General features: G+C 72.7%; 105 protein-coding genes and 2 pseudogenes (1 of these 107 only partly in view). 59 read left to right on the forward strand and 48 right to left on the reverse strand.

The features are described 5' to 3' along the window. Positions 1–53: 53 nt before the first annotated feature. Both ABZ783_RS14265 and ABZ783_RS14270 read left to right on the forward strand, forming a co-directional pair. Positions 54–3530 carry a hypothetical protein gene (locus ABZ783_RS14265; protein ID WP_357437536.1) on the forward strand — a complete coding sequence of 1159 codons (3477 nt, stop codon included), beginning with the start codon at positions 54–56 and terminating at the stop codon, positions 3528–3530. Continuing rightward, a complete protein-coding gene (locus ABZ783_RS14270) occupies positions 3527–4114 on the forward strand; it encodes a hypothetical protein (protein WP_357437538.1) in 588 nt (195 codons plus the stop codon). Before ABZ783_RS14265 ends, ABZ783_RS14270 begins: the two co-directional genes overlap by 4 nt. 37 nt (positions 4115–4151) lie before the next feature. On the opposite strand, the gene ABZ783_RS14275 is transcribed toward ABZ783_RS14270, so the two are convergent. Next, entirely contained in the window at positions 4152–4784 is a 633-nt protein-coding gene (locus ABZ783_RS14275; protein WP_357437541.1) for a TetR/AcrR family transcriptional regulator, read from the reverse strand. 96 nt (positions 4785–4880) lie between these two features. Here ABZ783_RS14275 and ABZ783_RS14280 point away from each other — a divergent pair, with 96 nt between their 5' ends. From ABZ783_RS14280 to ABZ783_RS14320, 9 genes are all read left to right on the forward strand, one after another. Next, positions 4881–5888 (forward strand): hypothetical protein, encoded by a 1008-nt coding sequence (locus tag ABZ783_RS14280; protein WP_357437543.1) that lies wholly within the window; start codon positions 4881–4883, stop codon positions 5886–5888. 57 nt (positions 5889–5945) lie between these two features. Further along, on the forward strand, positions 5946–6287 hold the full coding sequence (locus tag ABZ783_RS14285) for a hypothetical protein (RefSeq protein ID WP_073839938.1): 342 nt from the start codon (positions 5946–5948) through the stop codon (positions 6285–6287). 277 nt (positions 6288–6564) lie between these two features. Continuing rightward, positions 6565–7635 (forward strand): BMP family ABC transporter substrate-binding protein, encoded by a 1071-nt coding sequence (locus ABZ783_RS14290; RefSeq protein WP_357437893.1) that lies wholly within the window; start codon positions 6565–6567, stop codon positions 7633–7635. A gap of 256 nt (positions 7636–7891) precedes the next feature. Beyond that, positions 7892–9418, forward strand: coding sequence for an ABC transporter ATP-binding protein (locus ABZ783_RS14295; protein WP_357437895.1), 1527 nt, complete (start codon positions 7892–7894; stop codon positions 9416–9418). Positions 9419–9494: 76 nt separating this feature from the next. Then, the gene (locus tag ABZ783_RS14300; protein WP_073839935.1) at positions 9495–10850 is read left to right on the forward strand and encodes an ABC transporter permease; all 1356 of its coding nucleotides are present in this window, start codon (positions 9495–9497) and stop codon (positions 10848–10850) included. A gap of 3 nt (positions 10851–10853) precedes the next feature. Beyond that, positions 10854–12134, forward strand: coding sequence for an ABC transporter permease (locus tag ABZ783_RS14305; protein WP_357437546.1), 1281 nt, complete (start codon positions 10854–10856; stop codon positions 12132–12134). A gap of 12 nt (positions 12135–12146) precedes the next feature. Continuing rightward, positions 12147–12854, forward strand: coding sequence for a cytidine deaminase (locus tag ABZ783_RS14310; RefSeq protein WP_357437549.1), 708 nt, complete (start codon positions 12147–12149; stop codon positions 12852–12854). A 173-nt stretch (positions 12855–13027) separates the two neighbouring features. Beyond that, a complete protein-coding gene (locus ABZ783_RS14315) occupies positions 13028–14308 on the forward strand; it encodes a thymidine phosphorylase (RefSeq protein ID WP_357437552.1) in 1281 nt (426 codons plus the stop codon). Positions 14309–14421: 113 nt separating this feature from the next. After that, the gene (locus ABZ783_RS14320) at positions 14422–15102 is read left to right on the forward strand and encodes a DUF4272 domain-containing protein (RefSeq protein ID WP_357437555.1); all 681 of its coding nucleotides are present in this window, start codon (positions 14422–14424) and stop codon (positions 15100–15102) included. 7 nt (positions 15103–15109) lie between these two features. Here ABZ783_RS14320 and ABZ783_RS14325 read toward each other — a convergent pair whose 3' ends face one another. Both ABZ783_RS14325 and ABZ783_RS14330 read right to left on the reverse strand, forming a co-directional pair. Beyond that, complete coding sequence (locus ABZ783_RS14325) at positions 15110–16030, reverse strand: putative RNA methyltransferase (protein ID WP_357437557.1); 921 nt, start codon at positions 16028–16030, stop codon at positions 15110–15112. 1 nt (position 16031) lies between these two features. Then, positions 16032–16508 carry a MarR family transcriptional regulator gene (locus tag ABZ783_RS14330; protein ID WP_357437560.1) on the reverse strand — a complete coding sequence of 159 codons (477 nt, stop codon included), beginning with the start codon at positions 16506–16508 and terminating at the stop codon, positions 16032–16034. A 57-nt stretch (positions 16509–16565) separates the two neighbouring features. On the opposite strand from ABZ783_RS14330, the gene ABZ783_RS14335 reads away from it, so the two are divergent. Then, positions 16566–16979, forward strand: coding sequence for a PPOX class F420-dependent oxidoreductase (locus ABZ783_RS14335; RefSeq protein WP_357437562.1), 414 nt, complete (start codon positions 16566–16568; stop codon positions 16977–16979). A 45-nt stretch (positions 16980–17024) separates the two neighbouring features. Continuing rightward, the gene (locus ABZ783_RS14340) at positions 17025–18101 is read left to right on the forward strand and encodes an adenosine deaminase (RefSeq protein WP_357437564.1); all 1077 of its coding nucleotides are present in this window, start codon (positions 17025–17027) and stop codon (positions 18099–18101) included. Here ABZ783_RS14340 and ABZ783_RS14345 read toward each other — a convergent pair whose 3' ends face one another. Beyond that, positions 18102–18518, reverse strand: a complete 417-nt coding sequence (locus ABZ783_RS14345) for a hypothetical protein (protein ID WP_357437568.1) — start codon at positions 18516–18518, stop codon at positions 18102–18104. Between the two features lie 385 nt (positions 18519–18903). Between ABZ783_RS14345 and ABZ783_RS14350 the strand changes: the two are divergent. The 4 genes and pseudogenes from ABZ783_RS14350 to ABZ783_RS14365 all read left to right on the forward strand — a co-directional run bounded on the left by ABZ783_RS14350 (position 18904) and on the right by ABZ783_RS14365 (position 23862). Then, positions 18904–22388, forward strand: a pseudogene (locus tag ABZ783_RS14350) (nitrate- and nitrite sensing domain-containing protein). After that, positions 22385–22789, forward strand: coding sequence for a roadblock/LC7 domain-containing protein (locus tag ABZ783_RS14355; RefSeq protein WP_013731521.1), 405 nt, complete (start codon positions 22385–22387; stop codon positions 22787–22789). Before ABZ783_RS14350 ends, ABZ783_RS14355 begins: the two are co-directional and overlap by 4 nt. Positions 22790–22889: 100 nt before the next feature. Beyond that, on the forward strand, positions 22890–23267 hold the full coding sequence (locus ABZ783_RS14360) for a DUF742 domain-containing protein (RefSeq protein WP_357437898.1): 378 nt from the start codon (positions 22890–22892) through the stop codon (positions 23265–23267). A 1-nt stretch (position 23268) separates the two neighbouring features. After that, positions 23269–23862, forward strand: a complete 594-nt coding sequence (locus ABZ783_RS14365) for an ATP/GTP-binding protein (protein WP_357437570.1) — start codon at positions 23269–23271, stop codon at positions 23860–23862. Positions 23863–24082: 220 nt separating this feature from the next. Here the strand turns inward: ABZ783_RS14365 and ABZ783_RS14370 are convergent, their stop codons facing one another. Both ABZ783_RS14370 and ABZ783_RS14375 read right to left on the reverse strand, forming a co-directional pair. After that, complete coding sequence (locus ABZ783_RS14370; RefSeq protein WP_357437573.1) at positions 24083–26428, reverse strand: transposase; 2346 nt, start codon at positions 26426–26428, stop codon at positions 24083–24085. A gap of 40 nt (positions 26429–26468) precedes the next feature. After that, a complete protein-coding gene (locus ABZ783_RS14375; RefSeq protein ID WP_357437576.1) occupies positions 26469–27404 on the reverse strand; it encodes a DNA primase in 936 nt (311 codons plus the stop codon). A gap of 149 nt (positions 27405–27553) precedes the next feature. On the opposite strand from ABZ783_RS14375, the gene ABZ783_RS14380 reads away from it, so the two are divergent. Continuing rightward, positions 27554–27895, forward strand: coding sequence for a helix-turn-helix transcriptional regulator (locus ABZ783_RS14380; RefSeq protein ID WP_073839921.1), 342 nt, complete (start codon positions 27554–27556; stop codon positions 27893–27895). 26 nt (positions 27896–27921) lie between these two features. On the opposite strand, the gene ABZ783_RS14385 is transcribed toward ABZ783_RS14380, so the two are convergent. From ABZ783_RS14385 to deoC, 10 genes are all read right to left on the reverse strand, one after another. Beyond that, on the reverse strand, positions 27922–28593 hold the full coding sequence (locus tag ABZ783_RS14385) for a permease prefix domain 1-containing protein (protein WP_357437579.1): 672 nt from the start codon (positions 28591–28593) through the stop codon (positions 27922–27924). A gap of 59 nt (positions 28594–28652) precedes the next feature. Beyond that, positions 28653–30692 (reverse strand): thiol reductant ABC exporter subunit CydC, encoded by a 2040-nt coding sequence (cydC, locus tag ABZ783_RS14390; RefSeq protein ID WP_357437582.1) that lies wholly within the window; start codon positions 30690–30692, stop codon positions 28653–28655. After that, complete coding sequence (cydD, locus tag ABZ783_RS14395; protein ID WP_357437585.1) at positions 30689–32368, reverse strand: thiol reductant ABC exporter subunit CydD; 1680 nt, start codon at positions 32366–32368, stop codon at positions 30689–30691. Before cydD ends, cydC begins: the two co-directional genes overlap by 4 nt. Continuing rightward, positions 32365–33372 (reverse strand): cytochrome d ubiquinol oxidase subunit II, encoded by a 1008-nt coding sequence (locus ABZ783_RS14400; RefSeq protein ID WP_357437588.1) that lies wholly within the window; start codon positions 33370–33372, stop codon positions 32365–32367. The genes cydD and ABZ783_RS14400 overlap by 4 nt, the downstream gene beginning before the upstream one ends. Positions 33373–33383: 11 nt before the next feature. Then, positions 33384–34631, reverse strand: coding sequence for a cytochrome ubiquinol oxidase subunit I (locus tag ABZ783_RS14405; RefSeq protein ID WP_357437592.1), 1248 nt, complete (start codon positions 34629–34631; stop codon positions 33384–33386). 99 nt (positions 34632–34730) lie between these two features. Beyond that, positions 34731–35636, reverse strand: coding sequence for a M48 family metalloprotease (locus ABZ783_RS14410; RefSeq protein WP_357437594.1), 906 nt, complete (start codon positions 35634–35636; stop codon positions 34731–34733). 10 nt (positions 35637–35646) lie between these two features. Next, a complete protein-coding gene (locus ABZ783_RS14415; RefSeq protein ID WP_357437597.1) occupies positions 35647–36078 on the reverse strand; it encodes a BlaI/MecI/CopY family transcriptional regulator in 432 nt (143 codons plus the stop codon). Between the two features lie 152 nt (positions 36079–36230). Further along, positions 36231–37055, reverse strand: a complete 825-nt coding sequence (locus ABZ783_RS14420) for an aldehyde dehydrogenase family protein (RefSeq protein WP_357437600.1) — start codon at positions 37053–37055, stop codon at positions 36231–36233. After that, complete coding sequence (locus tag ABZ783_RS14425) at positions 37048–38478, reverse strand: aldehyde dehydrogenase family protein (RefSeq protein WP_357437603.1); 1431 nt, start codon at positions 38476–38478, stop codon at positions 37048–37050. Before ABZ783_RS14425 ends, ABZ783_RS14420 begins: the two co-directional genes overlap by 8 nt. A 5-nt stretch (positions 38479–38483) precedes the next feature. Next, entirely contained in the window at positions 38484–39443 is a 960-nt protein-coding gene (gene deoC / locus ABZ783_RS14430; RefSeq protein WP_357437606.1) for a deoxyribose-phosphate aldolase, read from the reverse strand. Positions 39444–39578: 135 nt separating this feature from the next. Between deoC and upp the strand changes: the two genes are divergently transcribed. Both upp and ABZ783_RS14440 read left to right on the forward strand, forming a co-directional pair. After that, positions 39579–40211 (forward strand): uracil phosphoribosyltransferase, encoded by a 633-nt coding sequence (gene upp, locus ABZ783_RS14435; RefSeq protein ID WP_073839912.1) that lies wholly within the window; start codon positions 39579–39581, stop codon positions 40209–40211. A 156-nt stretch (positions 40212–40367) separates the two neighbouring features. Then, positions 40368–41045 (forward strand): GPP34 family phosphoprotein, encoded by a 678-nt coding sequence (locus ABZ783_RS14440; RefSeq protein WP_357437609.1) that lies wholly within the window; start codon positions 40368–40370, stop codon positions 41043–41045. An 85-nt stretch (positions 41046–41130) separates the two neighbouring features. Here the strand turns inward: ABZ783_RS14440 and ABZ783_RS14445 are convergent, their stop codons facing one another. Both ABZ783_RS14445 and ABZ783_RS14450 read right to left on the reverse strand, forming a co-directional pair. After that, positions 41131–42798 carry a phospho-sugar mutase gene (locus tag ABZ783_RS14445; protein ID WP_357437612.1) on the reverse strand — a complete coding sequence of 556 codons (1668 nt, stop codon included), beginning with the start codon at positions 42796–42798 and terminating at the stop codon, positions 41131–41133. A 49-nt stretch (positions 42799–42847) separates the two neighbouring features. Beyond that, entirely contained in the window at positions 42848–44959 is a 2112-nt protein-coding gene (locus ABZ783_RS14450) for a protein kinase (RefSeq protein WP_357437614.1), read from the reverse strand. 203 nt (positions 44960–45162) lie between these two features. Here ABZ783_RS14450 and ABZ783_RS14455 point away from each other — a divergent pair, with 203 nt between their 5' ends. Further along, a complete protein-coding gene (locus ABZ783_RS14455; RefSeq protein ID WP_357437617.1) occupies positions 45163–46746 on the forward strand; it encodes a methylmalonyl-CoA mutase family protein in 1584 nt (527 codons plus the stop codon). 745 nt (positions 46747–47491) lie between these two features. Next, positions 47492–48751 carry an amidohydrolase gene (locus ABZ783_RS14460; protein ID WP_357437620.1) on the forward strand — a complete coding sequence of 420 codons (1260 nt, stop codon included), beginning with the start codon at positions 47492–47494 and terminating at the stop codon, positions 48749–48751. Here ABZ783_RS14460 and ABZ783_RS14465 read toward each other — a convergent pair. After that, positions 48708–49709, reverse strand: a complete 1002-nt coding sequence (locus ABZ783_RS14465) for a DUF4349 domain-containing protein (RefSeq protein ID WP_357437623.1) — start codon at positions 49707–49709, stop codon at positions 48708–48710. The genes ABZ783_RS14460 and ABZ783_RS14465 overlap by 44 nt on opposite strands. 242 nt (positions 49710–49951) lie before the next feature. Between ABZ783_RS14465 and ABZ783_RS14470 the strand changes: the two genes are divergently transcribed. Genes ABZ783_RS14470 through ABZ783_RS14485 form a run of 4 tightly spaced genes read left to right on the forward strand, consistent with a single transcriptional unit; the run spans position 49952 to position 53314 of the window. Next, positions 49952–50581 carry an MBL fold metallo-hydrolase gene (locus ABZ783_RS14470; RefSeq protein WP_357437626.1) on the forward strand — a complete coding sequence of 210 codons (630 nt, stop codon included), beginning with the start codon at positions 49952–49954 and terminating at the stop codon, positions 50579–50581. Between the two features lie 5 nt (positions 50582–50586). After that, entirely contained in the window at positions 50587–51525 is a 939-nt protein-coding gene (locus ABZ783_RS14475) for a hypothetical protein (protein WP_357437629.1), read from the forward strand. Positions 51526–51568: 43 nt separating this feature from the next. Next, entirely contained in the window at positions 51569–52309 is a 741-nt protein-coding gene (locus tag ABZ783_RS14480) for a hypothetical protein (RefSeq protein WP_357437631.1), read from the forward strand. A gap of 42 nt (positions 52310–52351) precedes the next feature. Then, a complete protein-coding gene (locus tag ABZ783_RS14485) occupies positions 52352–53314 on the forward strand; it encodes a GNAT family N-acetyltransferase (RefSeq protein WP_357437634.1) in 963 nt (320 codons plus the stop codon). 74 nt (positions 53315–53388) lie between these two features. On the opposite strand, the gene ABZ783_RS14490 is transcribed toward ABZ783_RS14485, so the two are convergent. After that, on the reverse strand, positions 53389–53844 hold the full coding sequence (locus ABZ783_RS14490) for a gamma-glutamylcyclotransferase (protein WP_357437637.1): 456 nt from the start codon (positions 53842–53844) through the stop codon (positions 53389–53391). A gap of 106 nt (positions 53845–53950) precedes the next feature. Between ABZ783_RS14490 and ABZ783_RS14495 the strand changes: the two genes are divergently transcribed. Beyond that, positions 53951–55354, forward strand: a complete 1404-nt coding sequence (locus ABZ783_RS14495) for an NAD(P)H-quinone dehydrogenase (protein WP_357437639.1) — start codon at positions 53951–53953, stop codon at positions 55352–55354. Positions 55355–55400: 46 nt separating this feature from the next. On the opposite strand, the gene ABZ783_RS14500 is transcribed toward ABZ783_RS14495, so the two are convergent. From ABZ783_RS14500 to ABZ783_RS14510, 3 genes are all read right to left on the reverse strand, one after another. After that, positions 55401–56237 carry an NAD(P)H-binding protein gene (locus ABZ783_RS14500; RefSeq protein WP_357437642.1) on the reverse strand — a complete coding sequence of 279 codons (837 nt, stop codon included), beginning with the start codon at positions 56235–56237 and terminating at the stop codon, positions 55401–55403. Positions 56238–56273: 36 nt separating this feature from the next. Then, on the reverse strand, positions 56274–57029 hold the full coding sequence (locus tag ABZ783_RS14505) for a DUF998 domain-containing protein (protein ID WP_357437645.1): 756 nt from the start codon (positions 57027–57029) through the stop codon (positions 56274–56276). 175 nt (positions 57030–57204) lie between these two features. Further along, positions 57205–57831 carry a VTT domain-containing protein gene (locus ABZ783_RS14510; protein ID WP_357437648.1) on the reverse strand — a complete coding sequence of 209 codons (627 nt, stop codon included), beginning with the start codon at positions 57829–57831 and terminating at the stop codon, positions 57205–57207. 567 nt (positions 57832–58398) lie between these two features. Here ABZ783_RS14510 and thrS point away from each other — a divergent pair. Next, positions 58399–59616, forward strand: coding sequence for a threonine--tRNA ligase (gene thrS / locus ABZ783_RS14515; protein WP_357437651.1), 1218 nt, complete (start codon positions 58399–58401; stop codon positions 59614–59616). Positions 59617–59681: 65 nt separating this feature from the next. Here the strand turns inward: thrS and ABZ783_RS14520 are convergent, their stop codons facing one another. The 3 genes from ABZ783_RS14520 to ABZ783_RS14530 all read right to left on the reverse strand — a co-directional run bounded on the left by ABZ783_RS14520 (position 59682) and on the right by ABZ783_RS14530 (position 64163). Next, complete coding sequence (locus tag ABZ783_RS14520) at positions 59682–61607, reverse strand: ABC transporter ATP-binding protein (protein ID WP_357437900.1); 1926 nt, start codon at positions 61605–61607, stop codon at positions 59682–59684. Between the two features lie 301 nt (positions 61608–61908). Then, positions 61909–63642: an ABC transporter ATP-binding protein gene (locus ABZ783_RS14525; RefSeq protein ID WP_357437654.1), complete on the reverse strand. Its 1734-nt coding sequence runs from the start codon at positions 63640–63642 to the stop codon at positions 61909–61911. Then, positions 63636–64163 (reverse strand): MarR family transcriptional regulator, encoded by a 528-nt coding sequence (locus ABZ783_RS14530; protein WP_357437657.1) that lies wholly within the window; start codon positions 64161–64163, stop codon positions 63636–63638. The genes ABZ783_RS14525 and ABZ783_RS14530 overlap by 7 nt, the downstream gene beginning before the upstream one ends. Before the next feature lie 101 nt (positions 64164–64264). On the opposite strand from ABZ783_RS14530, the pseudogene ABZ783_RS14535 reads away from it, so the two are divergent. Beyond that, positions 64265–64405 (forward strand): annotated as a pseudogene (locus tag ABZ783_RS14535) (WHG domain-containing protein); the annotation flags it as partial. 104 nt (positions 64406–64509) lie between these two features. On the opposite strand, the gene ABZ783_RS14540 reads toward ABZ783_RS14535, so the two are convergent. Beyond that, positions 64510–65949 carry a GuaB1 family IMP dehydrogenase-related protein gene (locus ABZ783_RS14540; RefSeq protein ID WP_357437660.1) on the reverse strand — a complete coding sequence of 480 codons (1440 nt, stop codon included), beginning with the start codon at positions 65947–65949 and terminating at the stop codon, positions 64510–64512. A gap of 78 nt (positions 65950–66027) precedes the next feature. Continuing rightward, entirely contained in the window at positions 66028–66624 is a 597-nt protein-coding gene (locus ABZ783_RS14545; RefSeq protein WP_357437903.1) for a LysE/ArgO family amino acid transporter, read from the reverse strand. A 78-nt stretch (positions 66625–66702) separates the two neighbouring features. On the opposite strand from ABZ783_RS14545, the gene ABZ783_RS14550 reads away from it, so the two are divergent. After that, positions 66703–67599, forward strand: a complete 897-nt coding sequence (locus ABZ783_RS14550; RefSeq protein WP_357437662.1) for a LysR family transcriptional regulator ArgP — start codon at positions 66703–66705, stop codon at positions 67597–67599. Between the two features lie 57 nt (positions 67600–67656). On the opposite strand, the gene ABZ783_RS14555 is transcribed toward ABZ783_RS14550, so the two are convergent. Continuing rightward, positions 67657–69408, reverse strand: a complete 1752-nt coding sequence (locus ABZ783_RS14555) for a biotin carboxylase N-terminal domain-containing protein (RefSeq protein WP_357437665.1) — start codon at positions 69406–69408, stop codon at positions 67657–67659. 146 nt (positions 69409–69554) lie between these two features. Here ABZ783_RS14555 and ABZ783_RS14560 point away from each other — a divergent pair, with 146 nt between their 5' ends. The 4 genes from ABZ783_RS14560 (at position 69555) to ABZ783_RS14575 (ending at position 73397) form a co-directional block, all read left to right on the forward strand. Further along, positions 69555–70166, forward strand: coding sequence for a PadR family transcriptional regulator (locus tag ABZ783_RS14560; RefSeq protein ID WP_357437906.1), 612 nt, complete (start codon positions 69555–69557; stop codon positions 70164–70166). Between the two features lie 120 nt (positions 70167–70286). Then, positions 70287–71246 (forward strand): ATP-binding cassette domain-containing protein, encoded by a 960-nt coding sequence (locus tag ABZ783_RS14565; RefSeq protein WP_357437667.1) that lies wholly within the window; start codon positions 70287–70289, stop codon positions 71244–71246. Positions 71247–71264: 18 nt separating this feature from the next. After that, positions 71265–72020, forward strand: a complete 756-nt coding sequence (locus ABZ783_RS14570; RefSeq protein WP_073839888.1) for an ABC transporter permease — start codon at positions 71265–71267, stop codon at positions 72018–72020. 108 nt (positions 72021–72128) lie between these two features. Beyond that, positions 72129–73397, forward strand: a complete 1269-nt coding sequence (locus ABZ783_RS14575; protein WP_357437671.1) for an MFS transporter — start codon at positions 72129–72131, stop codon at positions 73395–73397. 242 nt (positions 73398–73639) lie between these two features. On the opposite strand, the gene ABZ783_RS14580 is transcribed toward ABZ783_RS14575, so the two are convergent. The 3 genes from ABZ783_RS14580 to ABZ783_RS14590 are packed head-to-tail and all read right to left on the reverse strand — an operon-like array spanning position 73640 to position 75452. After that, positions 73640–74293, reverse strand: a complete 654-nt coding sequence (locus ABZ783_RS14580; RefSeq protein ID WP_357437673.1) for an O-methyltransferase — start codon at positions 74291–74293, stop codon at positions 73640–73642. A gap of 9 nt (positions 74294–74302) precedes the next feature. Next, positions 74303–74959: a Maf family protein gene (locus ABZ783_RS14585; protein WP_357437676.1), complete on the reverse strand. Its 657-nt coding sequence runs from the start codon at positions 74957–74959 to the stop codon at positions 74303–74305. Positions 74960–74969: 10 nt separating this feature from the next. After that, a complete protein-coding gene (locus tag ABZ783_RS14590; RefSeq protein ID WP_357437679.1) occupies positions 74970–75452 on the reverse strand; it encodes a S8 family serine peptidase in 483 nt (160 codons plus the stop codon). Positions 75453–76329: 877 nt separating this feature from the next. Between ABZ783_RS14590 and ABZ783_RS14595 the strand changes: the two genes are divergently transcribed. Then, positions 76330–76797 (forward strand): hypothetical protein, encoded by a 468-nt coding sequence (locus ABZ783_RS14595; RefSeq protein ID WP_357437681.1) that lies wholly within the window; start codon positions 76330–76332, stop codon positions 76795–76797. A 74-nt stretch (positions 76798–76871) separates the two neighbouring features. On the opposite strand, the gene ABZ783_RS14600 is transcribed toward ABZ783_RS14595, so the two are convergent. Together ABZ783_RS14600 and ABZ783_RS14605 are read right to left on the reverse strand one after the other, a co-directional pair. Beyond that, a complete protein-coding gene (locus ABZ783_RS14600; protein ID WP_357437684.1) occupies positions 76872–77324 on the reverse strand; it encodes a hypothetical protein in 453 nt (150 codons plus the stop codon). 100 nt (positions 77325–77424) lie between these two features. Continuing rightward, positions 77425–77637: an acyl-CoA carboxylase subunit epsilon gene (locus tag ABZ783_RS14605; RefSeq protein ID WP_357437686.1), complete on the reverse strand. Its 213-nt coding sequence runs from the start codon at positions 77635–77637 to the stop codon at positions 77425–77427. A gap of 91 nt (positions 77638–77728) precedes the next feature. On the opposite strand from ABZ783_RS14605, the gene ABZ783_RS14610 reads away from it, so the two are divergent. Next, positions 77729–79726 carry a protein kinase gene (locus tag ABZ783_RS14610; RefSeq protein ID WP_357437688.1) on the forward strand — a complete coding sequence of 666 codons (1998 nt, stop codon included), beginning with the start codon at positions 77729–77731 and terminating at the stop codon, positions 79724–79726. 86 nt (positions 79727–79812) lie between these two features. Continuing rightward, a complete protein-coding gene (locus tag ABZ783_RS14615) occupies positions 79813–80043 on the forward strand; it encodes a hypothetical protein (protein ID WP_357437690.1) in 231 nt (76 codons plus the stop codon). Positions 80044–80131: 88 nt separating this feature from the next. Here the strand turns inward: ABZ783_RS14615 and ABZ783_RS14620 are convergent, their stop codons facing one another. Together ABZ783_RS14620 and ABZ783_RS14625 are read right to left on the reverse strand one after the other, a co-directional pair. Continuing rightward, complete coding sequence (locus tag ABZ783_RS14620; protein ID WP_357437692.1) at positions 80132–80884, reverse strand: GH25 family lysozyme; 753 nt, start codon at positions 80882–80884, stop codon at positions 80132–80134. A 124-nt stretch (positions 80885–81008) separates the two neighbouring features. Further along, positions 81009–81569, reverse strand: a complete 561-nt coding sequence (locus ABZ783_RS14625; protein WP_357437694.1) for a Uma2 family endonuclease — start codon at positions 81567–81569, stop codon at positions 81009–81011. A gap of 99 nt (positions 81570–81668) precedes the next feature. Between ABZ783_RS14625 and ABZ783_RS14630 the strand changes: the two genes are divergently transcribed. From ABZ783_RS14630 to ABZ783_RS14645, 4 genes are all read left to right on the forward strand, one after another. Then, positions 81669–82412 carry a M50 family metallopeptidase gene (locus tag ABZ783_RS14630; RefSeq protein ID WP_357437695.1) on the forward strand — a complete coding sequence of 248 codons (744 nt, stop codon included), beginning with the start codon at positions 81669–81671 and terminating at the stop codon, positions 82410–82412. 112 nt (positions 82413–82524) lie between these two features. Then, complete coding sequence (locus tag ABZ783_RS14635; protein WP_357437697.1) at positions 82525–83508, forward strand: 2-dehydropantoate 2-reductase N-terminal domain-containing protein; 984 nt, start codon at positions 82525–82527, stop codon at positions 83506–83508. Between the two features lie 63 nt (positions 83509–83571). Further along, entirely contained in the window at positions 83572–84072 is a 501-nt protein-coding gene (locus tag ABZ783_RS14640) for a SigE family RNA polymerase sigma factor (RefSeq protein ID WP_357437699.1), read from the forward strand. Further along, positions 84065–85003: a hypothetical protein gene (locus ABZ783_RS14645; protein WP_357437702.1), complete on the forward strand. Its 939-nt coding sequence runs from the start codon at positions 84065–84067 to the stop codon at positions 85001–85003. Before ABZ783_RS14640 ends, ABZ783_RS14645 begins: the two co-directional genes overlap by 8 nt. 90 nt (positions 85004–85093) lie before the next feature. Here the strand turns inward: ABZ783_RS14645 and ABZ783_RS14650 are convergent, their stop codons facing one another. After that, on the reverse strand, positions 85094–86677 hold the full coding sequence (locus ABZ783_RS14650) for an acyl-CoA carboxylase subunit beta (RefSeq protein WP_357437705.1): 1584 nt from the start codon (positions 86675–86677) through the stop codon (positions 85094–85096). Positions 86678–86774: 97 nt separating this feature from the next. Here ABZ783_RS14650 and ABZ783_RS14655 point away from each other — a divergent pair, with 97 nt between their 5' ends. Together ABZ783_RS14655 and ABZ783_RS14660 are read left to right on the forward strand one after the other, a co-directional pair. Then, a complete protein-coding gene (locus tag ABZ783_RS14655; RefSeq protein WP_357437709.1) occupies positions 86775–87650 on the forward strand; it encodes a biotin--[acetyl-CoA-carboxylase] ligase in 876 nt (291 codons plus the stop codon). Positions 87651–87778: 128 nt separating this feature from the next. Then, positions 87779–88351 (forward strand): PH domain-containing protein, encoded by a 573-nt coding sequence (locus ABZ783_RS14660; RefSeq protein ID WP_357437712.1) that lies wholly within the window; start codon positions 87779–87781, stop codon positions 88349–88351. Positions 88352–88445: 94 nt separating this feature from the next. Here the strand turns inward: ABZ783_RS14660 and ABZ783_RS14665 are convergent, their stop codons facing one another. Further along, complete coding sequence (locus ABZ783_RS14665; protein ID WP_357437715.1) at positions 88446–89165, reverse strand: GtrA family protein; 720 nt, start codon at positions 89163–89165, stop codon at positions 88446–88448. A 63-nt stretch (positions 89166–89228) separates the two neighbouring features. Then, on the reverse strand, positions 89229–90122 hold the full coding sequence (locus ABZ783_RS14670) for a GtrA family protein (RefSeq protein ID WP_357437718.1): 894 nt from the start codon (positions 90120–90122) through the stop codon (positions 89229–89231). 136 nt (positions 90123–90258) lie between these two features. Between ABZ783_RS14670 and ABZ783_RS14675 the strand changes: the two genes are divergently transcribed. The 4 genes from ABZ783_RS14675 to ABZ783_RS14690 all read left to right on the forward strand — a co-directional run bounded on the left by ABZ783_RS14675 (position 90259) and on the right by ABZ783_RS14690 (position 95029). Then, the gene (locus tag ABZ783_RS14675) at positions 90259–92103 is read left to right on the forward strand and encodes a phosphoenolpyruvate carboxykinase (GTP) (protein ID WP_357437721.1); all 1845 of its coding nucleotides are present in this window, start codon (positions 90259–90261) and stop codon (positions 92101–92103) included. A gap of 37 nt (positions 92104–92140) precedes the next feature. Then, on the forward strand, positions 92141–92986 hold the full coding sequence (locus ABZ783_RS14680) for a hypothetical protein (RefSeq protein ID WP_357437724.1): 846 nt from the start codon (positions 92141–92143) through the stop codon (positions 92984–92986). Between the two features lie 40 nt (positions 92987–93026). Continuing rightward, positions 93027–94175, forward strand: coding sequence for a geranylgeranyl reductase family protein (locus ABZ783_RS14685; protein ID WP_357437726.1), 1149 nt, complete (start codon positions 93027–93029; stop codon positions 94173–94175). Between the two features lie 83 nt (positions 94176–94258). Further along, positions 94259–95029 (forward strand): isoprenyl transferase, encoded by a 771-nt coding sequence (locus ABZ783_RS14690; protein ID WP_357437730.1) that lies wholly within the window; start codon positions 94259–94261, stop codon positions 95027–95029. Positions 95030–95067: 38 nt separating this feature from the next. Here the strand turns inward: ABZ783_RS14690 and otsB are convergent, their stop codons facing one another. From otsB to ABZ783_RS14705, 3 genes are all read right to left on the reverse strand, one after another. After that, positions 95068–95892 carry a trehalose-phosphatase gene (gene otsB / locus ABZ783_RS14695; protein ID WP_357437733.1) on the reverse strand — a complete coding sequence of 275 codons (825 nt, stop codon included), beginning with the start codon at positions 95890–95892 and terminating at the stop codon, positions 95068–95070. Between the two features lie 67 nt (positions 95893–95959). Beyond that, positions 95960–96313, reverse strand: a complete 354-nt coding sequence (locus ABZ783_RS14700; RefSeq protein WP_357437736.1) for a hypothetical protein — start codon at positions 96311–96313, stop codon at positions 95960–95962. Positions 96314–96475: 162 nt separating this feature from the next. Continuing rightward, positions 96476–96916, reverse strand: a complete 441-nt coding sequence (locus tag ABZ783_RS14705) for an XRE family transcriptional regulator (protein ID WP_357437738.1) — start codon at positions 96914–96916, stop codon at positions 96476–96478. Positions 96917–97180: 264 nt separating this feature from the next. On the opposite strand from ABZ783_RS14705, the gene ABZ783_RS14710 reads away from it, so the two are divergent. The 6 genes from ABZ783_RS14710 to ABZ783_RS14735 all read left to right on the forward strand — a co-directional run bounded on the left by ABZ783_RS14710 (position 97181) and on the right by ABZ783_RS14735 (position 102615). Next, the gene (locus ABZ783_RS14710) at positions 97181–97522 is read left to right on the forward strand and encodes a hypothetical protein (protein ID WP_357437741.1); all 342 of its coding nucleotides are present in this window, start codon (positions 97181–97183) and stop codon (positions 97520–97522) included. A 91-nt stretch (positions 97523–97613) separates the two neighbouring features. Further along, positions 97614–98048, forward strand: a complete 435-nt coding sequence (locus ABZ783_RS14715; RefSeq protein ID WP_357437744.1) for a hypothetical protein — start codon at positions 97614–97616, stop codon at positions 98046–98048. Between the two features lie 344 nt (positions 98049–98392). Then, positions 98393–99808 (forward strand): PhoH family protein, encoded by a 1416-nt coding sequence (locus tag ABZ783_RS14720; RefSeq protein ID WP_357437747.1) that lies wholly within the window; start codon positions 98393–98395, stop codon positions 99806–99808. Positions 99809–100091: 283 nt separating this feature from the next. Further along, positions 100092–100766, forward strand: a complete 675-nt coding sequence (locus ABZ783_RS14725; protein WP_357437750.1) for a lytic transglycosylase domain-containing protein — start codon at positions 100092–100094, stop codon at positions 100764–100766. A 116-nt stretch (positions 100767–100882) separates the two neighbouring features. Further along, complete coding sequence (locus ABZ783_RS14730; protein WP_357437753.1) at positions 100883–101542, forward strand: rhomboid family intramembrane serine protease; 660 nt, start codon at positions 100883–100885, stop codon at positions 101540–101542. Positions 101543–101646: 104 nt separating this feature from the next. Next, a complete protein-coding gene (locus tag ABZ783_RS14735; protein ID WP_357437756.1) occupies positions 101647–102615 on the forward strand; it encodes an NAD(P)/FAD-dependent oxidoreductase in 969 nt (322 codons plus the stop codon). A gap of 37 nt (positions 102616–102652) precedes the next feature. Here the strand turns inward: ABZ783_RS14735 and ABZ783_RS14740 are convergent, their stop codons facing one another. Next, entirely contained in the window at positions 102653–103345 is a 693-nt protein-coding gene (locus tag ABZ783_RS14740) for a WHG domain-containing protein (RefSeq protein WP_357437759.1), read from the reverse strand. Positions 103346–103488: 143 nt separating this feature from the next. Here ABZ783_RS14740 and ABZ783_RS14745 point away from each other — a divergent pair, with 143 nt between their 5' ends. Further along, positions 103489–104406, forward strand: coding sequence for an NAD-dependent epimerase/dehydratase family protein (locus ABZ783_RS14745; RefSeq protein ID WP_357437909.1), 918 nt, complete (start codon positions 103489–103491; stop codon positions 104404–104406). On the opposite strand, the gene ABZ783_RS14750 is transcribed toward ABZ783_RS14745, so the two are convergent. Both ABZ783_RS14750 and glpX read right to left on the reverse strand, forming a co-directional pair. Continuing rightward, positions 104375–105379, reverse strand: a complete 1005-nt coding sequence (locus tag ABZ783_RS14750) for a DMT family transporter (protein WP_357437762.1) — start codon at positions 105377–105379, stop codon at positions 104375–104377. The genes ABZ783_RS14745 and ABZ783_RS14750 overlap by 32 nt on opposite strands. Then, positions 105376–106407, reverse strand: coding sequence for a class II fructose-bisphosphatase (gene glpX, locus ABZ783_RS14755; RefSeq protein WP_357437765.1), 1032 nt, complete (start codon positions 106405–106407; stop codon positions 105376–105378). The genes ABZ783_RS14750 and glpX overlap by 4 nt, the downstream gene beginning before the upstream one ends. A gap of 160 nt (positions 106408–106567) precedes the next feature. Between glpX and ABZ783_RS14760 the strand changes: the two genes are divergently transcribed. From ABZ783_RS14760 to ABZ783_RS14770, 3 genes are all read left to right on the forward strand, one after another. Continuing rightward, positions 106568–107266 (forward strand): DUF4245 domain-containing protein, encoded by a 699-nt coding sequence (locus ABZ783_RS14760; protein ID WP_357437768.1) that lies wholly within the window; start codon positions 106568–106570, stop codon positions 107264–107266. A 111-nt stretch (positions 107267–107377) separates the two neighbouring features. Continuing rightward, positions 107378–108199: a hypothetical protein gene (locus ABZ783_RS14765; protein WP_357437771.1), complete on the forward strand. Its 822-nt coding sequence runs from the start codon at positions 107378–107380 to the stop codon at positions 108197–108199. Positions 108200–108424: 225 nt separating this feature from the next. After that, a complete protein-coding gene (locus tag ABZ783_RS14770) occupies positions 108425–109261 on the forward strand; it encodes a hypothetical protein (protein ID WP_357437773.1) in 837 nt (278 codons plus the stop codon). 54 nt (positions 109262–109315) lie between these two features. On the opposite strand, the gene ABZ783_RS14775 is transcribed toward ABZ783_RS14770, so the two are convergent. Together ABZ783_RS14775 and xseA are read right to left on the reverse strand one after the other, a co-directional pair. After that, entirely contained in the window at positions 109316–109528 is a 213-nt protein-coding gene (locus ABZ783_RS14775) for an exodeoxyribonuclease VII small subunit (RefSeq protein ID WP_357437775.1), read from the reverse strand. A 23-nt stretch (positions 109529–109551) separates the two neighbouring features. After that, positions 109552–110805: an exodeoxyribonuclease VII large subunit gene (gene xseA, locus ABZ783_RS14780; RefSeq protein ID WP_357437778.1), complete on the reverse strand. Its 1254-nt coding sequence runs from the start codon at positions 110803–110805 to the stop codon at positions 109552–109554. A 167-nt stretch (positions 110806–110972) separates the two neighbouring features. On the opposite strand from xseA, the gene ABZ783_RS14785 reads away from it, so the two are divergent. Both ABZ783_RS14785 and ABZ783_RS14790 read left to right on the forward strand, forming a co-directional pair. Beyond that, positions 110973–111962: a 4-hydroxy-3-methylbut-2-enyl diphosphate reductase gene (locus ABZ783_RS14785; protein WP_357437781.1), complete on the forward strand. Its 990-nt coding sequence runs from the start codon at positions 110973–110975 to the stop codon at positions 111960–111962. Positions 111963–112003: 41 nt separating this feature from the next. Beyond that, positions 112004–112399 carry a hypothetical protein gene (locus tag ABZ783_RS14790; RefSeq protein WP_357437784.1) on the forward strand — a complete coding sequence of 132 codons (396 nt, stop codon included), beginning with the start codon at positions 112004–112006 and terminating at the stop codon, positions 112397–112399. 189 nt (positions 112400–112588) lie between these two features. Here ABZ783_RS14790 and ABZ783_RS14795 read toward each other — a convergent pair whose 3' ends face one another. Further along, positions 112589–115343 carry the 3' portion of a S8 family serine peptidase gene (locus ABZ783_RS14795; RefSeq protein WP_357437787.1) on the reverse strand. The gene runs 548 nt beyond the window's last position, so the window shows 2755 of its 3303 coding nt (coding positions 549–3303); the start codon falls outside the window, past its right edge; its stop codon occupies positions 112589–112591.

Consider the following 115343-nt stretch of genomic DNA (forward strand, 5'->3'; position numbering starts at 1 on the left):
AGCTGACCAAGGGCACCCTACCCGGCCTCGGCGGCGGCGACGCGGACGCTCTGGTGCAGGGCGAGATTCCGGTGAAGCTGGAGTGGTTCGCGTTCAACTACCGGGCCGAGCCGGGCTTCAACCGTGAGGAGGTCGGCTGCCCCGCTGCCACCCGGGCCGGCCAGGGCTACGACGCCGCGCACTGCATCGGCGAGGAGACGGCCCTGTCCTCCTGGGCGTACGGAGACCCGGGCGGCGGCGACCTGGTCTTCAGCAACTACCGGGGCGAGCCGATGCAGATCCGGCTGCTGCACCCGGCCGAGTTCGAGACCCACACCTTCCACTGGCATGTCAACCGGTGGCCGTTCGACCCGAAGGACGAGGGCGGGCTCGCGGCGGTCAGCAACCCGCACCACCGTACGGAGAAGACGAACATCCTCGACGTGCAGGCCGTGTCACCCGGGTCCCACTACAGCCTGATCGCCCAGGGTGGGGCGGGCTCCGCGCACCTGGACAAGAAGGCGACCTTCGGCGACATCATCTTCCACTGCCACCTCTACGGCCACTTCGCCACGGGCATGTGGGCGCTGAACCGCACGCTGGACAAGCGGGAGGACGGCAGCCGGCACAACCCGGACGGCACGCCGATCCCGGCGCTCTACCCGCTGCCGGACTTCGACTACCAGACCGAGACCTCCGGCGTGAACCCGCCGCCGAGCCCGACGGCCAGCACCCCCGGCTTCCCGCTGTTCGTTCCCGGGAAGTTCGGCTTCAAGGCGCCCAAGCCGCCGCTCGGCGTGCCGGAGCGCTCCACGACCGGGGTCTTCCCGCCGACCGACCTGGAAAAGGCGGCGGCCGACCCGGGCGCGCAGAAGGCCGGCGGGTTCTTCCAGGATCCGTGCCCGACGGGTCGACCCACCAAGACGTTCGACGTCTCCGCCATCCAGATTAACCAGCAGTACAACCCGGAGCTGAACTGGCGAAATCCGCAGAGCCGGGTGTACGTCCTGGAGTCCCAACGGGCGGCAATCGAAGGCGGCCAGAAACCGGAGCCGTTCGCCCCACTGCTCAACGTCGGTGACTGCGTGGTCTACAAGCTGACCAACCGACTACCCGTGCAGTTCGGCGGAAACGTCTTCGACCGGGCCCAGGAGACCAACGAGGTCGGCCTGCATCAGCACATGGTGCAGTTCGACGTGCTCTCCTCCGACGGCGCGGCGAACGGCTGGAACTACGACCAGGGCGCCGACTTCGGCCAGACGATCACCTACCGGGACTTCGTCCACGAGGACACCGCCACCAACAGCTTCCACGACCACTTCTTCGCCAACGTCCACCAGGACAACGGCCTGTTCGGCGGCGCGACCATCCACCCCGCCGGGTGCACGTTCCAGGACGCGCGGACCGCGGCGCCGGTGCAGGTCGGCACGTTCGTCAACGTGGTGTGCGAATCCACCATCGACTACCGGGGCAAGCAGACCGACGGCGAGGACTACCGCAACGTGTCCCTCTTCATCGAGGACCGCGTGCCGATGTTCCAACCGCCGAACCCGAACACCAGCAACGACGATCAGTTCGTCACGCCCGACGGGGTGCCGATCTTCCCGGCAAAGTTCCCGTCCAGCATCGACGACCAGGGTGTAATGGGCGTCAATTACCGGCTCGAACCGTTCGAGGGCAGACGCGGGGCCGACCCATCCGAACTGTTCGACTCCGGGACACACGGCCTGCCGTACACCCCGTACTTCATGGCGTACGACAACGACCGGGTCAAGATCAGACTTTTCCAGCTGTCGCAGGAGGAGTCGCACGGCTTCAACCTGGACGGCTTCTCGTGGAAGTTCGAGCCGAACGACCCGGAATCCGAGGTCGTCCAGGGCCAGCACATCGGCATGCTGGAGTACATCGACCTGCGGGTCCGGCCGGATATCGCCCACGGTGGCGGGGAGTACCAGGGGATGAGCCGGTACTACCAGTACCACTACGGCGGGGCGGACGACTGGTTCCTCGGCGCCTGGGGAATCTTCGAGGTCAGGTCCTGCAACGACATGGGCGCCGAGGCCCCGGATTACCTGACCTACCTGCCGGACAATCCCTGGCCCGGCCTCGGGCGGTGCGAGTTCCCGGAGGGAAACGATCCCGCCGACCCGGGAAACCCCTGTCTGCTGACGGACGACAACGGCAACCCGCTGCCGGACCCGCCGAAGAAGCAGTTCAGCATCGTCGCCATCAACAAGGACATCCCGTACAACACCAGCGGGGACCACGACCCCAACGGCCTGATGTACGCCCTCGAGCAGGACTGGGCCAACGGCACGGTGAAGAACGAACCACTGGTGATCCGGGCCAACGCGGGCGACTGCGTCGAGGTGACCCTGAAGAACCGGCTCGACCCGGCGAAGATGAAGCCGCACTGCCACGAGGCCATCGAGCCGGGCCAACTCGGCTTCAAGCCGGGAGAGCTGAGCTACCCGGCCTGTATCGACCAGCCGCCGAAGAACGAGGCCAATGTGCCGGGCTTCCAGCCGTTCCCGGTCAGCGCGCGGGTCTCCATGCGCCCGACGCTGGTCACCCACACGGCGAAATCACTGGGGGCGAACGTGATCGGCCGCGTCTCGACGTGGGGCACCACCGCTCGGGACGGCACCGTCGCCCCGGGCGGCCAGATCCTCTACCGGTGGTACATCCCGCCGACGGTGACCGGGCTGGCGCTGCTCCAGGACCGCGCCGACGTGCAGAACCACCTGCATCACGGCCTGTACGGCGCGCTCGCCATCGAGCCGGCGGGCTCGTCGTACCTCGACCCGGCCACCGGGGCGCCGCTGACCAGCGGCACCCAGGCGGTCATCACCCACCCGACCCAGCCGGACTTTCGGGAAAACATCGTCCTGCTCAACAGCGACCTGGCGCTGTTCAAGGCAGACGGCACCCCGGTGCCGGACAACTTCGACCTGACCCGGAACCCCGGCCGGGTCGCCGACGACCCCGAGGACCAGGGAGAGTTCTCGGTCAACTACCGCAACGAGCCGTGGGCCCCGCGGTACGCCAACAACCAGAACATCACCAACATCTTCAGCTCCACCGTCCACGGCGACCCGGCCACCCCGCTGTTCCACGCGTACGCGGGGGACAAGACGGTCTTCCGCGTGGCCCAGGCGGTGGGCGATCCGCGGTCGACCAGCTTCGCGCTGCACGGCCACACGTGGCGGCGCACGCCGGGCGACCCGCAGTCCCAGATCGCGGCGACGCAGGGGCAGTTCAACCCCGGGGTGGTCTACAACGTCCACCTCGACCCGGCGGTGACCGGCGGGGCCGGCGGCCGGCGGGCGGTGCCGGGTGACTACCTCTACCGCTCCAACAACCTGGCCCGCCACCTGACCGGCGGCCAGTGGGGGATCTTCCGGGTGCACGGCACGGTCCAGTCCGGGCTGATCCAACTGCCCGACCATCCGGTCGGCGCCGTCGGGCGGGCCGGGGCCGGAAGGGCCGACCAGGTGTGGTCGTTGCCGGGCCGCGGCAGCGGCAGGTCCGGGCGGAGGCGGGACGGGTGAAAGGCCCCCGGCTCCGGCTCCCGGACGAGATGCTCGGGCGACCGGCCCGCCGACGCGGAGCGGCCCGGCCAGGTCGGCGGGATAGTCCCTCGTCCTACCGGCAGGGCCTGCTGCTGGGGTTCTGCCTGGGGACCACGTTCGCGCTGGTGCTCGGGGTGACCGCGTTCGTGGTCACCCGGCCGGACCCCTCGGCCACCGGCCGGGCGGGCGGCGGGCGGCCGGTGGGCGGCCCCGCGCCGTCCGCCGCGACCGCCCAGCCCCGGGCGAACGTCGGCGTGAGCGCCCGCAACCTCGGCGATCTCCAGGTGCACATTGAGGCGACGGTGAGCGCGCCGGGGTCGTACAACCCGATCACGAAGGGGCAGGTGATGGCGTACCTCGACATGATCGCCATGCCGAGGTCCCACCGGAAGGGGCCGATCATCATGGCGGAGGTGGGCGGCCGACCGGGCGTCTACCAGGCGGTGGGGCAGGTCCCGATGGCCGGGGAGTACGACGTCCAGGTCGAGGTGCGGCAGCCGATGCCGGCCGAGGCGCACGCTCGGGTCGCGGTGGGCACGGTGGCGACGGCCGCGCCGGGCTGACCTGGGCAGACGGGTGAGAGGGGAGCCCCTTCCGGCGCTATGCGTCGCGACGGGGCTCTCCCCTCTCCCCATGCAGGGCGCTTTCTCCGAGCAGGGCCCGGAACCCGGCCAGGAACGCCGCCCGGTCCGGGGAGCCGGTCAGGATGCGCTGCATGAAGTAGCCGGGGACCAGGCCGAACAGGGCCGCCCCGGCCGCCTCCGGGTCGGCGTCCGCCGGCAGTTCGCCGGTCTCGCGCGCCCGCCGGGCGATCGCCACGAAGTGGTTCCGGAAACCGCGGTACGTCGCCCGGACGAAGTCGGCCAGCGCCGGGTCCCGCTGCGCCTCGCTCCAGACCTGGATGGCCAGCCGCAGCACACCGTCCGGGCCGGTCTGCGAGTCGACGTAGGTGAGGGCCCGGGCCAGCGCCTCGGTCAGCGGCAGCGGCGGCTCGTGGCGGGCCAGCTCGGCGAAGACCTGGTCCGCCCCGCCGATCACGGACTGGGCGATCGCGGTGACCAGGTCGTACTTGCTGGGGAAGTAGCGGTAGACCGCCCCGACCGACAGCCCGGCCTCACGGATCACGTCCTGCATCGAGGTGTTGTGGAAGCCGTCGCGCAGGAAGCACCTTCGGGCCGCGTCGAGGATCTGCTGGCGGCGGGCCGCGAGGTGTTCGTCCGATACGCGTGGCACGACCGACAGTGTAAAGCGAACGTTCGTTCTTGACCGGAGGTCGACCGAGGCGCATCCTCAACCTAAGAGAATGAACGTTCGTTTTAGGAGGCGGAGATGTCCGCTCACCCGTCCCGGGTCCGCTCGCCCTGGCTGTTCGCCGTCCTGCTGGCTGCCCTCGCGGTGGCGGCCCAGGCGCTGCTCGTACCACTCTTCGCCGCTCCGGCGGCGCATCTCGCCCCCCGTGACCTGCCGGTCGCCGTCGCCGGGCCGGCGCCCGCGACCAGCGCACTCGCCGCCCAGCTGGCCACCGCCCGGCCCGGCGCGTTCGAGGTGACCACCCTGCCGGACGCGGCAGCGGCCGACCGGGCGCTCCGCGACCGCGAGGTGTACGCCGCCTTCGTCGCCGGTCCGGACGGGATCGCGCTGCACACCGCCCCCGCGGCGAGCCCGACGGTGGCCGCGCTGCTCACCGAGGCCGCCGCGCAGCTCTCCGGCGGCCGGCCGGTGCCGGTGGAGCAGGTCGTCCCGGCCGACCCGGACGACCCGCGCGGCGCCGGGTTCGCCGCCGGGTTCCTGCCGTTCGCGTTGACCAGCATGCTGGCCGGCGCACTGCTGATCTTCCTGGTGACCCGCCGGGGCGCCCGGCTGCTGGGGCTGGTGTCCTACGCCGTCCTCGCCGGCCTGGCCGGGGCGGCGGTGCTGCACGGCTGGCTCGGCATTCTGGCCGGGGACCTGTGGCGCGAGGCGGGCGCGATCGGGCTGTTCGCGCTGGCCGCGGCCGGCACCGTGGCCGGACTCGGGGCGACGCTGGGCGGTCCCGGCATCGGGCTCGGCGCGCTGCTGGTCTTCCTGGTCGGGAACCCGCTCTCCGCGGTCAGCGCGGCGCCGGAGCTGCTACCCCAGCCGTGGGGAGCCGTCGGGCAGTACCTGCCGGTCGGAGCCGGCGGCACGCTGCTGCGGGCGGCGGCGTTCTTCGACGGCGCGGGCGGCACCCGGCCCCTTGCCGTGCTGGCCGGGTACGCGGTGGTCGGTATCGGTCTGGTCCTGGTCAGTCGCCGACGGGCCGGAGCCGACGGGCGCAGCGCGGCGCCGGGAGTGCGGCCGACCAAGGTCACGGTATGACGGCAGCTGCCGGGGCCGACTACTACAAGCCGTCGTTGCTGGGGCAGGATGGTCGGCGTGGAAGCTCTTCGGCTGGTACTTCTCTACGTCCATCTGATCGGGTTCGCGATGCTGCTCGGCGGCTCGATCGCCCAGTACGTCAGCGGCCGGCTGCGGATCAACGCGGCCATGCTCTGGGGCTCGGTGATCCAGGTGCTGACCGGAATCGGTCTGTCCGCACCGCTGCGTGACGGGCACGAGCCGGCGCCCGCCAAACTTGTTACCAAGTTGGTGCTCGCGCTGCTGATCTTCGTCATGGTCTTCTTCTCCCGCAAACGGGAGTCGGTCAACCGTGGCCACTTCCTCGCCATCATCGGGTTGACGCTGGTCAACGCGGCAGTGGCGGTCTTCTGGCGGTAGCCCGTCAACAGTGCGAACGCCACCGGAAAACGGACGTTCGTGACGCCTCTCCGGAGGCCCGTCGGCACGGGAAGTGATCTGCCCCACCCAACGGTTACACCGGGGTAACGGACGCCCAACAGTCGTGCACGATTGTCGGCCGGTGGGTGGGCGCGGGCGTACGCTCCCGTCCGTAACGTGGGACGCCGGCGGGCACACCGCAGGCCGGCGAAAGGGCTGCCACCGCGCACAACGCGGTGTGCAATGGGAAGGAGACGTCTTGCGCTCTGTGCGTGGGATGCGGATCGTCGCCTCCGCCTTCGTGGCGGGTGGCCTCGTGCTGGGCGCCGCCGCGTGTGGTGAGGCCCCCAAGGACAACAACGGCGCCGGTAGCGGTGCCAAGAAGTACAGCGCCTGCATGGTGACGGACGTCGGTGGCATCGACGACAAGTCGTTCAACACCTCCGCCTGGGCGGGTCTCCAGGAGGCCAAGAAGGCCAACGACAACATCGACATCAAGTACGTCGCGTCGAAGGCCGAGGCGGACTACGAGGTCAACCTGACCGGGTTCGTCAACCAGAAGTGCGACTTCATCCTGGCCGTCGGTGGCCTGATGGCGGACGCCACCAAGAAGGCCGCGACCGCGAACCCGAACCAGCAGTTCGGCATCGTCGACTCGAACCCGGGTGTGGCCAACGTCTACCCGATGCAGTTCGACACCGCGCAGGCCGCCTTCCAGGCCGGCTACCTCGCGGCCGGCATGAGCAAGACCGGCAAGGTCGGCACCTACGGCGGTCTGCCGATCCCGCCGGTGACCATCTTCATGGACGGCTTCGCCGACGGCGTCGCGTACTTCAACAAGACCAAGAGCAAGACCGTCCAGGTGCTCGGTTGGGACAAGGCGACCCAGAAGGGCTCCTTCACCAACGACTTCACCAAGCAGGACGAGGGCAAGAAGGTCTCCGACGCGCTGGTCGCCCAGGGCGCGGACATCATCATGCCGGTCGCCGGCGGCGCCGGCCTCGGCACCACCGCCGCGGCCCAGGCCTCCGGTGGCAAGTACTCGGTCATCTGGGTCGACACCGACGGCTGCAAGAGCACCCCGAACTGCCCGGCGCTGGTGACCACGGTCGTCAAGAACATCCAGGACGCCGTCAAGGACGCCGTGCTCAAGGCCGCCGGTGGCGAGAAGCTCCAGGCCACGCCGGGCTTCGTCGGCACCCTGGCCAACAACGGCGTGTCGATCGCCCCGTTCCACGACTTCGACAGCAAGGTCCCGGCGGACCTGAAGGCCGAGGTCGACAAGATCAAGGCGGACATCGCCGCCGGCACCATCACGGTCACCTCGAAGGCCCAGCCGACCAAGTGACCCGTTCGCCGGCCGCCGCGGATCATCGGCCGCGGAGGCCGGCGGGCACCACGCATGACGATCCGGCCGCCTCGGCGCACGTGGGGACATCTCCCGCGCCCGCCGGGGCGGCCGGTCCGCACCATCTCCGGCCCGGTCAGGCGGCCGGCGCGGCAGCGGCTACGCTGCACCATCGCTCGCACTCCAGGAGGTTGCGCTGAGACTCGAACTGCGCGGCATCACCAAACGGTTCGGTGATCTGGTCGCCAACGACCACATCGACCTGACGGTGGAGCCTGGAGAGATCCACGCCCTGCTCGGCGAGAACGGCGCCGGCAAGTCGACCCTGATGAACGTGCTCTACGGGCTCTACCAGCCCGACGAGGGCGAGATCCTGGTCGACGGCCAGCCGCTGAAGCTGAAGGGCCCGTCGGACGCCATCGCCGCCGGCATCGGCATGGTGCACCAGCACTTCATGCTGGTGCCGGTCTTCACCGTGGCGGAGAACGTCATGCTCGGCGCCGAGCAGGTCAAGGGCGGCTTCACCGGCTTCCTGGACCGGCGGCGGGCCCGGCGCGAGGTCGCCGAGGTCTCCGAGCGGTACAACCTGCGGGTCGACCCGGACGCGGTGATCGAGGACCTGCCGGTCGGCATCCAGCAGCGGGTGGAGATCGTCAAGGCCCTCACCCGCGAGGTCGACCTGCTGATCCTCGACGAGCCGACCGCGGTGCTCACCCCGCAGGAGACCGAGGAACTGCTCGCGGTCATGCGGTCGCTCAAGGCCGCCGGCAAGTCGATCGTCTTCATCACCCACAAGCTGGGCGAGGTCAAGGCGATCGCGGACCGGATCACAGTGATCCGCCGCGGGAAGACCGTGGGCACGGCCTCGCCGAGCGCCAGCCGGGACGAGTTGGCCGCGCTGATGGTGGGCCGCAGCGTCCGGCTGACCGTCGACAAGAAGCCGGCCACCCCGGGCAAGCCGATCCTCGAGGTCGCCGGCCTGGTGGTGGACGACGACCGGCAGGTACGCGCGGTCGACGGCGTGGACCTGACCGTGCACGCCGGTGAGGTGCTCGGCATCGCGGGCGTGCAGGGCAACGGCCAGACCGAGCTGATCGAGGCCGTCATGGGCCTGCGGCCGGTGCTCGCCGGCACGGTGACCCTGGACGGCGAGGCCGTGCACGGCTGGCCGACCAAGAAGGTGCTCCGCGCCGGCGTCGGGTACGTGCCGGAGGACCGCAGCGTCGACGGACTGGTCAAGGAGTTCTCCGTCGCGGAGAACCTGGTGCTGGACATCTACGACCGGCCGCCCTTCGGCAAGGGCCTGTCGCTCAAGCCGGACGCCATCGCGCAGTCGGCCAAGGAGCGGATCGAGCAGTTCGACGTCCGTACCTCCTCGGCGGACGCGCCGGTGGGCACGCTCTCCGGCGGCAACCAGCAGAAGGTGATCGTGGCCCGGGAGCTGTCCCGGCCGCTGAAGCTCTTCATCGCCGCGCAGCCGACCCGGGGCGTGGACGTCGGCTCGATCGAGTTCATCCACAGCCGGGTGATCCGCGAGCGGGACATCGGCACCGCCGTCATGGTGGTCTCCAGCGAGCTGGACGAGGTGATCGGGCTGGCCGACCGGATCGCGGTGATGTATCGCGGCCGGATCATCGGCGTCGTCAGCCCGGACACCCCGCGCGAGGAGATCGGCCTGCTGATGGCGGGCATCACCCCGGACACCGCCGCCACGACCGACGGCACCCCCGGCGAGCCCGGCGCCCCGGCCCCCGAGGGCCCTGGTAATGAGGACGAGGCATGAGCGAGCGCCAGCGAGCGAATCATCAGTACAGCGCGGTGGTGCCTCATGCCGGCGCCGAGCGCAGCGAGGTGGCGGCATGAGCAACCCGAACCCGGTGTCGGGCTCCCCGGACAAGGAGCCGGCGACCGAGGCGCAGGAGGCGCGGAGCGAGGCGCGGGCGAACCCGACCGCGCCGGCGGGCGACTCCGAGCGTGCGGTGGCCGCCACCGCCACCAAGGAGCCCCCGGCCGAGCCCCGCCCCTCGCTGGGCCGGCTGTTCCTGGACAACCTCTGGGCGGCGAACACGGTCACCGTGACGGTGCTCGCGGTGCTGCTGGCGATGCTGGTCGGCGCGGTGCTGATCATCGTCTCCGACCCGGCGGTGCTGGCCACCTACGGCTACATCACCGCCCGGCCCTCGGACGCGATCAACTCCAGCTGGACCGTGGTCAGCGAGGCGTACGCGAACCTGTTCAAGGGCGCGATCTTCGACCCGGAGGCGTCCGGCTTCACCGCCGCGCTGAGCCCGATCTCGGAGACGCTCACCTACACCGCGCCCCTGGTCTTCACCGGCCTGTCGGTGGCGCTCGCCTTCCGGGGCGGCCTGTTCAACATCGGCGCCCAGGGGCAGGCGACCATCGGCGTCATCCTGGCCGCGGCGGCCGGCTTCGCGCTGCCGCTGCCGCCGGGGGTGCACCTGCTCGTCGCGCTGATCGCCGGTGCGGCCGGCGGTGCGATCTGGGGCTTCATCCCGGGCATCCTCAAGGCGCGGACCGGGGCCCACGAGGTGATCAACACGATCATGCTCAACTACGTCGCGGTCTACTTCCTGTCCTGGATCATCATCCAGAACGGGGTGCAGAACCCGCGGCGGGCCGACGCGATCAGCAAGCCGGTCGAGGCCTCCGCCCAGCTGCCCCGGCTGCTCGGCGACAACCTGCGGGTGCACGCGGGCATCCTGCTCGCGGTGCTGGCCACCTGGTTCGTGGCCTGGCTGCTGAACCGCTCGACGCTCGGCTTCGAGCTGCGCGCGGTCGGCGCCAACCCGGACGCCGCCCGCACCGCAGGCATCAGCGTCACCAAGACGTTCGTCCTGGTCATGGTGATCGCCGGCGTGCTGGCCGGGCTCGGCGGCTCGAACATGGTGCTCGGTTCTACCGCGGACGCGCTCACCCCGCAGGTGGTCGCCCAGATCGGCTTCGACGGCATCCTGGTCGCGCTGCTGGGCCGGGTGAAGCCGTGGGGTGTGCTGATGGCCGCGCTGCTCTTCGGCGCGCTCCAGGCCGGCGGCAACCGGATGCAGTCGTACTCCGGGATCTCGCTGGAGCTGGTCACCGTGCTCCAGGCGCTCATCGTCATCTTCATCGCCGCGCCGGCCCTGGTGAAGGCGATCTTCCAGCTCCGGGCGGCCCGCGCGGCCCGGCTGCAGACGAGCCTCGCGAAGGGCTGGTGAGGCATGTCCACCATGGCTGTCCCCGAGGTCGCCGTCACCGCGGTCGACGAGGGTTTCTGGACGCGTACCCGCAAGACCGGTGCGGTGGTGCTGGTGCTGGGTCTGCTCGCGGCGGTGCTCTTCGGCGCGCTCGCCACCGATCAGCAGGCCCGGTTCACGCTCAGCGAGACCGAGGGCGGCGCGGCGCTGGAGATCAACGGTACGGTCGGCGCGATCCTGTTCGGGCTGATCGCCGCCGCGGCCGGCGCCGCGCTGCTGGCCGGAGTGCCGAAGCGCTGGTTCACCCTGCTGCTCGGCGTCGGGCTGGTCGGTTTCGTGCTCAGCTTTCTCTGCTGGCAGGTCTCTGCGGCGCCCGCGGGGAGCAACTTCATGCCGCTGGTCAACGTCGTCCGCAACACCTTCGTCCTGGCGCTGCCGCTGATCTTCGGCGCGCTGGCCGGCGTGCTCTGCGAGCGGTCCGGCGTGGTCAACGTGGCGATCGAGGGCCAGCTGCTGATGGGGGCCTTCTCCGGCGCGCTCTTCGGCAGCATCTCCGGCAGCGTCTGGGTCGGTCTGGTGGCCGCCGCGATCGGCGGCGCGTTCATCTCCCTGCTGCTCGCCGTGTTCGCCATCCGCTACCTGGTCGACCAGGTGGTCATGGGCATCGTGCTCAACCTGCTCGCGGTCGGCATCACCGGCTTCCTCTACGAGCGGCTGATGCAGACCGACGCGACCAAGTACAACAGCGCCCCCCGGTTCGGCACCTGGGAGATCCCGCTGCTCAGGGACATCCCGCTGATCGGTCCGGCGCTGTTCCGGAGCAACATCTTCCTCTACCTCGGGCTGCTGCTGGTGTTGGTCATCCACTTCGCGCTGTTCCGTACCCGGTGGGGGCTGCGGACCCGGTCAGTGGGCGAGCACCCCACCGCCGCCGATACCCTGGGCGTGAAGGTGCTGCGGCTGCGCTACCGCAACGTGATCATGGCGGGGCTGGTGGCCGGCGTGGGTGGCGCCTCGTACACCCTGGCGCTCTTCTCGTTCACCAAGAACATGATCGGTGGTAAGGGCTTCATCGCCCTGGCCGCGCTGATCTTCGGCCGGTGGAGCCCGACCGGCGCGCTGCTCGCGGCGCTCTTCTTCGGCTTCGCCGACCAGCTCGCCACCTACCTCGGCGCGATCGGCAGCAGCATCCCCAGCCAGTTCCTAGCGATGCTGCCGTACCTGGCGACGATCCTGGCCGTGGCCGGCCTGGTCGGCAGGGTCCGGGCGCCGGCGGCGGACGGCAAGCCGTACATCAAGGGCTGACGGAGGTAGCACGTGGAGATCGACTGGGAGCGGCTGCGGGCCGCCGCCACCGAGGTGATGCGGCACGCGTACGTGCCGTACTCGAAGTTCCCGGTCGGAGCGGCGGCCCTGGTCGACGACGGCCGGGTGGTGGTCGGCTGCAACGTGGAGAACGCCGCCTACGGCGTGGTTCTCTGCGCCGAGTGCGGCGTGGTCTCCTCGCTGCACGCCACCGGCGGCGGCCGGATCGTCGCCCTCTCCTGCGTCGACGCCACCGGCGAGCCGCTGATGCCGTGCGGCCGGTGCCGGCAGCTGCTCTGGGAGAACGGCGGCCCGGAGTGCCTGATCGAGGCGAAGGGCGGCCCGCTGCGGATGACCGAGCTGCTGCCGCACGCGTTCGGCGTCGAGGACCTGGAGGCGGTGACCGGCGAGACGCCGGTGCCGGTGGTGCCGGAGCGGCTGGCCGCCTGGCGGGGGCGGGGCACGGTCTTCGTGCACCCGGACCTCTCCGCCGGGCAGCAGGTCTGGACGGCGTACTGGGAGCGGTCGGCCGGGGACACCGAGGGCGCCGAGACCGGCGTGCTGGAGGAGGGCCCGACCTGGGACGAGCCGGCGGAGGCGATCACCTGGGGGCTGGCGCGGACGCCGCGCGTGGTGGTGGTGGACGCGTCGGGCACGATCTTCTGGGCCGGTGAGGGTGAGCCTCCTCTGGAGATCCCGGTCCGCTGGGAGTCGAGCTAGGGGGGATCGGGCCGACGGTGCCCGGCTCCGGGTTGGCTGAGCTTGTGGGATTGGGCCGACCGTGCCCGGCTCCGGGCGGTCAGGCTTGATCCCTCCGCCGGTCACGGTCGGCCCAATCCCTCGGCTGGTCGCGGTGCGCCGAATGCTTCCGCAACGACTGATTGGAACTTCTGGTGAGTGCTTTTACGGCGGTTGATGTCATCCGGACCAAGCGGGACGGGGGTGTGCTGAGCGACGGGCAGATCGACTGGGTCGTCGACGCGTACACCAAGGGGCTGGTCGCCGACGAGCAGATGTCGGCGCTGGCCATGGCGATCCTGCTGCGCGGCATGACCGGGCCGGAGATCGCGCGGTGGACCGCCGCGATGATCGCCAGCGGCGAGCGGCTGGACCTCTCCACCGTGGCCCGGCCGACCGTGGACAAGCACTCCACCGGCGGCGTCGGCGACAAGATCACCCTGCCGCTGACCCCGCTCGTCGCCGCCTGCGGGGCGGCGGTGCCGCAGCTGAGCGGCCGGGGTCTCGGCCACACCGGCGGCACGCTCGACAAGCTGGAGTCGATCCCCGGCTGGCGGGCCGCGCTGAGCAACGACGAGTTCATCGCCCAGCTCCGCGACGTCGGCGCGGTGATCTGCGCGGCCGGCGACGGGCTGGCCCCGGCCGACCGCAAGCTGTACGCGCTGCGCGACGTCACCGGCACCGTGGAGGCGATCCCTTTGATCGCCAGCTCGATCATGAGCAAGAAGATCGCCGAGGGGACCGGTGCGCTGGTGCTCGACGTGAAGGTCGGCTCGGGCGCGTTCATGAAGAACGTGGACGACGCCCGCGAACTGGCCCGGACCATGGTGCAGCTGGGCAAGGCGCACGGCGTGCGAACCGTGGCCCTGCTCACCGACATGTCCACCCCGCTCGGTCTGGCCGTGGGCAACGCGGTCGAGGTGACCGAGTCGATCGAGGTGCTCGCCGGCGGCGGCCCGGCCGACGTGGTCGAGCTGACCCTGGCGCTGGCCCGGGAGATGCTCGACGCGGCCGGCCTGCCGGACGCCGACCCGGCGGCGGCGCTGCGCGACGGCCGGGCGATGGACGCCTGGCGGACGATGATCCGGGCACAGGGCGGCGACCCGGAAGCCCCGATGCCCACGGCCAACGAGGTCGAGGTGGTCCGCGCCGCCGAGGACGGCTACGTCGCCGAGGTGGACGCGTACGCGATCGGCGTGGCCGCCTGGCGGCTCGGGGCCGGCCGGGCCCGCAAGGAGGACCCGGTGAGCATCCCGGCCGGCGTGGTGCTGCACAGGCGCCCCGGCGACCGGGTACGCGTCGGCGAGCCCCTCTACGAGCTGCGCGCCGAGCACGCGGAGCGGATTCCGGCCGCGCTCGCCGAGGCGCAGCAGGCGGTCCGCGTCGCGCCGGCCGCGCCGGCCGTGGCGCCGCTGGTGATCGACCGGATCGGCTGAGGGTCCGGCCCGGCTCCGGCCGTGGTGCTGAGCCCGCCGAGCCGCTATCCTCCCTGGCCAAGGGGGGATAGCGACCGGCGATGAGCCGATGCGAGCAGACAGGGACCTGAGCCGTGCGCGTACCCGCCCCTGACCCGCGGGCCGTCCGTGAGGCGAGCCTCGATGAGCTGTCCCGGCTGGGCCTGCCGTTGCCGCCGCCGCAGTTCCCGCTGGTGTGGGAACCGGGCGACGAGATCGAGCTGCGCCCCACCGCCGAGGTCGAGGCTCGGATCGCGATCCTGCACGTGATCCTGGCCCGGTGCTTCGGGATGCCGGCGCAGGCCGCCATGAGCTGGCTGCTGGAGTCGCACCTGGTTGACCTGGTGACTCCGCCGGAGTGGCAGTTCGTGATGGGTGGCAAGGGCGACCACCGCTCGTTCGTGCTGCACCACGACGCGCTCTTCTCGCTGGCCTGGGTGCTCGGACTGGCCAAGGAGCTGGACCCCACGGTGCCGGTGGACGAGCGGTTGGTGGAGCGGATGCCCAATATCGTCGCCGGGGAGACCTTTCCGCAGTGGCGGGCCCGGATCCTGGCCGCCCCGCAGCACCCGGCCGACGCCGCCGCCCTGCTCGACCTGCACTACTGCCTGGACTGGGCGTATCTGGAGACGGAGCAGGCCGGGCGGGCGCTGCCCGGGCTGGTCGACGCGAACGCCATCGGGCAGCGCCGGTGGGCGCTGGAGTGGGCGGTGGTGCTGCGCGGGCCGTACCACGACGAGCCGCCGGGCTGGGAAGAGGTCGACCTCTCCACCTAGGAGACGGTCAGCGCGGCCGGTATCCGCCGAGGCGGACCGCGAGGGTGACCGGCACCGGCTCGGGCAGCGCGGCGATGCGCTCGGCGAGCCGGGACGGGTCGGTGTGCCAGGCGCTGGGGCCCATCCCGACCAGGGTGGCCACCTCGGGCCGGGTGAGCGCCAGTCGGGCCCGGTGCAGGGTCGCCGACTCCTCGACGAAGTGGCTGCCGAGGCTGCCCGCCACCCGGTCGGCCTTGACCGGGTCGACCCGGAGCAGGTCCAGCGCGGCCACCAGTTCGGCCAGGTGGTCCTCGGCGGGGGTGACCACCAGCAGCGCGCCGGCCGAGTCCAGCACCCGGTGGAACTCCGGGCCGTTGCGCGGCGCGAAGACGTTGAGCAGCACAGCGGCTGAGGCGTCGGCGAGCGGGAGCCGCTGCCAGGTGTCGGCGAGCGCCGCGGCGGCGCGCGGATGGGCGCGGGCCGCGCGGCGCAGCGCCGGCTTGGCGACGTCCAGGGCCAGGCCGACGGCGTCGGGCAGCGCCGCCAGCACCGCCGCGAGGTACCAGCCGGTCCCCGCGCCGGCGTCCACCACGAGCGGGCTCGGCGCCTCCGCCGCGCTGGTGCCGTCCGCGCGGCGGTCACCCCGCGTCGTCGCCGCGTCCGTGGTGCCGCGGACCCGGTCGACCACCTCGGCGGCGGCTGCGGCGAGCGCGGCGGCGACGGTGTCGTAGTGGCCGGCGGCGAGGAAGTCGGCCCGGGCGGCGACCATGTCGGCGCTGTCCCCGGAGTGCGGCGTGCGCCCGGCGAGCAGGTTGACGTACCCCTGGCGGGCGAGGTCGAAGCTGTGCCGGCGCGGGCAGCGCAGCGCCCGGGTGGTGCCGGCGGTGGTCTCCGCGAGCGGTTCGGCGCAGACCGGGCAGCGCAACCGATCGAGGATGCGATGGTCCACGTCAGGCCTCCGGGACGGCCGGACGCCCGGCGAGGCGGTCGACCACCCGCTGGGTGAGCGCGCCCAGCGCGGTGACCTCCTCCGGGGTGAGCAGGTCGATCAGGTGCCGGCGGACGGCGGCGACGTGGCCCGGCGCGGCGGCCGCGATGGCGGCCCGGCCGGCCGGGGTCAGCGCGACGATCGATCCGCGACCGTCGGAGGGGCACTCCTCGCGGGTGACCAGGCCGCGCTGCTGCATCCGGGACAGGTGGTGGGAGAGCCGGCTGCGGGACCAGAGCATGCGGTCGGCGAGCTCGCTGAGCCGTAGCCGCTGCTCGGGCGCCTCGGAGAGGTCGGAGAGGACGTCGTAGTCCGGCTCGGAGAGGCCCGCGTCCTGCATCAGCTCGCGGGCCAGCGCCAGGTCGAGCAGCCGGCGCATCCGGCGGTAGCCGCGCCAGGCGCGGTCCTCCCGCTCGTCCAGCCAGCGTGGTTCGTCCATACGGCGATCCTACCCGACTGGTTGACATGTCACCGAAGTCGTCCTACGGTCGATGACATGTCAACCAAACTCTGGGAGCTGTTCGGCGAGCGGGGGCGCGGGGTGCTGGTGACCCTGCGCCGGGACGGCCGGCCCCAGCTGTCGAACGTGGACTACCTGGCCGAGCCGGGGCTGATCCGCTGCTCCACCACCGCCGACCGGGCGAAGGTACGCAACCTGCGGCGCGATCCGAGGGCCAGCTTCCACGTCACCACCCCCGACGGTGGGGCGTACGCGGTCACGGAGGGAACCGTGACCGTCACCCCGCCGGCCGAGGCGACCGACGACGCCACGGTCGACGAGCTGGTGGAGGTCTACCGGCGGATCCGGGGCGAGCACCCGGACTGGGCGGACTACCGGGCCGCGATGGTCGCCGACGGCCGCCTCGTCCTCCGCCTCGCCGTCGAGCGGGTGTACGGCTGGCGGCCCTGAGCCGGCCCCGTCCCGCGCCGCGCGGTCGGTGACTAGGGTCTGTGCATGGTCGCAATCCGGTACGAGGACATCATCAAGGTCCCGAAGGCGCTGCTGCACGATCACCTGGACGGCGGTCTGCGGCCGGCGACGGTCGTCGAGCTGGCCGCCGAGGTCGGCCACGAGCTGCCCACCACCGACCCGGAGGCGCTGGGCCGCTGGTTCGTCGAGTCGGCCAACTCGGGCTCGCTGGAGCGATACCTGGAGACCTTCGCGCACACCGTGGGCGTCATGCAGACCGCGCCCGCACTGCGCCGGGTGGCCCGCGAGTGCGCGCTGGACCTGGCCTCCGACGGGGTGGTCTACGCGGAGGTCCGGTTCGCCCCCGAGCAGCACCTGGAGCGGAACCTGACCCTGGACGAGGTGGTCGAGGCCGTGGTGGCCGGCTTCGTCGAGGGCAGCGTCCTGGCCGCCGAGGCGGGCACCCCGATCCGGATCGGCACGCTGCTCACCGCGATGCGGCACGCCGCCCGCTCCGAGGAGATCGCCGAGCTGGCCGTCCGGCACCGGGACACCGGGGTGGTCGGCTTCGACATCGCCGGCGCGGAGGCGGGCTTCCCGCCCACCCGGCACCTGGACGCCTTCGAGTACCTCCAGCGGGAGAACTTCCACTTCACCATCCACGCCGGCGAGGCGTTCGGGCTGCCGTCGATCTGGCAGGCGATCCAGTGGTGCGGCGCCGACCGGCTCGGGCACGGCGTCCGGATCGTCGACGACATCACCCCCGGGTCGCCGCCGGTGCTGGGCCGGCTGGCCGCGTACGTCCGGGACAAGCGGATCCCGCTGGAGCTCTGCCCGTCGTCGAACGTGCAGACCGGGGCGGCGCCGTCGATCGCCGAGCACCCGATCGGGCTGCTGCGCGACCTGCGCTTCCGGGTGACCGTCAACACCGACAACCGGTTGATGAGCGGCACCTCGATGTCCCGGGAGATGGCGCTGCTGGTGGAGGCCTTCGGCTACGGCTGGAAGGAACTCCAGTGGTTCACCATCAACGCGATGAAGAGTGCCTTCATCCCGTTCGACGAGCGGCTGACGATCATCGACGAGGTGATCAAGCCGGCGTACGCCAAGCTGATCGGCTGATCACGGATGCTGGTGCGGGTGGCCGGCGAGCAGCGCGGCCACCCGGCGCAGCACCTCGCCGGCCCGGGCCGCCTCGGCGCCCAGCCCGGTCTGCCGGCGCAGCACCGCGGGCTCCGCGCGGAGCAGCGCAACCCCGCGCCGGATCAGCACCCGGGGCGCCTTGCGCTGCTCGGAGAGGTCGCGGGCGAGTCGGCGGACGAAGGTCGCCCCCCGCGGCCGGCGCAGCGCGTACGCCCCGGCGAGCAGGCCGCGACGCCGGCACTCGTCGACGATCTCGGCGGCGAAGATCCCTTCGGCCACGAAAAGTGGCGATCCGGCGAGATCAAATGGCCGGGTGGCCACCTTACGGTCTGCGCCGATCGCATAAACCGGCACTTCGGCCTTGCCGTCCCGGGCCAGTCGGGCAATCGTGTCCACCGCTGCATCCGCGTCCCAGGACAGGGGCGACTCCCAGTCGGCCTGCCCGTTCCGGCGCGGCAACGTAGGGTCATCGCCGTCCTTGTAAAAGTCGTCAAGGCAGAGCACAGGAAGTCCGGTTCGCTCGGCTATGTACGACTTTCCGGAGCCGGAGGGTCCAGCGAGGAGGACGACGCGGTGAGGGTGTTCCATTACTTTCAGTGACTCCGGCCAGACAGATTGCTGCCAAATTGCATCAACATCTCATCACACCAACGGCGACGGACAACCTGGGCTTTCCGTTTGCCGGGCGGCGTGATGGAATCTCGGAGGTCCGACCCGCCGGGTCGGTCGCTCGGCGTTGCCCAACGGCGACGTCCGGACGCGGTAATGCGAGGGCGGTGACGTGAGCAAACGGCCAACGACGGCGGGCTCCTTCCTGTCGCGGCTGCGCCGGCCGGCCAGCCGGCTCCGCGACATGCCGATCTGGTCCAAGCTCGGTCTGATCATGATCGTGCCGACCATCGCCACGGTCGTGGTCGGCACCAGTGGTCTGGTCGACCACCTGGGGACGCTCAACGATGCCAACCGGGCAGGCAACCTGGCCAATCTGATCGGCTACTCGGGTGATCTGGTCGACACGCTGCAGGACGAGCGGGTCAACGCGGTGCTGTGGCTCGGCTCGAGCCAGGTCCAGACCAGGGCCCAGTACGAGGAGGCCTACAACCGGGCCAACCAGCGGGTCGACCAGGTGAAGACGCCCTACCGGCAGGAGCGGAACGCGATCGACGGCCTGCCGGCGAACTTCGATCGCCTGCTCGGCAAGATCGACAAGAGCCTCTCCGACCTGCCGGGGACCCGGAGCCAGGTGCTCAACGGCAAGATGAGCATCAGCGACGCGCAGCAGGCGTACGAGGGACTGATCAACGACCTCATCTCGATCCGGGACTCGGCCACCCAGCTCGCCGGTGACAACGACCTGAGCGACCGGATGCGGGCCGGTGCCGCCGTCGCCCGGGAGAAGGAGTGGCTGTCCCAGCGCCGCCTGGTCGTCCACCAGGCCCTGCTGGGCAGGGCCCTCACCCCGGCGCTACGCGACAAATTCATCGCCACCGGGACCGGCGGGATCCAGGCGCAGGAGAACTTCAAGGCGATCGCCAACCAGGCCGACTCCGCGTTCTACGAGCAGACCGTCTCCGGCCCCGACCTGCGCGAGTCGCTGAACTACCAGCGTCAGATCAGCAGCGCCGCGAAACTGTCCGATGTCCAGGTCAACACGGACCAGTGGGACAAGGCCATGGTGGCCAACGCCAAGCTGCTCCGTACCGTGGAGAAGCGGCTCGACGGCAACGTGGTCCGGCAGGCCGGCAGCCTCCGCTCGGCCACCCAGACCCAGGTGTTCCTGGAGACCGGCCTGCTGCTCAGCATGCTGCTGCTGGCTATCCTCTTCGCGTACCTGGTCGCCCGCTCGATGGCCCGCTCGCTGCGCGAGCTGCGGCAGGGCGCCCTCTCGGTGGCCCAGTACGGCCTGCCGCAGGCGGTGGCCCGGCTGCGGGACCCGCAGGTCACCGGACAGCTCACCCCGGTGCAGCTGGCCAACCAGATCGCCGAGCCGCTGCCGGTCCGCAGCAAGGACGAGTTCGGCCAGGTGACCGAGGCGTTCAACGCCGTCCACCTGGAGGCCGTCCGGACCGCCGCCGAGCAGGCCGCCCTCCGGGCGTCCGTCGCGACGATGTTCGTCAACCTGGCCCGCCGGTCGCAGATCCTGGTCGACCGGCTGATCGGCCACCTCGACCGGCTGGAGCGCGGCGAGGAGGACCCGGACCGGCTGGCCGAGCTGTTCCAGCTCGACCACCTCGCCACCCGGATGCGCCGCAACGACGAGAACCTGCTGGTTCTCGCCGGTGCCGACTCCACCCGCGTGCAGCGCGAGCCCGCCGCCCTCATCGACGTGCTCCGCGCCGCCCAGTCCGAGGTCGAGCACTACACCCGGATCGAGTTCGGCGTGATCGACCGGGACATCGAGGTCGCCGCGCACGCGGTCAACGACCTGGTGCACCTGGTCGCCGAGCTCTTCGACAACGCCACCGCGTTCTCCCCGCCGGACTCCCACGTCATGGTGGAGGCCCGCCGGGTGGGCGACCGCGCGACGCTCTACGTGGAGGACCGGGGCATCGGCATCAGCGCCGAGCAGCTGCGCGAGCTGAACGAGCGGCTCGCCACTCCGCCGCAGGTGGACGTCGCGGTCTCCCGGATGATGGGCCTGGTCGTGGTTGCGCGGCTCGCTGCCCGGCACGGCGTCAAGGTCGAGCTGCGGCCCGGCGGCGACCGGGGCATGGTGGCCGACGTCGCGCTGCCGACCTCGGTCCTGGTGCCGCGCGCCCTCTCCGGCCGGGGCCACCCGACGCCCGCCCTCCCGGCCGGCGCGGCCGGCCCACCGCAGGGCGGTGGCCTGGCCGCCGCATTCGGCGCCGTGGCCGCGCTCAACAACGGCCCGCAGACCCCGCCGGCCCCGCGCCCGGGCTCGTCCGGCAACCAGGTGACATTTGGTGGGCGGGCCTTCGACGCGGCGCCGCGCAACGGCGCCGGCACCCCGGCCAGCTCGGGTGGCGCGCGCTCGATGCCGGCCTGGTCCGACCTGACCGGGGCCAGCGGCGCCGCCGGTGGTGACGGCTACACCCCCCGCACGTCGAACGGCCAGCCGGTCGACCCGCTGCCGCAGCGGCGCAGCCCGGCCGACGGCGACCCGGCCAGCACCGGCCAGCAGCCGCCCATCCCGCGGCAGCTGCCGAGCAGCCCGGAGGCGTGGCCGTACAACCCGCCGCCGGTCTCCGGCCCGCCGTTCCCGCCGGTCTCCGCGCCGCCGGTATCCGGCGTACCCGTTTCGGCCTCGCCGGTCTCGGGCCACCCCGTCTCGGCCGCGCCGGTCTCGGCGCAGCCGGTGTCGGCCTCGCCCGCCCCCGGCCAGCCGGTCTCCGTGCCGCCGGTGAGCCACCTGCCGCGTCCGGCCCCGCCGACCCCCGCGCCCAGCTTCGGCGCCCCGCCGGCCTGGCCGCCGGTTCCCGCGCCGGACCCGGCCGCCGCACCGCCGGTGCCGGAGCGCCTGGCTGCCGGCCTGGACATGACCACCGAGTTGCCCCGGGTCGCCCGGCCGGAGACGCCGCCGGCGCTCAGCCGGCCCGCGTCGGCCCCCGCGCCGCGGCCGACCACGCCGCAGCCGACGGCCAACCGCCAGCGGTACGCGGACGAGACGATGGAGCTGCCGATCTTCCGGGAGCTGGAGTCGGCCTGGTTCCGCACCCGCAAGCCGGGGCCGGAGGAGACCGCCGCAGCGCAAGGCCCGGCGGCGAACGGTGCGGCCACCCAGCAGTTCGCCAAGGTCGACGCCGCCGGTCAGGCCGTCCAGCAGACAACACCCGGGACGACAGGTAACACACCGATGGCACACACTCCGACGGCTGGCGGAGCACCGCGCGACAACGGATCGGCGAACGAAGGCGTCCGTCCCGATTACGCCGAAGCACTGCCGAGCCGGCGGCCGCAACAGCCATCTCCCGGCTGGCAGACCGTGGCCGACGACGGCTGGCGGGCCGCCTCGGCGGCCACCGAGGTCCCGGTCGCCGAGACCACCCAGAAGGGCCTCCCCAAGCGGGTGCCGATGGCGCAGCTCGTCCCGGGCGGTATCGAGAAGCCGTCCGCCTCGGTGCAGCGCCGGACGCCGGAAGGCGTCCGGGGTCTGCTGTCGGCCTACCACCGGGGCGTGCAGCGGGGGCGTAACCACCCGACCGACAGCAACTCGGCCGGCTCGGAGGCCACTCCGGGCGGTCAGCAGTCCTCGCAGTCTGGCTCAGGCCCGTGGCCGGGAGCGGACAGAAGGAGCAACAACGATGACTAGTACGCAGGATCTCGGATGGCTGCTCGCCAACTTCGCCGACCGGGTGCCCGGTGTGGCGCACGCGGTCGCGGTCTCCGCCGACGGCCTGCTTCTCGCTTCGTCCCGTGACCTTCCGCGGGACCGCGCGGACCAGCTCGCGGCGATCGCGTCCGGCCTGGTCAGCCTGACCCAGGGCGCGGCGCGCTGCTTCGAGGGTGGGGCGGTGCTGCAGACCGTCGTCGAGATGGACAACGGCTTCCTGTTCCTGATGTCCATCTCGGACGGCTCGTCGTTCGCGGTACTCGCCGCGCGCAGCTGCGACGTGGGGCAGGTCGGCTACGAGATGGCCCTGCTCGTCGACCGGGTGGGCGACGCCCTGACCCCGCAGCCGCGTACGGCTGTCGGGATGATGGGCTGACCGACGCGCTGACCGGTGGGTCAGAAGCGGGAACGACTACGACAACGACGAGTTCCACCGGGGCGAGCCGGTGCCGGGTACGAAGGAGGTGAGCGGCGACATGGCCGATCGTGACGAGCCGACCGGAGCGCTGGTCCGTCCATACGCCGTGACCCGCGGTCGTACCCGTCCCCGGCTCGAGATCGCCCTGGAGGCGCTCGTCGAGACGACGGTGCGCGGCCGGGCCGTTGCCAATGGCAATGGCGGCCAGGGTCGTGAGCACCAGTACATCGCCGCGCTGTGTGACGGACGCGTGCAGTCGCTCGCCGAGATCGCGGCGCGGATGCAGCTTCCGCTCGGCGTGGCCCGGGTGCTCATCGCCGACATGGCGACGGACGGCCTGGTCGCGGTCCACGAGCCGACCATCCTGGACGACTCCGACGACGCGGTGGGCACTGAACTGCTGGAGAGGGTGCTGAGTGGACTTCGCAGGCTCTGACATGTCGCACCGGCCGTCGGCCCCGAGTGGGCGCGTGACGTCGGCGAAGATCGTTATTGCCGGTGGGTTCGGCGTCGGCAAGACGACGCTGGTCGGTTCGGTCTCGGAGATCACGCCGCTGACCACCGAGGCGATCATGACCTCCGCCGGCGTGGGCGTCGACGACACCCGGCAGGTGCCGGGCAAGACGACGACCACGGTGGCGATGGACTTCGGTCGTATCTCGATCGATCGGGACCTGATCCTGTACCTGTTCGGTACGCCGGGTCAGACGCGGTTCTGGTTCATGTGGGACGAGCTGGTCCGGGGTGCCATCGGTGCCGTGGTGCTGGTCGACACCCGCCGGCTGGCCGACTGCTTCGCCGCGATCGACTTCTTCGAGCACCGGCGGCTGCCGTACCTGGTGGCCATCAACTGCTTCGACGGCATGCAGTACCACGACCCGCAGGACGTCCGGGACGCGCTGGCCATCTCCAGCGAGGTGCCGGTGGTGGCGTGCGACGCCCGCAACCGGGAGTCGACCAAGCATGTGCTGATCTCGCTGGTCGAGTACGTGCTGACCATGCGGCGTTCCCGGGCGGTCGCCCCCGCCTGACCGGCGTGACAGAAGCGCCCGGTGGCCATCGGCCACCGGGCGCTTCTCGCTGTCCATACCGTCGTGCCGCAGCGGTGCGAAGGCGAACGCCCCGCTGATGCCCTCGGCCACACCTGCCTCGGCAGGTACGCCCGCAGCCGTAGACGTACGTGCACCGGGCCAGCGCAGCATGACTCACCCTCGGGCAGGGACGCGCGGGTGGGAAGCCGTACGGCGCGGATCAGGACCGGTAGCCGGCGGAACGGTACTCGTACTCCCGCTCGTCGTCGCGGTCGCCGGTGTCCCGGCTGAAGTCCCAGCCACCGGCGGCCTCCCGGCCGGGGCGGCCGCCGACGGCGAAGCCGCCGATCTCCTGGCCACGCCGCCAACCTCGGAAGTAACCCGTGGTGTTTTCGGCGAGGCTGGCCGCGTTCCGGACGATCCGCAGTGGACGCTCCTCGCGCAGCGGCGAACCCGGCACCAGGTTGGCCTGCGGGACCCGCTTCGGCAGACCGGCCTTGGTCTCCGTACCCACCGACGGGCGGGCCGCCTGCTGGGCGGCCTGCCAGCCGGTGTCCGCGGTGCTCGACCAGTCCAGGTCGGCTTCGTCCCCGTGCCCGACGAACCAGGCGGACTTCGCCTGGGCGAAGATCAGCAGGTCACCGTCGCCCTCGTCGGACACCGGCGGTGGCCGGTGCTCCTTCGGCTCGGGCCGCCGCTCCGGCGGGGTGGGCAGCTCGGCGCGGGGCGCCGGGCGGCCCTGCCTGGTCGCCTCCTGCCGCTCGACGAGCCGCAGGGACGGCGCGTCCAGGCCCGGGTCGGTCGGCGCGTCCAGTTCGTCGCGTAGCGCCCGGTCGGCCAGCGGTGGCGGCTCCACCAGGCGGAGCATCGGCGGCTCCTGCGGCAGGTCGTCCGCGAGCCACGGCGGGGTGACCCGGCTGGTGCCCGGGTCGCTCGGCGCGTCCACGCCCCCGCCATAGGAGTAGGCGGGCGGCGCCTGGACGGCGCGGTCGTCCTGGTCGTCGCTGTTGTTGACGAGCGGCCAGTTGGCCCGGGAGCCCGGGGGAGCGGACTCCTGGTTGGGGCGCGGGGTCGGCACCGGGACGTTCAGGTCGGTGGCGCTGAAGCCGCCGGTCGGCGGCTCCTGGTTGGTCTTGGGCCGGGGCGGGATAACGGTCCGCTGCCGCTCGGCCCGGGCGCTGTTGATTGCCGCCGTGGTCAGCGTCGGGCGGAACGGCTCGCCGGCCTCGGCCGGCGGCACCTTGCCCCGCTGGGCAGGGGCGATCGGGGTGATCCCGGGCGGCGGCGGGGGCGGTGCGGAGATCGGCCGGTTGGCCGGGGCGTCCACCCGCTGCGGCAGCGGCGCGCCGGTCGGCTCGGTACGCGCCGGCGGCGCGGACGTCGGCCGGCCGCTGGCGGCGGCCGGGGTGACCGGGGCGGGGGCGACGGGCGGCGGCGCGACCGGTGCCGGGGCGACCGGCGGCGGGCCGAGCGGACGGGGCGACGCGGGCGCGGCCGGCCCGGAGACCGGCTCGGGGCGGGTGCGTCGGCCGACCGGCTCGGGCTCCGCCGGCCGGACCGTACGCAGGCCGGTGCCGGTGTTGCCGAGGGTGGGCCGATCGTCGACCGGCTCGCCTCGCCCGGTGACGGCCCGGCGGCCCGGTGCCGGGGCGGGCGTGGTCACCCGGGCGCTGAGCGCGTCGACCAGGGCCTCGCAGCCGGCGTCGCAGGCCCGGACGGCGGAGACCGCCTGCCGGACCGTCTCCGCGACGGCGGCGGTGAGCGCCCGGTTGACGGCGGCCCGTCGAGGCGTCTCGGCGATGGCGACCCGCAGCGCGGTGACCGCGTCGTTGATGGTGTCGGCGTCCGCGACGCCCTCGCTGGCGAGGTGCGCGGCGACCGCGTCTGCGGCGACTCCGACCTCGCGGCCCCGGGCCACCGTGCCGCTGAGCATGCCGGGCTCCGGCAGCGCGTCGAGGATGGCCAGGGAGACCGGCTCGGCCGGGTCCGGGTAGGCGCGGAGGGCGGCCGGGTAGAGCTCGCGGAGCACCTCGCGCAGCGCCACGGCGGCGGAGTGCCGCCCGCTGGCCAGCGCGGCGTGCGCGGCGAGGACCTGCTTGTAGCCAGCGAGATCCCGGGGGGCCGGCAGGGTGACCGCGGAGAGGGCGCCCGCCTGCAGCGCCCGGGCCAGCCCGACCGCCCGGCGCTCGGCCGGCGGGGACTGCATCTCCTCCAGCGAGTCGTCGTCGGCGAAGCGCTCGGCGAAGTCGTCGACCGAGTCGTCGTCCGCGATCGCCAGTGGCCGACCGGCCGCACTGAGCAGCGAGGTGACGGTGTGGTCGTCACTGTCGGCGGCGATGGCCGCACCGCTCGGCCCGCCCGACCGCTCCACGAGCAGCGCGACCAGCTGGGCGTAGCCAGCGGGGTCGTCGCCGATCTCGTAGACATGCAGCAGACGGCCTGCGTCGTCGACCACAGCGGACGTCAGCGTCGAACCGGCCGAAGCAGGCCGGTCGGCCGGATCCGCCGAGGCCAGACCGCAGTACACGCGCACGAGCGCCACGGCGTCGTCCTCCTCCCGGGACACAGGTCATGCTCTGCCAGAGACTGATGCTCCCCGGTCCGGGTCAGTCGCGCCAGTCCACAACGGCAGAGATCTTGCCGACAATGGTGCGCCAACCCAAACTTGCGGTTTGTGCCCCGATTTTCTTCAGCCGGCGCCGACCCAGGAAACCACCGAGTCCACCGTTGACGCTCGCCCGCAGCGACTCGTCCAGATCGTCGAGGCTCGAGCCTGCGGAGAGCATGTCCAGCACGGCTGGTAGCTGCAGCGCGTACGCCAGGTCACGGGCGATCTCGCCGGCCTCGATCAGGAGCGTGGGGTCCCACGCGTCGTGGCCGCCGCGGAGGTTCTCCACCACGAGGTCGAGCTCGTAGGTGTCCTCGTCCAGCGGGGCGATGTCGCCGGGTTCCACCCGTTCGGACAATTCATTCCAGCTGTCCAGTTGAGACAGGTCGTTGGGCGCGCCGGAACGGATGAAACTGACCAGCGACTCCGGGGACTTGAACAGCAGCAGCTTGCCGCGGTGGCTGAGGAAGACGGGCACCTCCTCGTCGCCCGCGTCCTCGTCCGCCTCGTCCTCGTCCTCGTCGGCGTCCTCAGCGTCCTCGTCCGCCGCCTCGGCCGTGCCGCGCCGGCGACCCTTGGGGCGCTCCTCGTCCTCTTCCTCCTCGGCGGTGAGGGCGGCGAACTCCTCGTCGAGGATCACCACCTCCTCGTCGTCCTCGGTCTCGACGACCTGGCGCCGGGCCAGGAAGGGGTCGTCCTGGTCGCGCTCGGCGACGTCGGTCGGGGTCAGCTCCCGTGCCGGCCGGTACGCCCGCAGGGTGAAGCCGGTGCCGGCGGGCAGGGCGATTTCCACCGGGTCGACCCGCAACTCGTCCCAGAGCGCGCGGTCCGCCGCCGGACGGTCGACCTCGACCTCGTCTTCGGCGGCCGACGGGGTGGTGTCGTCGAGCTCGGGCTCGTCGGCGTCGGGCCGGTGGGGCGACTGGCGGGCCACGCTGACCTCCGTGTGCTGTCGGGTTGCCCACCCGGCGACGCCTCCGGCCGCCGAGTGACTCTGCGCACATACCCTAAACGGCGACCCGGTACGGCCGGGAGCCGCACCCCGGTGGCGTCCCGACCGGCAGACAAGTAGTCTTGCTACACATGAAGGCCCAGGCGCTGCACGGACACCTCGACGCGCTGCTGCTTGCCGTGCTGGAGCAGGGCGCCCTGCACGGCTACGCGATCATCGAGGCGCTCCGGGCCCGCAGCGGCGGCACCCTGGACCTCCCCACCGGCACCATCTACCCGGCCCTGCGCCGCCTGGAGCGGGCCGGCTACGTGGCCAGCTCGTGGAGCACCGTCAACGGCCGGGAGCGGCGCACCTACCAGCTCACCGAGGCCGGGGGGCGGGCGCTCGCCGGCGAACGGGCCGGCTGGCGCGAGTTCAGCGCCACGGTCGGTCGTTTCCTCGGCCCGGGCGAGCCGCCGGGCGCACCGGCCTGACTGCCTCGACCGGCCGCCGGCCGGCGTCAGCGGGTGGCCAGCAGCCAGCAGCGCGCCGCCCGGGCGAGCGCGAACCAGCCGACGCTCACCAGCGCCGCGCCGATGATCATCGGGGGCCAGGTCAGGGCCGCGTTCCAGAGGCCGACCGACCAGCCGAACAGGGCGCTGACGGCGACCGCGCCGAGTGCCAGCCCGCCGGTCAGCCCGAAGCCCGCAGCCCGCGCCAGCCGGGGGAGCCGGGACGACCGGTATCGAGCGGCGAGGACCCCGAGCAGCAGGCCGGCCAGCGCCAGGCCGGCGATCAGCAGCCAGATCGCGGTCAGCGAGGCGGACAGGAGCAGGTAGCCCTCCGGTGGCCGGGGTCCGTCGCTCCAGCTCGACCCCCGCCAGGTCAGGTCGCCACCGGCCATCAGCAGGACCGCGACCGCCAGCGCCCGCAGCGCCAGCCGGCGCAGCGCCCCGGCCGCCAGCTCGGCCTGGTAGTCGGGCACGAGCTGGGCGGGGCTGCCGAACTCGGCCACCGCCCGCCGCTCGGCCTCCGCCGGCGGCAGGCCGTCCTCCCGGTATGCCTCGACGGCGTCCAGCAACGCGTGCCGCGCCTCGGTCAGCAGGTCGGCCTTGAGGCTGGCCGGCCCGTGCAACTGGCCGGCCAGCTCCCGCAGCCGTTCCTCCACGAGCACGTCCGCGTACCCCCGCATGGGACCCACCCTGCCACCCCGCGGCGCGGACCGCGTCCGGGAATTTCCCGGAAGGGTGCTCAGGGTGCCAGCGCCAGGTAGCCCCGCTCCGCCGCTTCCTGGAGCAGCCACTGGTCGCGGTACCAGCCGGGCTGCGCCACCAGCTCGGCGTGCCGGCCGCGCTGTACCACCCGGCCGGCGTCGAGCACGACGATCTCGTCGAGCTCCGCCAGGCCGCTCAGCCGGTGGCTGATCAGCAGCACCGAGTGGTGGGCCGGGGTGGCGGCCAGCGCCGAGGCGAGCACGGCGTCCGCGGCGGCCGGGTCGAGACCCTCGGTCGGCTCGTCCAGCACCAGCACCGCCGGGGCGGCCAGCAGGGCACGGGCCAGCGCGAGCCGCTGCCGCTGGCCGCCGGAGAGCTGCCCGCCCTGCTCGCCGACGACGGTGTCCCAGCCGTCGGGCTGGGCGCGTACCCAGTCCAGCAGGCCGGCCGCGCGGGTGGCGGCGGCCAGCTCCTCCTCGGTCGCCCGCGGCCGGCCAAGCAGCAGGTTCTCCCGGACCGAGGCGTGGAAGACGTACGCCTCGGCGAGCAGCCCGCCGATCGCCCGGGGCAGCTCCTCGGCCGGGTATGCGGACACCTCCACCCCGTCCAGGGTGACCCGGCCGGCGGCGGGGCGTACCGCGCCGGTGAGCACCGCCGCCAGCGTGCTCTTGCCGGCCCCGCTCGGCCCGACCACGGCCACCCGACGGCCGGCCGGCAGGTCCAACTCGACCCCGTCCAGGGCGGGCGCCGCCCCCGCCCGGTACCGCACCGTCACCCCGGCGAACCGGACGTCGTGCCGGTCGCCGGTGCGGGCCGCCGGACCGGCGGCGGGGGGCGGTGCCGGGGCGGTGAGCAGGGCGGCCACCCGGGCCAGTCCGGTGCGGAGCTGGGTCCGCTGCCGGGCGGCCCCGACCAGGGCGAGGGCGATCTCGACCGCGGCGAGGGTGCCGACGGCGAGGACGCCGACCAGCACCCCGCCGACGCCGGCGCGCAACGCCACGACGACCACACCGGCAGCGGTGAGCCCGCTGACCAGCACCCCGGTCGCGTCGACCGCGAAGCCGGTCGCGGCGAGCCGGCGCTCCAGCCGGGCGAGGCGCCGGGCGCGCCCCTCGGCGGCGGCCAGCGCCCGGTCGGTCGCGCCGAACGCGGCCAGGTCGGCGGCCCCGTGGGTCAGGTCGACCGCGTCCACGGCGAGCGCCCCGCGCAGCGGGGCCACCTCGTCGGCGGCCCGGCGGGTGAGCGCGGTGGCCAGCGTGGGCAGTGCCACCCCGGCCACCAGCAGCCCGACGGCGAGCACGCCGGCCGCCGGGAGCGAGATCAGCGCGGCGCCCCCGACGGCGAGCAGGCTCACCAGCGCGGCGGCGGACCCCGGTACGAGCACGCGCAGCAGCAGGTCCTGCACCGCTTCCACGTCGGAGACGAGCCGGCTCAACGCGTCCCCGGTCCGCTGGGCGGCGGCGTCCCGCCCGGCGGCGAGGGTGGCGAAGACCCGGGCCCGGACGTCGGTGATCATGCGCAGCACCGCGTCGTGCCCGGCGAGCCGTTCGGTGTAGCGGAACACGCCCCGGCTGACGGCGAGGGCCCGGACCGCGACGATGGCCACGGTCAACCGGTCCAGCGTCGGCCGCCCGGCGGCGCTCATCAGCAGCCAGGTGGCGGTGGCCATCAGGGCCAACCCGGCGAACTCCGTGGCCGCGGCGAGCAGCCCGGCCCCCACCAGCCGGCCCAGCCAGGGCCGGGCCAGCCGCAGCACGGCCCACTCGGCGCGCGTCGCGCCCCCGGCATCCGTCGGGCCGGCACCCGGTCCGGCGACGGTCGGGGCGGGCCCGTCCGGCGTCAGCTCCGGCGGGTTCGCCTCGGCGGCGGTCGGCGCGCCCGGGTCGCGGGCGGCCGGGGTCGCCCCGTCCCGCGAGACGCCCCCGGGTACGGCCCGCACCGGCTGGTCGGGCCGTCCGGGCACGACCTCGCCGCCGGAGGAGATCCCCGGCTGCTCGGGCCGTCCGGGAACCGGCCTGTCCGGCCGTGCGGGGCGCTCCCCGGACGCGCCGGCGGGCTGGTCAGGGCCTCGGCTCATCCCGTCACCTTCCCGACCGGCACCGGGCTCAGCTCGGTGACCCGGCCGTCCTCGACCCGCAGGATCCGGTCGGCGTCCACCAGCAGCGCGGGCCGGTGCGCGACCAGCAGCGCGGTACGCCCGGCGACCAACCGCCGGGTGGCGGCCAGCACGACCGTCTCGCTGGCGGTGTCCAGCCGGGCGGTCGGCTCGTCGAGGAGCACCAGCGGGGCGTCCCGGAGGAACGCCCGGGCCAGCGCGACCCGCTGCCGCTGCCCGCTGGACAGGCCGTGGCCGCGTTCCCCGAGCGGGGTGGCCAGGCCCTCGGGCAGCCCGGCGACGACCTCGTCCAGCGCCGCGTCGGTGACCGCCCGGGCGAGGGCGGCGTCGGCGGTGTCCGGGGCGCCGAGGCGGATGTTGTCGGCCAGCGAGCCGGCGAACAGGTGGGCCCGCTGCGGCACCCAGGCCACCTGGCGCCGCCACGCGTCGAGGTCGACGTCGGCGAGGTCCACCCCGCCGACGGTGACCCGGCCGGCGGTCGGGGTGACGAAGCCGAGCAGCAGGCCGAGCAGCGTGCTCTTGCCGGCCCCGCTGGGTCCAATGACGGCGATCCGTTCGCCGGGCCGGATGGTCAGCGTGACGTCGCGCAGCGCGGTGGTCCGCTCGTACGCGACGGTGACGCCCTCGAAGCGGATCTCGCCGTGGCCGCCGGGCGGCGGCGCCGGTACGCGGGCCGGCGCGGCGGGAGCCGGCGGGGCGGAGACGGTGAGCGCCTCGTCCAGCGCGGTCAGCCCCTCCATGCTGGCGTGGAACCGGCTGCCCGCGGCGCGCAGCGGCAGGTACGCCTCCGGCGTGAGCAACAGCACCAGCAGCGCGGTGGAGAGCGTGATCCCGCCACCGAGCAGCCGGATGCCCACCGGCACCGCGACCAGTGCCACCGACAGGGTGGCGACCAGTTCGAGGACCAGCGCCGAGAGGAACGCGATGCGCAGCGTCTTCATGGTGGCCTGCCGGTGCCCGTCGGCCATCCGGCGTACCACGTCGACCTGGGCCCGGGCCCGGCCGAACGCGCGCAGCGTGGGCAGTCCGGCCACCATGTCCAGGAAGTGCCCGCCGAGCAGCGACAGCCGCCGCCACTGCCGCTCGGTGGCGGCCTGCGCCTGCCAGCCGAGCAGCGCGCCGAAGATCGGGATGAGCGGGATGGTCAACGCGATGATCAGCGCCGAACTCCAGTCGGCGAGGAGGATCCGGGCCAGCACGGCCAGCGGCACGGTCACGCTCAGCACGAGCTGCGGCAGGTAGCCGGTGAAGTAGGGGTCGAGCGCGTCCAGGCCCCGGCCGGCGAGGGTGGCGAGCTGCCCGGCCCGCTGCCCGGCGACCCAGGTGGGGCCGTGCCGTCCGACCGCGCGGAGCAGGTCGGCCCGGAGGGTGGCCTTCACCGTCGCCGCCACCCGGGCGGCCACCGTGCCCTGCGCCCAGCTCACCAGCGCGCGGGCGGCGACCGCCGCGCCGAAGCCGGCCAGCGCCGCCCGGTGCAGCCGCCCGTCGATCGCGGTCGCCAGCAGCGTGGCCAGCGCGGTGGCCTGCGCGACCACCAGCAGCGCGGTCAGCCCGCCCAGCACTGCGAGCACGGCGAGGTCGCGCCGGGCCGCGGGGACCCGGCGCAGCAGCCGCGGGTCGAACGGGCGGCGATTCACCAGTACACCGGTGCCCTGCCGTCGGTCCGTCCCCGGAACACCCACCAGCACATCGCCTGAAAGCCTAGTAGGGCCGGCACGAGCGGCAGCGCGAGCCAGCCCAGCAGCGACAGGGTCGGCCCGCTCGCCGCGGCGTCCGCGACGGTCAGCGAGGCGGCCGGGTCGACCGTGGAGACCAGCACCCGGGGCCAGAGGGCCGCCCCGATCAGCGCCACCGGCAGCGCCAGCGCCGCGCTGGTCGCCGTGAAGGCCACCCCGGCCCGGCCGCGGCCGAGCGCCGTGCGGGCCACCAGCAACGCCGCGACCAGCGCCGAGAGCAGGAGTACGGCGACCAGCGGGCGGGCCACGGCGGCGCGTACCCGGTCGGAGAGCAGGCCCAGCAGGGTGGCCGCGGCGACCGCGGCGAGCGCCGCCGGCACCAGCCTCCGGGCCAGCCGGGCGACCGACGGGGTGTCGGCGGCGGGCAGCCGGAGGGTGAGGAACGTCGCACCCTGCACGGCGACCAGCGCCAGCGTCGCCAGCGCGACGGCGGCCACGAACGGGGTGAAGAGGTGACCCACGCCGGCCACGTGCCCGTCGGCCGTCAGCGGTAGGCCCTGCAGCAGCCCGCCGAGCACGGCGCCCCAGCCGAGGGCGGCGAGCACGCTGCCGGCCACGATCACCCGGTCCCAGCCGGCGCGGGCCGAGCCGGCGTGCGGCCGGCTGCGTAACTGCACGCCGGCGGTCACCAGCACCACCCCGGCCAGCGCGCCGAGCACGGCCGGGTAGAGGCCGGAGAGCAGTTCGCCCTCCAGGGTGGGGAAGGCGCCGAAGAGGATGCCGACGGCGGCCACCAGCCAGACCTCGTTGCCGAGGAAGAACGGCCCGACGGCGGTGAGCGCGGCCCGCCGCGCCGCGAGGGTGCCGCCGCGGGCGAGGAGCAGCCCGACGCCGTAGTCGTAGCCGCCGAGGACGAGGTAGGTGGCGAAGAAGAGGCCGAGCAGGGCGTACCAGGCGAGTTCCATGGCGGGCTCCCTCAGGCGAACACGGGGTGGGGACGGGTGTCGGTGTCGGGCGCGGGCGGGCGGCCGAGGGCGGGGTCGTGCGCGCCTCGGACGGCGTGCCGGGCCAGCAGCACCCAGTTGGTGACGGCGAGGGTGCCGAGGAGCAGGGTGAAGCCGACCAGCGAGGTGAGCATCAGCCCGGGGCCGACCGGCGAGACGGCCTGCCCGGTCGGCAGCAGCCCGTACGCGACCCAGGGCTGGCGCCCCACCTCGCGGGCGATCCAGCCCAGGATCACCGCGACAAAGGGCAGCGGCACGGCGAGCAGGATCAGCCAGAGCGGGAACTGCAGCCGGATGATCCAATCCCGCCAGAGCAGCGGCACCACCAGGATGCCGAAGAAGAGCGCCATCCCGATCAGGATCATGAAGCCGAGACCCACGTTGGACAGCGTCGGCGGGGTGTAGTCGCCGGGGCCGAACCGCGCGGTCCACTCGGCGACCAGCGCGTCCCGGTCGGCGCCGCCGCCGAACTTGGTGGGCTGGAGCTCCCCGACCGGGCCGAACTGGGCGAAGCCGAACCCGATCAGGAAGACCACCGCGACCGCGAAGGTGAGCAGCCCGAGCCGTAGGGACTTCCGGAAGAGCGCGAAGTCCGGGGTACGCCGGATGAGGTGCCAGGCGCTGACCGCGGCCATCAGCATCCCACCGGTGACCAGGCTCGCCGACACCACGTGTCCGAAGGCGAAGGTGAGGGTGGGGTTGGTGAGCAGCGCGCCGAAATCGGTGAGGTGCGCGACGCCGTCGCGGACCTCGTACCCGACGGGGTGCTGGAGCCACGCGTTGGCCACCATGATCCAGAACGCCGAGGCGTACGCGGTGAGCGCGACGCCCCAGAGCAGCGCGAGGTGGACGCCGCGGCGCAGCCGGTGCCACCCGAAGATCCACATGCCGAGGAACGTGGACTCCAGGAAGAACGCGACCAGCGTCTCGATGGCCAGCGGCGCGCCGAAGACGTTGCCGACGTACCGCGACAGGCCACTCCAGTTCAGCCCGAACTGGAACTCCATCACGATGCCGGTGGCGATGCCGAGCACGTAGTTGATCACGTAGAGCTGGCCCCAGAAGCGGGTCAGCCGCTCGTACACCGGTTTGCCGGTGATGAAGCCGGCGGTCTGCAGCGCGACCAGCAGGGTGACCAGGCCGAGGGTGACCACCACGAAGAGGAAGTGGATCGAGGTGGTGGTGGCGAACTGCAGGCGGGCGAGGAGCAGGGGATCCATGGTCGTTCTCCCACGGGTTGGCTCGCTTTTGATAGTGAGCCTACACGTAGGCTGCCTACCTATATCGCCGGCCTGGAGACCCGGCTGGTCGTGGATCGGTCAGTTCAGGAAGAGGGTGATCGGCAGGGCGGCCAGGGTGGTCGTGACGGCCAGCGCGGTGGCGCCCAGCAGCCGGGGTGTCCGGTCCGGGACCAGCAGCCGCTGCACCCGTACGTCGAGGTCCCGGTCGCCGAGGCCGAGCGCGCCGGCCGGCGTGATCCGGTGCCCGGCGGCGGCGAACCGGCGCAACGCCCCGGCCAGCGGCGCCTCGGCGTGCAGCTCGCGGGCCTTGTCGTCGGCGCGCATCTCGACCAGCAGCGCCACCCGCTCCTGTGCGTGCCGCACCCAGCGGAACCAGGGCAGGGCCCGGCCGAGCGCGGTGAACGGCAGCAGTACCAGATCGTGCCGCTCCTGGGCGTGCGCCCGCTCGTGGGTGAGCACCGCGGCCAGCTCGGCCCGGTCCAGCAGACTGAGCGTGCCGGCGCTGACCACCACCCGGGGCTTCACGCCCGGGAGGCAGTACGCCGCCGCGCTCGGGTGGTCGAGCACCAGCGCGCCCGGCACGGTCGGATCCCGGCGGGCGACCAGGCTGAGCAGCTCCCGGTGCCGGCGCTGGGCCCGGACCGTGCCGTAGACGCTGCGGACGGTCGTGGTGAGCAGCACCGCGCCGATGCCGAAGCCCACCCCGACCAGGCCGAGGTGCACCGCCCCGACCCCGGCCGGCAGGGTGCCGTGGGCCAGGTCGGTGGCGAGGGCGACCAGGGCGCTCCCGGTCGGTTGGTCGTACGCGGCCAGGCCGAGCGCCATTGGCAGGCCCATCGCGGAGAGGCCGAGCGCCAGCCCGACCGCCTGCCAGCAGACGATCGCCACCCGCGGGGCGCGCCAAGTCCACGTCGAGGCGGCGAGCACCTCCGCGGTCAGCCAGCAGGCCAGGATGCTGGCGGCGAAGTGCAGGGCGTACGCCACGGCCGCCGCCCTACCGGTCCGTCGCCTCGTCGGCCAGCCTCGGCTGCCCGGCCCGCGGGTCCTCGACCCGGTCCGTCAGCCCGGCCTCGGCGCTCAGCGCCGCGCGCAGCACCTCCGCCTCGGTGCCGGTCACCGAGCGGGCGAAGCGCACCAGCGCGGCGTCCCGGCTGCCGCCGAGGTCGAGGGCGTCGAGCATGAGCTGGGCGATGTGCGCCTCCCGGCTGGCCGCCGCCCGGTAGCGCCAGGCCCGACCCTCCCGCTGGCGCTGCACCATGCCCTTGCCGGCGAGCCGGTCCAGCACCGTCATCACGGTCGTGTACGCCAGCTCGCGCCCGTCCAGGGCGTCGGCGACCTCGCGGACGGTCACCCCGTCCGACGTGCCGGGGACCAGGTCCCACAGGACGTCCATCACCGCACGTTCGAGATCACCCAGCCGAGTCACGCCCCAATCCTACCCCCCGTAGTAGACCCCTGTGCCGCCGCGGCGTGCGAGGGCCCTCTTACCCGGAAAGAGTGGCCACCCGACGCGCGGAGGCCACTCTTCCCGTGAACTTGTGCAGATCTTGATGGCGACGGCCGGAAACCCCACCAGAGCTAGACGCCCTTGGGGTGCCACACAGTCTTCGTCTCCAGCAGCACAGTCATCCGGGCCAGGCCCGGGTCGGCGAACCAGTCGTGACCGGCCGGGGCGGGCCGGAGCACCCGCTTCAGGTTCTCCGCCGCCTTGACCTCCAGCTCGGCGGCCAGTTCGGCGTCGCTCACCCCGGTCAGGTCGATCGCGTTGACGTCCATGTGCGCGGCCAGCGTCGGCGCCGTCTCGGTGATCCGGCCGGTGAGGATGTTGACCACCCCGCCCGGCAGGTCGGAGGTGGCCAGCACCTCGGCCAGGGTCACCGCCGGCAGCGGCTGCGCCGGCGACGCCGCCACCACCACGGTGTTGCCGGTGACGATCGCCGGGGCGATCACGCTGACCAGGCCGAGCAGCGCCGGCGCCTCCGGGGCCACCACGGCCACCACGCCGGTCGGCTCGGGGGCGGACAGGTTGAAGTAGGGCCCGGCCACCGGGTTCGCGCCGCCGTACACCTGGGGGAGCTTGTCCGACCAGCCGGCGTACCAGACCCAGCGGTCGATCGCCGCGTCGACCTCGTCGGCCGGCACACCGAGCGCGACGAACTGCTCGCGGCGGCCCTCCAGCATCTCGGCGACCCGGTAGAGGATCTGACCCCGGTTGTACGCGGTCGCCCCGGCCCAGCCCTTCACGGCGGCCCGGGCGGCCACGACCGCGTCGCGCGCGTCCTTGCGGGAGGCCAGTACGACATTGGAGTCCTGCACGATGTACGACCGTCCCGACTCGCTGCGCGGGAACTTCCCGCCGATGAAGAGCTTGTACGTCTTGCGTACCGCGACCCGCTCAGACATTGAGGTACGCCTCCAGCCCGTGCCGGCCACCCTCGCGGCCGTAGCCCGACTCCTTGTAGCCGCCGAACGGCGAGGTGGGGTCGAACTTGTTGAACGTGTTGGCCCAGACCACGCCGGCCCGGAGCCGGTCCGCCAGCCACAGGATCCGGGAGCCCTTGTCGGTCCAGATCCCGGCCGACAGCCCGTACGGCGTGTTGTTCGCCTTCTCCACGGCCTCGGCCGGGGTGCGGAAGGTGAGCACGGAGAGCACCGGGCCGAAGATCTCCTCCCGGGCGATCCGGTGCGCCTGGGTGACCCCGGTGAAGATGGTCGGCGCGAACCAGAAGCCCCGGTCCGGCAGGTCGCAGGCCGGCGACCAGCGCTCGGCGCCCTCGGCGGCCCCGGCCTCGGAGAGCTCGCGGATCCGCTCCAGTTGGGCGGCCGAGTTGATCGCGCCGATGTCGGTGTTCTTGTCCAGCGGGTCGCCGACCCGCAGCTGGGCCATCCGGCGCTTCAGCGACTCCAGCACCCGGTCGGCGACCGACTCCTGGACCAGCAGCCGGGAGCCGGCGCAGCAGACGTGCCCCTGGTTGAAGAAGATGCCGTTGACGATCCCCTCGACGGCCTGGTCGACCGGGGCGTCGTCGAAGACGATGTTGGCGGCCTTGCCGCCCAGCTCGAGGGTGAGCTTCTTGCGGGTGCCGGCGACCGCGCGGGCGATGGCCTTGCCGACGTCGGTGGAGCCGGTGAACGCGACCTTGTCCACGCCCGGGTGCTCGACCAGCGCCCGGCCGGTGTCGCCGGCGCCGGTGACGATGTTGACCACGCCGGCGGGCAGGTCGGCCTGCTGGCAGATCTCGGCGAAGAGCAGTGCGGTCAGCGGGGTGGTCTCGGCCGGCTTCAGCACCACCGTGTTGCCGGCGGCGAGCGCCGGGGCGATCTTCCAGGCCAGCATGAGCAGCGGGAAGTTCCACGGGATGACCTGCGCGGCGACCCCGAGCGGCTGCGGCGCCGGCCCGAAGCCCGCGTGGTCGAGCTTGTCGGCCCAGCCCGCGTAGTAGAAGAAGTGTGCGGCGACCAGCGGGACGTCGACGTCCCGGGACTCCTTGATCGGCTTGCCGTTGTCCAGCGACTCCAGCACGGCCAGCTCGCGGGAGCGCTCCTGGATCAGGCGGGCGATCCGGAACAGGTACTTGGCCCGGTCGCGGCCCGGCATCGGGCCCCAGACCTTCTCGTACGCCTTGCGCGCGGCGCGGACGGCGCGGTCCACGTCCTGGCTGCCGGCCTCGGCGATCTCGGCGAGGACCTCCTCGGAGGCCGGGTTGATCGACTTGAAGCTGCCGCCGTCGGTCGGGTCGACGAACGTGCCGTCGACGAACAGCCCGTACGTGGGCTTGATGTCCACCACCGAGCGCGACTCGGGGGCGGGTGCGTATTCGAACATCGCGCTCAGTCCAGGGTGAAGTAGTCGGGACCGGAGTAGACGCCGGTCGTCAGCTTGGTGCGCTGCATGAGCAGGTCGTTCAGCAGGCTGGACGCGCCGAACCGGAACCAGTCCGGGTCCAGCCAGTCCGGGCCGACGGTCTCGTTGACCATGACCAGGTACTTGATCGCGTCCTTGCTGGTCTTGATCCCGCCGGCCGGCTTCACGCCGACCTGCCGCCCGGTGGCGGCGCGGAAGTCGCGGACCGCCTCCAGCATCACCAGGGTCACCGGCATGGTGGCCGCGACCGGCACCTTGCCGGTGGAGGTCTTGATGAAGTCGCCGCCGGCCAGCATGGCCAGCCAGGAGGCCCGCCGCACGTTGTCGTACGTGGCCAGCTCGCCGGTCTCCAGGATCACCTTGAGGTGGGCGTCCCCGCAGGCCTCCTTGGTGGCCACGATCTCGTCGTAGACCTCCTGGTAGCGGCCGGCCAGGAAGGCACCCCGGTTGATCACCATGTCGATCTCGTCGGCGCCGGCCGCAACCGCGGCCCGGGTGTCGGCGAGCTTGACCTCCAGCGGCGCCTGGCCGGACGGGAAGGCGGTCGCCACGCTGGCCAGGTGCACACCGCTGCCGCGCAGCACCTCCGCCACGTACGGGACCATCGAGGGATAGACGCAGACCGCGCCGACGTGCGGGCAGGACGGGTCAGCCGGGTCGGGGCGCAGCGCCTTGGTGGCGAGCGCCCGCACCTTGCCGGGGGTGTCGGCCCCTTCGAGGGTGGTCAGGTCGACCATCCGGATCGCCAGGTCGATCGCCTGGGCCTTGGCCGTGGTCTTGATGGAGCGGGTGCCGAGTTGTGCCGCCCGCTGCTCCGCGCCGACCTGATCCACGCCCGGCAGGCCGTGCAGGAAGGTCCGCAGAGCGGTCTCGGATCGTCCCAGCTCGGAGAGGTCCGACCGGGCCGACGTCGCTGTCGCCGTCATGGCGTGAATAGTACGCATCCCGTGGAGGTGTGATCTTGGTCACGGTGCCTGGTCGTGAGCGCCACACGTGAGCGGCGTCGCTGGTCAGCCGGCAGGTGCGGTGCGGGGCCGGTCTGCCCGGTAGGTTGAGCGTTCGTGGACGTACACGTCATTGACCACCCGCTCGCCCAGGCACGGCTGACCGCCATGCGGGACGCCCGGACCGACTCGGCGTCGTTCCGGGCCGCGCTGCACGAACTCACCACCATGCTGGTGTACGAGGCCGCGCGCTCCTTCCCCGTCGAGAAGTACCCGATCCAGACCCCGGTCACCGCGACCGAGGGCACCCGGCTGGCGAACCCGCCGCTGCTCGTGCCGGTGCTGCGGGCCGGTCTCGGCATGGCCGACGCCGCCCTGGGACTGCTGCCCGAGTCGTCCATGGGCTTCGTCGGCCTGGCCCGCGACGAGGAGACCTTCGAGCCCCGCGCGTACATGGAGTCGCTGCCCCGCGACCTGAGCGGACTGCCGGTGCTGGTGCTCGACCCGATGCTGGCCACCGGCGGCTCGCTGGAGCACTGCTGCCGGCTGCTCGCCGACCGCGGCTGCACCGACATCACGGTGCTCTGCGTCCTCGCCGCGCCCGTCGGCATCGAGCGGCTGGAGCGGTCCGGCCTGCCGCTGCGCCTGGTCACCGCCTCGATCGACGAGGGCCTCAACGACCGGATGTTCATCGTCCCGGGCCTCGGTGACGCCGGCGACCGCCAGTTCGGCGGCATGCCCCGCTTCTGACCCACCCCGGCCGAGCCCTCCCGGCGAGGCGCAGATTCCCGGAAAGAGGGCCCATCCAGTGCGGAATGGGCCCTCTTTCCGTGAATCAGTCGGGTCCGGACGCCGCGTGGGCGAGTCCGTGCGCGGGGGTGCGGGGAGCCGCTACCGTTCCGGGCCATGACTGGTGTTGCGCTCGCCGAAGAGTTGCTGCTCCTCGCCTACGACGACGAAACCGGCAAGGCGACCATGCCCCGGATCAGCCTGGACCTCGGGATGGCCGCGGCGGTGCTGGTCGAGCTGGCCCTGGCCGGCCGGATCGCGTACGCCGACGGCTCCCTGGCGGTGATCGACCCGGCCCCGACCGGTGAGCCGATCGCCGACGAGGTCCTCGCCCGGATCGCCGCCGACACGCCGCACACCCCGTCGTCGTGGGTGCAGCGGCTGCGGCACGGCCTGCGCGACCGGATCCTCGGCGACCTCTGCGGGCGGGGCGTGGTCCGGGACATCGACGAGACCGAGCTGGGCTTCATCCACGTGCACCGCTACCCAGTGGCGGACGCCTCGGTGGAGGCGGACATCCGCCGCCGGCTGGCCGAGGCGCTGACCGACGACCAGGCCCCCGATGAGCGGACGGCCGCGCTCGCCACCCTGGTGGCGGTGCTCCGGATGGAACCGGCGCTCGGCCTGACCGGCGAGGACGCCCGGGACGCCCGCCGCCGGCTGGAGGCGATCGCCGGTGGCGCCGGCTTCTCCGGCAACGTCAGCCTGGACGACTCGGTGGTCCGCCCCTCCATCGGCCTGGTGGTCGCCGCGCTCGGCCAGGCGATCGACGCCGCCCTCGGCAAGCGCGCCTGACCCCCGACTGCCGTCGTTGATCAAGAGGTTTGCCTCTCGGTGGCGCGCCCTGCCGACGCAAACCTCTTGATCAACTCGTGAGAGGTCAGAGGCCGAGGGCGGTGGACACCTCGGTGCGGAGGGTGGTGACCGCGGCCTGGGCGCGGGTGCGGGCGGCGGGGACGTCGCCGTCCGGGACCGGCTCCACCACCTCCAGGTACGCCTTGAGCTTCGGCTCGGTGCCGGAGGGGCGGATCACCACCCGGGCCGCGTCGGTCCGCAGGATCACCACGTCCGCGCCGGGGAGCAGGTCCTTCGCCTCGGTGACCCGGTGCCCGAGCAGCGTCTCCGGGGTGGCCGCCCGGACCCGGGCCATCATCCCGGCGATCTCCCGCAAGTCGTCCACCCGGACCGACAGCTGGTCGGTGTGGTGCACGCCGAACTCGGCGGCCAGCTCGTCGAGCCGGTCGGTGAGCGTACGGCCCTGGGCCTTGAGGCCGGCGGCCAGCTCGGCGACGCTCAGCGCGGCGGTGATGCCGTCCTTGTCCCGGACGTGCTCCGGCGCGACGCAGTAGCCGAGCGCCTCCTCGTAGCCGAAGACCAGCGGCTCGCTCCCGCCGCCGGCCCGGACGATCCACTTGAACCCGGTCAGCGTCTCGTCGTACGGCAGGCCTCGGGCGGCACACATGGCCCGCAGCAGGGACGAGGACACGATGGTGGTGGCGTACAGGCCGGTCACCCCGCGGCGCATCAGGTGGTCGGCGAGCAGCGCGCCCACCTCGTCGCCGCGCAGCATCCGCCAGTTGCCGGCACCGTCCGGGACAGCGACCGCGCAGCGGTCCGCATCCGGGTCGTTGGCGATGGCGAGGTCTGCGTCCCGGTCGCGGGCCAGCGCGACCAGCCGGTCCACCGCGCCCGGCTCCTCCGGGTTGGGGAAATTCACCGTGGGGAAGTCCGGGTCCGGCTCGGCCTGGTCGGGCACCACGCCCGGCACGGCGAACCCGGCCCGGGCGAAGGCGGCGGTCAGCACCGCGCCGCCCACCCCGTGCAGCGGGGTGTACGCCACCTTCAGGTCGCGCCGACCGCTCGGATCGATCACTGCGGCGGCCCGCTCCACGTACGCGGCGACCAGGTCGTCGCCGAGCACCTTGCCGGCCGGGCCGAGCGGCACCTTCGCCAGCGGGCCGACCGCCCGGATGGCCGCCTCGATGCCGGCGTCGGCCGGGGGAACGATCTGTGCGCCCGCGCCCAACTCGCCGCCGAGTTGCGCGCCGAGGTAGACCTTGTAGCCGTTGTCCTGCGGCGGGTTGTGGCTGGCGGTGACCATGACGCCGGCCACCGCGCCGAGGTGCCGCACCGCGAACGCCAGCACCGGGGTGGGCAGCGGGCGGGGCAGCAGCAGGGCCGGGCGACCCGCACCCGTGGCGACCTGGGCGGTGCGCTCGGCGAACGCCCGCGAGCCGTAGCGGGCGTCGTACCCGATGACCAGCGGTCCCTCACCGCCCTGGTCGGCGAGCCAGCCGACCAGCCCGGCGGCGGCCTGGGTGACCACCGCGAGGTTCATCCCGTTCGGGCCGGCGCGCAGCGGACCACGCAGCCCGGCGGTGCCGAAGGTCAGTGGACCGGCGAACCGGTCGGCCAGCTCCGGGCCGCTGCCCGGCAGTCCGTCCAGGACCGCGCGCAACTCGTCCCGGCTGGCCGGGTCGGGGTCGTCGTCGAGCCACCGCTGGGCCCGGTCGCGAAGCTCGTCAAGATCAGTGGTTTCCGCCGCCATGGCCTCTTGATAGCACGGCGTCGGGGCACCACTGCCCGTCGGCCTCGACTCAGTTGGCCCCGGTGAGCTGGAACGACCCGGCCATCGCGTCGAAGATCGGCTTGCTTTCGGCGAACTTCGCGTCGTTGGCGGTCAGGTAGAACGAGTACACCTTCCCGTCCTCGACCACGCCGCGCCAGACGCCGTGCCGCATCGAGTCGCCCTCGCCGCAGGTGTACTCGAACTCCGCCGCCGGCTTGCCGGCCAGGTCCGTCTCCGACATCGCGATCTCGTTGTACGGCTTGGCGCAGGACTTGCTGTTGCCGGCAAGGTTCCGGGAGGCGGACTTGGCCCAGCTCGTCGAGTCACCCTTCTTCCATTTCTCGGCGAGCACCCGCACCTTCCGGCCCTCCTGCTGCGGGTCGACGAAGTCGACGTAGACGCCGTCGGAGTCCCTGCGCTCCCAGCCCTTGGGTACCTGGACGGTGATCCCCTTAGCCGTGACTTCCTGCATCTCGACCGGCGGGGCCTCGGCGGTGGCGGTCGGCAGCGTGCCCACGATCGGCGGCGGGGTCTCGTCGCCGCCGCTGTTGAGGGCGATCACGACGATCAGCAGCAGCACGGCCACACCCCCGGCGGCGGCCAGTTGGACCTTGCGCGGCCAGCCCGTGATCGTGCCGACGAGCTGCCTGCCGACGCCGCGGGCCTTGCCGAGGGCACCGCCGTCGGCCGGCGCGGCGGGCGGGGTGGCCCACGGCTGGCCGGTGCCCGGCACCGACCACTGGTTGCCGCCGTACACCGGCTGGGTGGCGTCGGCGCCGCGGCCGTACACCGGTTGGGTGGCGTCCACGCCGCGGCCGTACACCGGCTGGGTCGCGTCGGGATGGCCCGTGCTGACCCGCTGGGTGGCGTCGGGGTGTCCGCCGCCGTACACCGGCTGGGTGGCCTCCGGTCCCGCGCCCCCGCCGAACCGCTGGGTGGCGTCCGGCGAGATTCGCTGGGTGGCCTCCGGGGCGGCGCCCGGCGCGGGCATCGCGCCGGTGGGGGTGTGCAGCGGACCGGCCAGCGCGTCCGCGCTGGTCTCGTCCAGCGCCGCGCTGCCCGCGGCCGCTCCGGGCTCGGTGCGCTCGCCCCGGCGCAGGGCAGCGAGCCGGTCGGTCAGTGACTCGCCGGGGCCGATCATCGCCCGGCCGCCGATCTGCCCGGTCGGCTTCGGCTCGGGCGCGGCGGGCAGCGGAATCGGCGGCCGCTGCACCGGCACCACCGAGTACGGGTCGGTGACCGAGTTGACCGCGACGGCGTTGCTGGTCAGCGGGCCGGCGAGCAGCTCACGCAGCATGCGCCGGGCGGTGTGCACGTCGTACCGGCGGGCCGGATCCTTCTCCAGCAGGCCCATCAGCACGCCGGTCAGCGGGCCGCTGCGCTGCGGGGTGGCCGGCGGGTCCTCGACCACCGCGTGCATGGTCTCGATCGGGTCGCCCTTGTCGAACGGGGGGCGGCCCTCCACGGCGGTGTAGAGCGTGACGCCGAGCGAGAACAGATCGCTCGGCGGGCCGAAATCCTGGCCCATCGCCCGCTCGGGCGAGATGAAGTGCGGCGACCCGAGCACCATGCCGGGCGTGGTGAGCTGCACGTCGGTGGGCATCCGGGCGACGCCGAAGTCGGTCAGCACGCACCGGCCGTCGGAGCAGATCAGCACGTTGGCCGGCTTGACGTCGCGGTGCAGCACGCCGATCGCGTGCGCCACCTCTAGGGCGCCGAGCAGCGCGATGCCGATCTTGGCAACCACGCGGGGCGCGACCGGCCCGTCCTCGATCACCATGTCGGCCAGGCTGCGCGCGTCCAGCAGCTCCATCACGATCCACGGGCGGCCACCCTCGGTGACCACGTCGTAGACCTGAACCACGGCCGGGTGCTGGATCGCCGCGGCCGCGCGGGCCTCGCGGAGGGTCCGCTCGTACAGCGCGTCGCGGTCGCTGGGGGCCAGCCCCGGAGGGAGCACGACCTCCTTGACCGCCACATCGCGCCGCAGCAGGGTGTCGGTCGCGCGCCACACCGTGCCCATGCCGCCGTTGCCCACCGGAGACCGCAGCGAGTAGCGACCACCTATGGTGGTGCCGGGTGCCGCGCGTCCAGTGGGGGGACTGACCGGTCCGCCGCTCCACGTCGGGATCTGAGTCACTTGAAAAGCCACCGGGGGATATCGAGGGGGCTGGGACACAACCCCCCTATCTTGCTGGTTCCGACGCCCGATGCGAAACCCGACGCGGCGGACGTTTACCTACTCGACGGTATGTGGCCAGCTACTCACCTGTCGTCGAGCGGCCGGCGCAGTGTGCGGTATCCCTCATCCATCGACGCCCGGCCGCGTCCTACCATCCGGTAATGAGCGAACGGCGGTCAAGCGAGTCCGGTTTCCCGATCAAGGGCGTCTACACGGCGGACGATCTTCCCGGGGAACTGGCCGAGCGGCTGGGCGCCCCGGGCGAGTACCCGTACACCCGCGGGGTGTACCCGACGATGTACACCTCCCGCCCGTGGACCATGCGGCAGTACGCCGGCTTCGGCACCGCCACCGAGTCGAATGCGCGCTACCACCAGCTGCTGCGCGCCGGCACCATGGGCCTCTCGGTCGCCTTCGACCTGCCCACCCAGATGGGCTACGACTCCGACGACCCGATCGCGCACGGTGAGGTGGGCAAGGTCGGCGTCGCCATCGACTCCATCGAGGACATGCGGCAGCTCTTCGCCGGCATCCCGCTGGACAAGGTCTCCACCTCGATGACCATCAACGCACCCGGCTCCGTGCTGCTCCTGCTCTATCAGCTCGTGGCGGAGGAGTCCGGGGTGCCGGGCGGGGCGCTCAACGGCACCATCCAGAACGACATCCTCAAGGAGTACATCGCCCGGGGGACGTACATCTTCCCGCCGAAGCCGTCGCTGCGCCTGGTCGCCGACACCTTCGCATATTGCCGGGCCGAGGTGCCCAAGTGGAACACCATCTCCATCTCCGGCTACCACATGGCGGAGGCCGGTGCGACGCCCGCGCAGGAGATCGCGTTCACCCTGGCCAACGGCGTGGAGTACGTCCGGGCGGCGCTGGCCGCCGGGCTGGACGTGGACGACTTCGCGCCCCGGCTGTCGTTCTTCTTCGTCGCCCGCACCACCCTGCTCGAGGAGGTCGCCAAGTTCCGGGCGGCCCGCCGGCTCTGGGCCCGGCTGATGCGCGACGAGTTCGGGGCGAAGAACCCGAAGTCGATGATGCTGCGGTTCCACACCCAGACCGCGGGCGTCCAGCTCACCGCCCAGCAGCCGGAGGTGAACCTGGTCCGGGTGGCGATCCAGGGGCTCGGCGCGGTGCTCGGCGGCACCCAGTCGCTGCACACCAACAGCTTCGACGAGGCGATCGCGCTGCCCACCGAGAAGGCGGCCCGGCTGGCGCTGCGGACCCAGCAGGTGCTGGCGTACGAGACGGACCTGACCGCCACCGTGGACCCGTTCGCCGGGTCGTACGTGGTGGAGGCGATGACCGCCGAGATCGAGGCGGCCGCCGACGAACTGATGCAGCGGGTCTTCGACCACGGCTCGGCGGTGGACGCGATCGAGGCCGGCTTCCAGAAGCGGGAGATCGAGCAGTCCGCGTACCGGATCGCCCAGGAGATCGACTCGGGCGAGCGGGTGGTGGTCGGGCTCAACCGGTTCCAGATCGACGAGGAGGAGCCGTACGAGCCGCTGCGGGTGGACCCGGCGATCGAGGCCGCCCAGGCGGAGCGGCTGGCGAAGCTGCGCGCCGAGCGGGACGCCGAGGCGGTCGAGCGTGCCCTGGCCGAGCTGCGGGCCGCCGCCGAGGGCAGCGCGAACGTGCTCTACCCGATGAAGGAGGCGCTGCGCGCCCGGGCCACGGTGGGCGAAGTGTGCGGGACGCTGCGCGAGGTGTGGGGCACGTACCGGCCGAGCGACCGGTTCTGACCTGCTTCCCGGCGGCGGCCCGGGCGGTGCCCCGGGAAGGGGTGGCCGCGCCTGGGTCGGCCTGGCTGAGAGCCTCCTGAGCTGGCCGTACGGGTCTCGCCCCAGGGCCTCGCGGCGGCGTACAGTCGATGGTCTCCCCGCACGTGAGCGGAAGCGGAGACGGCTCTGCGAAGGCGCCGGCGAGCTGCCTGGCGGCACCTTCGGTGCGGGCCCTCCGGGCGGCGTTGCCCGGCCCGTCCGTCGAGCCGTGGGGCAGTGCGGCCCACCCTTTGTGCGCGTGTGCGGACGACTGCTCCGGGTCGCGGCGTGGCGTCAGACACGCCGAGCCGGAGTGGTCGGTCGGAATGCGGGTAAACCCGGTCGGGTGAACGGGACGGACAGCCTGTGCGGTTGCACAGCGGACCGGCCTGTCACCGTGGGGAGTCGTCCGACAGCCGACTGTTGTCGCGCAATTGTCCGACCGGCAGTTAATTGCCGGGACTAATGCGACAATTCGGAACGACGGCCCGGGATTTGGTGACCGTTGAATCGGTTACGCGTTGTAGGAGGTGTGGGGCAGATGACGGCGTTCGACCGCGATCTACCTGCTGTCCCGCAGATATTCGAGCCTTCCCACCAGGGCATTCGTGACGCTATGCGGTCCGACCGCTACCCGAAAGACGTTGCGCAGCGTCACCGGCGGCGGTCTAGGCTGTCTGCTGTTCTCCCCGAAGATCCATCCATCTCTAGTGATCGAGAATTCGACGTGACGAGTGCGTTGACGCTGCCTTCCGGCAGCCCGCTGGCGTCGTCCTGGCCGGAGGCGCCGACCGGGTCCCAGCCCCTGCCCTTCGAGCTCGACCATCTGCTCGCCCTCCGGGTACCCGGGCTCATCGCCACCCGCCGTCACATCCACTCCCACCCGGAACTGTCCGGCGAGGAGTTCGAGACGGCCGCCCTGATCCACCGGGAGCTCTCCCTCGCCGGGCTGAGGCCCCGCCTGCTGCCCAAGGGCAACGGCGTCATCTGCGACATCGACGGGCGCCCGGACGGCCCGGTGATCGCGCTCCGCGCCGACATCGACGCGCTGCCGCTCGCCGACCCGAAGGACGTGCCGTACCGGTCCACCGTGGACGGCGTCTGCCACGCCTGCGGGCACGACGTGCACACCACGGTGATGCTCGGCGTCAGCATGCTGCTCGCCCAGCTCGCCGACCTCGGCCAGCTCGACGGCCGGGTCCGGCTCATCTTCCAGCCGGCCGAGGAGATCCTGCCCTGCGGCTCGCTGGAGGTCATCGAGGCCGGTGGTCTCGAGGACGTGGTGCAGATCTTCGCCGTCCACTGCGACCCGAACCTCCCGGTCGGCCGGGTCGGTCTCCGGGTCGGCCCGATCACCGCCGCCGCCGACAACGTCACCGTCCGGCTCACCGGCCCGGGCGGGCACACCGCCCGCCCGCACCTCACGGTCGACCTGGTCGACGCGCTGGGCCGGCTGGTCACCGAGGTGCCGGCCCTGGTCAGCCGGCGGGTGGCGGCCAACAGCGGGCTGCTGCTGGTGTTCGGCCACGCCTCGGCCGGCACCCGCTACAACGTCATCCCCTCCGAGGCCTGCGCCGCCGGCACGCTGCGGGTGATGGATCGCGACACCTGGGAGCAGGCCCCGAAGATCGTGGCCCAGGTCGTCCGGGACGTCATCGCCCCCACCGGCGCGACAGTCGACCTGGAATACCTGCGCGGTCGCCCGCCGGTCAGCAACGACGCCCGCGCCATCGGCGTACTCACCGCCGCCACCGCGGCCGCCCTCGGGCCCGAGGGGATCGCGGAGACCCCGCAGAGCATGGGTGGCGAGGACTTCTCCTGGTATCTCGAGCACGTGCCGGGCGCGCTCGCCCGCCTCGGCGTCGGCCGGAACGGGCCCAACGTGGACCTGCACCGGGCCTCGTTCGACGTGGACGAGCGCGCCATCCCGGTCGGCGTACGCCTCATGGTCCAGACCGCGCTGCGGGCACTGGCGGCGGCGCGCTAGGCGCCGGACCACCCACCGGACCGGCCGGTCCCGGCACCGTCGGGGCCGGACCGGCCGGTGGCGCCCGGCGCGCCCGACGTCGGCGCGCCGCCCGCACCAGCAGCACCAGCGGTACGCCGATCACCACCGCGAACGGCAGCACCGCGCCCAGCACGGTCAGCAGCACGAACATCGTGGTGACGAAGACGTTCCAACCGCCCCGCAGCCCGACCAGGAAGCCGAGTCCCGGCCCCTCCTCGGCGGTCGTCGCGTCGGTGCCCACGAAGGTCACCGTGATGGTGGAGAGCGCGGTCAGGTCGGCCAGTCGGCGTTTCTTCGCCTCCAGCGACGCCAGGTCGGCCTCCCGCCGGCCCACCTCGTTCTCCAAGGTGACCAGTTCGTTGATCGAGCTGGCCCGGGCGAGCAGCTTCCGGGCGCTGTCCACCCGAGCCCGCTGGGTGGCGATCCGGGCGTCCAGGTCGACGGTCTCCTCGGTGACGTCCTCGGTGCGTACCTCGCGTTGCTCCGGCTGGCCGAGCCGGGACAACTCGTCGACCACCGCGGTGAACCGATCCGCCGGCACCCGCAGGGTCAGTTCGGCGCGGGCGTCCGCCGCCTCGCTGTGCCGCTGGTCGCCGCCGACGAACCCGCCCGCCGCGGTCGCCGCGTCGGTCGCCGCGCGGGCTGCCTTCTCCACGTCGTCGACCCGGACCTGCAACGTGCCGGTGTAGATGATCGACCGCTGGTCGACCCGCAGGTCCGGCTGGGCTCCGCCGGAACCGGCCGGGGCGGGCGCCGCCGCGTCCCGATCCGCGCCCGCGCCCGCCTTGTCCTGGGCCGCGCCCGCGGCCGGTGCCTCCGCCGACGTGGCCTGGTCGTTCTGCCCACTGTCGGCGCCGCAAGCCCCTGCGGCAAGCACCACCGCCAGCCCCGCCACCGCCAGTGATACGGCCCGGCGGCGTCCCCCTCGTCCACTCATGCCGTCACCTCGCTGCGCTCGGCGCCGGCATGAGGCACCACGACGCTGTGCTGATGATTCGCTCGCTGACGCTCGCTCATGCCGTCACCTCGCTGCGCTGCTGTGCTGATGATTCGCTCATGTCCCCGCTCCGATCTTCGACGGCCCCGTCCCGGGGTCGATACGTCGGACGCGACGCGCCATCGTGCCGGTTCCGGCAGACTGCGCTGAGGACGTCACGATTCGATAATCGAGGAGTCACGATGCAGGTCACCAAGTACGCCCACTCCTGCCTCCGCGTGGAGCACGACGGGGGAGTGCTGGTCGTCGACCCCGGTGTCTACAGCGAACCGGAGGCGCTGGACGGGGCGGACGCGGTGCTGATCACCCACCAGCACCCCGACCACGTGAACGTCGAGGCGGTGACCCGAGCGCTGGACCGGCGCCCGTTCCGGGTCAACGGCCCGGCCTCGCTCGCCGAGGTCCTCGGTGACGCGGCCGAGGCGCTGACGGTGGTCGCGCCGGGCGAGTCGTTCACCGCCGCCGGCGTGGCGATCCGCGCGTACGGCGGCCAGCACGCCGTCATCCACCCCGACATCCCGGTCATCGAGAACCTCGGCTTCCTGATCAACGACGTCGTCTACCACCCGGGGGACTCGTTGGTGGTCCCCGACGACGTCCAGGTGGACACCCTCTTCGCCCCGATCCACGCCCCCTGGAACAAGTTCTCCGAAGTGGTCGACTTCATCCGGGCGGTCGCCCCGCGCCGCGCGTACGCGCTGCACGACGGCCTGCTCAACGACAACGGTTTCGGCGTGCTCGACCGGCAGTACACCGCACTGTCGAACACCGACTACCGTCGCCTCGAACCGGGCACCCGGATCGACGCCTGACCGCCGTGCCTGGACCCACCCCCGAGCTGGTCCAGCGGCTCTACGCGACCCCACCCGACCGGTTCGTCGCGGCCCGGGACGCCGCCGTGGCCGAGGCGCGCCGGGCCGGCGACCAGAAGGCCGCCCGCGAGATCGGCAAGCTGCGCCGGCCCACCGTGGCCGCCTGGCTGGTCAACCTGCTCGCCATCCGCCGGTCCGAGCTGGTCGCCGACCTGGCGCAGCTCGCAGAGTCGCTCCGCACTGCCCAGCGCGACCTGCGCGGCGCCAAGCTGCGCGAGCTGTCCGCCCAGCGCCGGGCCGTGGTCGGCGCGCTGGTCGACGAGGCTCGCAAGCTGGCCGCCGCCGAGCCGGGCGCCCCGTCGGCCGGGAAGCTTCCGCTGGCCGAGGTCGAGGCGACCCTCAACGCCGCCCTCTCCGACGCCGAGGTGGCCGAGCAGGTCCGCACCGGCCGACTGCTCCGGGCCACCCACTATGCCGGCTTCGGCGAGGTGCCCCGCCCGCAGCTGCGGCTGGTCACCGGGGGCGCGGAGGAACCGGAGCCGGAGGAGCCGGCGGCCGGACGGGCCGGGGCCCGCCGGGAACGCGACGAGCGGGCCGCGGCGCGAGCGGCCCGGGCCGAGCGGGCGAAACGCCGCCGGGCGTTGGAACGCGAGCTCGCGAAGGCCCGCGGCGACCAGGATCGGGCCGAGGCGGAACTGGCCGAGGCCGCCCGGTCCGAGCGGGACGGCGCCGCGAGTCTGGACCGGATCGAGACCGAACTTGCCGAGCTGGAACGCCGCCGGGCCGTCGCCGAGCAGGAACTGAGCCGGGCCAAGCTGGCCCGGCGGGGCGCCGAGCGGTCGCTCACCACCGCCCGCCGGCGTACCGGGGAGGTGGAGGCCGCGATGGAGGCGCTGGACGCCGAAGAGGAGGATGCCGACGAGGAGGGCAACGGGGCAGACTGATCGGGATGGACGACCACGGTGGACGGACGGCGGTGCGCCGTCGATGACCCCCGAGCAGGTCGCCGCCGCCAGCAAGCCGCTGGTGCTGGAGCTCGGGGAGGCCTTCTCCCGTTGCCCGGCGACGCTGCGCCGCGCCCGGCTGCTCGGCATCTCCGGCTGGGCGTTCTACATCACCGGCCGGGCCGGCGCGCTCGGCGACGTCCGCGCCGAGACGGTCGCCGCCGCGCTCGGCTTCATCGCCCCCGACGCGGTCGCCGACGGCTGGGACGCCGCCGCTCGTACGGCCCGCCCACTGGCGGTGGCCGAGGCGAACCTGGCCGAGTGTTGCCGGTGGGGCGTCCAGCACCTGAGCGACGCCCCCGAGTCGCCCCGCCTGGCCGGCCTGCTGGAACGCGCGGTCGACGCGGCGGACGGCAGTGGGATGCCACTGTTCGCCGCCTGGCGGGCCATGCCGGTGCCGGACCGCTCGCCGAGCGCCCGGGCGGCCGTCGCGCTGCTGCTGCTCCGCGAGCACTTCGCCGGGGCGTACCTGCTGGCGGTCCGGGCCGCCGGGATGACTCCGCTGGAGGCGGTGCTGGCCGGGCCGGAGGGGGAGGCGGGGGCCGCCGCCTGCGGCTGGTCGCCTCCGTACCCGCCGGTCGGGCCGCTGGTGCGGCGACGGCTCTGGGCCGAGGCGGTGACCGACCGGCTGGCCGCCACCGCGTTCCGGGCGCTGGCGCCCGGCGAGGGGGCGGAACTGCTCAACCTGCTCACCGCCGCACGGCTGCACCTCCGCAGCGGATAAATGAGGGGCGCGCGGGCCGGGTGGGCTGCCAGGATCAGCGGCGTGACGCTCCCCGCCGGCTGGGCCGCCCGCCGCCCCACCCTCGACGACGTGCCCGCGATCCTGAAGGTGGTGCACGCTGCCGACACCTTCGCGATCGGCTACCCGGACTTCGACGCCGAGGACGTCGAGTCCGCGCTGACCGCCCCCTTCGTCGACCCGGCCCGGGACTCGTGGCTGGTCACCGACCCGGACGGCGCCGCCGTCGCCTGGGCGATCCTGGCCAACCCGACCGGGGTGGGCCGCGAGTGGGTGGACGTTCTCGTGGACCCCGAGCGTGGGGCCGACCTGCGCGCCCCGCTGCTGGCGCGGCTGCTCGACCGGGTCGCCGAGCGGGCCGCAGAGCGTGGCCTGCCCGCCCTGACCGCCCGCACCGGTGCCTTCGCCCCGGAGACCCGCTGGGCGGCTGATCTGGTCGAGGCCGGCTTCATCCGGGTCAAGCGGTACATCCGGATGACCCGCTCCCTCACCGACCTGCCCGCCGAGCCGGCCCCGCCGGCCGGGGTGGCCGTCCGCCCGCTGCGCGCCGGCGACGAGGCCGACCTGCGGCTGTTCCATCGGATCTTCGACACCGCGTTCCGGGACACCCCCGACTACGAGCCGCTCGGCTTCGAGGCGTGGCGGGAGCAGCTCCCGTCGTACGGCAAGGTCTGGGACGAGTGGTTCGTCGCCGAGGTCGACGGGGCGCCGGCCGGCGCCCTCCAGTCCTCCGACCAGGCGCTGGAACACGACATGGGCTGGGTACGCACGCTGTCGGTGCTGCCCGCGTACCGGCGGCGCGGGGTGGGCGCGGCGCTGCTGCGCCGGGCCTTCGCCACGTACGCCGCGAAGGGCCGGGCGTCCGCCGGCCTCGGCGTCGACCTGGCCAACCCGACCACCCCGGTGACCCTCTACCGCTCGGTGGGGCTCAATGAGGTGCGCTGGACCGACATGTACGAGCGCACCGTCACCGCCACGGGTGTGTGACACGCGACCCGCGCTCCGGGGTCGCTGGCTGGCCGGGGCACCGGCCGGGGGAGACTGGACGCGTGGGAGAGCCTCTAGGCCGACGCGGTGCCGGTGGGGCGGGACCGCAGCTCGGTGACGTAGTCGTCCGGCGCGCCCGCCTTCTCCGCCGCGTTCGCGATCTCCGACAGATACCACGACGTCGGCAGGCCGCCCTCGTAGCCGTCGAAGACGTAGACCCACGCGGTCACGTCCCCGTCCAGCGTGGAGACGCGGACGGTGAGCTTCCGGTACGTACCGGCGGTCACGCCCTCGATCTCGTCGAGCTGCGCGGCGTCGTACGGGTGGATGTCGTAGAGCGCCACGAAGACCCGGTCACCCGGGGACTCGACCACCGTGCTGACCGAGCCCTCCCAGCCGATGACGCCCTCGCCCGCGAAGGTGAGCCGCCACCCCTCCAGCCAGCCGGTACCCACCATCGGCGAATGCGGGCAGTAGGCGCGCATGCGGGCGGGGTCCAGGTTTGAGCCGTAAGCGGCGTACAGACGCACGGCGATGACGATAGCCCGGTCGGCGGGTGGGGGAGAATACGACGGTGCGTGTCGAGCGCGATGGGGAGAAGAAAGTCACTGTGAGCACGGACGAGGGGCGAGCGCTGTGAGCCAGATCGTGATCATCGGCGGGGGGCCGGCCGGGTACGAGGCGGCGCTGGTCGCCGCCCAGCTGGACGCTGATGTCACCGTGGTCGAGGCGGAGGGGGCCGGCGGCGCCTGCGTGCTCTCCGACTGCGTCCCGTCGAAGACCTTCATCGCCAGCTCCGAGGTGGTGACCGGCTACCGGGACACCGAGGAGTTCGGGGTGCACTCGGACGGGCTGGAGGCGGTCACCGTCGACGCCCGGGCGGTGCACGAGCGGGTGAAGCGGCTCGCCCTGGCCCAGTCCGCCGACATCCACGCCAAGCTGGTCAAGGCCGGGGTGGAGTTCGTCGCCGGCACCGCCCGGCTGGGCGAGGACACGCTCGGTCACACCCACCGGGTGATCGTCACCCCGGCCGGCGGTGACGAGGAGTACTCGATCGCCGCGTCCACCGTCCTGATCGCCACCGGCGCCACGCCGCGCCAGCTCCCCACCGCCGTCCCCGACGGGGAGCGCATCCTGACCTGGCGCCAGGTGTACGACCTGCCGGAGCTGCCGGAGCACCTGATCGTGGTCGGCTCCGGCGTGACCGGCGCCGAGTTCGCCAGCGCCTACCTGGCGATGGGCGTCGAGGTCACCCTGGTCTCCAGCCGGGACCGGGTCATGCCGCACGAGGACGCCGACGCGGCGATGGCGATCGAGCGGGTGTTCCGCAACCGGGGCATGAGCATCCTCAACAACTCGCGTGCCGAGGCGGTCCGCCGGACCGGCGACGGCGTGGAGGTCGAGCTCTCCGACGGCCGCAAGGTGTCCGGCAGCCACGCGCTGATCGCGGTCGGCTCGGTGCCCAACACCGCCAACCTGGGCCTCGCCGAGTACGGCGTCGAGCTGGCCAGGGGCGGCTACGTCACCGTCGACCGGGTCTCCCGGACCAACGTGCCCGGCATCTACGCCGCCGGTGACTGCACCGGGGTGCTGCCGCTGGCCAGCGTCGCCGCCATGCAGGGCCGGATCGCCATGTGGCACGCGCTCGGCGAGGCGGTCCGCCCGCTGCGGCTGCGTACCGTCGCCGCGAACGTCTTCACCGACCCGGAGTTGGCCACCGTCGGCGTCTCGCAGAACGAGGTGGACGCCGGCAAGGTCCCGGCCCGTCAGGTGATGCTGCCGCTCGCCGGCAACGCCCGGGCGAAGATGGACGACCTCGCCGACGGCTTCGTCAAGCTCTTCTGCCGCCCGGCCAGCGGCCAGGTGATCGGCGGAGTGGTGGTGGCGCCGAAGGCCAGCGAACTGATCCTGCCGATCACCATGGCGGTGGAGAACAACCTCACCGTCAACGAGCTGGCCCAGACCATCACCATCTATCCCTCGCTGTCGGGCTCGATCACCGAGGCGGCCCGCCAGCTCATGCTGCACGAACTGGAGTGACCCGCCGCGTCCTCGGGCCGGCCGGGGCGACCGGCCCGAGGACGCATCAGCGGAAGGCGGCGGCGTGGTCGGCGGCCCACTCGGCGTACGTGCGGGCGGGGTGGCCGGTCAGCCGCCGTACCGTGTCGGTGACCTGTTCGGGGCGGGCGACGAAGGCGGCCCAGCCGGCCAGCGCGGCGTCGGCGAAGGCCGGGTCGCCGAAGGCGGCGGAGAGCATCTGCCGTGCCTCGCCGACCGGCATCTCCGACCAGCGCAGCTCCCGGCCGACCGCCCGGCCGATGGCGCGTACCTGGTCCTCCTGGGTCAGCGTCGCCGGACCGCTGAGCAGGTACCGGGCGCCGGCGTGGCCGTCCGAGGTCAACGCCGCCACGGCCACCTCGGCCAGGTCCCGCTCGTGGATCAGTGACCGGGCCGCGCCCCCGTACGGCCAGCGCACCACGTCGCCGGCGCGGATCTGGTCGGCCCACATCAGCGTGTTGGCGGCGAAGCCGACCGGCCGGAGGAAGGTCCATGCCGCGCCGGACGCCTCGACCGCCCGTTCGACCTCCGCCCAGAACGACGCCGGCTGGTCAGCGGCGCCCGGGGCGGAGAGGTAGACGATCCGGGACGCGTGCTCGGCGATCGTCCGGGCGACCTCGGGGGCGGCCCGCCGGGCCACGGCCGGGTCGGTGAACGGCCAGATCAGGAAGACCGCCTCGACGCCGGTCAGGTGGGGCGTGAGCGAGGCGGGGTCGCCGAGGTCGGCGGCCACCACCTCGACCCCGGCCGGCAGGTCCGCCCGGGACGGGTCGCGGCTCACCGCCCGGACCTGTTCGCCTCGCGCGAGCAGCAGCGACACCACCTCCCGACCGACTGTGCCGGTCGCCCCCGTCACCAGGATCATTTCCGCCTCCTCGTCCGACCGGCCGCCGTCGACCCGTCAATCGGACGCTAAGAGTTGAAGCTCCCTTGAGGTCAAGGGCGTGGGCGCCGCCGCCGTTTCCGGGACGGCCTCGGCGACGCGGCCGGCCGGGCGGCGGGCCAGTGCCACCGCGACCACGCTGAGCAGGGCGACCTCGGCGACGATGAGCAGACGCTCGGCGAGCCCGATCAGCATCCGCTCGCCCGGGTAGGCGGACCAGATCATCGCCCCGGCCAGCAGCAGGCTGGCCAGGGTGAGCGCCCGCAGCCAGCCGGCGGCGCGACCGCCCAGGTGCCCGGCGAGCAGCCAGCCGGCGACCGGCAGGGCGAGGAAGGCGACCACCGAGGCGTACCGGTGCAGGTAGGCCGCGGTGTCCATGGGCAGGCCGGGCTCGTTGGTGGGTACCACGGCGGAGGTGACCAGGCCGGCGGTCCAGGCGGCCAGCAACATCCCGGCCACCTGCGGCAGCCGACCCGGCCGGGCGGGTGGCCCGCCGCCGGTCGGCGCCCGTCCGCCACCCGCTCGCCGCGACCCGCTGGGGTCCGTCCCCGATCCGGTACGCCAGAGGGCCGGGATCAGCACCGCCGTCGCGGCGGCGAGCACCGCCATGGCCACGTCGATCGCGCCGCCCCGGTCGGAGACGGCGAAGTCGCTGACGGTCAGCGACCAGGGGCTCAGATCGTCGTTCACCTCGAGGTGACCGAGTACGGCGAGCACCGCCGCAAGGGCGATCCCGCCGAGGGCCAACAGGGCGCGTCTCCGGTTTTCGAGCATGCCCCAGCCTGTCGCCGAGGCCACCCGAAACGGATCCGGGATGGACACCCACTTCGATCCCCGGGAACTCCCCTACCGGCTGCGGCTCACGGGTCAGGCGACGTTGAGGTGGATGTTGCCGATCCGGGCGGTGAAAGGCGCTGCCCTTGAGGCGATCGACCAGGGGATGGGCAGGTCAGTCGATCCCGACCCGAACTTTGGCCTCGGCCTCCGTCCGGGTGTGGCGGGCGCTGATCGCGCTCATCGCCCAGCCGGCCGCCGCGAACCCGGCCGCCGCCACCCCGCCGATCACCACGAGCCGCCACGCCGACTCGGTCAGCGCCCGGCCGCCCAGATGCCCGACCAGGCTGCCGTACGTCGCCCAGCCCGTCGCCGCCAAGGTCTCGTAGAGCAGGAAGAGTCGGTAGGGGTAGCGGCTGCGCCCGGCCGAGAAGCAGGCGGCCATCCGGCCGCCCGGCACGAAGCGGCAGAGCAGGATCACCAGTGGTCCCGGCTCGCGCAGCCCGCGGGTGGCCCGGGCCACGGCCCGGCGGGCCCGGCTGGGCATCGCGTGTCGGGGTGCCCGGCGGTCCGGTGCGGTCCGGCCGAGCAGGTAGCAGGCGAGATCGCCGGCGATGACGCCGAGCGCGCCGACGGTGATGGTGAGCGGCAGGCTGAGCCCGCCGTACACGGTCAGCGCGCCGGTGGTGATCATGACGACCTGGGTCGGCACGACCGGCACGAAGGCGTCGGCGATCAGCAACCCCAACAGCACGGCGTACGCCCACGTCGGCGATGCGACGTCAGCGATGAGTTCGGGCAAGATCGCCACCTCGCCGGATTCCCCCGTTCGATCGCACCGAGCCTGACGGCATGTCCCGCGTCACGCCGGGGTGCCCGGACCGGTGGTGACCCGTGGCACGACAGGGCCACCCGTGGACAACGATTCGGGGCCGGCGAATGTGACGCTTCCCCGGCGTGGCGCTGGCCACCCCGGCGGGCGGCGGATCGGCGGTCACCGGCGTACCGTTGTCGGGACGCGGCCGCGTGGACGTCGGATCCCCCGTTTCCGGCGTCCGGGCCGTCGCGGGTCGCCGGCAGGTCCCGTGCCGGCGACCCGCCCCCGCTCCCCGCAGAGCTCGCGTGGCGGGGCGGCGCCGCGCCTCGCCGTCATCGCCCAGTCCGCGCGGGCGCTAAATCCGGATGCGCGAACCGACCCGTCGCGCGTACGGTCGCCGCATGCGCAGCGCGGTGGTGACCACGACGCCGGGAATCCCCGGCGCGCCGCACTGACGTATCCGTCGACGAGGCCCCGGGGCGAACCGCCCCGGGGCCTCGCGGCGTTCCGGGCCAGCTCGCCTCCGGGTCGTACCCGATCAAGGAGGGCGACATGATCGACCACCGCAGGCTCGGCCGGGAGCTGGAGCTGTTCGTCTCCGATCCCCTGTCGGGGGCCGGGCTGCCCATCTGGCTGCCGGCCGGCGCTGCCGCCCGGCACGCCGTCGAGGAGTACGTGCGGGACCTGGAGCGCCGGGCCGGCTACCGGCACGTCTACTCCCCGCCGCTGGGCAAACGGGAGCTGTTCGAGCTGTCCGGGCATCTCGGCTACTTCGCCGACGACATGTTCCCGCCGATGCGGCTGTCCGCCGACGACGAGTTCGTGCTCCGGCCGGCGCTCTGCCCGCACCACGCGCTGGTCTTCCGGGCACGGGGTCGCTCCTACCGGGAGTTGCCGCTGCGCGTCGCCGAGCTGGGCGGGATGTACCGGGCGGAGCGCTCCGGGGTGCTCGGCGGGCTCTCCCGGGTCCGCGCCATCTCGCTCAACGACGCGCACAACTTCTGCGCCTTGGACCAGGTCGGCGACGAGGTACGCGAGATCCTGCGGCTGATCGGCGAGGCGCACGCCGCGCTCGGCGTCCGGCCGGCCGGGTTCCGGCTGTCGCTGCGCGGGCCGGGGGAGAAGTACGTCGGCGACGATGCCCAGTGGGTGCGGGCCGAGGAGCTGCTCCGCGCCGCGCTCGACGGGGTGGACTTCACCGAGGGGCCCGGCGAGGCGGCCTTCTACGGCCCGAAGATCGACATCCAGGTCGTCGACGCGGCCGGCCGGGAGTCGACCATCTCCACCATCCAGCTCGACTTCGACAAGCCGGAGCGGTTCGAGCTGTCGTACACCGACGCGGACGGCAGCCGCAAGCGGCCGGTGATGGTGCACCGGAGCCTGGTCGGCAGCATGGAACGGCTCTTCGCGTACCTGATCGAGGTGCACGCCGGCGCCTTCCCGGCCTGGTACGCGCCGGTGCAACTGGTGCTGCTCCCGGTGGACGACGGCCAGGCGGACGCCGTCGGCGACCTGGCCCGGCGGGCCGAGGCGGACGGCCTCCGCGTCGAGGTCGACCACGCCGGCTCGCTGGGTGCCCGGATCCGCGACGCGGCCCGCCGGAAGGTGCCGTACCTCGGGGTGGTCGGTCCCCGGGAGGCGGCCGACGGGTCGGTGTCCCTGCGGCTGCGCGACGGCCGCGGGCTCGACCCGATGCCGGTGCCCCAAGCGCTGGGGTTGATCGGGAGGGTGGTCGCCGCCCGGTCGGCCGACCTGCTGCCCGGGGCCTGACGCCCGGCCGGCCGGCCCCCGCCTCGCGGCGGGGGCCGGACCCGGGCCGGCTGATCCGTCCACCGTCAGCTCCGGGCCGGCGCGCCGGCCGGGACCGGCCCCTCGTCATCGACCGCGGCGCCGCTGAACTGCGACCGGTACAGCCGGGCGTACGCCCCGTCGGCGGCGAGGAGTTGGTCGTGCGCGCCCTGCTCGACGATCCGGCCGTTCTCCATCATCAGGATCAGGTCCGCGTCACGGATGGTGGAGAGCCGGTGCGCGATGACGAAGCTGGTCCGGTCCGAGCGCAGCGCCGCCATGGCCCGCTGGAGCAGCACCTCCGTCCGGGTGTCCACCGAGCTGGTCGCCTCGTCCAGGATCAGCAGCGACGGCTCGGCGAGGAACGCCCGGGCGATGGTGATGAGCTGCTTCTCACCGGCGCTGACGTTGCTGCCCTCCTCGTCGATCACGGTGTCGTACCCGTCGGGGAGGCTGCGGACGAACCGGTCCACGAAGGTGGCCCGGGCCGCCGCCAGGATCTCCTCCTCGGTGGCTTCCGGCCGCCCGTACGCGATGTTGTCCCGGATGGTGCCGCCGAAGAGCCAGGTGTCCTGGAGCACCATGCCGATCCGGCTGCGCAGCTGCTCCCGGGGCATCGCGGTGATGTCCATCCCGTCGAGGGTGATCCGGCCGGCGTCCAGCTCGTAGAACCGCATGATCAGGTTGACCAGGGTGGTCTTGCCGGCGCCGGTCGGGCCGACGATGGCCACCGTGTGACCGGGCTCGGCGACCAGCGACAGGTCGTCGATCAGCGGCTTGTCCGGGTCGTACCGGAAGGAGACGTGCTCGAACTCGACCCGGCCGGTGACCCGGGCCGGTAGGGCCCGGTCGGGGGCCTGCTCCTCGGCGTCGAGCACCTCGAAGACCCGTTCGGCGGAGGCCACCCCGGACTGGAGCAGGTTCGCCATCGAGGCGACCTGGGTGAGCGGCTGGGTGAACTGCCGCGAGTACTGGATGAACGCCTGCACGTCGCCGAGGCTCATCGACCCGGAGGCCACCCGCAGCCCGCCGACCACGGCGATCGCGACGTAGCTGAGGTTCCCGACGAACATCATCGCCGGCATGATGATCCCGGAGATGAACTGGGCCCCGAAGCTGGCTTTGAACAGCTCGTCGTTCTTGGCCTCGAAGTCGGCCTGCACCTCGCGCTGCCGGCCGAAGACCTTGACCAGCTCGTGACCGGTGTACGCCTCCTCGATCAGGCCGTTCAGCTCACCGGTGTGCCGCCACTGGGCGATGAACCTGCGCTGCGAGCGCTTGGCGATCTGCTGCGTGACGATCACCGACAGCGGCACCGCCACCAGGGCGACCAGGGCCAGCAGCGGCGAGATCCAGAACATCATCGCCAGTACGCCGACCACGGTCAGCAGTGCGCTGAGCAACTGGCTGAGCGTCTGCGACAGGGTCTGCGAGATGTTGTCGATGTCATTGGTGACCCGACTGAGCAGCTCGCCCCGGGGCTGCCGGTCGAAGTAGGGCAGCGGCAGCCGGTTGAGTTTCTCCGCCACGTCGGCGCGCAGCCGCAGCACGGTCCGCTGCACCACCCCGTTGAGCAGCCAGCCCTGCCACCACATCAGCAGGCTGGCGCCCAGGTAGAGGGCGAGCGCCAGCGTGAGCGTGCGGCCCAGCGCGGTGAAGTCGATGCCTGCCCCGGGCACCACGTCCATCCGGGCCAGCATGTCGGCGTAGTTGTCGTGGCCGGCCGCCCGGGCCGCGGCCACCGCCTGCTCCGTGGTGAGGCTGGCGGGGATCTGGCGGCCCATCACCCCGCTGAAGATCAGGTCGGTGGCGTGGCCGAGGATCTTCGGACCGACCACGCTCGCCCCGACGCTCGCCAGCGCCAGGGTGATGATCGCCGCCAGCTGCAGGCGGTGCGGCCGCAGGCGACCCAGCAGCCGCCGGGCTGAGGGCCCGAAGTTCATCGACTTCTCCGCCGGCATGGCGGCACCCATCCACGGCGGGCCGCCGCCGGGGCGCCGCCCCGCCGGGGGCAGCCGGTTCGGCGGCCCGCCGGGGCCCTTGCCGCCGGGGCCCTTCCCGCCGGGCCCGGGCCCGCCAGGGCCCATTCCGCCCGGGCCCTGCCCGTGGGGGCCCTGCCCGTGGGGGCCCTGCCCGTTGGGTCCCTGGCCATTGGGGCCCTGGCCGCCGGCGGCCGGCTTCTGCTCGGGTACGGCGGTCATGCCCTCACCTCGCTCCGCTCGGCGCCGCCCTGACCGGTGGCACTGAGCTGGCTGATTCGCTCGCTGCGCTCGCTCATGCCGTCACCTCCGCCGTCTGCTGGGACGCCACGATCTCGGCGTAGGTCGGGCAGGTGTGCAGTAGTTCCTCGTGTCGTCCCATCCCGACGACGCCCCCGTCCTCGAGCACGATGATCTGATCGGCGTCGACGATCGTGGAGACCCGTTGGGCCACGATCACCACCGCCGCGTCCGCGGTGACCGGCTTCAGCGCGGCCCGCAGCCGGGCGTCGGTGCCGAGGTCGAGCGCCGAGAACGAGTCGTCGAAGAGGTAGATCTCCGGCTTGCGGACCAGCGCCCGGGCGATCGCCAGCCGCTGCCGCTGGCCGCCGGAGACGTTCGTGCCGCCCTGCGCGATCGGCGCGTCCAGCCCGCCCGGCATCTCCGCGACGAAGTCCCGGGCCTGGGCGATCTCCAGCGCCGCCCAGAGTTCGGCGTCGGTGGCGTCCGGGTTGCCGTACCGCAGGTTGCTGGCGACCGTGCCGGTGAACAGGTACGGCCGCTGCGGCACCAGCCCGATCCGGCGCCACACCTCGTCCAGTTCCATCAGCCGCACGTCCATCCCGTCGACCAGCACCGCGCCGTCGGTGGGGTCGACCAGCCGGGGGATGAGCGAGAGCAGGGTGCTCTTGCCGGCGCCGGTGGACCCGATGATGGCCGTGGTCCGGCCGGGGCTGGCCCGGAACGAGACGTCGTGCAGCACCGGCGCGCTCGCCCCCGGGTACTGGAAGCCGACCCGGCGCAGTTCCAGCTCGGCGGGCCTGGTCATCGCGAGCATCGGCTCGGCCGGCGGTGTCACCGACGATTCGGTGTCCAGCACCTCGACGATCCGCTCGGCGCACACCGCCGCGCGCGGCACCATCATCAGCATGAAGGTGGCCATCATGACCGCCATCAGGATCTGCATGAGGTACTGCAGGAAGGCGGTCAGCGCGCCGATCTGGATCTGCCCGGCGTCGACCCGCTCCGCGCCGAACCAGAGCACCGCGACGCTGGAGACGTTCAGCACCAGCATGACCACCGGGAAGATCAGCGCCTGGAGCCGGCCGACGCGCAGGGCGGTGGCGGTGAGGTCGGCGTTCGCGGTGCCGAACCGCTTCGTCTCGTACGGCTCGCGGACGAACGCCCGGACCACCCGGATGCCGCTGATCTGCTCGCGCAGCACCCGGTTGACCGTGTCGATCCGGGTCTGCATGAGCCGGAAGCCCGGCACCATCCGCCGGATGATCAGGCCCAGCGCGATCGCCAGGACCGGCACGCAGACCAGCATCAGCCAGGAGAGCCCGACGTCCTCGCGCAGCGCCATGACCACGCCGCCGACGCTCATGATCGGCGCGGCGACCAGCATGGTGCAGCTCAGCAGCACGAGCATCTGCACCTGCTGCACGTCGTTGGTGTTCCGGGTGATCAGCGAGGGGGCGCCGAACCGGGCCACCTCGCGGGCCGAGAAGCGGTTGACGTGGCGGAAGATGCCGGCCCGGACGTCCCGGCCGAACCCCATCGCGGTCTTCGCGCCGAGATACACGGCGATGATCGAGCAGGCGATCTGAAGCAGGCTGACGAGCAGCATCCAGCCGCCCGTACGCATGATCTGGTCGGTGTCGCCCAGGGCCACGCCACGGTCGATGATGTCGGCGTTGAGGCTCGGCAGGTAGAGCGAAGCCATCGTGCCGACGAACTGGAACGCCACCACCGCGGCCAGCAACCGCCGGTACGGGCGCAGGTGCGTGCGGAGCAGGCGGATCAGCACGGATGGCTCCCCGATGGGTTCTCGGTGTTGGGTTCGCTGTCCCGGTTCAACCGGCGAAGGTCCCCATCGGACATGGTCGTGATGATTTCCGTGAGAAATTCCCGCACCACCGCCTTCTTCGCGGGGTCGGCGTCGACCGAGGTGAGCGGGCGGTCGCTGTGGATGAGGTCGATGATGGCGAGGGCCTGCTTCCGGCCCTTGTCGGTCAGGGTGAGCTGGACGCTGCGCCGGTCGTTCGGGTCCCGCTGCCGCGCGACGAAACCGTCGCGTTCGAGTGTGTCGACGATGCCGGTGAGCGTGGCCGGTCGGACGAAGCATCGTTCGGCCATTTCCCGGTGGCTGCTGTCGCCGGCTCGGAGCAGGATGAGCAGCACCCGCATGCCGGCGGAGGTGAGCCCGTGGTGCTCGGCAAGGTAGCGCCCCCAGTGCTGCTCGACCACGTGGCCGGCGATCGAGATCAGCCGGCCGAGCGGCGCGTGCTGCAGCGCGTCGGGGAAGCGGACGATCGGTCCCGTGTTCACGGGCGCTAGATTAGCCCCCGGATCGTCAGGTCCCAAACTAATTTCCCCGGGCCGGGGTGGCACTGCGCGGTCGGGTCGCCGTCCTGGCCACGCCCGCCGCCGACCCGGAGCGGGACGCGCTCGCCGCGTGGTCGATCGGGCACGGCTTCGTCACCCTCTGGCTGGCCGGCGCGCTGCCGCCCAACGCCGGCCCGGACCCGGAATCCGCCGCCCGGTCGGTGATCCGCCGCCTCTTCGAGTAACCCCACCGGAGGCGCGGCCCGCAGTCGTTGATCAAGAGGTTTGCGTCGGCCCCTGGGCTTCCGGCGACGTAAACCTCTTGATCAACTGCGGATCCGGCGGGGAGTTACCAGCTCGTCGGCAGCGGCATGCCCTCGGTGTAGCCGGCGGCGCTCTGCACGCCGACCAGGGCGCGCTCGTGGAACTCCTCCAGGTTGCGGGCGCCGGCGTAGGTGAAGGAGCTGCGGACTCCGGAGATGATCTCGTCGATCAGGTCCTCCACGCCCGGCCGCTCCGGGTCGAGGTACATCCGGGCCGAGGAGATGCCCTCCTCGAAGATCGCCTTCCGGGCCCGGTCGTACGCGCTGTCCTCGCCGGTCCGGGCGCTGACCGCCCGGGCCGACGCCATGCCGAAGCTCTCCTTGTAGCGCCGGCCGTCGGCTTCGGTGTAGAGGTCGCCCGGGGACTCGTAGGTGCCGGCGAACCAGGAACCGATCATCACGTTCGAGGCGCCCGCCGCCAGGGCCAGCGCCACGTCCCGCGGGTGGCGTACGCCGCCGTCGGCCCAGACGTGCCGGCCCAGCCTGCGCGCCGCCGCGGCGCAGTCGAGCACCGCCGAGAACTGCGGCCGGCCGACGCCGGTCATCATCCGGGTGGTGCACATCGCGCCCGGTCCGACGCCGACCTTCACGATGTCGGCGCCCGCCTCGATCAGGTCCCGTACGCCGTCGGCGGTGACCACGTTGCCGGCCGCGACGGGAACCGCCGGGTCGAGCTTGCGGACCGCCCGCAGCGCGGAGATCATCCGCTCCTGGTGGCCGTGCGCGGTGTCCACCACGAGGGTGTCCACCCCGGCCTCCAGCAGCGCGGCGGCCTTGCCGGTCACGTCGCCGTTGATCCCCACCGCCGCCGCGATCCGTAGCCGGCCGCGGTCGTCCACCGCCGGCTTGTAGAGCGTGGCGCGCAGCGCGCCCTGCCGGGTCAGCACGCCGACCAGCCGTCCCTCGGCGTCCACCACGGGGGCGAGCCGGCGCCGGCCCGCGGAGAGCCGGTCGAAACCGGTACGCGGGTCCGCGTCGGCCGGCACGGTGTGCAGTTCGGTCGACATCACGTGCCGGAGCTGGGCGAAGCGGTCGACGCCCACGGTGTCCGCCTCGGTGACCACGCCGACCGGGCGGCCGGCCTCGTCGACCACGATCACCGCGCCGTGTGCGCGCTTCGGCAGCAGGTGGATCGCGTCGCCGACGGTCTCGGTGGGGCCGAGGGTGATCGCCGTGTCGTGCACCAGGTGCCGTTGCTTGACCCAGGCGATGACGTTGGCCACCACCTCGATCGGGATGTCCTGGGGGATCACCGCGATGGCGCCGCGCCGGGCCACCGTCTCGGCCATCCGCCGGCCGGCGACCGCCGTCATGTTCGCCACCACCAGCGGAATGGTGGTGCCGGTGCCGTCGGCCGTGGCCAGGTCGACGTCCAGCCGGGAACCCACCTCGGAACGGTTGGGCGCCATGAAGACGTCGTTGTAGGTCAGGTCGTGCGCGGGGACCGCGCCATGAAGGAACCGCACCGGAACATCATTCCCGCCAGCACCCGTCCGTGCTCGCGATGGTCACGGAAAACACCCCCGGTCGGCCGGGTGGCGGGGTCAGCCGAGCAGCAGCGCCGCGGCGATCACGGTCATCACGACGGCGACCGCGCCGTCCAGCACCCGCCAGGCGGCGGTACGCGCGAGCAGCGGCGCCAGTCGGTGCGCCGCGCCGCCGAGCGCGGTGAACCAGACCACGCTGGCCAGCGCCGCGCCGCCGCCGAACGCCCAGCGCTGCTCGTACTGCTGGGCCACGCCGCCGAGGAGCAGCACGGTGTCGAGGTAGACGTGCGGGTTGAGGTAGGTGAAGGCGAGGCAGGCCAGCACGGTCGCCCGAAGGGTGGCCGGCGGGCGATCAGTGGGGGTGAGGGTGCCGGGGCGCAGCGCCCGGCGGGCGGCGAGCACGGCGTACCCGAGCAGGAAGGCGGCCCCGGTCCAGCGGATGGCGGTCAGCAGGCCCGGCCGGTCCGCCACGGCCGTGCCGAGACCGGCGATGCCCGCCGCGATGAGCAGAGCGTCCGAGGCGGCGCAGGCGACCACCACGGGAAGCACGTGCTCCCGGCGTAGCCCCTGACGGAGCACGAAGGCGTTCTGCGCGCCGATGGCGACGATCAGCGCGAGTGAGACGGAGAACCCGGCGGCGGCGGAGGGGAGCAGGTCAGGCACGGGTCCGACGCTAGAGAACGGTGCCTGTGCAGTCCAACTAATCTTTCTGATGCTTCGTAAGCTTGTCTTATGGAAGGACTCGACACCGCCCAACTCCGCACCCTGGCCGCGGTGGTCGGCGAGGGCAGCTTCGAGGGCGCGGCGCGCGTCCTGCACGTCACCCCGTCGGCGGTGAGCCAGCGGATCCGCGCGCTGGAGGAGGTCGTCGGGCAGGTGCTGGTCCGGCGCAGCCGCCCCTGTCAGGCGACCGGCGCGGGCCAACCGCTGCTCCGGCTGGCCGTTCAGTTGACCCTGCTCGAACGGGAGGCGCTCGCCGAGGCGTGCGGGGCGGTGGACGGAACGGCCGGGCCCATCCGGGTCCCGGTGGTGGTCAACGCCGACTCGCTGGCCACCTGGTTCGTGCCCGCGCTGGCCCGGGTGCCGGCCGAGCTGGCCGTCTGCTTCGACGTACGCCAGGACGACCAGGACCACACCGCCGAGCTGCTGCGCGACGGTGCGGTGCTGGCGGCGGTGACCGCCCAGCGGGAGCCGGTCCAGGGCTGCCGGGTACGCCCGCTCGGCGCGATGCGCTACCGGGCGCTCGCCGCCCCGGCGCTGGTCGCCCGCTGGTTCCCCGACGGGCTGACAGCCGAGGCGTTGGCCACGGCGCCGATGCTCGTCTTCGACCGCAAGGACCAGGTCCAGCACCGCTTCCTGCGGTCGGTGACCGGCCGGGAGCTCGACCCGCCGGTGCACCACGTGCCCTCGGTGCCCGCGTTCAGCGAGACGATCCGGCGCGGCCTCGCCTGGGGGCTGGTCCCGGAGCGGTTGGCCGAGGCGGACCTGGCCGACGGCGCCTGCGTCGACCTCGACCCGGGACGGCACGTCGACGTGCCGCTGTACTGGCAGCACTGGCGGCTGGAGTCACGCGTGCTCGGCGCGCTGACCGACGCGGTCCGCGCGGAGGCGGCCGTCGCGCTCCGCTGAGCCGGCCGGGCTGCGCGATGAGGAGGGGCCACGCGCTGAGGGCGCCCCTCCTGCCGCTCAGGCGATGGTGCAGATCGGGGCGCCGGCGGTGATGACCGCGCCCACCTCGGCGGCGAGGCCGCTGACCGTGCCCGCCTTGTGGGCGTGCAGCGGCTGCTCCATCTTCATCGCCTCCAGCACGACGACCAGGTCGCCCTCGGCAACGGTGTCCCCGTCCGCGACGGCGATCTTGACGATGGTGCCCTGCATGGGGGAGGTGAGGGTGTCGCCGCTGACCGCCGCGCCGGCCTTGGCGCCACCGCCCCGGCGGGCCGGCTTCTTGGCGGCGGGCGCGGCGGCGGCCGTACCCGCGCCGAGGCCGGCGGGGAGGCTGACCTCCAGCCGCTTGCCACCCACCTCGACCACGACGGTCTCGCGCTCGGTCGGGCCCTCGACGGTGCCGGCGGGCGCGGTGAAGGCCGGCACGGTGTTGTCGAACTCGGTCTCGATCCACCGGGTGTGGACGGTGAACGGCTCGGCGGTGAACGCCGCGTCCCGGACCACCAGGCGGTGGAAGGGCAGCGCGGTGGCCATGCCCTCGACCACCATCTCGTCCAGCGCCCGGCGGGCCCGCTCCAGCGCCTCGGTACGCGTCTCGCCCGTGATGATCACCTTGGCGAGCAGCGAGTCGAAGTTGCCGCCGATCACGTCGCCGGCCGAGATGCCGGTGTCCACCCGGACGCCCGGACCGGTCGGCAGCCGCAGCGCAGTGATGGTGCCCGGGGCGGGCAGGAAGTTGCGGCCCGGGTCCTCGCCGTTGATCCGGAACTCGATCGAGTGCCCGCGCGGGGTCGGGTCCTCGGTGAAGCGCAGCTTCTCGCCGTCGGCGATGCGGAACTGCTCGCGGACCAGGTCGATGCCGGCGGTCTCCTCGGTGACCGGGTGCTCGACCTGGAGCCGGGTGTTGACCTCCAGGAAGGAGATGGTGCCGTCGGTGCCGACCAGGTATTCCACCGTGCCGGCGCCGTGGTAGCCGGCCTCCCGGCAGATCGCCTTGGCGCTGGCGTGGATCTGGGTGCGCTGCGCCTCGGTGAGGAACGGCGCGGGGGCCTCCTCGACCAGCTTCTGGTGCCGGCGCTGCAGCGAGCAGTCACGCGTGCCCACCACGATCACGTTGCCGTGCTGGTCGGCGAGGACCTGCGCCTCGACGTGGCGGGGCTGGTCCAGGTATCGCTCGACGAAGCACTCGCCCCGGCCGAACGCGGCGACCGCCTCGCGGGTGGCCGACTCGAACAGGTGCGGGATCTCCTCCATGGTGCGGGCCACCTTGAGGCCGCGCCCGCCGCCGCCGAAGGCCGCCTTGATGGCGACCGGCAGGCCGTGGTCGACGGCGAAGGCCATCACCTCGTCGGCGCTGCCGACCGGGTCCGGGGTGCCGGGGACCAGGGGCGCCCCGGCGCGCTGGGCGATGTGCCGGGCAGTCACCTTGTCACCGAGGTCGCGGATCGCCTGCGGGGTCGGCCCGATCCAGGTCAGCCCGGCGTCGATGACGGCCTGGGCGAAGTCGGCGTTCTCCGAGAGGAAGCCGTAGCCGGGGTGCACCGCGTCGGCGCCGGACTGGGCCGCCACGTCGATCAGCTTGTCGATGCGCAGGTAGCTGTCCGCCGCGGTGTCGCCGCCCAGGGCGTACGCCTCGTCGGCGAGGGTGGCGTGCAGGGCGTCCCGGTCGGAGTCCGCGTAGACGGCGACGCTCCGCAGACCGGCGTCGCGGCAGGCGCGGATGACGCGTACGGCGATCTCGCCGCGGTTGGCGATGAGTACCTTGCGCACCTTGGTGGCTCCTCCCCGGAGGTCGATGCCGGGAGTTTATCGGCCGGCCTGGCGGCCCTAACGATCGCTCAGTGTGGGATGCGGCACTGTCGCACCGCCCCTTAGTCAAATTTGCTTATTACGCTTGTCCGGTGTCGGCAACGCGGATGATGATTCTGGGTCTGGTCAGGTGGATGCAGCCGGTGCACGGCTACGACGTACGCCGTGAGCTGCTGAGCTGGAGCGCGGACAAGTGGGCCAACGTGCAACCGGGGTCGATCTATCACGCGCTGCGCAAACTCGCCGACGAGGGGCTGCTGCGCGCGGTGTCGACCGAGCAGGTCGGCGCTCGTCCGGCCCGCACCACGTACGAGGTGACGGCCAAGGGGGTGGACGAGTTCGAGAGCCTGCTGCGCGCGCAGTGGTGGCAGCTCCACGAGGTGCCGGATCCGTTCGTGGCGGCCTTCTCCTTCCTGCCGGCCATGCCGCGGGACGAGGCGGCGGCGGCGCTGCGGAACCGGGCGAACCTGATCCGGGCCGGCATCGAGTCGATGCGTGCCTCGCTGGAGTCGGACTGGGTGCGCAACTCGAAGCCGGTGCACGTCGGCTGGATGTTCGAGCTGTGGCTGGCCCGGGCCGAGGCCGACATGGCCTGGTGCGCGCGGATCGCCGAGCGGATCGAGTCAGGAGTGTCGTACCTGCCCGCTTCCATTGAGCAGGCTGCGGAGTGGTCCGAGTGGAAGGACCGGGCGGCACCTCGGGACGACGACGCGAAATAATCAACGTTGACCACGCGAGCTATATCGCGTTAGTGTCGGCGTGAACCGCGGGGAGTGGTGTGTCCTCCCTGTGGACGATCGGTGGCCGGTCACGTCCGGCCCGGACGACCAGGAGCAGAGATGATCGAGACCAGGGGGCTGCGGAAGTCGTTCCGCTCCCGCGCGGGTCGCGAGACGAAGACCGTGGACGCGGTTCGGGGCGTCAACCTCGACGTCGCCGAGGGGGAGATCTTCGGCTTCCTCGGCCCGAACGGCGCCGGCAAGACCACCACGCTGCGGATGCTCGCCACGCTCATCGAGCCCGACGGTGGCGAGGCCACCATCGCCGGGGCGGACCTGCGCAAGGATCCGGCCGAGGTGCGCCGCCGGATCGGCTACGTGGCCCAGGGCGGCAGCACCTGGGACGAGTCCACCGCCCGCGAGGAGCTGGTGCTGCATGCCCGGCTCTACGGCATCTCCAAGGCCGAGGCGCACCGCCGCGCCGCCCGCGCCCTGGACGCCTTCCAGCTCAGCGACTACGCGGACCGCAAGTGCAAGACCTACTCCGGCGGCCAGCGCCGGCGGGTCGAGATCGCGCTCGGCATCATCCACGAGCCGAAGATCGTCTTCCTGGACGAGCCGACCACCGGCCTGGACCCGCAGAGCCGGGCGCACATGTGGGACGAGATCCGCCGGCTGCGCGCCGAGGGGATGACGGTCTTCATCACCACGCACTACCTCGACGAGGCGGACGCGCTCTGCGACCGGATCGCGATCATGGACCACGGTGAGGTGGTCGCCGAGGGCACCCCGGCCGAGCTGAAGCGGGAGATCTCCGGCGAGGTGGTGCTCGTCGGCCTCGACGCCGCGGCCACCCCGCGCGCCGCCGAACTGCTCGACACCGAGGCGTACGTCAACAAGCTGGAGACCGTCGACGAGGGTGGCCTGCGTCTCTACGTCGACGAGGGGGCCACCGCCATCCCGCAGGTGCTGCGCCGCCTCGACGGCGCCGGACTGGACCTGCGCTCCATCGAGCTGCACCGCCCCAGCCTCGACGACGTCTTCCTCACCAAGACCGGCCGCTCGCTGCGCGAGTCCTGACCAACCGGAGAAGCTGTCATGAAATTCGCCCGCGACACCTGGCTGATCTTCCAGCGCCAGTTCCAGCTGCTGCTCCGCAACCCGGTCTGGCTCTTCGTCGGCGTCTTCCAGCCGGTGATGTACCTGCTGCTCTTCGCCCCGCTGCTCAAGGCGGCGCTGAACGCGCCGACCCAGGCCGCGGCGTACAAGATCTTCGTCCCCGGCCTGCTGGTGCTGCTGGCCATCTTCGGCGGCCTGTTCCAGGGCTTCGGCCTGATCGCCGAGCTGCGCGCCGGGGTCATCGAACGGTCCCGGGTCACCCCGGTCAGCCGGCTCGCCCTGCTGCTCGGCCGTTCGCTGCGGGACGTGGTCTCGCTGATCGCGCAGGCGATCATCATCACGCTGCTGGCGCTCCTGTTCGACCTGCGCGTCTTCATCGGCTACCTGCTGCTGGCGTACCTGATGCTGGCCCTGATCGCGCTGATGACCTCGGCCGTCTCCTACGGCGTCGCGCTCAAGGTCAAGAGCGAGGACGCGCTCGCCCCGCTGATGAACACCGTCGCCCAGCCGGTGCTGCTGCTCTCCGGCATCCTGCTGCCGCTCGCCCTGGCCCCCGGCTGGCTCCAGGGCATCGCCAACTGGAACCCGTTCTCCTGGGCGGTCGACGGGGTCCGTGCGCTCTTCGCCGGTGACCTGAGCAACGACAAGGTCTGGCAGGGGCTGACGATCATCGCGGTGCTCGCCGTCGCCGGGGTGGTCTGGGCCGCGCGCCAGTTCGCCCGCAGCGTCCGCTGACCCGACGAGAGCTGCCTCTCACCAGAGGTGGGGCGCCGGCCCGACGCGCGTAGCGTAAGGCCAGTGCTAAGGCCAGTGCCCCACCTCAGCCGTGACAAGACGACCTGGTTGACCTATGCCCAGCTGGGGCTCTGGGGCTTCTTCCTCTACGGCTTCGGCCCGGTCGTACCGCTGCTCCGCGACGAACAGGGAACCAGCGCCGCCGTCGCCGGCCTGCACAGCACCGGCATCGCCGTCGGCGCGATCCTCGGCGGGGCCCTCTTCGCACCGGCCGCCCGCCGCCTCGGCCGCGGCCCGGCCACCTGGCTCGGCCTCGCCGGCGTGGCCGTCGGCGTCACCGCCCTCGGGCTGCTGCGCCCACTGCCCGCCACCCTCGCCGCCGTCGCGGTGATCGCGACCTTCGGCATGATGGTGATCAGCGGGGTCAGCGTGCTGCTCACCGCCCACCACGGGCCGGCCGCGCCCGCCGCGCTCACCGAGGCCAACGCCGTCGGCGCCGGCATGGGCGTCCTCGCCCCGCTGGTCATCGGCGCCACCGTCAACGCCGGTCTGGGCTGGCGGCCGGTGCTGGCCGTCGAGGTCGGGCTGATCGCGCTGGTCGCCCTCGCCGCCCTGACCTTCCGGGTACGCCTGCCGAAGGGCGACCCCGCTGCCGCGGCTGCCGCCGACCCGGTCGGCGTGACCGCCCCGGCCGCCGCCGACGCGGTCGTGCCCTCCTCGGCGGCCGATCCTGCGCTGGTCGCCCCGGCTCCCGCCGCACTGGACGAGCGTGCCGGTGACCGGGCGGCGCACCGGCTGCCCCGGGCGTACTGGATCGCCTGGGTGCTCATGTCGGTCACCGGCTCGATCGAGGTGTGCCTGTCGCTCTGGACCGCCGACGTGCTCCGTACCCACGCCGGGCTCGGCGCCGGCGGCGCCTCGGCGGCCGTCGCCGCGATCGTCTGCGGGATGTTCGTCGGCCGGGTGGTCGGCGGCCGGTTCGCGCTGCGCTGGCCGCCGGTGCCGCTGCTGCTCGCCGCGCTGACCATCTCCCTGGTCGGGTTCCTCGTCTTCTGGTCCGCCCCGGTGGGCTGGCTGGCGGTCACCGGCCTGGTCGTGCTCGGGCTGGGCAACGCCCTGCACTACCCGCTGGCGCTCTCCATCGCCCTCGCCGCCGCCGGGCCGGGCGCGGACAAGGCGGCCGGCTGGTCGTCGTACTCGATGGGGGTGGGCTTCGGGATCGCGCCCGTCGCCCTCGGCTGGGTGGCCGACGGCATCGGACCGCACCTGGCCTTCCTGCTGCTGCCCGGCTTCATCGCCGCCGCCGTGCTGCTCACCCTGCGGCTCGGCCGGGCGCTGCGCGCCCCGGCCGCCACCCCCCAGCCGCTCGCCGCCTGACCGCCCCTCGTCGGCGTCGGCCCCCGTCGCCGGCGCCCTCGCTGCTGCCGGCCCAGGTCGCCGATATGGCGGTATCGCGAGCCGGCGGACACCGCGACTTCGCCGACCTCGCGTGCGCCGGCCCACGTCGCCGAGGTGGCGGTATCGCGGGGCGATGCACCACAGGAGCCGTCCAGTTCGCCGAGGTGGCGGTTTCCGGTGGGTCGGGACACCGCCAGCTCGGCGATCCGGCGGGTCGCGTCTCAGCGCACGCGGGCGAGGCTGACGCCGTCGGCGATGGGCAGCATGACCACCTCGACGCGGACATCGGCCAGAATCTCGTCGTTGAACGCGGCGATGGCCCGGTCGTCGGCATTCTCCGGGGCGAGCACCCGGCCACCACGCAGGGTGTTGTCCACCGCGATGACCCCGCCCGGCCGCATCCGGGGCACCAACTCGTCCCAGTACACCGGGTAGCCGACCTTGTCCGCGTCGATGAACGCGAGGTCGAGATGCCGCTCCTGGGGCAACTCCCGCAGCCGGTCCGCGGCCGGGCCGATCCGCAGGTCGATCCGGTCCTGCACACCGGCCCGCGCCCAGTACCGCCGGGCGATGCCGGTGTACTCCTCGGAGATGTCGAAGCAGGTCAGCCGGCCGCCATCGGCGAGCCCGCGGGCGATCGCCAGCGCGGACAGCCCGGTGAACGTGCCCACCTCCACGGCCCGCCGCACGTCGAGCAGTCGGGTCAGGAAGGTCAGGAACGCGGCCTGCTCCGGCGCGACCTGCATGCCGGCCTGCTCCGGCAGGGCAGCCCGGGTCTCCTCTGTCAGTTCACGGACGATCTCGTCCGGCGTCGACCCGTGCGCGACGAGGTACGCGTGCAGTTCCGGAGTGAGCGGCAGCGGTTTGGTGGTCATGACCGGACGTTAACCGAGATGCTCGATCTCCTGGCCGCCAGGCGCGACCTTCGTCCACAGGTCGGTGACACTCAGCTCCAGTTCGCCGAGCAGACTGCGCAGCAGCGGCAGGCTCAACCCCACCACCGTGCCCGGGTCGCCCTCGATGCCGGTCAGGAACGCGCCGCCCAGCCCGTCGATGGTGAACGCCCCGGCCACCGCCAGCGGCTCGCCCGTCGCCACGTACGCGGCGATCTCCTCGTCGCTGATGTCCGCGAAATACACCGTGGTCGACGCGACCGCCTCCGCCCGCGACTCGTTGCGCACGTCGATCAGGCAGTGCCCGGTGTGCAGCACCCCGCTACGCCCGCGCATCCGCTCCCAGCGGCGGGTGGCGTCCGCCGCGTCCGCCGGCTTGCCCAGAATCTCCCCGTCGAACGCCAGCACCGAGTCGCAGCCGAGCACCAGCGTCCGCTCATCCGGCGTGACGCGCAGCCGACCCCGCACCGCCTGCGCCTTCAGCCGGGCCAACTCCAGGCACAACTCCTCCGCCCGGTCGCTGACCACCTGTGACTCGTCGACGCCGCTGACCAGCACGTCGGGTTCGATCCCGGCAGCCTGGAGCAGCTTGCGGCGGGCGGGGCTCTGCGAGGCGAGTACGAGGCGCAGCGGCATGGAGGTCGACACGTGAGCGACGCTACCGGCTGATCCGCGGCGGCGGGTCGTCGGCACGTCGACGCCGCCGCCACACCAGATAGCCACCGCCCGCCGCCAGCAGGACGCCCAGCGTCGCCAGGCCACGCGCGGTCGCACCGCCGTCCCCGCCCTCATCCTCCGGCGCCGCCCTGGTCGGCACGGGCGCGGTCGCCGCCGTCGACCCGAAACCCAGCGGAGGTACGTCCGCCGTGAGCGCCGCGACCAGGTCGATGACGCCGTAGCCGTACTCGTCGTCCCGGCCGGGCGGCCCCTTGTCGATCGCGGTGGCGGTCAGCCGGTGCGCGACCTCCTCAGCGGGGAGGTTGGGGTACTTGGACCGGATGAGCGCAGCGGCCCCAGCAACGATCGCTGTCGCATCAGAAGTGCCAGTCCCAGATGCCATTGATTTTGTCGAACCGTTGCAGTGCCAGGCGATGAGGGAGTCGCGAAGGCGGGCGGCGTCGAGGTAAGCGCTATTGCACATATAGCTGATATGGCGGCGTCTTGAGTTCTAGGGCCCTTCACCTATCAAACCCCATGGCCGGACCGGGATCGATGGGGCCCTTGTCATCCGGTGGATTGACGACAGGCGGTACCCCTTTGTCGGTCTCCCATGGATTATCCGGATCCCATGGTCGAGGGCAACCGTCCCCGCGAGATCCCTGCGGCAAACGAGAGGGGGTGCCAACACCTCCCGGATTAACTGAGCCGGGCGATCCCCCGATGGGAGTGATGCCATGCGGTCCCGCAAGTTGCGAAGCTCTCCCCGCGCCTGGGCGGGAACCAGCGGCACCTGACGGCGCGGTCCCTGCGCCGCCGCCACCGATGACTCCGCCAACCGGATTTGTACGACGCGGAGGTACAGCCGCTCCTGGGTGGCCAAGGCTGTTCCCAAGCGCGCCGCCGATCAGTCCACCAGGCGGTAGGCCCTTAACCGGGCTGGCAGAGGTGAGACCCTTCGCGCTTTCTGCAGTTGGCCGGCTCATGGGCCCACTCAGTTCGCGGAACTGGCTTGGCGACGTCGGGCGGCCTGGGGAACCTGGGAACGTTGGAGGGGATGGTGGGGCGCCGACGCTTGGCTGAGACGGCGATGTTGACGGTATGAGAGGGGCTGCGCCTGGGTTAGCCGGTGCTAGCCCTGCTCCTGCCCCGCCAAGGATGGGACCGATGCCGGGTGCGACAGGAGTAGATACGGGCTGCCCTCCCGACGTTCGCGGGTTAACGCGACCTGCAGTGCTGGAGGCTGCGATTGGCACAGGCACCACCGGGGGGATGACAGGAGGCTGCGCTGAAGGCTCTGATGGCCCTGCTGAATGATCGATGCTTGGCCACGTACGTGGTGGGGGTTGGCGGAGCATTACTTGGGCTTGTTGGAGTTCGTCGCTCAACCCCGTCATCAACCCCCGCGCCTGCACGTTCAGCCGTTCCAGGTCCGCGTCCGTCACCGGCGGCTGCTGTGGCAGGCGGCTGCCGGCTACGGCCTTCGGGTCGGCGAGCGTCGCCTCGTACGCCTGCTTCTGCTGGAGCTTGGCCGCGTACTCGTCGTAGAGCGGCTTGAGTTCGGCCCGGGTGCTGCCGATGGCGCGGGTGGCGGCGGCGAGCGCGTCGTAGTTCGCGGCCGCGGCATCGTGGGTGCGCTGCACCTTGTCGATGAGCTGGTCCAGCTCGCCGAGGTACGCGCGCGCGGCGGCGTTGGTGTCCGGCGGCCATGCCTCGGCGAGGCCGCGACGGTATTCCTGCAACCGCCCGAGGTGGGCCAGGGCGAGGTCGCAGACCTTGCGCCAACCGGCGACCTGCTTCCACTGCCCGCTGGTGTCCTGGTCCTGTAGGCAGGCCCACATGCTGAGCACGTCCATCAGGTGCCAGTCGGTGAGCCCGGAGGTGCGCCCGCCGCCCCGTTCGATCACGGCAGCACCACCGGCCGGTCGTCATCGGCCGTGGGGTCGGTGAGCGTCGGCAGTGGGCGGCTCCCGCCGCCGGCGGAGCGGGCGAGGGCCTCCTGCACGTCCGCGACCCGGGCGGACGAGAACGCGTCGGCGTCGGAGTACCTGGTGGCGATCAGGTGTGCGGCGCCGGCCAGGTGGCCGGTGGCGGGCACCAGGCCCCAGACCACTTCGGCGGTCGCCGTCTGCGTCTCGTGGTGCGCCTGGAGGAACTGCACCAGCTCGATGAAGGCGTCGGCGGGGTTGGGGACGGCCGCCTTCATGTCGTCGGCGATGTACGACAGGTGTGGGGCGTAGTTGCGGACGACCTCGTCCTGGAGACGGTCGGCGAACTCGCGCATCTGCCGGATGTCCGCCTCGATGCCGCCGTAGCCACGCAACCAACCCGCTGGCTGGCTCTCCTCGGGGATCATCGACCCTCCCTGCCTGTCACCGCACCGTCTCCGTGAGTGAGGTTAATGGCTCACCGCGGATCTTGGCAGTCCCGCCCGCGTGGTCGTACCCCGGGAAGGGTCAGCGGGGGAGGCCGGAGGCGCGCCACGCGCCCGGGCCCGCGACGAGCGCGGCGCCCGCCGGACGGGCGCTGCGCGTCCACTGCGACACGGCGGCCGGGGCGGGGGTGGCGGCCGGCCGGGTCCGGACCACGAGCGCCCCGACCAGGGCGGCCAGCTCCTCGGCGGTGGGCACCCCGCGGACGATCCGGAACAGCGGCTCATCGGCAGACATGGCCCAAGGGTACGCGTCGAGAACTTGACCTTCGCCGCACAGTGGCGTGCCGGCGGTGTGACCGTCGGAGCAGCCGGGTACCGTCTCAGCGATGTCTGACGCGCTTCCCCAACTCGTTGCTGACCGGTATCGGCTCATCTCGCCGCTCGGCCAGGGCGGCATGGGTCGGGTGTGGAAGGCGCGTGACGAGGTGCTGCACCGGGACGTGGCCATCAAGGAGCTCGTCCCGCCACCGAGCCTCACCCCGGAGGAGCGCCGCGAGATGCGGGAACGCTCGCTGCGGGAGGCGCGGGCGATCGCCCGGCTCAACAACATCAACGTGGTCCGCATCTTCGACGTGCTGCGCACCGACGGCGACCCGTGGATCGTCATGGAGTACGTGCCGTCCAGGTCGTTGCAGGACACCATCGCCGAGGACGGTCCGGTGTCCACGGCCAAGGCCGTCCAGATCGGCCTCGGGGTGCTGGGCGCGCTGAAGGCCGCGCACAAGGCCGGCATCATGCACCGCGACGTCAAGCCGGGCAACGTGCTGCTCGGCAACGATGGCCGGGTGGTGCTCACCGACTTCGGCCTGGCCACGATCCCCGGGGACCCGAACGTGACCCGCACCGGCATGGTGCTCGGTTCGCCCGCGTACATCGCGCCGGAGCGGGCGCGGGACGGCACCGCGGGGCCGGAGGCCGACCTCTGGTCGCTGGGCGCGACCCTCTACGCGGCGGTCGAGGGCAAGTCGCCCTACGCCCGGCCGTCGGCGATCGCCACCCTGGCCGCACTCGCCACCGAGCCGTTGCCGCCGCCGAAGAACGCCGGGCCGCTCAAGCCGGTCCTGCAGGGCCTGCTGCGCAAGGACCCGGCCGAGCGGATCACCGCCGAGGTGGCGGAGCGCCTGCTCCGCAAGGCTGCCGGGCGGCGCGCGAAGAGCATCTCGCTGCTGGACGGCGTACGCCGGCCCGGGCCGAACGGTCCGCGCGAGCCGCGCCCGCCGCTGGTCCCGGGGCCGCGTCCGGTCGACGGCCGCGCCGAACGGTCGTCCACCCCGACCCCGCGCAAGCCCAACCTAGGCCCGGCCGCTGCCGCGGGCGCGGCCGCCGCCACCGCGAAGGTTTCCGGCGGCGCGGAGGCGGCCACCGCGAAGCTGACCCCGCCGGTCGCCGAGCCGACCGCGAAGCTCGATCCCACGCCGGGGCCCGCCCTCGACGAGACGAGGGTGGACGGACCGGATCCGGCCGCCGGCGAGACCCGGGTGGACGGAACCGATCCGGCCCTCGACGAGACGCAGGTGGACGGCGAGCCTGTCGCCGACGACCGGGCGGAGCCGCCGGCCCCGCCGAAGAATCCGACCTCGGTCCTGGCGGCGCCGGTGAGTCCGGCGCCGTCGACCGGCCGGGCCGCGGTCGTCCCGGGTACGAAGCCGGAGCGCAACCGCCGCAACCTGCTGATCGGTGCACTGGTCGCGGTGCTGCTGATCGGCCTCGCGGTGGCCGTGCCACTGCTCAACAGCGGTGACGACGGCGGTGACGGTGGCCAGCCGAGCGCCGCCACCTCGGCAGCCGCACTGCCGCCCCCGACCAGCACCGGGCCGACCTCGGCCGCCCCGAGCAGCGCCACGCCCAGCCCGACCCCGTCGACGACTCCCTCGGCCTCCGCCGGCACCCTGCCCGCCGGCTGGCGTTTCTACACCGGCCCGAACGGCTTCCAGGTGGCGCTACCGGCCGGTTGGCGGAGCAGCCCCGGTAAGAACTCGGTGACGTTCTCCGACCCCACTGATGGGCGACGGCTGTTCATGCAGTGGACCGACTCGCCGAAGAAGGACGCGTACACCGACTGGAAGAAGCAGGAACCCGCCCGGCACAACTACGTCAGCAACTACAAGTACCTGGATATCACTCGTTGCGACTACTACGTGACCTGTGCCGACTGGGACTGGTTGGAGACCCGGAACGGGACCCGGTACCACGTCCGCAACCGGGGTGTGGCCACCTCCAGCAACCGGGGCTACGCCCTCCGCTGGGAGGTGCCGGAGAAGGACTGGGCGGCCAACCTGGCCAACTGGGACGTGATCACCAAGAACTTCAAGCCGGACCGCTGAGCCGGGGAAGTTCCAGGGCCGGCTCATTCGCATGGCCTTCCGTCGTACGGGGTAGTGGAAGTTGCGACGACGGAAGGAGGTACGACATGGGTTACCGACACAGGGACACCGGGCCCCGGCTGGCACTGTGGATGCTGGTCGCGCTCGGGGACATCGTCCTGCTGCTGGTGAGCGCCGGCCTTGCCGCGCCGGTCGCGGTGCTCGCGGTCGTGGCTCTCGTCGTCGCGGGGGTGGTGACCTGGCGGCTGGCCCGGCGTACCACCCTGGCCGGGCGGGATGTGCTTCCCGTGCCGGCCGGCACGCGACGCCGGGCCTGACCGGGCGCCACAGACGACATCGGCGGCAGCCGGACGGGCTGTCACGTGACAGCCGGTCCCGCTGCCGCCGACCTGTTCGTGAGGGCCGTCAGGTGTTGTTGGCCAGCGCGATCAGGCGGGTCCGGTCACCGTTCCAGTAGTTGCGGTCCACGTTGCCGCTGATCCCGGAGACGCTGCCGGTGCTGGTGTACTGCCAGAAGCTCCAGAACGGGGCGCCGGCCGGCAGGGTGCCGGGCGTGCTCGCCCAGCGGGCCAGCCAGAGCGGGTGGTTGGCCCACGGTCCCGTCCAGCTGCCGGTGCACTGGTTCCACCAGCTCGTGGTCGTGTAGATGACCGCGTACCGGCTGGTCCGGGACTTGTAGGTGTTGAGGAAGTCCTGGATCCAGTTGCGCATGCCAGTGGTGCTCAGGCCGTAGCAGTAGCCGCCGCTGTACGGGTTGGCCTCCATGTCGAGCGCGGCGGGCAGGGTGCGGCTGTCAGCCGACCAGGCGCCGCCGTTGCTGGCCAGGAAGTTGGCCTGGGTGGCCCCGGAGGAGATGTTAGGCCGGGCGAAGTGGTACGCCCCGCGGATCACGCCCGCGTTGTACGCGCCGACGTAGTTGGCGCCGAACCTCGGGTCCTTGTAGGTGGTGCCCTCGGTGGCCTTGATGAAGGCGAACTGGATGCCGGCGTTCCGGACACTGGTCCAGTTGATGCTGCCTTGGTAGTTCGAGACGTCGATGCCGGGGGTGGTGGCGGCCGTTGCCGGTCCGGCGGTGGCGACGAGGGCCGCCATCGCGGTGGCGGCGACGGTGAGGCCGGCGGCGAGCAACCGGCGTACGGAGAGCCTGCTACGAGCCATTGATCCCTCCAGAGATGGACGTTGACTTATATCCATACTTGGAGGTAAGTGCCTGGCATCGCAAGGGGACTTAAAGAAATTTTCATTGACGGTCATCATCGCTTCGCTGGCCGGTCAGGGCCGGTCAGCGCAGTGTGGCAGGGTCCAGTGCCCAGCGGAACGGCTCGGTGAGCGCGAGCGTCTCGCCAACCTTGGCCACCTGGTCCTCCACGTAGTGGCCGTTGTCGAGCCGGTACAGCCGCAGCGCGTGGCTCTCGCCGTCCTGCTCCACGAGCAGGTACCAGGGAATCCGGGCGATGGCGTAGAGCTGCATCTTGACCAGGCGGTCGGCGGCGGCGTTCCCGGGCGAGACGATCTCGCAGGCCAGCCTGACCTCGCCTGCCTCGACGACCGTGCCCTCGTCGTCGGTGTCCGCCACGACGAGGTCCGGAATGACGATCCGATCGGCCCTGAGCCGGACATTCACGGCCTCGAAGACCAACAGCCCGTCCGGCGCGACCGCCGACTCAGCCGAGTTGGCGAGGCGACGCGAAACGGTCTGGTGCCGCTTGCTCGGGGCAGGGCTTACGATCAGGCTCCCGTCGAGCAGTTCGATCCGGTTACGGCTCTCGCCCATGGCGAAGTAGTCGGCCTCCGTCCAGAGGCCGACATGCTGGTCAAAGGGCTCAAGGGGGGCCGCGCTCACCGCGTTCGCCTCCCGTTCCGTTCGCCACCCGGTCAGTCTCACACGATACGAGGCCGCGCCCGCCGACCGGCACAGCTCGGGCCGGTAGGCTGCCCGCCCATGCCCCTCATCGACGGCCTCACCACCCTCTGGGACAAGCTGTTGAGCGCGCAGCCCGACCCGCCGCCCCTGCTCGTGCTGGTCACCGCCGCCGTCGCGCTGGCGGTGGTCGCCACCCGGGTGCCCTGGCGGATCGCCCGCAACGCGGTGACCATCGCGCACGAGGGCGGCCACGCGCTGACCGCGCTGCTGACCGGTCGGAAGCTGCGCGGCATCCGGCTGCACTCGGACACCTCCGGCCTCACCCTCTCCGCCGGCCGCCCCACCGGGCCGGGCATGATCTTCACCCTGCTCTCCGGGTACGTCGCCCCGTCGCTGGTCGGCCTCGCCGGGGCGTGGCTGCTCGCCGGCAACCGGATCACCCTGCTGCTCTGGGTCGCGGTGGTGCTGCTGCTGGCCATGCTGGTGATGATCCGCAACGTCTTCGGCGTGCTGTCGCTGCTGGCCACCGGCGGAGTGGTGCTGGCGGTGTCCTGGTACGCGTCGCCGCAGGTGCAGGCGGCCTTCGCCTGGGCGTCGGTCTGGTTCCTGCTCCTCGGCGGCGTACGACCGGTGGTCGAGCTGCAACGGCTGCGCAGCCGGGGGCGGATGCCCGAGTCCGACGCCGACCAGCTCGCCCGGCTCACCCCGTTCCCGGCGCTGTTCTGGGTGACGGTCTTCGCCCTGGTCAACCTGGCCGTCCTGGTCGGCGGCGCGCTGCTGCTCGCCGGTCCGATCCTCACCGACGCGGGCGTCACCCGGTAGCGACGCCGGGCCGTTGGCCACGCGACGGCGGGACGTCGACGGCGCGGACACCGGCCAGCGCTGGCTGGCCCACCTCGCCACGGCAGGGTGACCCGGGAGGCAGAATCAGACCGTGCGATACGTGATCATCGGAGCGGGCGCGGTCGGCGGCACCATCGGCGTACGGCTGGGCGAGGCCGGCCGCGACGTGACGCTGGTGGCCCGCGGCGCGCACCTGGACGCGATCCGGGAGCGGGGGCTGGTCCTGCGGACGCCGGACGGTACGGTGACCAGCCGGCTGCCCGCCGTGGCCGGGCCGGCCGATCGGCCGCTGCCGGCCGACACCGTGCTGGTGCTCACGGTCAAGTCGCAGGACACCGAGGCGGCGCTGGCGACCTGGGTGGACACCCCGGTCGAGGGCGGCGGCACGGCGGGAGAACGGCTGCCGATCGTCCTCGCCCAGAACGGCGTCGCCAACGAGCGGGCCGCCCTGCGCCTCTTCGCCCGGGTGCACCCGGTCTGCGTCTGGCTGCCCGCCACCCACCTGGAACCAGGTGTGGTGGTCGCCAACGGGCACCCGCACCCGGGGATGCTGCACCTGGGCCGATACCCGTCCGGATCGGACGACACCAGCCGGGCGGTGGCCGCCGACCTGGCCGCTGCCGGGTTCGTCGCGCCGGTTCGTGACGACGTGATGCGCTGGAAGTACGGCAAGCTGCTCGGCAACCTCGGCAACGGCCTCCAGGCGCTGCTCGGCTCGGACATCCCCGAGCCGCTCGCCGCCCGGGTACGCGCCGAGGGCGAGGCCACGCTCGCCGCCGCCGGCATCGCGCACACCACCCCGGCGGAGGAGGCCGCGGAGCGGGGCGACCGGGTGCGGCACCGGCCCGTCGACGGTGCGGAGCGGGCCGGCGGCTCCACCTGGCAGAGCCTGGCCCGGGGCGCGGGCTCGGCCGAGGCCGACCAGCTCAATGGGGAGATCGTGCTGCTCGGCCGGCTGCACGGCGTGCCGACCCCGGCGAACGCGGCGGCCCAGGCCGCAGTCCGCCGGGCCGCCCGCGAGCGCATCCCGGCCGGCGGCTTCCCGCTCACCGAGCTGGAGAAAATGGTCGGCTGACCGGGCAACCGCACCGCCGATCCCAGGCGTCTCACCTGCGACCGCCACGGGGGAGGTAGCAGCGTGCCGGACGTCGACGGGTTCGACGAGTTCTACCGCGGCAGCCGGCAACGGCTGCTCGGCTTCGTCTACGTGCTCACCGGCAACCTTGCCGAGGCCCAGGATGCCGTGCAGGAGGCGTACATCCGGGCCTGGCAGCGCTGGTCGACGGTGAGCGGGTACGACGACCCGGAGGCGTGGGTGCGGGTGGTGGCCAGCCGGATCGCGGTGAGCCGGTGGCGCAGCCTGCGCAGCCGCGCCCGGGCGTACCTGCGGCACGGGGCGGAGGAGAGCGTCGCGCCGCCCAGCGCCGACACTGTCGAGGTGGTGGCCGCGCTGCGTCAGCTGCCCGAGGAGCAGCGCACGGCCATCGCGCTCTACTACCTGCTCGGCATGCCGGTCGCCGAGGTCGCCCGGGAGACGGCGGCTCCGGTCGGCACGGTGAAGGCGCGACTCTCCCGGGGGCGCGCCGCGCTCGCCGGGCTGCTCGCCGTCGTGGATGTGGAGGAGGCCGCCGATGCGTGACGACGACCTGGCATTCGTCGAACTGGTGCAGCGCGAGTTGGGGGACGTCCGCTGGCCCGAGCCGATCGAGATCCGGGCCCGGGCCCGGCGCCGCAGCCGGCGTACGGCGGTGGCGGCCCTGGCCGTGCTCACGGTCGCCTCGGCCGCCGCGGTCGTGGTGGCGGCCCGCCCCGACCCGGCCGAGCCGCCGTCCATCGTTGCCGGGCCGCCGCCCGCGTCCGGTCCGTGGTCCGCTCCACCGGCGACCGGAGAGCCCGAACCGACCCCACCACGGCGTTCGCCGATGGCCTCGCCCGCCGCCGAGGTCCCGCTGGACGTGCTGCTGCAACCCACCGACGTCAAGGCGAAGACCGAGGCCCCGTTGACCGAGGCGGGTCTCGGCGAGGGGGTTCAGCTGGATGCGATGCTGCTGTACTGCCGCAAGCTGCAGGGGCAGCCGGCCGACTGGGAGCCGTCCCGCTACTCCCGCTCGCTGACCCTGCTGCGGAACCGGCCGGGCGAGGCCGAGCAGCCACCGAGTGACGTCCTGCTCAACCAGGACGTCTACCGCGTCGCGCCGGACGTGGCCCAACGGATCTTCGCCGAGATGGCCGAGGTGCTCGCGCCCTGCCGCCAGTGGCGGTCCAGCGGTCCGATCCTGTGGCAGGGAAAGACGATCAGCGCGCAGGCCGTGCACTCCTGGGAGGAGGTCGACCGGAACTTCGCCGGCGACGAATCGGTGCTGCTGCGGCACACGGTGACCCAGGCCCGGAACCTGGACACCGGAAAGCCGCTGGGCGAGGTGCCCGAGCCCGACAGCACCGCAGTCGTCCGGGTCGGCGACCTGATCTCGGTCATCAGGGTTGGCGGTGCCGGCGCCGAATCCGAGCTGCGCCGCCTGGCCGGGGTCGCCGCGGACCGGATGTGCGCCGCCGCCAACCCCCGCTGCTGACCACCTCAAGATCCGCGCGACTCCGGGGAAACCCCGTGCCCAAGCGGGTGGGAGCTGACTTTCCCGAAGTCGCGCGGACCAGGCGGAGCGTCAGAGCGGGATGTTGCCGTGCTTCTTGGGGGGCAGGGTCTCGCGCTTGGTCCGGAGCACCCGCAGGGCCCGGACGATCTGGGTCCGGGTCTCGTGCGGCGGGATCACGCTGTCGACGTACCCGCGTTCTGCCGCGATGTACGGGTTGGCCAGGGTGTCCTCGTACTCGGCGATCTTCTCGGCCCGGACGGCCGCCGGGTCGTCGGCCTTCGCCAGGTCCTGCCGGTAGAGGATGTTCACCGCGCCCTGCGCGCCCATCACCGCGATCTGCGCGGTGGGCCAGGCGAAGTTCAGGTCGGCGCCGAGGTGCTTGGAGCCCATGACGTCGTACGCGCCGCCGTACGCCTTGCGGGTGATCACGGTGACCTTCGGGACGGTGGCCTCGGCGTACGCGTAGATGAGCTTTGCGCCGCGGCGGATGATGCCGTCCCACTCCTGCCCGGTGCCGGGGAGGAAGCCGGGCACGTCCACGAAGGTCAGTACCGGGATGTTGAACGCGTCGCAGGTCCGCACGAACCGGGCGGCCTTCTCCGACGCGGCGATGTCCAGCGTGCCGGCGAACTGCATCGGCTGGTTGGCGACCACGCCGACCGGGCGTCCCTCGACCCGACCGAAGCCGACCACGATGTTCTGCGCGTAGAGGGGCTGGACCTCCAGGAACTCGCCGTCGTCGAGGACGTGCTCGAGGACCCGGTGCATGTCGTACGGCTGGTTGGCCGAGTCCGGGATCAGCGTGTCCAGCTCCCGGTCGGAGTCGGTGACGTCGAGGTCGGCCGGGGACTCGAAGACCGGCGGCTCGTCCAGGTTGTTCGACGGCAGGTACGACAGCAGCGCCTTGACGTACTCGATCGCGTCCTCCTCGTCGGTGCCGAGGTAGTGCGCGTTGCCGCTGCGGGCGTTGTGGGTCCGGGCGCCGCCCAGCTCCTCCATCCCGACGTCTTCGCCGGTGACCGTCTTGATCACGTCGGGCCCGGTGATGAACATGTGGGAGGTCTGGTCGACCATCACGGTGAAGTCGGTGACTGCCGGCGAGTAGACCGCGCCGCCGGCGCACGGGCCCATGATCAGGGAGATCTGCGGGATGACGCCGCTGGCCCGGACGTTGCGGAAGAAGATCTCGCCGTAGAGACCGAGCGAGGCGACGCCCTCCTGGATCCGCGCGCCGCCGGAGTCGTTGATCCCGACGACCGGGCAGCCGATCTTCATGGCCAGGTCCATCACCTTGACGATCTTCTCGCCGAAGACCTCGCCGAGGGAGCCGCCGAAGACCGTGAAGTCCTGGGCGAAGACGCAGACCTGCCGGCCGTCCACGGTGCCGTAGCCGGTCACCACACCGTCGCCGTACGGCCGGGTCTTCTCCAGCCCGAAGTTGGTGGAGCGGTGCCGGGCGAACTCGTCCAGCTCGACGAAGGAGCCCTCGTCGAGCAGCATCTCGATCCGCTCCCGGGCGGTCTTCTTGCCCCGCGCGTGCTGCTTCTCGACCGCGCGCGCCGATCCGGCGTGCACCGCCTCGTCGACCCGGCGTTCCAGGTCCGCCAGCTTGCCGGCGGTGGTGTGGATGTTGATCCCGGTCTCGGTAGTCACCCAGGGAATATAACGATGGTTCAGGTGGGCGCGGCTGTGCAGTGCGCCTCACCGCCTTCCGGGCGACCGCCCGCTGCGCGGGCCGTAGGCTGGCGGGATGCCCAGCTCGCCGTACACCAATCTGGACCGCCCGCCGCTGTCGGCGGCCCGGCTGCGGCGCGCGCTCGTCGCCCCGCACGGGCCGTGGCGCCGGCTGGAGCTGCGCGCGGAGACCGGCTCCACCAACGCCGACGCGGTCGAGGCCGCGCGGGCCGGCGAGCCGGAGGGGCTGGTGGTGGTGGCGGAGCGGCAGAGCGCCGGCCGCGGCCGGCGCGGCCGGGTCTGGCAGTCGCCGCCGCGGGCCGGCATCGCGACCAGCGTCCTGCTCCGGCCTGGCGAGGCCGTCCCGGAGCGCGACTGGTCGCCTGTGCCATCCCTGCGGTACGGCTGGCTGCCGCTGCTTGCCGGGGTCGCGCTGGTCGAGGCGGTGGCCCGGCTGGCCGAGCTGGACGCCCGCCTGAAATGGCCCAACGACCTTCTCGTCAACGGCGCCAAGTGCGCGGGCGTGCTGGCCGAGGCGGTGCCGGGCGACGCGCCGGACCAGCCGCCGGCGATCGTGGTGGGCATCGGGCTCAACGTGACGCTGCGCGCCGACGAGCTGCCGGAGAACCCGACCGGGCTGCCCGCCACCTCGCTCCAGCTCGCCGGGGCCGCCGCCACCGACCGGGACCCGCTGCTGCGCGCCCTGCTCCGCTCCCTCTCCGACTGGTACGACCGCTGGCGCGCGGCTGGCGGCGACGCGGTCGCCAGCGGCCTGCGGGATGCCTACCTGGCCGGCTGCGCCACGGTCGGCCGCCAGGTCCGGGTGCTGCTCCCCGACGGCCGGGAGGTGCACGGCACCGCCACCGGGGTGGACCCGGACGGCCAACTGCTGGTCGACGGCCCGGCCGGGGAGCTCCGCCTCGCCGCCGGCGACGTGCTGCACGTGCGCTGAGCGGAAGGGCCCTTGCTGCCGCCTCCGGTATAGGAAGGGACCCCTCCCAACACCCGCCGCGCGGCTGATCCCGTGGACGAGCGTCGACCGGTTACGGTCAGCGCGTCCTGTTCTGCGAGGAGGTTCCCGTGGCGTTCCCCGAAGACGTGCTCACCGAGGACGAGCACGTCGTGCTGCACCTGCACCCGCACTGGAAGGCCCTGATCCGGCCGGTCCTGGTGCTGGTGCTCGCCATCGCGGCGGTGGTCGCGGGCTGGGTCCTGCTGCCCGAGGGCGACGGCGGCATGATCGCGCTCTACGTGATCGCCGCCCTCGGCCTGGTGCTGGTGCTCTGGCTGGGCCTGTGGCCGTTCCTGCTCTGGCGCACCACGCACTACCTTTTCACCAACGAGCGGGTGCTGCTGCAGGAGGGGGTTTTCTCCCGTAACCGGCGGGACCTGCCGCTGACCCGGATCAACGACCACTCGATGCACCAGCGTTTCGTGGAGCGGCTGCTCGGCTGCGGCACCCTCACCATCGAGTCGGCTGGTGAGCGCGGCCAGTCGGTGCTCGCTGACGTGCCGCACGTCGACAAGGTGCAGACCAAGCTCTACGAGCTGGTCGAGGCCCACCACGACAAGCACTCCCTGGGTGACGGCGAGATGCGCGAGATCCTGGCCGACATGCGCGAGGGCAAGTCCCTCCGCGACCCGTCCGCCTGACCCTCGCCCTGTTGACCAAGAAGTTTGCGCCGGATCCATCGGTGGTCCGGCGCAAACTTTTTGATCGACTCTGCTCGCGGTGCCCGCGGCCGGATCAGCGGCGGGGGCGGCGGGGGGTGGGCTGGAGTTCGGCGGCGAGTTCGGCGTCCAGGTCGGCACCGAGGACCCGCCCGAGGCCGGCATCCGCCGCGGCGGGCCGGCTCTGGGTCGGCGCGTAGTCCGGCCGGTGGTCGGCCGCCCGGGCAGCCCGCGGGGCCGGCCGGGGCTCGGTCTCCTCCAGCTCGCTGACCGACTCGGCCAGCTCTGCCACCGGGTCCATCTCGCCCACGTTGTCCCATTCGTCGCGCGGGATGCTGTGCCAGTTCTCCTTCGCGTGCTGCGGAGCCGGCTGGAAGACGAACGTCCGGTACGACCAGAAGCGGAACATGGTGGCGAGCAGGACACCGCCGGTCTTCGCGATGTTCAGCATGAGCAGGCTGGTCACGCCGAAGCCGTACTTCGCGGCCGCCAGTACGCCGAGTTCGATGAGCAGTCCGGTGGCGTTGAACAGGAAGAACAGGACGTATTCGCGGCGCAGGGCCGACTTCGGTCGATCCCGGTACGTCCAGTGCCGGTTCATCAGATACGACGTGATCGTCGCGACGATGGTGGCCACCACCGTCGCCTTGAGCTGGCCATCGCGGAAAACCGTGAGTGCTAGCGCGTTGAACACCGCGTAATTGATGACGGTGTTGATGCCGCCGACGATGCCGAATTTGAGCGCCTCGTGGATGAACTTCCGCCAGCGCTCGGGCAGCAGACGGACTCCAGGCATGCGAAACACCTTAGGGCAGCGGGCAGGGCCGGCTCGGCCCGGCGGGACGGGATGGGCGCTGGGTCACGCCCCTGACTCTCGGTCGTGGCTCGTTGCCGGAACGGGAGGAGTTCCCGCTTCCACGAAAACGAACCGCCGGTACGACCAGAATCGGAACAGCGTCCCGAGGCCGGTGCCGACGATGAAGCTGGCGATGTTGTCGGCCAGTGGAGTCTGGAACACGTGGGGCCAGAGGGCACCCAGCCCGTAGCGACTGATCGCGAGGCAGCCCACGGCGATGCCGAGGCCGACGCCGTTGAAGAAGAAGAACAGCGCGTACTCCCGGGCCGGGTGGTTGCGCTGGCGGTGCCGCCAGGTCCAGAACCGGTTACCGAGGAACGCCATGGTCGCGGCCACCACGGTGGAGATGGTCTTCGCCATCACCGGCGGCTCGTGCTGGACGCTGGCCAGGTAGTTGAAGAGCGCGAAGTCGACGAGGAAGGCGAGCCCGCCCACCGTGGCGAATTTGCTCAGCTCACGGACGAGGTGACCGAAACGGTCGATCAGTGCCCCGAGCAGACCTCGACGGGTCTGCGGAGCCCCCGGCTGGTCTCCGGTCATCGTCGCGGCCACCCGCCGAGAGTACCGGTTGGGCGTACCTGGACGGGGTAGCAACGGCGAGCGGGCGGCACCCGGGTCAGGCGTGCCGCCAAGGGCCGGGAGGTCCGCCTGCGGGACGTTGTGGTCACGCCGCCCCGCCTCCCCGCCCGTTCCCGCCTTTGTGAACGGAGCGTAACTGGCTGTCGCCGAATTGTGGACGGGATCACGGAAGTCACGGTTGGTGGGGTGGAAGGCCGCGACGGGTCGCTCCGCCGACGTCCGGCGAAGGTTCTTCACAAGATTTGCGTGAAACTGCGCGCGAAAGCGGGTATCAGATCGCGATGCCGCAGCGTGGCCGTACCTTGTGCAGTTCTTCACAACAAGTCCCACTGACTCGCGACGCAGGCCGGTTTACGCTGAGGCCAATCCCAGGTTTCCACGAAGGCGACGCGCCAGCGCGCCAGAACTCGTGCATCCAATACATCGGTCAGCGTCGACCACAAGGAGATGTGACATGGTTGCTCCGGCTACTGTTCGGGGTATCGATCAGGCCCCGACGTCCCACCCCAAACTGCTTGCCTGGGTACGTGAGGTCGCGGAACTGACCACGCCCGATCGGGTGGTCTGGGTGGACGGGTCCGATGAGGAGTGGCGCCGCCTCACCGACGAACTCGTCGAGAACGGCACCCTGATCCGGCTGAACCCCGAGAAGAAGCCCAACTCGTTCTACGCGCGGACGGACCCGACGGACGTCGCGCGGGTCGAGGAGCGCACCTTCATCTGCTCGGTTGACGAGGCGGACGCCGGCCCCACCAACAACTGGATGGCGCCGTCCGAGATGAAGCGCACCATGACCGAGCTTTACCGCGGTTCGATGCGCGGCCGGACGATGTACATCATCCCGTTCGTGATGGGTCCGGTCGAGGCGAAGAACCCCATGTTCGGCGTCGAGATCACCGACAGCGGGTACGTGGTCGCCTCGATGCGGATCATGACGCGGATGGGCGCCAAGGTCCTGGAGGCGATGGGCGACGACGCCGACTTCGTGCACGCGCTGCACTCCATCGGCGCCCCGCTCGCCCCCGGCCAGCAGGACGTGCCGTGGCCGTGCAACGACACGAAGTACATCTCGCACTTCCCGGAGACCCGGGAGATCTGGTCCTTCGGCTCCGGCTACGGCGGCAACTCGCTGCTCGGCAAGAAGTGCTACTCGCTGCGGATCGCCAGCGTGATGGGCCGCGACGAGGGCTGGCTCGCCGAGCACATGCTGATCCTCAAGATCACCTCGCCGGAGGGGCGGGTCTACCACGTCGCCGGTGCGTTCCCGTCGGCGTGCGGCAAGACCAACCTCGCCATGCTGGAGCCGACCATCCCGGGCTGGAAGGTCGAGACCATCGGCGACGACATCGCCTGGATGCGGTTCGGCCCGGACGGCCGCCTCTACGCGATCAACCCGGAGTTTGGCCTCTTCGGCGTCGCGCCCGGCACCGACTGGAAGACCAACGCCAACGCGATGCGGACGCTGGACCGCGGCAACTCGGTCTTCACCAACGTGGCCCTCACCGACGACGGCGACATCTGGTGGGAGGGCATGGGTGAGCCGCCGGCGCACCTGATCGACTGGAAGGGCAACGACTGGACGCCGGAGAGCGGTGAGCTCTCCTCGCACGCCAACAGCCGGTTCTGCACCCCGATCGCGCAGTGTCCGATCCTGGCCGAGGACTACTACGACCCGAACGGGGTGCCGATCGACGCCATCCTGTTCGGCGGCCGGCGCCGGGACACCGTCCCGCTGGTCACCGAGGCCCGCGACTGGGTGCACGGTGTCTACATGGGCGCCACGCTCTCCTCGGAGACCACCGCGGCGGCCTCCGGCGCGGTCGGTGTGGTCCGCCGCGACCCGATGGCCATGCTGCCGTTCATCGGCTACAACGCCGGTGACTACTTCCGGCACTGGATCGAGATGGGCAAGGGCGTCGACGGCGACGAGGCGAAGCTGCCCAAGATCTACTACGTCAACTGGTTCCGCAAGGACCCGGAGGGCAACTTCCTCTGGCCGGGCTTCGGCGAGAACTCCCGGGTGCTCAAGTGGATCATCGAGCGGATCGAGGGCCGCGCCGAGGCGGTCGAGACCCCGATCGGCATGGTCCCGGCCCTGGACGCGCTCGACGTCGAGGGTCTGGACATGACCCCGGAGGACGTCCGGATCGCCATGAAGGTCGACCCGGAGGAGTGGCGCAACGAGCTGCCGCTGGTCACCGAGTGGTTCGAGAAGTTCGGGGACAAGCTCCCCGGTGTCCTCTGGGCCGAACTGGACGCGCTGCGCGCCCGGCTCGACGCGGAGCAGCCGCAGCGATAGGTGTGCCGGTTGCCCGCACCGGGCAACATCGGATGCCATGAGGACGGCCGCCGAGACCATCGAGGTCCGGCGGCCGTCCGCCGTCCGGGCGCTGACCCTGCTGCTCGGCGTCACGGCGGCGGCCACCGTCGTGGTCGAGCTGCTCAACTGGTGGTACGCCCCGGGGCAGGAGTTCGGGCTCGCCGTACGGACCGGCTGGGCGATGCTCCGCTCGCTGGGTTTCCTGGTGCTGATCGGGCACGTGAACCGGGGCCGTGCCGTGGCGAAGCCGCTGGGGCTGATCCTCGCGGTGACCACGGTCTTCGCGGTGGGGCGGCTGGTCGTCCCCCGGGTGGGGGTGCCGCCGCTGCCCGGCCTGCTCGGCTTCGGGCTGCTCACCGGCCTCTGCGTGGCGGTGGTCGGGCTGCTCTACCGGTCGGACGTGGTCGGCGGCCACCTGGTCCGGCACCGCAAGGGCCTGGTCATCTCCGGGGGCCGGCTCTCCTGGCGGGAGGTCGCGCCGAAGCGTCCGGCGGTGACCGGGTGGCTGCTCACCGCCCGGGCCGCCGCGTTCACGTACAGCCCGCTGGTGCTGGTCCCGGCGCTGGTCGCGGGCGGGTCCATCCTGGACGGCCGGCTCAGCTCCGTACCCGCGGTGCTGTTCTGGTTCGCGGCCGGCATCGCGGTCAGCTACCTGGTGCTCTTCTGCACCGCGTTCCTGCTGCGCGGCCGGAGCTGGGCCCGGAAGCTGCTGGTCGCGATCACCCTCGGCACGCTCGCCGTCGACCTGCCGCTCTGCTGGTGGCTCCTCGGCCTGGACGGCCTCGTCCGCGACGGCGCCCCCCTCCTGGCCGCCGCCGCCCTGGCCCTCTACTCCCTCCACCGCGCGACGCAAAGTTCTTGATCAACGCCGACGGGGGTCCCGGCGGGGGGAGGATGGGTGGGTGGGTGCGGAGTGGGACGTGATCGTGGTGGGGGCGGGGCCGGCGGGGTCGGCCGCGGCGCTCTCCGCGCGGCGGGCCGGGGCCGCCCGGGTGCTGCTGCTGGACCGTTACGACTTCCCCCGCGACAAGGCGTGCGGCGACGGCATCGCGGCGCACGCGCTGGACGTCCTCGCCGAGCTGGGCGTGACCGGGGCGGTCGACGGGTACGCCCCGCTGCCCGTGCTACGTCTCGTCGGCCCGGGCGGCGGCACGGTGGCGCGGGAGCTGCCCCGGCCCGCGTACACGGTGCCCCGGGCGGTGTTCGACGCGCGGCTGGTGGCCGCGGCGGTCGCGGCCGGGGCGGAGCTGCGCCGGCACGCCGTACGCCGGGTCGACCTGCGCGCCGACCGGGTGGTGCTCGACGGCGAGTTGGCCGGGCGGGCCGTGGTGGGGGCGGACGGCGCCGGCTCGGTGCTCCGCCGGGCGCTCGGCCACCCGGTGAACCCGGACCGCCACCTCGCGCTCGCCATCCGCGGCTACGCCCCGGCGCTGCCCGGGCCGCCCGAGCAGCTCATCGTCACCTCGGCCCCGCGCTGGCCGGCGTACGCCTGGTCCTTTCCGATCGGCGACGGCCGGGCGAACATCGGGTACGGCGAGGTGCTGCGCGGCGAGCCGTTGACCCGGACGCACCTGCTGGACCGCCTGGCCGCCCTGCTGCCCGGCACCGACCCGGCCACGGTCACCGAGTTGCGGGCCCATCACCTGCCGCTCTCCACGCACCGGCCGGCGCCGGGGCGGGGTCGGGTGGTGCTGGCCGGCGACGCGCTCTCGCTGATCAATCCGTTCACCGGCGAGGGCATCTTCTACGCGCTGCGCTCCGGCGCGCTGGCCGGCGCGGCGGCGGCCGGCAGCCCGGCGCAGGCGGCCCGCCGGTACGCCGACGCCCTCCGCGGGCGGCTCGGCACGCACCTGCGGCACAGCTCGGTGGCGGCCTGGCTGGCCCGACGGCGCCAGGTGGTGGACGCGGCGGTCGGCGCGGCCCGGCGGGACGGCCGGGTCTACCGGACCGTGGTGGAGCTGGGACTGGGTGACGGACGTCTCGACGCCCGCACCCTGGCCATGATCGGCATCGGTCTCACCCGTACGACGACTTCAGCTCGGCGCGTCTAAAGCGCCGCGCCGCGACCTGAAGCCGTCGCGAGACCAGCCACCGCGACACTGATCTTCAACCTGGGTCGCTACCCTGCAAGGTGATGACTCTGCGGAAACTCCTCTACTCCGTGTACGAGCGCCGGCTGACGGCGAGGCTCGCGGGCAAGCCGGTGCCCCGGCACGTCGGCGTGATGTGCGACGGCAACCGCAGATGGGCCCGGGAGATGGGCTTCGTCGATCCGAACGACGGCCACCGGATGGGCGCGGAGCGGATCAAGGAGCTGCTGCGCTGGTGCGACGCGGCCGGCGTCGGGCACGTGACCCTCTGGCTGCTCTCCACCGACAATCTCTCCCGACCGGCCGCCGAGCTGGATCCGCTGCTCCAGATCATCGAGGATCTCACCACCGAGCTGGCCGAGGAGGGCAACCCCTGGCGGCTGCGCATGGTGGGCGCCCTCGACGTGCTGCCCGCGCACCACGCCGCCGCGCTCAAGGCCGCCGCGGAGCGCACCCGGGACCGCAGCGGCGGGGCGCAGGTCAACATCGCGGTCGGGTACGGCGGGCGGCGCGAGATCGCGGACGCGGTCCGCTCGCTGCTGCTGGAGCACGCGGCCAACGGCGGGACCATCGAGGAGCTGGCCGGCTCGATCGACGTCGACCTGATCTCCGAGCACCTCTACACCAAGGGCCTGCCGGACCCGGATCTGATCATCCGGACCAGCGGTGAGCAGCGTCTGTCCGGCTTCATGCTCTGGCAGTCGGCCCACTCGGAGTTCTACTTCTGCGAGCTCAACTGGCCCGACTTCCGTCGGGTCGACTTCCTTCGGGCCCTGCGCTCGTACGCCACCCGCCAGCGCCGCTACGGCGTCTGATCGCGGCTCGATCGCCCGGCCACCGGCCCGTGGCGCGGTCAGCGCAGCCGGGACAGGGCCGTGCTGAGGAAGTCGGCGAGGACGGCGGGCGACTCCAGGGTGAGGTCGGCGGCGTCGGCGACCTCGTGCCCGGTCTCCGGGTTGGCGACGGCCACGCAGACGCCGATGAAGTCCGGGTCGGCGGCGGCGCGGGCGCGCAGCGCGGCGAACGCCTTGAGGTCGGAGACGTCGTCACCGAAGTACCAGGCGCCGGCGGTGTCCCGGACCACCTCACCGATGACCATGCCCTTGTCCCGGTCGACCGGGGGCTTCAGCTCCAGCACCATGCGTCCGGCCTGGCAGCGCAGGCCCAGTCGCTCGGCCCGGGCCCGGCCCCATTCCTGGACCAGGTCGCCGAGCTGCGGGGCGGTGCGCCAGTGCAGGGCGACCGAGAGCCGCTTGAACTCCACGAGGGCGCCGGGCGGCAGTTCCGCGCGCGCCTGCTCGGCCAGTTCCGCCATGGTCGGCACCCAGGGCAGGGCGGCCGGCTCGGTCACGGTCTCCCCGCCGGAGTGGCTGTGCTCCAGCCCGTAGAGCCCGTAGAGGTCGATGCCGTCGAGGCCGCCGAGCTGGTCGCGGAGGAACTCCACCGGGCGCGCGGAGACGATGGCGATCCGGCGTACGTGCGGGGCGAGCGCCTCCAGGGCGGCGAGCACCTTCGGCGCGGGCCGCACGGCGGTGGGGTCGTCGTCGACCGGCGCCAGGGTGCCGTCGAAGTCGAAGAAGAACACCACGTCGCCGGCACGGGTGGCGGTGGCCCGCCAGGCGTGCTCCACGTCCAACGGGGTCTTCGGCTGCTGGTTGCCCAGGTTCAACGGCGGCACGCGCGACAGCGTACCCCGGTCACGGCGGCATATTCGTGGCCGAGACGTGACGTTCGGGCGACGTGGATCAGCGTTCGGCGGCTCCCCGTCCCCGGCGCCCGAACGGCACCACGGCCGCCTCCGGGCCGTGGCTCAGCAGGTAGCCCTCCACGAAGCCGGTGTTCCGGTCGCCGGTGTGCGCCTCGATCTCGTTGAGCCGCGCCACCAGGAACTCGGTCAGCGCGCTGACCCGGTCGTTGAGCCGGTCGTGCAGCTCGGCGAGGACGGCGAGGACCACCGCGGTGCCGGCCGTGGTGAGCGCGAAGAGGTTGACGATCAGGGGAAGCTCCCCGCCGTTCAGTACGCCCACCACCACGTTGCCGGTCACGCACGATGTCACCGACACCACCGCGACCACGACTGCCAACCATTTCAGGGTCATGGACAGACCCCTCCTTCTGTCCCGCAGGGCTGGGTTCGGCCTTGTCCCGTCCCCCCGCCGACGACGAGCCCCAGCAGTACGAATAGGGACGCTAGCGTGCCCGTTCCGTCCCCGGAGCGAAACGAACGGGTCTGACCTTCGGTTCTTTCGCCATCTGAGGAACTACCCGGCTTGTTTACCGCTATTTCGGAGATTGACGGGGAGAGTTGGCCGATAAGCGAGGTAGCGAATCGTTTCTCGAATATGGAATTTCTCCGCGTCCGACACGTTCGGGTCGACCAGTCGGCGGAGCAGTGCCTCGACGTCGGGGTCCATCGGCGGCGGGGTGGCGGCGGCGCGCGGGGTGGTGGCGCGGTCCCAGCCCAGGGCGGTGAAGGCGGCTGCCGGGTTGAGGCCCAGGCCCTCGCAGAAGGCGACCACCCGTTCCGCCTCGGGGTCGCTGGCCCAGTCCCCGCGTACCCACCGGTTGATGGTCTGCCGGGAGACCCCGGTGCGCCGGGAGACCTCGGTGCCGCTCCAGGCCCGCATGGCCCGCGCGTCGTCCAGCGCGCGGCGGACGAAGGTGGCGAAGGCGATCTTCCGGGCGTTGGCGGTCTCGGTCACTCCGTGACGGTACGACCCGTCGGCCTCGCGGGCGCGTCCCGGCGCGCTGCTGTCACGCTGACGTGACGAGGTTCTCGGATTTCCGGTAAACGATCCAGTGCTGCTCCTGAGGGGTGTCACCCGGGCAGAATAGAAGGACCCCAGGACGGCGGTAAACAGACGAAAAGCTGATACTGTCACGCTCATGAGACAACTTACGGTGTGTCACGTGCCTGAGACGATTAGTGCTCACATGCGTCACTCCGCGGGTGACGAGGGGGTGTCGTGACCGAGCTCGCGACCCGTGCCCAGGCCTTCGGCCTGATCGCGGACGGCGTGGCCGCCGGGCTGAGCGCGCCGTGGCGCCTCTACCTCGCCCGGGGCTGCCGGTACCTCTCGCTCAGTGTCGGTGACCGGGACGAGTGGAACGCCTGGCGGATCCACCTCGGCTGTCCGGAGTTGAGCGTCCGGGTCTACGACGCCGGCGGGGAGATCCGGCGCTCGTCGGTGGCCGAGGTGATCCTGGACGGCTGCCGGATCAGCGTCGAGCTGGTCGAGGAGGTCAGCACCGCCGACCTGGAACGGCTGCTGGTCGTCGACCCCGAGGTCGAGCCGGAGGAGCGATGACCCGGCGGGCCGACCTGGAGCGGCAACTCCCACTCGACGCGTCTGGCGCCGCGCCCCGAGTTGTCGACCCGACCTCTTCGGGAGCGACCGGATGAGCCCGTTCCTCGCCGTCGTGCTCGTACTCGTGCTCGGGTCGACCTGCTACGCGGCGGGTCGGCTGCACGGCCAGCTCAGCTACCGGATCGGCTACCGGTTCGGCTACCGGCAGGGATACTTCGACGGCGACCGGGGCGCCTGGCACCGGCGGCGCCGCGACGCGCAGGCCGCGATCGCCCCGGCACTGGCCGGTCCGGCGCCGGCGTCGGTGACCGCCCCGGCCACCCGCGCCGCGGCCCCGTTCGCCGGCACGGTCGCCCCCGCCGCGGTCACCGCGCGGGCGACCTCCGGCCCGGCCCTTCGGGCCACCGCGACCGCCCAGCTCGGCGGGCTCGCCACCCGGCAGGGCACCACGTACACCGGGTCCTCGTTCAGCGCCTCCGTCGCCGGCGGGCGGCCGACCGGGACCCTCGTCCGCCGGCAGGGCTGAGCCCGCCCCAGAGCACGGTGTGTCGTCCGCGGCGGACGCGCACCGTCGGGGCCACGTCAGACCGGTGACGGTGGCTCCGCCGGCCGGGATGCGCGCAGGGGGCATGCATCCCGGCCGGTTCCGCCGTGCGCCGTTCATCTCCCGGTCAGGTGAGATCCATCCGCACCACTAGCCGACGGGCTCAGGTGCCATTAGCGTCTAAGCATGGCGCGGGGTTTTCCCGGGCCAGCCGGAGAGCCCGGACCTGCGACCTCGCGCACGGGGCCCGCATCCGACCCCGTGTCCACCGGGCACCGGACGAGGCGGAACACGGGTGGCCGGGTGCCCATCCGCGGAGCAGGCCTGTGACGACTCGCCGTACCCCCGCCGGTGCCGACCAGACCCCGGCCGCGACTGCCACCACCCGCCGGACCACCCGCAGCCGCCGTGCGGCGGCAGCCGCGCCGGCCGGCACCGAGGAGCCCCGACCAGCCGGTCCGGCCTTCGTCCTGGACACCTCGGTCCTCCTCTCCGATCCCGCGGCGTTCCACCGCTTCGCCGAGCACGAGGTGGTGCTGCCGCTGGTGGTCATCTCCGAGTTGGAGGGCAAGCGGCACCACCCCGAGCTGGGCTGGTTCGCCCGCCGGTCGCTGCGCATGCTGGACGAGTTGCGGGTGCAGCACGGCCGGCTGGACCGGCCGGTGCCCGCCAACGACCAGGGCGGCACCCTCCGGGTGGAGCTGAACCACACCGACGACGGAGTGCTGCCGCCCGGCTTCCGGAACGAGTCGAACGATGCCCGGATCCTCTCCGTGGCGCTCAACCTCGCCGCCGAGGGGCGGGAGGTTACCCTGGTCAGCAAGGACATGCCGCTGCGGGTGAAGGCGGCCTCGGTCGGGCTGCGGGCCGACGAGTACCGGCACGGCCAGGCCAGCGACCCGACCTGGACCGGGATGGCTGAGCTGGACCTGGCCGAGGAGGAGATCGCCCGGCTGTACGCGGGGGAGACGCTGGACGTCGACGCGGCCGGCGATCTGCCCTGCCACACCGGGCTGGTGCTGCACTCGACGCGCGGCTCGGCGCTCGGCCGAGTGCTGCCCGACAAGACTGTCCGGCTGGTCCGCGGCGACCGGGAGGCGTTCGGCGTGCACGGCCGCTCGGCGGAGCAGCGGATCGCGCTCGACCTGCTGCTGGACGAGTCGATCGGCATCGTCTCGCTGGGTGGCCGGGCCGGCACCGGCAAGTCCGCGCTGGCGCTCTGCGCCGGCCTGGAGGCGGTGATGGAGCGCCGCCGGCACAAGAAGGTGATCGTCTTCCGTCCGCTCTACGCGGTCGGCGGCCAGGAGCTCGGATATCTGCCCGGCTCGGAGTCGGAGAAGATGTCGCCCTGGGCGCAGGCGGTCTTCGACACGCTCGGCGCGGTGGTGCACGAGAACGTGCTTGAGGAGGTCACCTCGCGGGGTTTGCTGGAGGTGCTGCCGCTGACCCACATCCGTGGTCGCAGCCTGCATGACGCTTTCGTCATCGTGGACGAGGCGCAGTCGCTGGAGCGGGGCGTGCTGCTCACCGTGCTGTCCCGGATCGGTCAGGGGTCTCGGGTGGTGCTCACTCACGACGTGGCCCAGCGGGACAACCTCCGGGTGGGCCGGCATGACGGGGTGACCGCGGTGATCGAGGCGTTGAAGGGTCATCCCCTCTTCGCACACGTCACCCTCAGCCGTTCGGAGCGTTCTCCGATCGCCGCGATGGTCACCGATCTGTTGGAGGACATCCCGCTCTGAGGCCGATCAGCCGGCATCTTTGTCCCTGTTTGATGGCCTTCACAATGTGGTGCAGGTCACAATTGGCCGGCTTCATTTCCCATCAGCCTCACCGTACGCAATGGTGTCCAACGAGCGCTCACGCACCAGGAAGATCGTCGAGCATCGTTCGCCACGGACGGCGGAGAGCCACGAACGCCGGTGCGTCGGCTGCGACCGCGGGTCGGGGCGCTCGCGACGCCGGCGCGGCCCACCGACGGCCACGCGTCGCGTCGCGTCCTTGCCCCCGACGAAGGGACACTTCGTGAGTCGGCTGTGGAGCCGGTTCGGTGCCCGTACGGCCGCTGTCGCGCTGCTCTCCGTGGGCGTTGCCGGCGGCTTCTATCTGGGCGAAGACCGACAGGTCCAGCAAGAGGGCCTGACTGCGCAGGCCGGCCTGGAGGTCGACCAGGCGGAGTACGCGTACCAGCGCGAGCGGCAGGCGGACCACCGCCTGGAGTCGGCCCGGCAGCGGGCCGCCGAGTACCAGGCGAAGCTGCGGGCGGCGGCGGCCGCCAAGGAGGCCGCCCAGCGGGCCCGGGAGGCCGAGGCGGCCGCCGCGTCCCGGAAGAAGGCACGCGAGGCGGCGGCCGCCACCAAGCCGTACGACGGGCCGATCCCGGCCTCCTGCGAGGAGTACAGCGGCAACCGGGCCATCGGTTGCGCCATCATGCTGCAGGAGGGCTTCGGCATCGACCAGTTCCCGTGCCTGGACAAACTCTGGACCAAGGAGAGCGGCTGGAACCACAAGGCCTACAACGAGGGGTCCGGCGCGTACGGGATCCCGCAGGCCCTGCCCGGCAGCAAGATGGGCTCGGTCGCGGCCGACTGGAAGACCAACCCGGCCACCCAGATCAAGTGGGGCCTCGGCTACATCGAGGGCCGGTACAACAACCCGTGCGGTGCCTGGCAGCACTCGCAGAGCAAGGGCTGGTACTGATCGGACGGTGACGACGGCGGGGTGGGCGGGGATCCGCCCACCCCGCCGTCGTCATGTCGGGGCGTGCCGGGGCGCCCGGGTGGCGGCCGGCCGGGATTGCTGATAGCTGTTGGTACGTGACCTGGCGCGATGGCTCGACGAGCGACGATCCCCGACGGTTCGGCACCGAGGCGTTCTACGCCGCCCTGGGCCGGGCCTTCGTCGCCATGTGCGCGGTCGTGCCGGTGCTGTTCCTCATCGAGGCGCTCGACGTCGGCCTGCACGCCAACCTCGACGTCACCGCCGGGATCATCCCGCACCGGATCCAGGGGCTCGACGGGGTGTTCTTCTCGCCATTCCTGCACGCCGACTTCAACCACCTCTACAGCAACAGCATCCCGCTGATCCTGCTCGGCACCTTCGTGCTGGCCGCCGGCACCCGCCGGTTCCTCTGGTCCACTCTGGTGATCATCCTGGTCAGCGGCCTGGGCGTGTGGTTCACCGGCTCCCCGAACTCGGTGGTGGTCGGCGCGAGCGGGGTGATCTTTGGCTATCTCGGCATCCTGCTGACCCGCGGCGTCGTCGAGCGGAGCTGGTGGAACCTCGCGGTGGTGCTGCTGGTCGGCCTGCTCTACGGCTGGCAGTTGCTCGGCATCCTCCCCACCGACGAGCTCATCTCCTGGCAGGGGCACCTGTTCGGGCTGCTCGGCGGGGTCGCGGCGGCGATCCTGTTCCGCCGCCGGGCTGATGGACCGGCGGGGGCACGCAGTGAGTCGCCCACGCTGACTCTGCCCTGACCGAGCATCGAGCCGTTGGCGTCAGGTGCTTGCCCGGAGGCACCGGCCCGCCTACCGTCGGGACCAGCACGCGTTGATCCGTGAGCGGGAAGTGACGGTGCGCCATGCGCGAGGTCGATGTCGCCGTGATCGGCGCCGGTCCGGCCGGGCTCTTCGCCGCCTACTACGCCGGGTTCCGCGGGCTCTCCGTGGCGGTGGTCGACGCGCTGCCCGAGCCGGGTGGGCAGGTGACCGCCATGTACCCGGAGAAGCTCATCCTCGACGTCGCCGGGTTCCCCGCCATCAAAGGGCGGGAGCTGGTGGCGAACCTGGTCGCCCAGGCCGCGCCGTTCCATCCCGAATACCTGCTCGGCGCGCGGGCGGAGAAGCTGTCGTACCTCGACGGACGGCCGGTGCTCGGCCTGGCCGGCGGTGAGCAGTTGCGCTGCGGCGCGGTGATGGTGACCGGCGGACTGGGCAGTTTCCTGCCCCGGCCGCTGCCGGTGGCCGACAGCTTCCTGGGCGGCGGGATCGTCTACTTCGTACCGCAGCCGGTCGAGCTGGCCGGCCGGGACGTGGTCATCGTGGGCGGCGGCGACTCGGCCTTCGACTGGGCGGTGACGCTTGAGCCGATCGCCCGCTCGGTGACGCTGGTGCACCGGCGGGAGAAGTTCCGCGCCCACGCGTCGACCGTCGCCCGGGTGCGGTCGCTGCCCGTCCGGCTGGTGGTCAACGCCGAGGTGACCCGGTTGCACGGCGAGGATCAGGTGACCGGCGTGGAAATCACCGTACGTGGCGGCGGGGTGGAGACCCTGCCGGTGGACACCCTGGTCGCCGCCCTCGGCTTCACCGCCGACCTGGGCCCGCTCGCCGAGTGGGGGCTGCGGCTGGACCGGCGGCACATCCTGGTGGACAGCGCGATGGCCACCAACCTGCCGCGGGTCTTCGCGGCCGGGGACATCACCGAGTACCCGGGCAAGGTCCGGCTGATCGCCACCGGCTTCGGCGAGGCGGCCACGGCGGTGAACAACGCCGCGGTGGTCATCGACCCGACGGCCCACCTGTTTCCCGGGCACTCCTCCGACGGCACCTGACCGCCGACGTTCCGCACGTTGCCGAGGTGAGGGCGGGTCACGCAGCGGGCAGGCCGATGAGGTCGGCCATCAGGGCGGTCTGGTGGTCGAAGTACTCGTCGCGGTGCGGGATGACCCCGTTCAGCCGCCCGAACAGTTCGAAGCTGATCAGCCCGAAGAGCTGGGTCCAGCCGGCCAGGCCGCGGGCCAGCAGCGCCTCCGGCAGGCCGGGGGAGAAGCCGGCGGCGAGCTCGGCGAGGTCGGCGCGGACCGGCTCGGGCAGCTCCTCGTCGGGCGGGCTGAGCCGGCCGGCGGCTAGGCCGTCGCGGAGGATGCCGACCAGGGTCAGCGGGGGCCGCGCCGCCGGTGCGACGGTGTCCTTCGGGGCCGCGTACCCGGGGACCGGGCTGCCGTAGAGCAGCGCGTATTCGGCGGGGTGGGCCAGCGCCCAGGCCCGGGCGGCCTCGCACGCGGCGTGCCAGCGTCCGCGTAGGTCGGCCCGGTCGACGGCGGCGTCGGCCGCTTCCACCGCCTCGCCGAGGGCGTCGTACGCCTCGAGGATCAGCGCGGTGAGCAGGTCGTCCCGGCTGGGGAAGTAGCGGTAGATCGCCGAGGAGACCATGCCCATGTCGCGGGCCACCGCGCGCAGGGAGAGGTTCGCGCCGTCGGTGGCGAGATGGCGGCGGGCCACCGCCTTGATCTCGTCGATCATGCCGGCACGGACCCGGGCGCGGAGCGTGTGAGCCACCATGCCCCCCACTCTGCCACGGCCGAGAGCGCTAATCAAAACCAAGAGCAGTGCTCTTGACAGTGAGCGGCCTGCGGTCCATGCTGGGGAGGTCGTAGGGAGAGCACCGCTCTCGGATTGGATCCATGCTTCGAAGGGTGGCCACCATGGCCCTGCACGTGATCGTCGGCGCCGGACCCGTCGGCACCGCCACCGCCCACCTCCTCGCCGAGCGGGGCGACCGGGTGCGGGTGGTGACCCGCCGCGGCACCGGACCCGAGCACCCGGCGGTCGAGCGGGTCGCCGCCGACGCCGCCGACCCCGCCCGGCTGACCGCGCTGACCGAGGGCGCGGTCGCGCTGCACAACTGTGCCAACCCGGCGTACCACCGGTGGCCGGTGGACTGGCCGCCGCTGGCCGCCGCGCTGCTCACCGCCGCCGAGCGGACCGGCGCGGTGCTCGCCACCGTCGGCAACCTCTACGGGTACGGCCCGGTCGACGGCCCGATGACCGAGGCGACCCCGCCGGCCGCGACCGGCACCAAGGGGCGGGTGCGAAACCGGATGTGGGCCGACGCGCTCGCCGCGCACCGGGCCGGCCGGGCCCGGGTCACCGAGGTGCGCGGCTCCGACTACTTCGGCGTCGGCGGCACCTCGCTGGCGATGATGGTGCTGCCCCGGGTGCTCGCCGGCCGGCGGGTCTTCCTGCCGGTGGACTGGGACGCCCCGCACACCTGGACGTACATCCCGGACGTCGCCCGTACCCTGGTCGCCGCCGCGACCGACGAGCGGGCCTGGGGGCGGGCCTGGCACGTGCCCAGCGGGCCGGCCGTACCGATGCGGGACCTGGCCGTCCGCGCGGCGGCCCTGACCGGCGCGCCGGCGGCGAAGCTGACCCGGATGCCCTATCCGGTGCTCTGGCTCGGCGGCCTCGCCAACCCGATGGCCCGCGAGCTGCGGGAGACCGCCTACCAGTTCGACCGGCCGTACCTGATGGACTCGTCAGCCGCCACCGCCACCCTGGGCATCGAGCCGACCCCGCTGGACCAGGCGATCAAGGAGACGGTGGCGGGGCTGCGCGGCTGACCGTCAGCTTCAGCGGCGGTCCGAGCGCGGCGACGAGGACCGCGACCAGGGTCAGCACCGCGCCCAGCAGGGTGGCCGGCCCGGGGTGCGAGGCCGCCGTCGGCAGCGCCACGTCCAGCAGGACCGCGCCGACGATCTGCCCGGCGATGGTGGCCAGGCCGAGCAACAGCACCCCGGTGAAACGGACGATGGCGGCGGCCAGCGCGATGAACACGATGCCGATCGGGCCACCCAGATAGAGCCAGGGCTCGCTGGGCAGGGCGCCGCCCGGGCGGCCCCGGACCGCCACCTCCACGGCGAAGGTGGCGAGCAGCGCGACGGTGCCGACGGCGAAGTTGACCAGGGTGGCGGCCAGGGCACTGCCGGCGGCTCCCCGGACCCGGCCGTTCACCGCCTGCTGCCAGGCGATGCCCACTCCGGCCGCCAGCGGCAGCAGGGCCAGCGCCAGGGCGCGCGGGTCGCCGAGCCGGTCGCTCACCGCCAGCAGCACGGCCAGCACGGTGAGCACCGCGCCGACCAGCCGGTTCGGGGTGACCGGCTGGCGGCCGGTCGGACCGATGCCGGCCCGGTCCACCAGCAGGCTGCTGCCGGACTGCCCGGCCACCACGGCGACGGTGAACACGGCCACCCCGAGCGTGCCGATGGTCAGCCCCTGGGTGGCCACCAGAAACGCGCCGCACACCCCGCCGAGGCACTGCCACGGCCGCAGGGAGCCCTCGCGCAGCGCCCCCCGGAGGGCGGCCAGGCCCCGCCGGCCGCCCGGGGTGCCGGGAACCAGCACCAGCAGCACGAGCAGGCCGAGGCCGAACGAGACCACCGCGGCGGCGATCCCGTCGGCCAGGCGTACGCCCAACTCGCCGTTGATCCGGGACTGGACGGCCACCGCCACCCCCGAGGCGGTGGCCAGCCCGACGCCGGCGATCCGCCGCGCGGCCGACAGCGTGGGGGGCGCCGCCGTCCCGGTCGCGGTCACTCCTGCTCGGCCAGGGGTCGTCCGTCGAAGTCGACCGCCGAGTAGAGGGCAAGCTTCTCCAGCCGGTGGTACGAGTCGATCACCCGGATCGTGCCGCTCTTGGAGCGCATCACGATCGACTGCGTGTACGCCCCGCCGGCCCGGTAGCGCACGCCACGCAGCAGGTCGCCGGAGGTCACACCGGTGGCCACGAAGAAGCAGTTGTCCCCGGTGACCAGGTCGTCGGTGAACAGCACCCGGTCCAGGTCGTGCCCGGCGGCGAGCGCCTTCTCCCGCTCCTCGGCGTCCTTCGGCCAGAGCTTGGCCTGCATCATGCCGCCCATGCACTTGAGCGCGCAGGCCGCGGTGATGCCCTCCGGGGTGCCGCCGATGCCCATCAGCACGTCGACGTCCGACTCGCCACGGGCGGCGGCGATGGCACCCGCGATGTCGCCGTCGGAGATGAACCGGATGCCCGCCCCGGTACGCCGGATCTGCTTCACCAGGTCGTCGTGGCGGGACCGGTCCAGCACGCAGACCGTCACCTCGGCGACGTCGGTGCCCTTGACCTTGGCGATCCGGCGGATGTTCTCGGCCGCCCCGGCGTTGATGTCGACCACGTCGGCGTACATCGGGCCGACGGCGAGCTTCTCCATGTAGAAGACGGCGCTCGGGTCGAACATCGCGCCACGCTCGGCGACCGCGAGCACCGCGAGGGCGTTCGGCATGCCCTTGCTCATCAGGGTGGTGCCGTCGATCGGATCGACCGCCACGTCGACCTCGGGGCCGGTTCCGTCACCGACCTCCTCGCCGTTGAAGAGCATCGGGGCGTTGTCCTTCTCGCCCTCGCCGATCACCACGACCCCGCGCATCGGGATCGAGTTGATCAGCTTGCGCATGGCGTCGACGGCTGCCCCGTCGCCGCCCTCCTTGTCGCCCCGGCCGACCCAGCGGCCGGCCGCCATCGCCGCGGCCTCGGTGACCCGGACCAGGTCGAGGGCGAGGTTGCGGTCGAGGTTCTGCGGGGTCCGCGTCCTGGTGGTTGTCATCACGGCTTCCTCCTCGCGACGTTGCGGGGTGGGACCGGCACGCTGCGGCCGTCGCCGCCGCCGGCTTTGTCGCTGATCCTCACACGATGACAGGTCGCGCGCCGGGTCGGGGCGGAGGAGGCCAGGATCACGTCACCCGGACGGCTGCGAGAATGGGCGGGTGGAAGCCGCACACCCTGCCGATCGCGTACCGACCGACGCCACCCCGCCGGACGGCCAGCCACCCGTCCGGTCGACCGCCGGGCCGACCCCTCCAACGGCCGGCGAGCCCGCCCTCGTGGAGTCGTCGGGCGGGGTCGCGCCGCTGGCCGACGCGGGCGACCACGCCGCGCCGCCCGCGCGGAAGGACCGGGCGCGCTCCGAGCGGTCGCCGCGGGACATGGCGCTCTCGCTGCTGGTGCTGCTGGTCCCGATCGCACTGCTGCTCGCCTTCTACCGAGGCGTCCTGGGTGGGGACGAGCCGGCCACGGTCGATCCGGCACCCGCCATCGAGCAGGCCCGGTCGGCGGGCGCGTTCCCGGTCAGCCCGCCGGAGGGGCTGAGCTCCGGCTGGCGTACGGTCAGCGCGCGCTACCAGGCCGAGGCGGGCGGCGGGACGCTGCGGATCGGCTACCTGACCCCGGAGGGGCGCGGCGCGCAGCTCGTGGAGAGCAACGTGGCCGCCGACAAGCTGCTCCCCGCCGAGCTGAAAGGTGGCCAGCCGCAGGGGCCGGCCGACCTGGCCGACGGTAGCTGGCAGCGGTACACCGCTCGGGGCAACGAGCAGGCCCTCGTCCTGCTGGAACCGAACCGGACGGTGATCGTCGTGGGCGACGCCCGGGACAACGAGCTCCGCCAGCTCGCCACCGCCGTGCGCTGATCCGCCCGTTTCCGGTGCCCCCCAAGCGCCGGGGCCGGTCCGCTAGGCTGCCCGGGCCGGACAAACTGGCACGCATCACGCGTCCGTACCAAACACCGGAAAGAGAACAACGTGAACATTCGACGGTGGAGCGTCGGCGTCCTCGCCGCCGCCCTGTTCGTCCCTGCTCTGGCCGCCTGCAAGTCCGAGGCCGGCTCGCCGAGCGCCGACAGCAAGTCCGCCGCCGCCCAGGGGATTCCGGCGGACCCGAAGGAGGCGCTCGCCGCCGCCACCAAGGAGATCCAGAAGGGCAACTTCACCTTCGGCATCAAGGGTGGTGAGTTCAACGGCAGCGGGACCGTACACATGCCGTCCAAGAGCGCCGAGATGAAGCTGGAGAGCGGGCAGACGGCCAACGACGACCTCGCGATGTCGATGCACCTCGTGTTCATCGACGCGGACAGCTGGGTCAAGCTCGAGCTCGCCGGGGCGATGGCCGACGCCGTCCCCGGCTTCAAGGCGATGAAGGGCAAGTACCAGCACCTGGACCGCAGCAAGATCAAGGACGCCAAGGAGCTGAACTTCGACTTCACCAACGTCGACCCGGCGGGCACCGACAAGATGATCAAGGCGATCACCGACGTCAAGCAGACCGGCGAGGGCACGTACGCGGGCACGATCGACGCCACCAAGGCGAGCGACTCCGACCTGCTCGACGCCGAGACCGTCAAGGCGCTCGGCGCCCAGGCCAGCGCCGTGCCGTTCACCGCGAAGCTCGACGCGCAGGGCCGGCTGACCGAGTTCGCCGTCCAGGTGCCCGCCGCCAGCGGCGCCGAGGCGCAGGCCGTGACCGTCACGTACGCCGACTACGGCAGCGCCGCCGCCGTTAAGGCGCCCCCGGCCGGCCAGGTCGTCGAGGCGTCCGACCAGCTGTACCAGATGTTCCAGAGCTGATCAGGGTGCGGGTGGGGGCGGCGTAGGTCGTCCCCACCCGACGCGGGGTCGTCCGCCCGGAACGGACAGGGATTGCCGAAGGCCGCTTCCGGGAACAGATGAGGGCACGAGCCCGCCGGGGCGCGACGCCGGCCGGACGGGCTCGTGCGCCGCAGCCGGCGTCAGGGCAGCGGCGCCCCGCCTCCGGCACCTCCGTGGGCCGGACGACCCACCTGGAGAGTTCTCATGAAGATTCGACGCTTCAGCACGGCGGCCTTCGCCGCGGCACTGCTCAGCCCCGCCCTGGCCGCCTGCAACGACAACGGGACCGGCACCGCGGGGGCCACCGCGTCCCCGAGCGTCTCCGGCAGCGTCGCGCCGAGCGCTACGTCGGGCGACGCCAAGCAGGCCCTGCTCAACTCCACGAACGCGATCCGCGACGGCAACTTCCGGTTCAGCATGTCCGGCGCCGGCTCCACCGCCGAGGGGCAGGTGCACGAACCGAGCCAGAGCGCGGAGATGCGGATGACGATCGGTGACCCGACGTCCGACCTGATGATGAAGCTGGACCTGATCCACTACAAGCCGGACAGCTGGGTGAAGCTGGAGCTGGGCGGCAAGGCCGCGAGCAGTGTGCCCGGCGTGCAGAAGCTCAACCTCGGCAAGTACCAGCACCTCGACCAGACCCGGATCAAGGGCAATCGGGCCTTGGGCTTCGATTTCGACAAACTCGACCCGGCCGGCAGCGCCGTGCTGACCCAGGGCATCACCGAGGTCCGCCAGACCGGCGAGGGCACGTACGCGGGCACCGTCGACGTGTCCAAGGCGGCCGAGGCGGGCTCGCTCGACCCGGCGGTGATCACCGCGCTCGGGGCGCAGGCACAGTCGGTGCCGTTCACCGCCAAGGTCGACCCGCAGGGGCGGCTCAGTGAACTGGTCATGCAGATTCCCGCCGCCGGCCAGAGCGCCGCGCAGGACATCAAGATCGCCTACACCGACTACGGCAACGCCAGCGCGGCGCAGAAGCCCCCGGCCGACCAGGTCGTCGAGGCGCCGCCGGAGTTCTACAACCTGTTCAAGTGAGCACGACGACGTCGACGGGGCGGCCCCGGCCGCCCCGTCGGTCGTCCACCCAGGTCACTCCTCGGCGCGCTGCCGGGCGGCGTCGATGCGGGCCCGCGCCCCGTCCAGCCAGCGCTGGCAGGTCTCGGCGAGCTGCTCGCCGCGCTCCCAGAGCGCCAGCGACTCCTCCAGCGAGGTGCCGCCGGCCTCCAGCCGCTCCACCACGCCGGCCAGTTCGGCACGGGCCTGCTCGTAGCTGAGCCGCTCGTCCTTCTTCGCGTCAGTCATCGGCTCCCATCCCAACACATCGCTCAGCCGGCCACGGTCGCGGTGAGCTCACCCTCGGCGAGGCGGACCCGCAGTGGGTCACCCTTGGCCACCTCGGACGCGGCGCGCAGCACGTGGCCGTCGGCGCGCTGGACGATCGCGTACCCCCGGTCGAGGGTCGCCGCGGGAGAGAGCGCGCGCAGCCGGGCCAGGGTGTGGCGCAGGTCGTCGGCGGCACCGCCGAGCCGGTGCTCCAGGCAGCGCCCGGCCCGGTCGCGCAGCGCGGCGACGTCGGCGGCCCGCTGGTCAACCATCACCTGCGGGCGGGCCAGCACCGGGCGGGAGCGCAGCAGGTCGAGGCGGTGCTGCTCCCGGTCGACCAGGTTGCGGACCGCCCGTTCCAGCCGGGACCGGGCCTGGCCGATGAGGCGTACCTCCTCGGTGAGGTCGGGGACGATCCGCTTCGCCGCGTCCGTCGGCGTCGAGGCGCGGACGTCGGCGACGTAGTCCAGCAGCGGCGCGTCCGTCTCGTGGCCGATTGCGCTGACCACCGGGGTACGGCAGGCGAAGACCGCCCGGCAGAGCGCCTCGTCGGAGAAGGGCAGCAGGTCCTCGATGCTGCCGCCGCCCCGGGCGATGACGATCACGTCGATGCTCGGATCCGTGTCGAGCACCTTGAGCGCGTCGACGATCTGCGGCACCGCGCTCGGCCCCTGCACCGCGACGTTGACCGTGCGGAACTCCACCGCCGGCCAGCGCCGCCGGGCGTTGGTCAGCACGTCCCGCTCGGCGGCCGAGGCGCGGCCGGTGATCAGGCCGATCCGGCCGGGCAGGAACGGCGGCCGGCGCTTGCGGGCCCGGTCGAAGAGCCCCTCCGCGGCCAGCAGCTTCTTGAGCTTCTCCAGCCGCGCCAGCAGCTCGCCGAGCCCGACCTGGCGGATCTCGTCGGCGCGCAGGCTGAGCGTGCCCCGGGCGGCGTAGAACTCGGGCTTGGCGTGCAGCACCACCCGGGCGCCCTCGCGCAGCTCCGGCGCACCCGCGTCGAGCACGTCCCGGTTGGTGGTCACGGTCAGGCTGAGGTCGGCCGAGGGATCACGCAGGGTGAGGAAGACGGTGGTCGCGCCGGGCCGGCGGCTGATCTGCGCGACCTGCCCGTCCACCCAGACCCAGCCCAGCCGGGCGATCCAGGCGCCGATCTTCTGGCTGACCACCCGGACCGGCCACGGCTCCTCGGACGTGCTCCGCCCCGCCTCCGCGCCGCCCCGCCCCGCCTCGCTACCCCGCCCCACCTCGCTCACCCGCCCACCCTACGGCCCGGGGCCGACACCACCCGCGTCGATCATGAGGTTGACGGCGAAGTCGATCTCCGCTGCCGCCGCCAACCTCATGATCGACGGTTCAGGCGAGGGCGGGCCAGGGTCACGCGGTCGCGGTCGGGGGAAAATCGGGCACGTACGATGGTTGGGTGACTGAGGCTGAGGCGACTCCCCGGACCGGCAAGCGCGTGCTCCTGGCCAAGCCCCGCGGCTACTGCGCGGGCGTGGATCGGGCGGTGCAGACCGTCGAGGAGGCGCTGCGGCTCTACGGCGCCCCGATCTACGTCCGCAAGCAGATCGTGCACAACAAGCACGTCGTGCAGACGCTGGAGGCCCAGGGGGCGATCTTCGTGGAGGAGAACGAGGAGGTGCCGGAGGGCGCCACCGTCATCTTCTCCGCGCACGGCGTGGCCCCCGAGGTGTACGAGCAGGCGAAGGCGCGCTCGCTCAAGGCGATCGACGCGACCTGCCCGCTGGTCACCAAGGTGCACCAGGAGGCGCGGCGGTTCGCGGCCGAGGACTACGACATCCTGCTGATCGGCCACGAGGGGCACGAGGAGGTCGTCGGCACCGCCGGTGAGGCTCCCGCGCACATCCAGCTGGTGGACGGGCCGGACGGCGTTGACAAGGTCACCGTGCGCGACCCCAGCAAGGTCGTCTGGCTCTCCCAGACCACCCTCTCCGTGGACGAGACGCTGGAGACCGTCGCCCGGCTCAAGCAGAAGCTGCCGCTGCTCCAGTCGCCACCGAGCGACGACATCTGCTACGCCACCTCCAACCGGCAGCACGTGGTGAAGGAGATCGCCCCCGACTGCGACGTGGTGATCGTGGTGGGCTCGCGCAACTCCTCCAACTCGGTCCGCCTGGTCGAGGTGGCCCTGGACGCCGGCGCCCGGGCCGGGCACCTGGTCGACTTCGCCCACGAGATCGACGACGCCTGGCTCGCCGGCGCCCGTACGGTCGGCGTCACCTCCGGCGCCAGCGTGCCGGACGAGCTGGTCCAGCAGGTGCTCGCGCACCTGGCCGAGCGGGGCTTCACCGACGTCGAGGAGGTCACCACCGCCAACGAGCGGCTGATCTTCTCGCTGCCGCAGGAGCTCAAGCGGGACCTGAAGGCCGCCGCGGCCGCCCGCGGCTGATCCGCCGGAACGGATCGGCGGCCCGGTACGTCCAACCGACCATGAACACTCCTCGGACGGCGATCGTCGCCCTGCTCGCCTGCGTCGCCCTGGGCGCGTGCGCCAGCCCGGGCGCCGACCCCGCCAGCCCCGGCCCGACGGGAGCCGCCCCGGTGACCAGCACGCCCAGCCCCGACCCCAGCGTCAGCCCGACCGACCCGACAGCTCCCACGAAGGGTGGGCCGTCGAGCGGCGCCACCACCACGCTCACCGGCACGCTGCAGGCCGGGGTGGAGCCAGGCTGCCTGCTGCTCGACGGCAACCTGCTGGTCGGCGGCCCGCGCGACGTGCTGAAGGCGGGTGCCCGGGTGGCCGTCACCGGCCATTCCCAGCCCAACCTGATGACCACCTGCCAGCAGGGCACACCGTTCGTCGTGGAAACCGCCAAACCCGCCTGACCACCCCGGACCGTTCGGTCCCGCCGGGCGCCTTGTCGGGCCGTCGATCATGGGGTTGGCGAGGTGATATGTCGGCTTTGCTGCGGCCAGCCTCATGATCACCCGGGGTGGGGCGGGGCGGGAGGGATGTAGGAACGGAGGAGCCCCGCTCCCTTGGTGGGGGCGGGGCTCCTCGGGTTCAGCGGGAGGTCAGTTGACCGCGCCGACGGACACCGAGCCGCGGCCGACGACCGCGCCCTCGGTGGTGGTGATGGCCACGTCACCGTAGAGCTCCCGGCCGGCGGCGGGGGCCGCCAGGGCGGTCACCGTGCCGGTCAGGGTGGCGGTGGCGCCGTTGTCCAGGGCTAGCGAGGTGGCCGGAGCCGACACCGAGCCCAGCGACGCGGACGCGAACGAGTCGCGGTAGTCGTAGGCGGTGCTGCTGCCCGGCCCGGTGACGGCGTACCCGTCGACGACCACCCGGTAGGTGCCGGCCACTGGGTTCGTGATGGTGACCGCCTCCTCCGAGCTGCCGCCGGCCGAACGGCCGACCTGGGTGGCGCCCCGGAAGACGAACAGGTCGAGGTCGGCGCTCGGGTTGGCCGGGTTGCCGATCCGAACGGTGAACGACGTGGCGCCCGCCGGCACCTCGACGGTGTATTCCTGGGTCGCCCCCTCGGCGATGGTCGGCCGCTCGGCGTGCACGCTGGCGAGCGGGCCGCCGACGCCGGTCACCTGGACCGGGCCGAAGGCGTTGGTCAGGCCCCAGCTCACGTTGGCCGGGGTGCCGGCGGTGACCGACGGCAGCTCGACGACGGCCGGCTCGACCTTGACGCCCTGCACCCGCGCCTGGAGCTGGAACGGGTTGTCCAGCGTCGGCGAGGTACGCCGGGCCTCCACCTCGATCTCCCAGACACCCGGGATCGGGTTCTGGTAGTCCCGCTCCTGCGGCTTGCAGACGGCGGCGTCGGAGAAGTTGGTGTAGCAGGCCGTGCTCGCGGTGCTCTCCACCGGCACGCCGTACGGGTTGATGGCGATGAACCGGGTCTGGGAGCCGGTGGCGATGCCGGAGAGGTTCACCTGCAGCGCGCCGGCACCCGGCGGAACCGTCACGAAGTACGACGTGAAGCTGTTGCGCTCCACCGAGCCCTCGGTGGTGTACGAGTACGCCGGGGCGCTGACCGTGTTCGAGGCGACCACGACGGTGGAGACCTCGAAGTCGACCACCGGGGTGGCCGGGTCGTCAACGGTCATGATGGCGCCGTGCGCGCCGGCGGTCATCGGCTTGGCCTTGACCTTGACGGTGACGGTCTTGTTCAGCGGCAGCAGCACGACAGCCGGCGCCGAGAAGGTGCCGTCGTTGCCCCGGAAGCCGATGAGGTGGGCGACGGTGCGGTTCGGGCCGCTGGTCCGGGTGAGCTTGACCTCGTAGTCACGGCTTTCCTTGACCTTCTGGCCGCCCCGGTCGGCGGCGCAGCGGTTGTGGATGCCGGCGCCGACGTTCGGGTTCGGCTCGAAGATGCCGAGGCTCTCGTTGTACTTCGTCAGGTTCGCCGACAGCTCGGTGCAGACCGCCGCCTGGGAGGTGTAGGTCCGGGTCTCCACGCCGTCGGCCAGCAGCTTCCACGCGCCCGGCACGTTGAACATGCCGTAGCCCTGCGCGTACGTCGGGACGTCGGCGATCGGCTGGGCGGAGGTGTAGACGGCCCGGCGCAGCGCGGCCGGGGTGACCGCCTTGCCGGTGGCCTTGGCGGCGGAGAGCAGCAGCGCGGCGGCGCCGGTGGCCTGCGGGGAGGCCATCGAGGTGCCGTTCAGCATCTGGTAGCCCGGGGGCAGTGGGTAGCCGGCCTCGGCGACGGGAACGCCGGGCTGCCACGTCGGCGCGGTCGAGATGGCCGAGCCGGGGGCGGCGATGTTCGGCTTGAACGCGCCGTCCTCACGCGGACCGCGCGAGGAGAAGTTGAACAGTGCGTTGTCCTTGCGGACCACCGAGCCGTAGTTGGCCAGCCAGGTGTCCTTGCTGATGTTGGCGGCGACGCTGACCACGTTGCTGGCCACCGACGGGTCGCCGACGGTGTTCAGGCCCGGGCCGGAGTTACCGGCCGAGATGAACATCTGGACACCGTAGGTGGTGATCAGGGTGTTGTAGAGCTGGGCGCGGGCGTTGGCGCCGTCGTTCAGCGCCGGCAGGCCGCCGATCGACATGTTGATCACGTCGACCTTGCGGTTGACCACCAGATCGACCATGCCGGTGGTGAGCGCCGCGTAGGTGCAGCCGCCGCCCCAGGAGCAGGCCCGGGCGGAGACCAGCTTGGCACCGGGCGCCGCGCCGTTGAACGCGCTGTTGCCGAGCATGCCGTTGGCGGCGGTGATGCCGGCGACGTGCGTGCCGTGGGTGCTCTCGATGATGCCGATGTTGACGTAGTCGACCAGGCCGGGGCCGCCGACCGGAGTGGTGTCGACGTTGCGGCGGTACTCGACGACGAACGGCATCTGCTCCCGCACCGCGGTGGCCGGGTTGTCCGTGCCGAAGTGACCGACCTGGAACTTCTCCTTGTACGGCCGCATCACCTCGTCATCGGTGAAGTCGAAGTTCTGGTTGACATCGACCACGATGTCGCCGTTGACGGGGTTGTAGAGGATGCCCCAGACGTCCGTGGTGTCCTTGTCGCGGTTGACGTCACCGGCCGGGTCGCTGCCGATGGTGGTGGACTCGCGGAAGGTGTTGAACTTGTACGTGCCGGCCGGCGCCTTCCAGGTGCCGAGGGAGTTGGTGAACGACGGGCCGGTCACGTCCGTGATCATCGGCCGCCAGGTCGCGTCCTCGAGCGGGTCGGTCGCGGTGACCCAGTCGACGATCTTGCGCTCGCCGGTGGTGGTCTGCTGCAGCGCCGGCTGGTCGAGGTCGATACCGGAGTCCATGATGCCGATGGTGACGCCGCGGCCGTCCCAGGTCGGGTGTGCG

Source organism: Micromonospora sp. NPDC047738 (genome assembly GCF_040642675.1).
In the GTDB taxonomy this organism is placed as follows: Bacteria; Actinomycetota; Actinomycetes; order Mycobacteriales; family Micromonosporaceae; genus Micromonospora.

Excerpts from the sequence above, each read along its gene's own strand:
- ABZ783_RS14280 (WP_357437543.1), top strand. The coding sequence starts at position 4,881 with ATGTCCGCTCACCCGTCCCGGGTCCGCTCGCCCTGGCTGTTCGCCGTC.
- ABZ783_RS14290 (WP_357437893.1), top strand. The coding sequence starts at position 6,565 with ATGCGGATCGTCGCCTCCGCCTTCGTGGCGGGTGGCCTCGTGCTGGGC.
- ABZ783_RS14300 (WP_073839935.1), top strand. The coding sequence starts at position 9,495 with ATGAGCAACCCGAACCCGGTGTCGGGCTCCCCGGACAAGGAGCCGGCG.
- ABZ783_RS14305 (WP_357437546.1), top strand. The coding sequence starts at position 10,854 with ATGTCCACCATGGCTGTCCCCGAGGTCGCCGTCACCGCGGTCGACGAG.
- ABZ783_RS14330 (WP_357437560.1), bottom strand. The coding sequence starts at position 16,508 with ATGGACGAACCACGCTGGCTGGACGAGCGGGAGGACCGCGCCTGGCGC.
- ABZ783_RS14335 (WP_357437562.1), top strand. The coding sequence starts at position 16,566 with ATGTCAACCAAACTCTGGGAGCTGTTCGGCGAGCGGGGGCGCGGGGTG.
- ABZ783_RS14340 (WP_357437564.1), top strand. The coding sequence starts at position 17,025 with ATGGTCGCAATCCGGTACGAGGACATCATCAAGGTCCCGAAGGCGCTG.
- ABZ783_RS14355 (WP_013731521.1), top strand. The coding sequence starts at position 22,385 with ATGACTAGTACGCAGGATCTCGGATGGCTGCTCGCCAACTTCGCCGAC.
- ABZ783_RS14360 (WP_357437898.1), top strand. The coding sequence starts at position 22,890 with ATGGCCGATCGTGACGAGCCGACCGGAGCGCTGGTCCGTCCATACGCC.
- ABZ783_RS14365 (WP_357437570.1), top strand. The coding sequence starts at position 23,269 with ATGTCGCACCGGCCGTCGGCCCCGAGTGGGCGCGTGACGTCGGCGAAG.
- ABZ783_RS14380 (WP_073839921.1), top strand. The coding sequence starts at position 27,554 with ATGAAGGCCCAGGCGCTGCACGGACACCTCGACGCGCTGCTGCTTGCC.
- ABZ783_RS14385 (WP_357437579.1), bottom strand. The coding sequence starts at position 28,593 with ATGCGGGGGTACGCGGACGTGCTCGTGGAGGAACGGCTGCGGGAGCTG.
- cydC (WP_357437582.1), bottom strand. The coding sequence starts at position 30,692 with ATGAGCCGAGGCCCTGACCAGCCCGCCGGCGCGTCCGGGGAGCGCCCC.
- ABZ783_RS14400 (WP_357437588.1), bottom strand. The coding sequence starts at position 33,372 with ATGGAACTCGCCTGGTACGCCCTGCTCGGCCTCTTCTTCGCCACCTAC.
- ABZ783_RS14405 (WP_357437592.1), bottom strand. The coding sequence starts at position 34,631 with ATGGATCCCCTGCTCCTCGCCCGCCTGCAGTTCGCCACCACCACCTCG.
- ABZ783_RS14420 (WP_357437600.1), bottom strand. The coding sequence starts at position 37,055 with ATGTCTGAGCGGGTCGCGGTACGCAAGACGTACAAGCTCTTCATCGGC.
- ABZ783_RS14425 (WP_357437603.1), bottom strand. The coding sequence starts at position 38,478 with ATGTTCGAATACGCACCCGCCCCCGAGTCGCGCTCGGTGGTGGACATC.
- deoC (WP_357437606.1), bottom strand. The coding sequence starts at position 39,443 with ATGACGGCGACAGCGACGTCGGCCCGGTCGGACCTCTCCGAGCTGGGA.
- ABZ783_RS14440 (WP_357437609.1), top strand. The coding sequence starts at position 40,368 with ATGACTGGTGTTGCGCTCGCCGAAGAGTTGCTGCTCCTCGCCTACGAC.
- ABZ783_RS14445 (WP_357437612.1), bottom strand. The coding sequence starts at position 42,798 with ATGGCGGCGGAAACCACTGATCTTGACGAGCTTCGCGACCGGGCCCAG.
- ABZ783_RS14455 (WP_357437617.1), top strand. The coding sequence starts at position 45,163 with ATGAGCGAACGGCGGTCAAGCGAGTCCGGTTTCCCGATCAAGGGCGTC.
- ABZ783_RS14465 (WP_357437623.1), bottom strand. The coding sequence starts at position 49,709 with ATGAGTGGACGAGGGGGACGCCGCCGGGCCGTATCACTGGCGGTGGCG.
- ABZ783_RS14470 (WP_357437626.1), top strand. The coding sequence starts at position 49,952 with ATGCAGGTCACCAAGTACGCCCACTCCTGCCTCCGCGTGGAGCACGAC.
- ABZ783_RS14480 (WP_357437631.1), top strand. The coding sequence starts at position 51,569 with ATGACCCCCGAGCAGGTCGCCGCCGCCAGCAAGCCGCTGGTGCTGGAG.
- ABZ783_RS14500 (WP_357437642.1), bottom strand. The coding sequence starts at position 56,237 with ATGATCCTGGTGACGGGGGCGACCGGCACAGTCGGTCGGGAGGTGGTG.
- ABZ783_RS14505 (WP_357437645.1), bottom strand. The coding sequence starts at position 57,029 with ATGCTCGAAAACCGGAGACGCGCCCTGTTGGCCCTCGGCGGGATCGCC.
- thrS (WP_357437651.1), top strand. The coding sequence starts at position 58,399 with ATGATCGACCACCGCAGGCTCGGCCGGGAGCTGGAGCTGTTCGTCTCC.
- ABZ783_RS14520 (WP_357437900.1), bottom strand. The coding sequence starts at position 61,607 with ATGGGTGCCGCCATGCCGGCGGAGAAGTCGATGAACTTCGGGCCCTCA.
- ABZ783_RS14550 (WP_357437662.1), top strand. The coding sequence starts at position 66,703 with ATGGAAGGACTCGACACCGCCCAACTCCGCACCCTGGCCGCGGTGGTC.
- ABZ783_RS14560 (WP_357437906.1), top strand. The coding sequence starts at position 69,555 with ATGATGATTCTGGGTCTGGTCAGGTGGATGCAGCCGGTGCACGGCTAC.
- ABZ783_RS14565 (WP_357437667.1), top strand. The coding sequence starts at position 70,287 with ATGATCGAGACCAGGGGGCTGCGGAAGTCGTTCCGCTCCCGCGCGGGT.
- ABZ783_RS14570 (WP_073839888.1), top strand. The coding sequence starts at position 71,265 with ATGAAATTCGCCCGCGACACCTGGCTGATCTTCCAGCGCCAGTTCCAG.
- ABZ783_RS14580 (WP_357437673.1), bottom strand. The coding sequence starts at position 74,293 with ATGACCACCAAACCGCTGCCGCTCACTCCGGAACTGCACGCGTACCTC.
- ABZ783_RS14590 (WP_357437679.1), bottom strand. The coding sequence starts at position 75,452 with ATGTGCAATAGCGCTTACCTCGACGCCGCCCGCCTTCGCGACTCCCTC.
- ABZ783_RS14600 (WP_357437684.1), bottom strand. The coding sequence starts at position 77,324 with ATGATCCCCGAGGAGAGCCAGCCAGCGGGTTGGTTGCGTGGCTACGGC.
- ABZ783_RS14605 (WP_357437686.1), bottom strand. The coding sequence starts at position 77,637 with ATGTCTGCCGATGAGCCGCTGTTCCGGATCGTCCGCGGGGTGCCCACC.
- ABZ783_RS14610 (WP_357437688.1), top strand. The coding sequence starts at position 77,729 with ATGTCTGACGCGCTTCCCCAACTCGTTGCTGACCGGTATCGGCTCATC.
- ABZ783_RS14615 (WP_357437690.1), top strand. The coding sequence starts at position 79,813 with ATGGGTTACCGACACAGGGACACCGGGCCCCGGCTGGCACTGTGGATG.
- ABZ783_RS14620 (WP_357437692.1), bottom strand. The coding sequence starts at position 80,884 with ATGGCTCGTAGCAGGCTCTCCGTACGCCGGTTGCTCGCCGCCGGCCTC.
- ABZ783_RS14630 (WP_357437695.1), top strand. The coding sequence starts at position 81,669 with ATGCCCCTCATCGACGGCCTCACCACCCTCTGGGACAAGCTGTTGAGC.
- ABZ783_RS14645 (WP_357437702.1), top strand. The coding sequence starts at position 84,065 with ATGCGTGACGACGACCTGGCATTCGTCGAACTGGTGCAGCGCGAGTTG.
- ABZ783_RS14655 (WP_357437709.1), top strand. The coding sequence starts at position 86,775 with ATGCCCAGCTCGCCGTACACCAATCTGGACCGCCCGCCGCTGTCGGCG.
- ABZ783_RS14665 (WP_357437715.1), bottom strand. The coding sequence starts at position 89,165 with ATGCCTGGAGTCCGTCTGCTGCCCGAGCGCTGGCGGAAGTTCATCCAC.
- ABZ783_RS14675 (WP_357437721.1), top strand. The coding sequence starts at position 90,259 with ATGGTTGCTCCGGCTACTGTTCGGGGTATCGATCAGGCCCCGACGTCC.
- ABZ783_RS14680 (WP_357437724.1), top strand. The coding sequence starts at position 92,141 with ATGAGGACGGCCGCCGAGACCATCGAGGTCCGGCGGCCGTCCGCCGTC.
- ABZ783_RS14690 (WP_357437730.1), top strand. The coding sequence starts at position 94,259 with ATGACTCTGCGGAAACTCCTCTACTCCGTGTACGAGCGCCGGCTGACG.
- ABZ783_RS14700 (WP_357437736.1), bottom strand. The coding sequence starts at position 96,313 with ATGACCCTGAAATGGTTGGCAGTCGTGGTCGCGGTGGTGTCGGTGACA.
- ABZ783_RS14715 (WP_357437744.1), top strand. The coding sequence starts at position 97,614 with ATGAGCCCGTTCCTCGCCGTCGTGCTCGTACTCGTGCTCGGGTCGACC.
- ABZ783_RS14735 (WP_357437756.1), top strand. The coding sequence starts at position 101,647 with ATGCGCGAGGTCGATGTCGCCGTGATCGGCGCCGGTCCGGCCGGGCTC.
- ABZ783_RS14740 (WP_357437759.1), bottom strand. The coding sequence starts at position 103,345 with ATGGTGGCTCACACGCTCCGCGCCCGGGTCCGTGCCGGCATGATCGAC.
- ABZ783_RS14745 (WP_357437909.1), top strand. The coding sequence starts at position 103,489 with ATGGCCCTGCACGTGATCGTCGGCGCCGGACCCGTCGGCACCGCCACC.
- glpX (WP_357437765.1), bottom strand. The coding sequence starts at position 106,407 with ATGACAACCACCAGGACGCGGACCCCGCAGAACCTCGACCGCAACCTC.
- ABZ783_RS14770 (WP_357437773.1), top strand. The coding sequence starts at position 108,425 with ATGAAGATTCGACGCTTCAGCACGGCGGCCTTCGCCGCGGCACTGCTC.
- ABZ783_RS14775 (WP_357437775.1), bottom strand. The coding sequence starts at position 109,528 with ATGACTGACGCGAAGAAGGACGAGCGGCTCAGCTACGAGCAGGCCCGT.
- ABZ783_RS14790 (WP_357437784.1), top strand. The coding sequence starts at position 112,004 with ATGAACACTCCTCGGACGGCGATCGTCGCCCTGCTCGCCTGCGTCGCC.